The organism is Sporomusa termitida (assembly GCF_007641255.1).
Taxonomy (GTDB): Bacteria; Bacillota; Negativicutes; order Sporomusales; family Sporomusaceae; genus Sporomusa; species Sporomusa termitida.
The window spans coordinates 1730146-1845488 of record NZ_CP036259.1; the positions used below are offsets into that span (position 1 = coordinate 1730146).

Here is a 115343-nt window from a genome sequence, read left to right on the forward strand (position 1 = left end):
TGCTTTCAATTAAAATCACCTAATTTATTTTTTATTAAACTTGTCCAATGAATGATTGCAAAAGTGAACATTTTATGATAATCTGATTATGAAAGTTATCAAATTGCGGGAGGTGATAAAATGATGCCTAAGATAAGACTTAAAAATCCTCAATCATTTAAAGTGAAAATCCTAAAGCACGGGTACACACAAAGGGCACTTGCAATAAAAGCAGGCACTTCTATTGCTTCTTTAAATGCTCTCATCAACGGAAAGCGTGGGATTGGTGCAGGTATTGCTAAAAAAATATCGATTGCTCTGGAATGTGATTTTGATGACATTTTCCTTGTTTGTGGTGATTGTGAAAGTAATCAAGTTGTTGAACGAGGATAGGTGAAATATGAATAGCCCAGTACCATTAGACCAGTTAGTTTTAGAAATCCGGTTTTACAGCCAACAGACGGCCTTAAATATGATTGAGGTTGGCAAGCGGTTGTTGCGAGCTAAAGAGCAAGTTCCTCATGGTGAATGGGGAAGGTGGTTATCTGAAAAAGTCGACTATACCGAACGTAGTGCTCAACGTTTTATGAAAGTTGCTGAAACTTTTGCAAATACGACACACATGTCGGATTTGAGGCCAGCCCAAGTTTATGCACTGCTAGATGCTCCCGAGCCAATTCGCCAAGAAATTTTGGGAAACCATAACCCCAAAGAACTTACGGGCAAGCAAATTAAAGAATTAAGTCGGCGGTTACTACAATCCGAGACTGAAATAGAAATTGAACGTAAAGCCCGTGAATATGCGGAAGAAGAGAATAGCAGGCTCAAACAAGAGAACCAACGACTTGCCAGTAGACCGGCGCAGGTGATTGAGAAGGAAGTTGTGCCGCCTGATTATGCAACATTGAAATCGAATAACAGGCAGTACGAAGAAACTGTAAAAAGAATTATTGCCGAAAAGGAAAAATTATCTAAGGACCTTGAAGTGGAAAGAGATGCAGCAAGATTATCCCAAAAAGCGAGCCAGGATAACTATGACCAGCGTAAAGAGTTTGAGGCGAGGGCAGATATGATATCTGGGAGGATAGCTCTTTTCATTCGCGATATGGCGGCATTTGGGTACATGGGAGCGGACTATTTTAGGTGTTCTGATTATAGTCGAAAAAAATATGAAAAGGCTATTGAGCGCCTTGAAAAGTTAACGCGTGACCTGCGGGAGCAAATGCATGTCCTATCTATAGAAGGGGACACCAAAATAATTAATGCGGAGGTAATTGAAAATGACTAACGGGAAATATTTAATGATTGCCGAGAATCTTCTTTCTGAGGTAAAGGAAATGAAGGTAGACCAGGAGGTTTTTAAAGCAGAAGTAAACGATAAACTAGATGATTTTAAGGCGACCCTTGATTCGCAAGTATATTTAAATTCTTCTCAAGAAGCGGCCCTCAACAAAGCAGTCAAGAGAAGGATCAGGGAGTTACTTCCCGATGAAGCAGATTATAAAATCCAAAGCAAGAAAATGTTTCAAGCGTTATGGGGCAACCTTAAGGAAGTTTATCAAGTGGCAAAGTACCGTGAAATTCCTCGAATACATTATGAGTCCGCTATGCAGTATGTAGAAAAATGGCAACCAATCAGGTTGGCCAAGCCGGCATAAAATGATTAACAACAACTTTTCAGCCATACTAGGCAAGCGACTGTTGAAAATCACCAAGATAGCGAACGATACAGGAGTTTCGCGTACAACATTGACAAATCTCTATTACAAAAAAAGTACGGGTATCTCATTTGATGTTCTCGAAAAATTATGTGCGTATTTAAACTGCGATGTGGGAGACCTATTTGAACATGAAGCCGATGATAAAACAAAAGACTAAACCGCTCCGTCCTGGCAGATAGCGCGATTTAGTCCACCACCATCCCGAAGGGACAGTCTTATACATAGTATATCATAATTTATTCGTTTTATTCGCATATAGTGAATAAAATTAGAATAATTTTTTCAAGACTGTCCTCCAAGGGTGGGGTGATTAGTATAACTTAGGGTTATCAGTTCGGCCTAATAAATAATCAATAGATACGTCGAAGTAATCTGCAATAGCAGTAAGAAGTGAAACATTGGGCGTAGACATCGAATCATGGAGGGATGAGAGCAAACAAATAGACTTGGAATAATACTTGCCGCCAGATAATCTCTGGCGGCTATTAAATAATTAAGGAGTGATTTAATATGGCAACATGGACTAAAAACTTTAATTTCCGGGGCGAATGGAATGGCACAGCCACTTATACCGTGAACGATATCGTGTTGTATGAGAATGCCTTGTACATTTGTCGGTCGCAGAATGTTAATATGGTGCCGACTACCGAGCCGACGTGGCAGTTGTTTCTTGAAGGTGGCAGTAGCAACAATGCTATTGTGAATGAGGAAACGGGGGACATAGCTATCGGGAAAGACACCGAGATTCCTACCGGCAAAAATACGATTGCAATTGGTACAGGTGCTTTCGCGAAAGCTGATACAAGCGGTGTAGAAAATATAAGTATTGGTATGGGAACAATGGGTCGTTATTACCTTGTTGACGGAGAGCAAATAACAACTTGTAATAACTCTGGAACGGGTAGCTACTATATACTTGGGAAGGCAAGAGCCCCTTTTATTAGAATATTTAAACGGTATTGGGATACTCTAGATAATTTTTATTATAAATTACTCCCCGAACAAGTTTTGAATATAACGCTTAACTTTGAGGAGGGTGGTGGTATAGGAAATATAGCACTTAGCTCTGATGATAATTATTTGGCTATTAGCTATAACAGTGCGCCATATTTTTCCTTATATAAACGAGAAGGAGATATTTTTTCTCTTTTAACAAGTCCCGTCAATATGCCAGATGCAATGCCATATAAGTTATTGTTTTCGCCTAATGCTAACTATTTAGTTGCAGTAACCTATCCGGGTATATTTATGATTTACAAACGAGAAGGAGATACTTTTACTAAAATTAATAACCCCCCTAATCCGCCTACGGGCATCAAGACTATAGCATTTTCCTCTAATGGAGTATACTTTGCTCTTGGGGGAAGTAACGCCCCATATCTTTTTTTGTATAAGCGTGATGGAGATACTTTTACCTTTCTTAATACAATAACTGAAGTGCCAATTGGCGTTGTCAATCACATTTCGTTCTCTCCCGATGACGATGAGAAATATTTAGCTGTTTCACTAGAAAATTCTCCATATATTATAGTATATGAGAGATATGTAGATAGTTTTTCTAAATTATCAGATCCAGTTGATTTACCTACTTCAGCCTGTGATAATTTGAGTTTTTATAAGGGTGTAGGAGAATCATTAAAGATAGCTATGTGCTTCGGTTGGGAAAAGCGGCTTGTTGTATATCAGATCAGCGATAACACGCTAAACAGAATAATTGATCAAACAGATGACACTTATCTTGCGGTTGCACCGGCTGCTATTTTTCCGATAATCATTGGCGGTCATCCGGTTTTAATACTTGGTAACGGTAATAATGATGAAATAAGCATGTGGGCTCTTAGCGAAACCGCTGCTAAGCGTATGTCTGGTAAATTTATAATAGATACAGATAATATGACTGGACATGGCAATGTTGTGGTTGGCTCAAAAGCAGGAACTCAATTAACATCCGCAAATAGAAATATTGTGCTTGGTTACCAATCGGGAAATGGCATATCTACTGGTTCTGATAATATTCTTTTAGGACAATGGGCATTGTCACACGGTGACGGCTATTCCAATATTGGTATAGGTTATTATGCGCTTAACGGGTTTGTAGCAGACACAATCGGTGGCAGCAATATTGGTATTGGTTACTACTCCATGGGGGGAGGCATACAAGGATCAAATAATATTGGTATAGGTTATGCTGCTTTGTGTGGGTGGAATGGGAATAATACAGGATATGATAACATCGCTATGGGATACTACGCACTAGGCTATGGCACATCGGGGAGTCAAAATATTGGCATAGGCTATTATGCTTTGTGTGGGTGGAATGGGAATAATACGGGATATAGTAACATCGCCATGGGATACTACGCACTAGGCTATGGCACATCGGGGAGTCAAAATATTGGCATAGGTTATTATGCTTTGTGTGGCTACAATTATGACAATATGGGTGATAGCAATATTGCATTAGGGTATTTTTCTATGAGTAGCGGTGTTGATAATTCAAGCTATAATATTGGTATAGGTGATAACGCAATTGCCAATGGATTAAGTAATGCAAATGGTAATATAGCTATTGGACAAGCCGCTTTGCAAGGTAAAAGGGTTAATGGAAACGAAACTCCTATTTCTGGTTCTAATAATATAGCAATTGGGAGAAACTCTTTGCGAGAGCTGGCTACTTATTCCAACTGCACCGGTCTAGGCGCCAACTCCGCAGTAACCAGTGACAACCAAGTCCAACTAGGCGACTCCGCCACAACCGTATATGCCTATGGCGCCCTGCAAGATCGGTCAGATGAGCGCGATAAGGCCGATATTCGGGATACCGAGCTTGGCCTAGATTTCATCTTGAAACTCCGTCCGGTTGACTTCAAATGGGACTATCGGGAAGATTACCCGGAAGGCGAAGAAAAAGACGGCAGTAAAAAGCGCAGTCGGTATCATCATGGTCTAGTCGCGCAGGACGTGCAACAGGTCATAGCCGACACCGGCAAGGACTTTGGTGGCTTCCAGGACCATAGCGTAAACGGCGGCAAGGATGTATTGAGCATTGGCTATACGGAGCTTATTGCGCCGCTGATTAAGGCTGTGCAGGAGCAGAATGAGCTTATTTTAAGGCAGCAGCAGGAGATTATTGAGTTGCAGAATCTGGTTGCTTCTTTGGTCAAGTAGTAATGCAAAATCCCCGGCAAAAATTCGATGCCGGGGATTGGCTTATTTGTTTGGCCAACCGTAATATTCCCCAAGAGAGGTTTGTTTACTATAATTAATTACTCCACGAAAGAACAGAAAAATCTGAGCCGGGACCAGAACCGGGGCTTAAATTTAATGCAGGCGCTATTAAATCACTATGCAGTATTTTAACTCCTGATATAAATATGGTGTTATTAGAATATAATCCAGCGACGGTAACACCGGCATTGTTGGCATTTATATAATTACCCGCAATCATAAGAGTCGTTGGAGCTGTACCGCCAGATAGGCTTATGTTATTTGTTGCTGATACCATCCCAACTCCTTTTCCACTTATAACAGAATTTGAATTATTAAGTGTAAAATCTCTTGTGTATATTTTTGTAACCGCATCAGATAAATCTTTATTAATGGATCCCCCGTTTAATGTCACGTTAGTAGTTGCCACTACGGTGAGTTCTTTACCATTAACGTATGTATCACTATTTACGGTTAGACTTCCAGAAGTATACAGATTAACAGTGCCATTATTTCCGGTTTCAATATACCCCCCAGTAATAGGTATTCCTGCAACTGCATAGATGGTTACAGAATTGCCTTTAATGTAAGAGGCGGCTGAATTGAGTTCCATGCGGCTAGAAGTGTATAGGTTTATAGTTCCATTTGGAGAATTAATAGAGCCTCCTGTGAAGGAAAATCCATTTTTAGCGTATATAGTTACATTCCCACCTGTAATTCTAGAACCTGCTTCCATAGTAAATGTTCCATTAACGTATATTGTTACAGAATTTCCCGGTGGTATTGTATAATTCTTATTCACGACGTAACTTCCATCACAATAATAGGTAGACTGTGACAATGTATTTCCACTAATGGTTTTTAGATTAGTTCCTCCTGGTATGGGCAAAGTCGGAAAATTTGCCATCGGATTACTGGGCATTAATGATGCTGGGTCAGGAATATCTATGGTGCCTTGATTACTAAGTTTTTTAGGAGCACCTGCGGTTATTTGCGAAATGTTAGTACTATTAACAGTATTATTTCCTGCTGTAACAGTAGGGGCATAAGCATATCCCGATATTGTGCCGGTTGACGACCAATTCAAATTAATAATTGTGTTTGAAGCGATATCGCCGATTATTTGGGTTGAAGTGCTGTTAATATCTAACGTCCCATTTGAAAAAGCACTATAATTATATATACCACTTCCTCCTTGCGATCCCGTCTTTACATTCACTGTCACAGTCTTTTGTGAGTCGCCTACATACCCTTCTGAGGTAATTGTATAAGTATTTCCTGGCTCTGGGGCAGAAAAGGGGTCAATTGGTGGGTTTATCTTGACTATATAGTATTTATCCTCCGAGCCATCAAAACTATTATGGCTATCATTGTTAATCCAACCCCAATCCGTCCTCCCATTAGCAATCGCCACAATGGCCCGCTTGGCTCCAGCCTCAGCCACGAACTGAGCTTCAACCAGATTTTTATTTACCGATGTCAATTTAAGCTGAGTTGTAACCATGGGAGTAAGACCGGCTACAATAATGCCGGCAAACGCCATGATGAAAAGAGCTAACATAGTTGACAAACCGCTTTGATTTCTTAAATGTCTCATCTGGTCACCTCACATATTGGGAAGCGATATGGTGAATTCATTAAACGTAATTATTGGACTGTTACTAAATGCCCTGTCAATTACTTCTATAGAAACGGTTAATGTTTTATTAGCAACTGATTCAAATGTTATATTTTTTATTACAGCAGAAGTCAAATTTTTAGTTGTTGTATTGCCGTCGGTGTCTATTCTCTCTACCATGAGAGCATTAGCATTATCGCCAGTACCAATAAAGATTCGGCAATTTCTGTTATCTACAGTAAATTCAATTTCCGTTGAACTTACTCGCGTAACATTTGTAGCATATCTGATTTCATTTGACAGAGCGTTAAAAATTTCGCGTTCGCTGGAGATGTTCCGCTGTTGTGCCATGTTGATTTGAAAGGTTTTAATAGTGGTTGTTAAGGTCCCAAAGATAGGCGCTAAGATTATTAGCATGATGGCCATGCCAACCAGGAGCTCAACTAGAGTAAATCCACGATCATTCAGTTTTAACATAGTAGTATCCTATCAATCTAACATTATTAGGCTCATTGCCAGTTTCTAAATAAGGCCATGAAACCGTAATTTGATAGGTGCTAAGGTTATATTGGCCGGCTGGATTTGTATAGTACCCATCTAACGTGGAAAGAGTAATAGGTTCAGTTGTAACCCTATATTGCATCCCTGATTGAGTAACAACTTCTTGAGCGGGAGGATTGATTGCTGCTGAACCGTCAAGCAAATTCAATTGGTCAAGTCTTTGTTGAGCAATATAAGTGGCTGCTGTGTGACCAGACGCGGCTACCGTAGATTTAGATATGTACATACAAGTTCCAAGTATGGCCGTTAATGCAACAACCGTTATGAGGACTCCAAGCATGGAATCAACCAATATCCAGCCGGCTTGCGACTTCATTTTAGTAGTGAGTTTTATACGGGCACGTTTAACAAGTTCTAAAACTAATAATAGATCCCAAAGTAATGAAACCACAAACAAGACAGTAATAGTAGTAATCGCTAATGCTTCAGCGAAATCTTGAACACCGTAGCTATATGCAGGAATAAGAATTAGTGCTAAAAGTACAGCTGCGACAAAAATAAAGTAAATTGCTTTGAGTAAGATTATTGAGGTTTTCTCATTTTGGTATGCTTGTTCAAGATCATCCAAATACTTCATGTAAATACCTCCCTAATATTACATATATTTCTTAATAAGTTCGATATAAGGGAAAATATACCTTTTAAAAAATAATTTTATTAGAATTGTATTTATATTTTGAGATACACTCCGAGGCATCTTGGCAAAGAGAGCTATTGAATAAAATACAGATAACTATAAAGTGTTAATGAGATAACACTGATTGATGTGTTGGGTACTGCCCCTGATATTGTCGGCGAGACGGTCGAGAACCTGTGCGAACAGGAGCGCCTGAACCGCGAGATTCATCGGCTGACCGTCCGGGAAAAATGGGTGCTCGAGATGCGCTTCGGCATTCCTAACGGCAGCCGCAAAACCCAGCGGGATATTGCTAAAATACTGGGTATATCCCGCAGCTATGTCAGCAGGATTGAGAAGCATGCCATTAACAAGCTGGGGAAGACACTGGCAGTGGATGAACAACCGCCTAAGTAATTGCATTGCCGGTTCATTCCAACAAAAACAACGACTAAAAGCCCTTTCACGTTTAATCGGGATAGGGCTTTTCTTCATTGGAGTTAATAAGGTTCCATTTTCAGGGGATAATGTCTCCTTATTCCGGTTCTGCAAAAGGAGTATTTTATGGTAATAAAAAAAGCCTGTTTGGGATTTGAATTGAGATTTTTCATGTTTGATTATTTCGGGTTGTTGTAGATACCATTGTTTCACGGTTTAATACAGCAGTTCAGGCAAATAATCCGGCCGGAGAAACTGTGAATTGTCATCACATGTCCAAGACCTCGGTAGGTGAGGTATTCCGGCTTGCAGAGGAAAACGCAATCAGCTACAACGATGTGGTGGACAAGCGACCGGAGGAAGTGTACCGGTTGCTGTTTCCGGAAAAGTGCGAAGCTGTCCCGATATTTGCAACACCGAATTATGAATATGCCCACAATGAACTGTCCCGAACAGGCGTAACGCTGAAGCTTCTCTGAAAAGAATACCGGGACAAATGCCAAACCGAAGGAACACTTCCAGTCGGCTACACCAAATTTACCCTTGGCTATGGCGAGTTTGTGAATGCCCGCCAACTGACCAGCCATCTTCTGCACAAACCTGGCGTAGTTACCGAAGTCGATTGGAGCGGCTCAAAAATGGCTGTTGTAGACCGCAACACCGGTGAAATCATCCCCGTATACCTGTTTGTGGCTACCTTGCCTTACAGCCAATATTCCTACATTGAGCCGTGCTTCAATATGAAGCGGGATACCTGGCTTCGCTGACACGTCCATATGTTTGCGTTCTGGGGCGGCGACGATCCGGATAGTTTGTAACAATCTGAAGACCGGCGTTGCCGTACCAGATCGCCCAGTGGTACTACGTCCGTAAAGCGAATCTTGACAGCCATGTTGTTCAAGAACAATCGCTATTCCTGCCCGTACCAGTATGTTGGAAAAGAAATTGATGTAAAAGTAACCGACACATTGGTGGAACTATACTACCGGCAGGAGAGAATCGCTACGCATCGGCGATTTGTAGACTATGTAACCAACCAATGGTCTACCCACCCGGAAGATATGCCGGATCAGTTTCAGCACTCACCATGGGATGATACCGGAATTCGCAACTGGGCGACATCCATTGGCAATTCCACCGCCAATGTGATCGAGCAGATATTTGTCAGTGAAGATTAAGGAGCAGGGCTACAATGCATGCCTGTCTGTACTCAGGCTGAGCAAAACGCATACAAATACACGGCTGGAAACGGCTTGTGAGCTGGCACTGCCCCAGTTTCGCTCGCCCCGTTACCGTCATTTGAAAGCCATTCTGGATGTGGCTCAGTACCACACGACTTTGCTTTACTCCTTGCAATCCGACCAAACCCGAGTTGAGGCATTTTCGACTTTTTGCGAGGAAAATCTTTGAAAAATTCCATAAAATAGCAGGATTTTTATCGAGGGTAGCGAAAAATATCTGAAATATTTAAATATACTAAATCAAATACATATGCTGTTTTTGTTAGTTTATATTCTTTTTTATTTAATTTATTTGCTCACCAGGAAGATGCTTGGTAATTCTGGTACTGTTGTTAACAAACAAAAACAAACATGCCCTTTATACTTTGTATTTGACATAATGTAATTATGACATATTCAACTAAAGTCAGGGTGGAGAGATGGAAGATATTCAAACAAGGGTACAGATCTTACTAAAAGCAGCAAGTCTCACGTGAAGCCGGAAAACGACGGAAGACAACAAGTTTTGTCGAATATGGCGCAGCGGCGGGAGCAGCGGCCCCCATCTTCCTTCTGTCGCCGCGAAAACGTCCCGGGCAAGGAAAAGGGGCAGGTGAAAGGAGGTGAGAAAAACAAGTTTTTTCAGATTATTGCGTTTATTAACGCGGAAAGGATGAAATTATGCTACTTATGCTACGAAACAGATCATTACTGTGTAAAATGTGTTGCTTGACTCCCGCTTTAGTTCTGGTATTCAGTGCGGCTTCGCCGACTTTTGCCGCCAGCCCTAATACCAGTCAAGTTGCCGGCCAAGTAGCCGACAGTGTAAAACAAAGCCAACCTCCTATTCAGCCCAAAAGCGACATCAGCATCGAGGTAAACGAACCACAACGGGAGAAACCTGCGCCGCCGGCAGGCCCTACAATTAAAGTCAGCGGCTTTCGTATTACCGGCCAGAGCATCTATAGCGAAGATGCATTGCAGGAGTTGCTTAAAGACGCGGTTGGCAAAGAACTTACTCTCGGCGAACTGCAAGATATTGCCGGGCGTACTGTTGCCCACTATTTCCGCAACCAGGGCTTTGTGGTGGCCACCGCCTATATTCCGGTTCAGGAAATAAGGGACGGCATAGTGGAAATAGCTGTAATGCCCGGAAAGTACAGCGGGATTGATATCCGGAACCACTCCAGGCTGTCCAATGCGGCTGCCGCCAAATTTTTAAGCGGCATCAAGGCTGGTGATTATGTGAAACGAGACGAACTGGAACGCGTGTTGCTCCTTCTAAACGATATTGGCGGAATCAAAGTTGAATCTGTTCTGACTCCGGGCAAGGAGGCCGGCACCACTGAACTTGTTGTCGATATCAAGGATGCCAACACAGTGACCGCGACTTTATTGGCGAGCAACTACGGCAACCGTTACACCGGTTCCGAGCAGAGCAACCTGGACATCAACTTCAATAACGCCACCGGCCAGGGGGACGTGCTGAGCATTGGCGGCAGTTATACCGGCCACGGCATGAACAATTTCAGCATGAATTATATGCTTCCGTATGGCAGCCGGGGCTGGCGGCTGGGCGTGAATTATTCGCGCCTTAACTACACTCTTAAAGAGGAGTATGCTCCCCTTGCGGCCAACGGCAAATCCGAAACCTATGGCGTTTATGGCCAGTACCCGTTCGTCCGTTCCCGAAATTATGACCTTTATGGGCAGATTGGCGTAGCTACGCGCCGGCTTGTTGACGATATTGACTTGTTCAACTCCTCCAACCGGCGGAAAACCGATTTTGTTACCTTGGGCCTTAACGGTATCAGCCGGGACAGCCGCGGCATAAACAGTTTCGACCTAAGCCTGGTGAGCGGTCGGCTCAATTTTACCGGCAAAGAGGATATTTTCGGAAACAACTGGGAGGTTACCGACGCCCAAGGGGCGCAGACTGCAGGACATTACACTAAAGTAAACGTTACTGCCAACCGCTACCAGCATTTGAAAGACCGGTTGAATTTATATCTGTCGATTAAAGGCCAGTTGGCCAGCAAGAACCTTGATTCTTCGGAGCAGCTCTATCTCGGGGGAGCCAATGGCGTACGGGCCTATCCCCAGGGCGAAGCTAACGGCGATGAGGGCTATATACTAACCGGGGAACTGCGCTATGACCTGCCTACGCCCAAATTCCAACTGGCAGCGTTTATTGACAGCGGCCATGCCGGCGGCAGTAAAAACAACTGGAAAGGCAGCTCTCCCTCCCGGACGCTTAGCGGCGCGGGGCTGGGTTTAATCCTAAACAATTGGCAGGAATACCACCTGCGGGTCGATTACGCGTGGAGGCTATCCTCCAGCCAGGCTACTACGGAAAGCGACAAGCACGGCCGCTGGTGGTTGGCCGGCGTACGGTATTTCTAACCTAACAGAATGGTAATGACAAAGGAGGGGGAACGGGAGGAAAGCTCAACAGCCTCGGGGTGGGGCTTCTTCTACCATCAATTAAATTAAAGGAGTGATCATCTATGAACCGAAAATGGCGACGCGAGTGGGGCCGTCAGAAAAAAGGGCAATCAGCAGCCCGGTCACCAACCCCGGGCCGGAGTTCGCTGCAAACCCTGGCCAAGATCATACTGCCGCCGGTGGCGGCAGCCACCCTGCTGCTGACAGCTATGCTGCCGGCCTATGCCAACCCGACCGGAGGCCAGATTACCGCCGGGGCCGGCAGCATCAGCCAAAGCGGCAACACCACCAATATCAGCCAGACTACCAACAAACTGAGCATCGACTGGCAGAGCTTCAACATCGGCGCCAACGAGACGGTCAACTTTCTGCAGCCCGGGGCAAGTGCTATCGCTTTGAACCGGGTGGTGGGCAATAACGCCTCCAGCATCTACGGCAAGCTGAACGCCAATGGCCAAGTGTTTTTGATTAATACCAACGGGATTTTATTCGCGCCCGGCTCGTCGGTAAATGTAGGCGGGATTGTGGCTTCAACGTTAAATATTTCCGACGCCGATTTTCAAAAAGGAAAGTATGATTTTACCGGAAATGGCGGTTCGGTCACTAACCAGGGCTCGATTACGGCCGGTAACGGCGGCTATGTAGCGCTTTTAGGCGCCCAGGTTTCCAACCAAGGGGTAATCGTCGCCAACCAGGGCACGGTTGCGCTGGGGGCCGGCAGTGCCGCCACCCTTGACTTTCACGGCGACGGACTGTATAGCCTGGCCGTAACGCAAGCAGCCCTGGATGCCCTGGCCGAGAATCACAAGCTTATTCAGGCCAACGGCGGACAGGTGTTTATGACCGCCAAAGCAGCCAGCGCCCTGGCCGGCTCAGTACTCAACAACACCGGCGTAATTGAGGCGCAAAGCATTGGCAATGCCAACGGGATCATCACGCTTGACGGCGGCAGCGTCGGCGCGGTTGTCAACAGCGGCGTGCTGGACGCTTCCGGCAAAGACGCCGGGCAAACCGGCGGCACGGTCAAGGTTTTGGGCAATGACCTCACCCTGGCGGCCGGAACGGCTATCGACGTGTCCGGCGCTAACGGCGGCGGTACGGTTCTCCTCGGCGGCAACGAGCAGGGCCGGGGCCCGGAACAAAATGCCGCCGCTACTACGGTCGCCAACGACGTCACCATTAACGCCGACGCCATCACCGCAGGCGATGGCGGCACAATCGTAGTCTGGTCCGACGGCGTCACTTCCTTTGACGGGACAGCCAGCGCCAAAGGCGGCACAAGCAGCGGCGACGGCGGCTTCGTTGAGACCAGCGGCAAAAGACTGAAGATTGGCGACAACGCCCTCATCACCACCGCGGCTGCTAACGGGAAAACAGGCACCTGGCTGCTTGACCCGGACGGCTTCACCATCTCGGCGGTAGGCGGCGACATTACCGGCGCTGAGCTCGGCAGCCAACTCGGCTCCAACAATGTGACGATTGCCTCAACCAGTGGCAGGGGCTACGACGGCAGCATCAACGTCAACGATACAGTGAACTGGTCGGCCGACACAACTTTGAGCCTCAACGCCACCAGCAAGATCAATGTCAACGCGCCGATTACCGGCAGCGGCGCCTCCTCCGGGCTAGCGCTGAACGCGATGCTGGACATCAACATCAACTCGCCCTCGTCCCTGCAGGTGAATACGCTCACCGCCAATGCCGCCGGCAATATCAATTTCAACGCGCCGCAACGCTGGACTAACGGCGGGGCGTGGTCGTTCACAGGCAATAACATCAACGTTAACGATACGGTCAACTGGTCGGCCGGTATCCTGACGCTCAACGCCGGCAAATTCGTCAACCTCAACGCCGTAATGACCGCCGCCGACCAAGGAAGTCTCGCCATGAACTACAATGACGACATTGATACGAGTGCGGACGCCGATGGCAATCCGACTTCCAAATACGGAACGCTCCTGGGCGGGCTTAGCCCCCTCTTCAACAAAGAGACAGGGACCTACGCCGGCCGGATTGATTTCAGCGGCAATACCGCCGGCAATCCTCTGACCATCAACGGCAATCAATACACGCTCATCACCAGCATCGCTTCCCCGACCCTGGCCGACGGCGCGGCCAACCCTCACGATATAAGCGTCATCAACAAGAACGGCGGCCGTGGGTTCTATGCGCTGGCGGCAAACCTGATTGCCCCGGACACGGATTTAACCGCTTATCTAAGCAACAACGGTGCAGCATCTTATCTGATAACCAGCATCTCTGCTGGCTCCGTCTTGGAGGGGCTGGGGAACAATATCGCCAATCTGAGCTTAAAAAACAGCAGCAATACTGTGGCTGTTTCCATGATAAAGAATAATTACGGCACTGTCCGCGACCTCAGCCTGACGAATATAAATTTCATCGGCAGGAGGGGCGCCACCATCTTCGATAGTAACGATGGCAGAATCATCAATGTAGCGGCAAGCGGCAGCCTGACCATTTCCAACCCTTATAACGAATTGGCCACTATAATCGGCGGTCTGGTCGGCGGCAACTCTGGCCTCATCTCCGGCGCTTACGCCAAGGTGGACATAACTGCGCATTCTGCGTCTAATATCGGCGGCCTGGTCGGGATTAATTATGGCGTCATCCAAAACTCCCTGGCCGAAGGGGCGGTAACGCTATATGCCGACGATTATCTTTGGGGCTCTTCGGCAATAGGCGGATTCGCCGGACTAAATAACGGCGGCTCCATCTTCAACTCCGGAGCCACAGGGAACGTGACCGTGGGGACGGATGTCAACAACGGATTGGCCGCCGTTTCCGGCGTGGGCGGGTTTGTCGGACAAAATGGATATACCTTTGATGCCGTGATAAAACCCGGCTACATTGACAATTCCTACGCGACCGGCAACGTGTCCGTCAGTGGGGGGAGAGTCAGTAACATCGGCGGCTTTGTTGGAACATCCCCAGCTACCGGCAGCATCACCAATTCCGCCTCCTTCGGCTCGGTGCCGGCCGCAAGCAGCGCAGTCAACAGCATCACTAACGTCGGCAGCTTCGCGGGGTATCTTGCCGATACCACCGTCATGGCAGGTAATACTTACAACCCCGCGACTTCGCACAGTCCCAACGGCGTCGGCAGCGGCAACCCGAGCGGTCTGACCAGCACTACCAATACAGAGCCGTCGTCCACGCAGGGGCCGTTGTCATCGAACGCCCAACAAGCGCAGCAGGCCGCCGAGGCGCGGTCTGAAGCTAAAAATCTGACCGACCAAGCCGCGGCGCAACAAACGACTGCCGGCACGTACGCTGCGAAAGACCAAGCAATCGCGATAGCGCAGGCCAGCATCAGCGAGCAGTCCGGCCAAACTGAGGGCAATACGTTGAACCCTGCAGAGGATCGGTCGGAACCGGACAACCTGTGGCAAGTGTCGGACGACTCAAGCAGTTATTCGGCCGACATCACAGCCGTGCAGGCGGATGGAGTCGAATATCAGTTGGAAGACGCCGAATATAACGATGAGGACGACGACGCCAAAGGTTAACGCTTAGGCTCAGGATGACAAAGGGGATTGCACGATAAAACTGAGGAAAACCAAAAAAATGAATGGAGAAATCAATATGCATGAACAGGTGCTGACTAATGTAATTGATTACGGTATTATCGGGATTTTACTGGTTCTGAGTATAGCCGTGGTGGCCATATCGCTGGAACGCTACGTTTTTTACCGGAATCTGAACATTACGGATTTTCAGGATATCAAATATTTAGAGCTGATACTAACCCGGAGACTGTTCCTCGTCGCTTCGGTAGGGGCGAATGCTCCCTATCTGGGGCTGCTGGGCACCGTACTGGGCATTATGCTGACCTTCCACAACATGGGCTCAGATGCCAGCGCTATCGACACTGGCAAGATTATGACCGGACTGGCCCTGGCGCTGAAAGCAACCGCAGTAGGGCTGGTAGTGGCGCTTTTGGCGGTCGTGCTGTACAATGCGCTTTTGCGGAAAGTCAGGGTACTAATGCTGGAATGGGAGATTGCCAATGGACGAAAAGCCGTTTGAAAATATGAATGTTATCCCCTTCGTGGACATCATGCTGGTGCTGTTGACCATCGTCCTGGTTACCTCCAGCTTTATTGCCAGCGGCAGAATCCCGGTCAATCTGCCGCAGGCTTCCCAAAGTGTTGCGCAGGCGGATCAGGCTGTAGCCATAGAGATCGAAAAGACCGGAACCATTTATTTCGATGGGAAAGCAGTCACGCTGGACTCCCTCAAGGCGAACCTCCAGCCGTTGGGCCGGGAAACCAGTTTCGTCATCCGGGCGGATAAGGACGTCACCCTGCAATATTTTATTGATGTGGTCGACCTTTTGAAACAAATGAGTTTTCAGAAGGTCGCGGTGCAGACTAAGGGCCACGGTTAACCCTTCGGCACAACAAGGCTTATGCGGTGTAATGATACAGGTAGCATAACACCGTAAATACGTTATACGGGGATGATGTGAGGGTGCATTGGTTGGGAAAACTTAATCTTTTCCACTGGCTCGCAATTTCTTTACTGCTGCATGTAAGCTTGATTTCGCCGCTGTTTTTGACCACCCTGCACGCGGCGCAGCAAAACAGAGCGGAACGGCTCAGGCTTGAGCTTTTTGGGATGGTTGCCAACCGTCAGCTGGAAGAGAGACACGAGAGCGTGGCAGAGCCGCAGCAAGTGAGCAAGGTCCTGCCCGCGCCGACGCCGGCGCCGGCTAACTATCAAACCGTAAAAAGTCCGGTGCTGGTAGAAAAAGTGGAAGAGGCGCCTTTCAAACCGGTTTTGGCTGCTCTCCATACGGCGGACGCGGCAACCGAGCAAAAACAACAAACCATCAGGCCTGTGACGGAAGACAGTCTCCAGCAGTACATGGCCAGGGTAACAAGAAAGGTCCGGGGACATCTGACGTATCCCCAAGAAGCCAGGGGAAACGGGATGAAAGGCACTACGACGATCGCCTTTACCATTACTTCATCAGGTGACATTAAAGGAAATTCTTTAAGGGTGCAAAAAAGCAGCGGCTATGCAGTCTTAGACTCCAGCGCCTTAGCGTCGGCTCAGGTCAGCGCGCCGTTTGAAGAACCTCCCAAAGAAATTAGTATCGCGATTGCCGTATCATTTAATATCGAATAATGTCGAAAGGTTTGAGAGTGCGCCGATTGAGGCCGGCCGGTTAACTTCAGGCCAAGAAAAGGAGTGAAATAAGCAGTGTCAAAAAAAATCAAAAAACAACCGCACAAGCAAAACCGGCAAAAAAACCTGGCGGTGGCTATGGCATTGGTCAACGCCTTCAACAGCGTCGTGCCAATCGCTTTAACGGCGGCGTCGCCGGCCGCCGCCCTGCCTGTGCCCCGGCAGGGCGAAATGGGCCGGAACCTGGTCACCAGCTTCAACGGCACCGGCCAGTTGCTGAATCGCTTGTTCTTTAGCACCGCCTATGCGCAAACGATTAACGCCGGGGAAACGAAAGATGTAGAACCGGCCAACAATAATACTCCGGCCAGCGGGGACGTTGTCAACAGCGGCGGCATTCAGAATGTCAACAGCGGCGGCAGCGCGTCCGGTACCACCGTCAGCGGCGGCGGCACGCAGAATGTCAACAGCGGCGGCAGCGCATCCGGTACCTACGTCAGCGGCGCTTATACTAACTACGCCGCCCAATATGGCATCCAAAATGTCAACAGCGGCGGCAGCGCGACCGATGCCATCATAACGCGGTACGGCACGCAGAATATCAACAGCGGCGGCAGCGCGTCCGGTACCACCGTCGACGGTTACAGCGCCACCCAAAATGTCAACAACGGCGGCAGCGCGGTCAATACCGTCCTTAACAACAGCGGTACTATGAATGTGTCCAGCGGCGGCGTTGCCGTCGATACTACCATCTACGTCAGCGGCAGGCAGAATGTGAGCAGCGGCGGCAGCGCGGTCAATACCGTCATTAACAACGGAGGCGGTCAGACTGTGTTCAACGGCGGGACCGCCAGCGCCACGACCGTCAACATGGGCGGTATTCAGACTGTGTCCAGCGGCGGCAGCGCCGTCGATACCGTCGTCAATGGCGGCAGTTTGGGTTTGAGCAGCGGCGGCAGCGTCAGCTCTGCCACAGTATCTTCCGGCGTACTTGCCCTTGTCGGCAACGCCCAAGCCCTTGATACAACGCTGAACGCGGGCTATGTGCTACGCGCCACTACCAGCGCCACACTGACGACAACCGATCCGAATGTCTATATCAGCAGCGGCGTCGCCCAGAACCTTACTTTAAACGGCGGCAATCTGACGGTGTACAACAACCACAGCGCCGGCAACACGACCCTCAACGGCGGCGCGATATATGTGAACAGCGGCGGGGCCGCCGGCAACACTAGTATCAACAGCGGCACTTTGACTGTGTCCAGCGGCGGGGCCGCCAGTAATACGACCGTCAACGGCGGCACTATGTTTGTGTCCGGGGCCGCCAGCCATACGACCGTCAACAGCGGCGGTACGATGCGTGTGTTCAGCAGCGGCGGCGCCGCCAGCTCTGCCACCATAGCTTCCGGCGGCAGCCTTGACCTGCTTGGCAACGCCAGCGCCCTTGATACAACGCTGAATGACGGCTCTATTCTGAGCGCCACTACCAGTGCCACGCTGACGACAACCGATCCGAATGTCTATATCAGCGGCGGCGCCGCCCGGAACCTTACATTAAACAGCGGCGGCACTCTGACTGTTCTAACCGGCCACACCGCCGGCAGTACAACCATCAACAACAGCGGCACTCTGACTGTGAGCAGCGGCGGCAGTGCCAGCTCTACCACAGTAGCTTCCGGTGGCAGGCTTACCCTTGTTGGCAACGCCAGCGCCCGTGATACAACCCTGAATGACGGCTATATTCTGAGCGCCACTACCGGCGCCACGCTGACGACAATCGATCCGAATGTCTATATCAGCGGCGGCACCGCCCGGAACCTTACGCTAAACAGCGGCGGCGCGCTGACTGTCAACAACACCCACAGCGCGGTTAACACCACAGTAGCTTCCGGCGGCAGGCTTACCCTTGCCAGCGGCGCCAGCGCCACTGAGACCACCCTGAACGCGGGCTATGTACTAAGCGGCACTACCGGCGCCACGCTGACGACAACCGATCCGAATGTCTATATCAGCGGCGGCACCGCCCGGAACCTTACTTTAAACAGCGGCGGCGCTCTGACTGTTCTGGCCGGCGACACCGCCAACTCCACCACAGTAGCTTCCGGCGGCAGGCTTACCCTTGCCAGCGGCGCCAGCGCCACTGAGACCACCCTGAACGCGGGCTATGCGCTAAGCGGCACTACCGGCGCCACGCTGACGACAACCGACCAGAATGTTTATATTGACAATGGCGTTGCCCACGGCCTTACTTTAAACCGCAGCGGCGCTCTGGATGTTCTAACCGGCCACACCGCCGTCAATACAACCATCAACAGCAGCGGTACGATGCGTGTATCCAGCGGCGGCTCCGCCGTTGATACCGTCGTCAATGCCGGCGGTCTTCACTATGTGTCGAGCGGCGGCAGCGCCAGCAATACCGTCGTCAATGGCGGCGGTCAGTATGTATACAACGGCGCCAGCGTCAGCGGTACGACCGTCAACAGCGGTACTATGGCTGTATCCAGCGGCGCCAGCGCCGGCGCTACGACCGTCAACAGCGGTACTATGAATGTATACAACGGCGGCATCGTCAGCGAAACAACCGTCAACGGCGGTACTGTGAATGTGTCCAGCGGCGCCAGCGCCAGCGCTACGACCGTTAACGGCGGTACTATGAATGTGTCCAGCGGCGCCAGCGCCAGCGCTACGACCGTTAATGGCGGTACTATGACTGTGTCCAACGGCGCCAGCGCCAGCGCTACGACCCTCAACAGCGGTACTATGACTGTGTACGGGGGCGCCACCGCCAGCAATACGACTGTCAACAACGGCGCTACACTTGTTATTCCTAACGTCGGTGCCAAAATCGTCAGTGCCAGAGTCCTTGACACAACCCTGAATGACGGCTATATTTTGAGCGTCAATATCATTACCAACGTCACACTGACGACGACCGATCCGAATGTCTATATCAGCGGCGGCGTCGCCCACGGCCTTACTTTAAACAGCGGCGGCAGCCTGACTTTGTCCGACTACGATACCGCCCGCAATACGACCGTCAACAACGGTGGTACTATGACTGTGCTCAGCCGCGGCAGCGCCGTCGATACCGCCGTCAATGGCGGCGGTACCATGACTGTGGACGGCGGCGCCGCCGCCAGCTCTGTCATCGTAGCTTCCGGCGGCAGGCTTACCCTTGCCAGCGGCGCCAGCGCCCTTGCTACAACGCTGAATGACGGCTATATCCTGAGCGGCACCACCGGCGCCACGCTGACGACGACCGACCCGAATGTCTATATCAGCGGCGGCACCGCCCGGAACCTTATTTTAAACAGCGGCGGCGGTCTGACTGTTCTGGCCGGCGACACCGCCAACGCCACGACAGTATTTGCCGGCGGCCTGCTTAATATTTCCGCCGGCGGCAGCGCCACCGATACCATCCTGAAAGAAGGCTATATTCTGCAAGCCACTACGGGCGCCACCCTGGAAATAATTGACGAGAACACCGGCAGCGCCGGCAGCGCCGGTATCAGCGGCGGCATCGCCCGGAACTTTACTTTAAACAGCGGCAGTATTCTGACTGCTCTAAACCTGGACGGCCATAGCGCAATCAATACCACCGTCAACGCGGGCGGCGCTCAGTATGTGTACGGCAGCGCCAGTTCCGCGACCGTCAACAGCGACGGGACGGAGGTTGTGTTCGCCGGCGGCAGCGCCGATCATACCACAGTGAATGCCTACGGTGTTCAGCAGGTGTTCGGCAACGCCAACGGCGCGACCCTCAACGGCGGTATTCAGTATGTGAACAGCGGCGGCAATACCGATCATAACATTGTCAACAGCGCGGGTATTCAGTATGTGCTCGGCAGCGGCGCCGCCAGCGGCACCACTGTCAACAGTGACGGCACTCAGTATGTGAACAGCGGCGGCAGCGCCGGCGGCGCCATTATCAACAGTGGCGGGGCGCAGTATATATCTAGCGGCGGCAGCGCCGACGCTGCCACTGTCAACAGCGGCGGCAATCAGACGGTATACAGCGGCGGCAGCGCCGGCGGGACGGTCGTCAACGGCGGCGTTCAGATGGTGAGCGCCGGTGCCGGCGTGACCGATACGACGGCCGATAGCGGCGGCAGAATCATCCTGATAGGAAACGGCGCGGCTCTTTCCGGCCAAACCATGCTGGATGACGCTACCGTCCAGCTGCGGGGCCTCGGCAGTTATACCATCGACCAAGCGGAGGTTATGAACGGCGGCACCTTCAATCTCACAGGCAATACCGTTGCCAGCCTGCAGAACGGCGCTGCCCTTGATAAAACGGTCGGGCACAGCCTGACCATCAACAATCTTTCCGGCGCGGCCAGCTTTATCATTAATACCGACCTGGCCAACAACCAGGCCGACCGGATTGCCATTACCAGCGGCACGGCCCAGCACACCCTGCAGGTAGCCTACGACCCGCTCTATGGCACCGGCAGCAGCCTCAACGGCGTTGCCGCCTCCTTTGCCCACGTGGCGGATGGGACAACCTTTACAGCAGTTTCCACCGAATACGGCGCTTACCGTTATACGCCCACGCTCGAAGCCGACGCGCAGGGTACCAACTGGTCAATCACCGGACTGACCCAAACCGGCTCCAGTGAAACAGCGTACACCGCCTCCGGCGCGGCAGCCGGCAATCTCATGCTCTGGCGGTGGGAAAACAACAGTCTGAACAGCCGCATGGGCGAGTTCAGAAACGAAGACGTCAACCCTGGCGACTGGTTCCGTATCTATAAAGGCGAACATGAAATGATCGGCCTGGAAGGCCGCCGCGCCACCCAGAAATACACCAGTTTCCAGTATGGTCATGACAAGGCCGTCCAAATGAGCGGGCGCACCTGGCGCGCCGGCTACACCGTAGGGTTTACTGACGCCAACAGCACCTTCTCCCGTGGCGAAGGCGACTCTACCAGCCTGAGTATAGGCGCTTACGCCGCTTGGCTGGGCGACAAGGGGCATTACCTCGACCTGGTTGTCAAACAAGGACGTCTGCGTACCAGCTATGACAGCTACCTCAACAATTCCGCGCAGACCAAAGTCAGCGGCAGCTACCATAACTGGGGTACCAGCGCGTCGGCTGAATACGGCTACCGCAAAGCGCTGACCGGCGGCTGGTATGTCGAACCGCAGGCCGAGGTTATACTCGGGCGCATCAGTTCGGCCAACTATACGGCCAGCGACGGCACCAACGTCAACCACAACGCCATGAACTCCGTCATTGGCCGCCTGGGTCTGGCGGCAGGCAGAAGTTTTGGCAATAGCAGTTTATATGCCAAAGCCTCGATTTTCCGGGAATTAAGCGCCAAATCCAGGGTTACCATGTCGACCGGCAATATGGGCGCGGTCACATTGGAGCAAGATCTGAAACAAAATTGGCTGGAGTTTGCCTTGGGACTGACCGGGCAGTTGAAAGACAATACCAATAGCTATATGGAAATAAGCCGCACTACCGGCGATAAAGTGAAAACCCCCTGGCGGGTTAATCTGGGAGTCAGATGGGGTTTTTAGTTCAACAGAGTTGAGACGCAAAGTGGCTGGAGTATATTAAAAATAATCAGAAAAAAGGTCGCGCAATAACATTATTGAGTTGAATAAATCTAGTGCTTGATAAAAGGAGAGGAAAATTATTCATGAACCAAACGCAAGAAGGAACACCCTCCCAGCCAGCCAAGAAACCCTACGCAGTCTTTGACGCCGGTCCGCTCACTTGCAAAACCGACGTTAGCGGATTAGAGTTCGACTTTAATTATGGAGTTCGCGTCCAAGTCCCGGCAGGCAACTGGCGCGTCAAAATCACCGACCGCGATACCTTTGTCACCCTCTATGACGATAGAGCAGACAATGCTTTGGTTAGCAGCACCAAAAAATATTACGTCAATTTTGGCCTGGAAGTCTACCTGGACGATAAACTGATACTGCGCCATGGCATGAACTTGTCAGGAAAAAAAGTTCTCATCAAATATCCGGTTGGCACTCTGGGCGACATCATTGCCTGGTTTCCTTATGCCCAGGCCTTTAAATACAAACATGATTGCGAGGTTTACTGCGCCATGGCCCCCGAAATGGCCGATCTGTTTCGCCCCGCTTACCCGGAACTAAACTTCATAGGTCCTGACGAGCGTCCCCCCGAAATTTACGCTTCTTATTACATGGGCATATTCTTTCCTTGTGATGACCGTGTGCACCAGCCGGTGGACTGGCGCATCGTCGGGCTGCAGAAAACCATTCCCTACCTGCTCGGCTTGCCGGTGGAAGAACTTCGCCCTAGCATTTTGCCGCACAACTTGGAAAGAACCATAGCAGAGCCCTATGTTTGTATTGCCGTCCAGTCCAGCAGCCAGGCCAAATATTGGAACAACGGCAACGGTTGGCTGGAGGTTATCAAACATCTCAAGAGCAAAGGTTATCGCGTACTGTGCATTGACAGGGAAAATTGCCACGGCGCCGGCAGCCGTTGGAACACCATCCCTCATGGCGCTGAGGATTTTACCGGGACGCTACCGCTATCACAGCGGGTCGATCTTCTCTATCATGCCGACTTTTTCATCGGTCTCTCCAGCGGTCTGTCCTGGTTGGCCTGGGCGGTTGGCAAGCCGGTGGTTATGGTCAGCGGCTTCAGCCTGCCTAGCGATGAATTTTACACACCATACCGCATTATCAATTACCATGTTTGTAATGGCTGCTGGAACGACAGCACCATCGAGTTTGATCATACCGACTTCTCCTGGTGTCCGCGGCACAAAAACACAGACAGACAATTTGAATGCACCCGTTTCATCAACGCTAGCTATGTTAACAGCGTTGTGGATCAGTTAATCCGCGACCATAACTTCAACCCAAGAAAGGAGTAAAATAAGCGGGGCATTTGTCCTATCGGCTGATACCTGCTCCGGGCCAATAATGATCGCCCGGCATAGCCATCCTGCGGCAGTACGTATCGAGAGTGACAAAACAAATCCAGGGCCATCTGGAATGTATCGGAAAAAAGGCAGTCCGGTCATCGCCTTTATCATCACAGCGGAAGTATTTAAAAAGATTACCGGAAAGCAAAGGGGGTATTCATGAACCGGGAAATTTTTGCCGACGCCATCAGCTCGATCCACGTCACCGGCAATCTTGTCCGGATTGATTTAATGACGGTGCAGCCGCACCTCAAGAGTGACAACGGTCAGCCGGTGGTCGAAGTCAACCGCCGGATCGTTATGCCGCTGGAAGGCTTTGTCCAGTCGCTGGCGGTACAGGAGAATATTATCAAGCAGCTCATCGACGCCGGGGTGTTGAAGAAGAATCCGCCGGAGGGGGCGGGCGTGGTCCGCCTGGCGGAAAAAAAGGCGGAGAAACAGTAATATCATCGGAAAGGGAGGTGGCATATGAACTAATACGAGATGTCTATAAGCAGTAACCTTATGACTGGGTATGATATTGAGCATAACGCCAGAGTCAGTGTTCGGGGGAATGAATTGCTTATTACGAACATTTCGGAAGATTCGTTTGTTTGGTGAAGGTGTCCGAGCTGATTCGTAATATTTCAGAAAACCGTCACTGTGACGAAAGTCAATCGGTGACGGTTTTTTAACAATTATAAGTAATTCTAGATTTGTAATGCTCTTGAATACCTTGTTAAGCATCCTCCGTATTCAGCGTACAGCATGTTCATGGTGTCCATTATAGCCTCGCTGGTTTTACCAGGAATTCGAATGGCAAGGTAGTTATTGGTGAAACGCTCAACCAATGTCAGAATAACGGCCTCTTTATCAGAATAATATAAAATGCCTTTAGCCATTACCAAAGTAACGGCCAAAGGCATTTTAACCTATATCCCCCAAATAGGCACAATCAAATTCCGGCTGTCAAACGCCGACAGCCTATCAGTCGTACAAAGCACAGTGCCTGTTCCGCGCTCCAAAGTAGCCTTGTCAATTACACCAAACACACGCGTGAGCTGGCTTTGAGGCGTGGCGGTTTTTGGATTGTCAACACTTAGTCGGACATATCTTATAAGGTCTGTTGTCGAAATTGAACGGGCGTTAAGTAATTGAGCGAACCATGAATTCGTATATTATAAACCAGTCAATGTACTGAGCAAGTTCATGGCGCAGATGAGGCAAACTATCAAAATTTCGTCCATACACAAATTCCGTTTTAAAAATCTTAAAAGTTGCTTCGGCCACAGCATTATCATAGGGGTAGCCCTTCATACTCAAGGAACGTTTAATATTAAAGGTTGTAATACCTCATCAATCAGTTCACTTTTAAATTCACTGCCCCTGTCAGAATGAAACATTTGAATTTTACGCAGATCTGTCTTCACGGTTGCAAAGGCATCGTAGACCAATTGGGCATCTTTATGGATGCCAGCACTATAGCCGATAATTTCTCGGTTAAATAAATCAATCAGGATGCACACATAATTCCATTTATAATTGACCCGGACATAGGTTAGGTCACTAACAACGACCACATAGGGGGCTTGGCCTGTAAATTGCCTCTTTAATTCATTTTGAACAGGCTGTTCATTGCATTTCTGCCTCTAGGGGTTAAACTGGGCAACCGTATACTTTGAAACTAGTGACTCGCCAAAGTTATAACTTAGGATACAGGTGTTTTAATTTATCTCTTGCCTGAGCTGTAGTAAAGTGCCAATCAACTGTTTTACCCGCAGAATTACGCTGCTGTTCCCAAGCAGATAATTCACGATTCAGCAAATCAATGGTCGGAATGCGTCTTCCCAAACATTGAAGCGTCATCACATTCAATTCGATTTCAGCGATATTAAGCCAGCTACCATGCTTTGGAGTATAGTGAATTTCCAGGCGTTTAGCCAAACGCAGTGCCTTTTCCGGTGCAAAGGCTTCATGTAGCGAAGCGATAGAATGCGTATTCAAATTGTCCATTACCAGCCGGACTTTTGCTGCGTTTGGATAAAAGACATCCAGTAGTTCCTCAATGTGAAGCGCCCAATCAATTTTGGTACGCCTTTTACTGGCTCTGTGAATACAAAAATGCTGCACGCTCCTTGGCGCACATATTCATAATTTTCTTTCCGGACTTTTCCCGGCTCCATTGGCAAAGGCTTCAATAAATCATCCAGCAGTTGGTAGGGCTGCTCATCCATGCAAATAAGCGGGATAGTTTCCTCATAGGGCATCGCATAAACTTCAAGGATATCTTCCATACGGCTTACAAATTCGCTGCTGTATTTTTGCGGTATGCACCATTGCTTTTTTCAGGTGAGGCTTAAGTTGTGTTTTTTTAAAGCGGTGCGGATGGTTTCATGGCTCACAGTTTCCATTATCCCCAGTTCTATCACCTTTTGCGCTAGCAGGCGTACTGTCCAGCGCGCTCGCCCATGCGGAGCCGCGCCGCAGGCCAAGGCTATGATTCGCGCCTCTTTTTCACCAGTTACAATTGGCGGGTTTGGCGGCGTTGCATACTTGCGCCGGCGCAGGCAATATTCCATTCCTTGCGTATCGTATTCTTTCACCAGACTATACACCGTTACGTCCGATACGCCGCATCGTTTGGCAATCTCTTCCTGTTTTGGTGGTTTGCCTGCATTCTCATCTGTATGCAGGAGTACGTTGCAGCGTTTCCTTATGTATTTGGATGTAGTCTCATTGTCTAGGATTTTTTGGATAGTTGTTCGCTCTATATCGCTCAATTTTACATGATATTTCTTGTTCATCGCTATACCCCCCTGTATAGCTTAATCATAATTCAAAACTTTGGCAAGTCACTAGCCCCTTCTTTTTCATGATCCTGCCAATCCGGCGGCGTGATATCTGATAGTCTAATTTTTGCAGTTCCTTCTTGATTTTTCTTGTCCCGTAGACACCATGGTTTCCAGTCGCCCTCATTGACCACCTTGGAAGTCGTATCCATGAGAAAAAGACGTTCAACCGGCTGCACCAAACTGCCGGCTGGCTATAAGAGTAGTTGACCGTAGCACCCATAGAATAGCTTGATAGTATATATATTATGAAAAGGCAACAAGCTCAATATAGAAATTTGCAAATACGCAAGATATTGATGCGCATTTGCAAATTTTTTTGCGTTTTTGCAATCATCATAAGCAATAAAAAATACATAAAAATTAAGGTCTGCATGACTTGTGCTTCAATTCACATGAAATCTTGTGAATACTTTGGGTATTCTGACGAAAAAGCATATAGAAGGTAAACAAAAAGGATTATCTATATTTAATGGACACGGTGATTAATCGAAAGGGGAGTATTATATAATGCTCCCCAACGTCAAGACACAGAATGGAGAAACCTAAGTTATGCTCCTTTCTATGTTTTTTGATATGAAACAGCCTCGCTGGGCATGTTTCCGAGATAATATTGAGCAGGGCATACTCCGCCCAGTGCGGAAAGTGGACGATGGGTATTGTAGGTCTTCATATACTCCCTGAGCATGATGCAGATCGCGGGGAGTCTCATATTCGTTGATGTAAATGCGGTTGTATAAGAGTCCGAAAAAAGCGCTCCGGCCGTGCGTTGTCCAGACACTGGCCCTTGCCGTCCATGGATTATAAAACCACATATGTAATTTTATACTAACAATTGGTCTAACCATAAATGTACTCAGGGAAAACGAAGTATTTAGTATTTTTGATGTAAGTATAAAATGACAGATAGTAGAGCGATTGTGCAGAGTATTACAAAAAAATATGATTGTACGCTAAGCTGAAAACAGCTTTTTTACGGATTTAACTTTCCGAAGCGATCCTGATCTTTTAAAAATCATGGTTTACGAACATTATTAGTTTGGCATGATTATTGCAATGATTAGGAAGATAGATTGCCTTTTAAATTTAAATACTTGTAAAGGAGTTTACTATGTTATGGAAATCAAAAAAATCTTTGTAATTGGAGCCGGTCTTATGGGGGCTGGCATTGCCCAGGTCGCCATTCAGAGTGGCTATGACGTAATTCTCAATGATATTAGCGAGTCCACGCTGGCAAATGGAGCTACTGGGATTGAGGAGCGTCTGAACCGTAGCGTTGCCAAAGGCTTTATGTCTCACGAGGAAAAAGACGCCTGTATGAAACGACTTACTTGTTCTATGGAGCTGGCTTCTGCCGCAGAATGCCAATTTGTCATTGAGGCAATCTACGAAAACTTTGAAGCAAAGCGAGCAGTTTTTGAAAAATTGGATGTTATCTGCCCACCTGAGACGATACTGTCCTCGAACACCTCATCGATTTCCTTGACCGCTCTATCCTCTGTAGTGAAGCGCCCGGAGAAGTTTATAGGCATGCACTTCTTCTCACCGGTTCCCGTAATGAAGCTGCTGGAGATCATACGGGGTCTACGAACCTCTGAAGATACGCTATCCGCTGCGCGAGAAGTCGGCGAACGCCTAGAAAAGGTCATGGTTGTCGCTAAAGACATGCCGGGTTTTATTGTAAACCGTATACTGATTCCGATGTTGAATGAAGCTGTGCAAATTTTAGACGAGAGTATTGGAACAGTCGAAGACATTGATAATGGCATGAAATGTGGCTGTAATCACCCTATGGGTCCCTTGGCATTAGCTGATATGGTCGGGTTGGACGTCCTCCTGGCTGCCATAGAAGTATTTTATTCCGAACTGGGTGACTCGAAGTACCGCCCAGCACCTTTGCTGCGAAAAATGGTGAAAGCCGGATACCTGGGTAGAAAATCTGGAGCAGGTTTTTATCTTTATGAGGCAGGCGGGAAAAAACTAGGGGTTAATCCTGTTCTCAATCAATAACATTCGGCGTTGGCTGACAATATTGAGCAGCCTTCGGAAAAAACACCGCTTTGAGAGCGGCGGGTATCATCTGATTTCATGGTGTCGCGGATGAGACAAATTTGTTGGCTGTTTTTCAACTTCGTTAAATCAGTAAAATGCCCCCTGGTCATTTCTGGCACCCTGGTTTGTTTGTCAAAAGGGGCGTGAATTTGTAATCCCTACATCCTTTAATAATGAAAGTGGTTGAATTAGTTAAAGAGGCAGGCAAGAGGTGGGGTTAACGATTTTAGTTATCTGGGCAGGTTTAACTAATCTTCTCAAGTTACAAAGAAGTACTAAAAGAAGCGAGGTAGAAAAATGTCTGAACTGAAAAACTATTTACTTGGTGACTATCGGGAAACTATCGATTATGTTGACAAAGTTTCGCGTTATGGGCTGACGAAATTCGCCCCATTAATTATATCGTGCGCCATTACAGGCGGCGTCCATGGTAAAGAGTCCAATCCCAATTTGCCTGAGACTATCGAAGAACAGGTACAGCAGTCGTATGACGTATATAATGCGGGTGCAAGTCTCATACACATACATGTTAGGGACAAAAACAATCTAGCAGTTAATACCCCGAAGACGGAAGATTATCTCGAAGTCAACAGTTTAGTACGCGAAAAGTGCCCAGAGGTTATCATCAATAATACATGCCTTGGTGGGCGAATGTTGAAACCAGACGGATCGGCTTCTCCGCAATTGTTGGTGTCTATTGGCGCAAAACCGGAAGTTGCAAGTGTTGATATAGCTTCATTTTCCTCAACGTTAAAACTTGCGGCTAGAAAACCGCCTCTGAGTGGTCGCGACAACGATGAGACGTGGGATGTGTCATATTTGATGACTATGGGAGATGCTGCCAGAACAGTGGAACTTATGAATGAGAACGGGGTTAAACCAGAGTTAGAGATGTATGATATCACAAATATTAAATATATCTCTAACTTGATTAACAAGGGCTTGCTCAAAGGACCGCACTGGGTGCAAATGATTTTTAATGGTACTGGAATTTACCCATCTGTTGAGAATATGCTCTCAGTAACCCGCTTACTTCCCAAAGATTCACTGTTTAGTGTTATCGGGATAGGTGCTGCCCAGACAGCCATGATAACTTTGGCTATAGCCCTTGGACATCATGTTAGGGTTGGTCTAGAAGATAACGTATTTTATGGTCCTCATCAACTCGCAACCAGTAATGCCCAAATGGTTGAGAGGGTTGTACGAATCGCCAAAGAATTAGGAAGGCCGATTGCAACTCCTGCTCAGTCTAGAGAAATGCTAGGACTAGGAGCTCCGCGGCAGTATACTTACAACAAATAGTTATAGTTATTGCTTTTGGAAAGTATTGGTATTGCCTGGTAACTCACCTTAGGTTTAAAACAGGAAATCAAAATTAGGTAAGCGGCCCCAAGAGCCAAAGCGTATAGTGACAGGGAATATCGAGCCAGTGGAGTTGTTCTGAACTACCTAAAAGGGGCTGTCGCGTTAAGAGAGCCCCTAAGACGAACAAAAGAACGGTAACCGGCATAGCCGGAAACCGTTCTTTTGTTGTAAAATCAGGTTGTGAAGCCCGAGAAAATACAATCAAATTATACAACAGAAGCAAATGTATATCAACCGCATTTGCGCTCATCCACGGCTGTACGGACACAAGGGGCAGTATAGTACTATGGCGGCGCATATGCCACCCGAGCATCAAAGCGGGCATCCACCATCTTTTGCTCTCAGTTCGATGTTGCCGGCTGGCATCTCAAGATCAGCGAGCCCACATTGGCTGACGCCATCTGTGATCGCATTGTCCACGACTCTTATATCATTGTGATCCAGGGTGATTCCATGAAAGAAATAAGGCATTACCGGATAGTTCCCTGTCGGCCGGGACTACCCCGACCTGCCCAGACTGTTCAATGTTACAAGCCCTGTGCACAACGACTAGCGGCAACTATGCACAATCTAAGCGGAATGCATGCACAATGTTAAACGGTCCAGTTGCACTCCCGCGCCGGAATATGCATGGAATGACAAAAAAGTCAGAAATAGAGACCGGTGGGAAACTCGAAGACATAATTCAATTGACTCTTTGGCGGAGTGGAGCGTTCAACTAGAGGCTGCCGGCGAATAGCTTACTGATTCCATCGAAGTGAGGGAAACAAGGGAAGCCTTACACCAGGCGCTGAATGAATTGCTTCCTCAGCAACCCAATTTGCTTCAGAAAGTGTACTTTGCAAGAAATCAATCTCGGAGATTGCTCGTGAAGAAGGCGTTTATGAAAGCACAATTCGTAATCGCTTAAGTAAAGGCCTTAAAAAAGATGAAAAATTTTTTTGGGATAGGGGGTGCGAATTTGCGTTTCCCGTGGCTATATATATTAGAGGCTTTTTTGTGCCTCAAAACATAACGAAAGAGGTGAAAAAATGGAAATTTGGATTGAAGGGGATAAGAGTAATTAATCTGATACAGGTGAAAATTGTGCTGCGATGGGGATTAAAATTGATGCTGAATTAAGATGCAATGTGATTCAGTTAAAGTGATCTTTGATAAATTTAGCGGTATCCCGGAGAACTTTATAACTTTCAGGAGTTCCTTTTCCTGTAATAGGAAAAGCATGAAAAGTTCCCTCAAATTTTTGCAGATCAACGTTGACACCTGCTTCTTTTGCTTTCTTAGCTAAACGTTCAGAGTCCTCAGTTAGAACTTCGGCGCTGTCACAGACAATTTTCAGTGGTGGAAATCCCTTATAATTGCCATAGAGTGGTGAAATATATGGATCATAAGGATTGTTGTTTTTGAGGTAGGATTTGATCTCACTATCAATATCGGCACTGATGATGATGTCTGTTGCACTGTTTTTGTTTCTGTCAATGGTACCTGTCAAATCAACAACAGGACTGTATACTGTAACAGATGTTGGAAGTGTAATACCGTCATCCATTGCTTTTAATGTCGTTACCAGTGCCAGATTAGCTCCAGCACTGTCGCCTATGACAGCAATTTTCTTATCAGGATATTTTCCGAGCAGGCGTGTATATACTGTATAACAGTCATTTTGTGCTGCTGGGTATGGATTTTCAGGAGCGAGACGATACGATAAGGAATATACTCTAAGTCCTGCTTCTGAAGCCAGCTGTGAAGCAAACCCGCGTGAACCAAGAGCACTTCCGGTTGTAAAACCACCGCCGTGAATGTAGAGGATAATATTATCTCCGGTAAGCTTTTCCGGAGCCGATAGCTCAACTGGAACACCGCCTAACTGACCCTTTGTAAAGGTCACACCTGGTTCAGCAGGCATTTTTTCCGAAGCCTTATCGATGGTTTCTCTAAGCGTGATATAATCAATGCTACCTGATTTACCCATGCCGTGCATTTTCATCATTTCTTTCATTTGCTCTTTTACGGCAGTCATTTCCGGGCTAACCTTGTACGATATATTTGATTTTTCCTTTCTGCCATAGCTGGCAAGGAAACTTGTTGCAACTACCAGTAATAATACCAGTACAATCATTTTTTTCATCTTTTCCTCCAGCTTTTAACAAAAAAATGGTAGTGTTAGGGTTATATATCCGTTCTCCTCGGCTCTCTTGCTTTATTTTCTCAGAGGACCGGCTATATGTACAGGTGTCGGTTTATCAATCTTACCTAATTAGTGTGAGTTAGGCAGGAATATTTTATGCCTATTGTTTACTGAGTAATCATGTCCATCTGTTACTCCGGGACAAGCAATTGCATTGTGGCTTGAGGAAAGTACATCACTACCGCACCCTAACCCGTGTTTCCATGTGTGTTTCTGCTATTTGGAAGTTTGCTCCATTAAATGCTAAGCCGCTACCTCACCCTTTGCATGATAGCGGCTTTTTGTCTTAAAGGTGACTAAGATACACGAAAAAGTATTGCTTTTTAGGAAAGGTCTTTTTAAGTATTGGCTACAAGTTATATTTTCGCATTTTTCTGTAAACATTTGATAGATCCAGCTTTAATATTTCTGCGACCTTTGCTGGTGTCTTAAATTGCGACAGGGCATGTTGTATCAACTGTTTCTCACACTGCTCCATGTAGAAACGGTGTGAGAAAGTATCCTCATGGGAAAACGGCAGACGTATTTGTTCCAGCTCATTCTTGCCGACGGTACCCTGTAAAAAAAATTTTGCTACTGTTTCGACCTGGAGGTCTGTATCAGGTATAGTACCCTGTAAGAAACTTTTTGGTATTGTTTCGACCTGTAGGTCTGTATCGGATGAGGTAACGACTATACGCTCTATAAAGTTTTTCAGTTCTCGGACGTTACCAGGCCAGTCATATGACAACATTGTATTTATCAATTCTTCGGAAAGCACCTTCATACGCGTATACTTTTTACAAAAATACTGGAGATAAAAAAAGGCGAGCGGGACAATATCTTCTTTGCGTTCCCGTAGAGGCGGTATGTGGATTGGAACAACACTAATCCGGTAATATAAATCAGAGCGAAAGTTGCCATTCCGGGCTAAGGTTTCCAGATTCTCATTCGAGGCGCATAGCAACCGAAAGTCTATTGGCTTAGCATTAAGGCTGCCAAGTCGTTTAACTGTCCTAGTTTCCAGCACGCGGAGCAGTTTGCCCTGTAGACCTAGGGGCATAGAGTTGATTTCGTCCAGAAAGAGCGTACCCCCGTTGGCTGATTCGATTAGTCCCATTTTGCCTTGGGTGGATGCACCGGTAAAGGCTCCCTTTTCATAACCCAAAAGCTCCGATTCTAGGAGAGTTTCAGGGATAGAGGCACAGTCTACGCTGATAAAGGGTCCCTTACTACGTAAACTGTTGCGGTGAGCGTATTCTGCAAGAACCTCTTTTCCAGAGCCGGTTGGGCCCACGATCAGGATGGAGGCATCTGTTTTTGACACGTTGGCCAACAGTACCAGCAACTCCTTCATCATAGGGCTCTCTGCAATAATGTCAGTAGTGGGTGCTTTTGTAACTAAACTAAAATCTGTACAGTTGTGCGTATTCAATATGCCTGCTTGAACTCGTTGATTCAAATTTTCCATGGATTCGACTATGAAGAAAATGTACTTGATACTGCCATCATTGTTGAAGGTTGGTGCTCCGGAGACAAACAACTGGTGAATTTGGTTAGAATCTTTATCCGTAATGGTCAGCAGGGCCACTACGGGTGCGTTTTTTCGAAGTACCTGTTCCCAGACACCGTTTTTAAAGTAACCCTGCTCCTTTAACTTTGGGATAGAACTATTCATATAAAATTCTCGTGTTTTATTGGCCAGCAGACCGCAGTAATGATCGTTGACGTAGAGATAATTGCCATTGCCATCCAGGACAAAGATCCCTATGTTAGTGTGCTCCAGTATTTCCAAGTAAAAATTGTTATCCATAAGCGCACCCACATTCATTTAATTATATTATTTAATAATAATATAACGCTATTTTTGCAATTTTACAACAAGTTTTGCAAAATTGCCTTTTATAGTGATGCCTGTTATTACCCTATTATTGAGTATCGTGTTTATTTTTGTTATGATATCTGTTTTAAGACTCAATGCTTTTTAATCTCTTATGCTTGTGTGCATATTTATAGCGTCGCTGAAGGACTGCCATTTATGAAGGTTATCACCTCAATTGAAGCAGGTTTAGGGGGGGGGACATTGGAAACTTAACTATGATTTTGGCACCAAAAAAAGGGGACAGCTCACTATTGACATGCAGCAGTTGAGATTGTTGACGTAGAGCGTGCCATTTGCCATCCGAAACCAAGAGCCCATGTGTTGCTACTCATCTAAAAAAATATTTATTTTAAATAATCAACACAAAATAAATGGCAATATCGCAAAAAATAATTGCAATATTGCCATTTGTTTTGTGTTTTTGCAAAGAGCATGGCAGTGTCTCACTCAACTAGGTTAAAATTATTTATCTCATTTTTTGTATATACCAAAAGGGCTGATGGGATTTCAGAAACGCAAGTTAATCAGATAGCCTGCGAATGCAGGTCTTTTTTTATTAAGATCAGAAAGTATAAGTTTTGCGAGGCAGAAAGTCCTTATAGACCAAGGATCGCCAAGGATAATGCCCGGTTTGGGCAAGGAGAAGGCGCCCCCGTAACCCCCGGCCCTTTGCCGGAAAAAGCGTTCCGCAGGAGAAAAGCCAGCGGTATTCCGTTAAGAAATCCGTACTGTTTGAGCGTAGCGAGTTTCGGATTTTAGGAATACCGCTGGCTTTTCAGCTCTTGGAGGCTTCGGGCCTAGACTTTTTGTTACTTTTGGGTCGATGCCAAAATAAGCTCAGGCTCTTGTTTGTCACCTTTATCTGCCAGGCGCAAAGCCAAAAGACCGCGCCAGCGGTTTTTCTTGTTGGCACAAAGTTTGCATAACATAAAAGTGTTAGGATAGTTCATATTGGTATCTGCAGTCCATTCGCCGAAGATAATCGATGGGAAGAAAGGAGGTGTACCTTAGGTTCCCGGGAGTGGTTTTCGAAGTAGGCGTAGGATAAGCTCTCTCAAGGGATATTGAGGTAACACGGTAAACTCATTGTTCCTTAGCTTGAGGCTTAGTAAATAACAAAACCTAAGGAGGAAAATAATGAAAAAGACTCTCGTAACCCTACTCGCACTCGTATTTGTACTGAGTATTGCCAGTTCGGTTTTCGCCGCTCCGAACAACTCCTTCGTTGACTTACCCGCCAAGCATTGGGCGTATGTGGCGGTACAAGAATTAGCCCGAGTTGGAATTATCGATGGATATGGTGATGGCGAATTCCGGGGTGAGAAATCTATGACCCGTTATGAAATGGCCCAAATCGTATATCAGGCTATGCAAAACTCATCTAAGGCCGACGCTGTTCAAAAAGCACTAATTGATAAACTTGCTGCTGAGTTTGCTCTGGAACTTAACAACCTGGATAAACGCGTAGCAAAACTTGAAACTAAAAACAATGTGGGCCTTACGTATGAATCTCGCATCCGCTACATGGGTAACGAAGCTTCAACCGTTAAGGGCACGAGCCAGTTTGACTATCGGCAACGCATCCATCTGAACGGCGCGGTCAACGACAAAGTCGCCTACACTGCCCGTCTCGAAGCTGGCGGCTACTTCGGCAATGGTTCCACCGGCACCATAGGATTCAACCGCGCGTTCTTCAACATTAAGGACTTCGCCGGTATTGATATGATCACCATTGGCCGCTTCGGCACTCACGGCATCACCAACGGCCTGTTGAATGCCAAAAGCATGAATAATGACGGCGTGATCTTCACCCAAAAGCTAAGCGATGTGACCACCGCACAATTCATGGTTGCTGACGTGGCAACCAACTCTGAGTTCGGTCTTCTTAACTTAAACTTTAAGGCCAGTAAGGACCTCAAGTTAAACATTGCTTATACCGACTACGGCTTTGGCAATGTAGCTGCAAGCCCCCTCTTTGTCCCCACCGCTTGGAACAACATGGGTGGCAACCAAATCGATGTGGGTCTGAATTACAAGCATGGTGGCCTTTATCTGATGAGTGAATATGTCGCCAACAAGATTAGCGAAGGGGCCTATTCCGGGACCAACCCGAAAGCTTGGATGGTCCAACTGGCCACCAATCCAAGCACTGTAATTTACCCGTTTGCTGGCATAGTCAACCCGGCAAAAGCTCATGATCAAGGCTTCCTGATCAATTATCGGAACATTGACGCCAACGCTGTTCCGGTAATGTCCGCTTATGCGGGCGCAAGCTCCTACAACGGCAACGCGATGGCTCAGGCTCTGGTGAACGGAATGTATACTGATGACAACGTAAAGGCTTTAACTGTTGCCTACCAGAACGTTTTCTCCAAAGGAGTTGTCTTTACGGCCGCATATAGCGACCTCAAACAGAAAGTCGGTACTTTGAAAGACAAAGAGTGGGACCTTAGCTTCCAATTTTTCTTCTAAATTATTATCTCAAGTTGAAATATTATCGCATTCGTTAAGCAACATCGCGACTCATCTGAAAAGTATTATTTAAAATAATATAACGCGAAAAGGCAATATTGCAAATAATTTTAGCAATATTGCCTTTTCGGCGGTTTTTCAAAGAATGGCAGTATTTCGTTGTACTAAGCTAACTATAATTTGTCCCATTTTTTGTATGTGCAAAAGGGCTCAATAGATTATGGAAGCTTAGGGCCAGCATGTTGCAGAATTTCGAAATGGGAAGGAAGACGGAAATCGATTAGATTAACGGCATCGTGTGCACAAAAGGACGAGAGTTCGGTATCGCTACTCCCTACAATGACAAAGTAGTGGAACTTGCCAAAGAGACCGAAGCAAAAACCAAGTGCCAATATCTTTGATTACTTAAGCCGGTTTGATATGGCATGAAAACTCCGTAAAATCAAACCGGATTTTAAGTTAGGAAAAACAATCGGAGACTAACTTAAAAAGGGGTGACGTGGGGAGGACCTGAAAAAGGCTTAGATTTGGGAGTATCCCACAATTTGTATAAACTCAAGATTGGTGCAAAACAGCAAAAATCTTCAGGAGGCAAATTAGCCGAATATTGGTTTCTTATCAATTCCTAGGTAGCTCTTTTTCAGTTGTGCGAAACTTATTATACGATCGTTTCATGTGAATAAAGTTTATAATTACTGCCGCTATTACTGGAGCAGTGCACATTCCTAAAAATTTGGCATGATTATTGCACCGTAGTATATAAATGCGCAGTGAAATTCGAAAAAGGGGAGATTGTTTTATGACGCTAAGTGTTTTGGGTATTATTGTTTCATTAGGGTTTCTCATTTGGCTGGCCTTGCGAGGATTCCACATCATTGTCCTTGCTCCTGCGGCCGTAGTGATTGTCTCGCTGTTTTCAGGTATGGATCCTTTCGAGGCCCTTGTTGGCCCGTATATGAAAGGCTTTGTCAATTATGCCGGCAAGTTCTATCTTATCTTCCTCGCCGGGTCTGTTTTCGGCAAGTTTATGGAAGACTGTGGCGCGGCTCGTTCCATTGCCCTGGGGATTTTAAAGGTTCTGGGCGCCAAAAGCCAAGAGAAGGTTCTATGGGCAATCGCTATCATTACAATGGTTATGACGTATGGCGGAATAAGCCTGTTTGTCGTCATCTTTGCTGTGTTGCCTATCGCAAGGCCACTTTTTAAAGAACTTAATATCCCTTGGCACTTGTTTGTGGCCGCACTGATTCTCGGCCTGGGCTCCGTCACCATGACTATGCTCCCTGGCTCACCGTCGATCCAAAATATCATGCCTACTAAGTACCTGGGAACTACTGCGATGGCAGGCCCAGTAATCGGTATACTTGCCTCTATCATTATTATAATTTTCAACGTTTGGTATTTCAAAGACCAATTACGCCGCTGCCATGCTCGTAATGAAAATTTTGAAGCTCCGACCAGTGGGATGGTTTCCGGGGAAGAATTCTCTTCGCCTCACGGTCTTCCTAATGTATGGCTGTGTTTACTTCCTCCTATCACAGTATTTATTATGCTAAACGTTTTAAAAATGGATGTTGTCATAGCCCTTTTCGGCGGTGTTATCGCCACCTTAATTCTATTTTGGAAATTCTTTAACAACAAGATGCAAACAATTAATAAAGGCGCCTTGAACGCTGTGGTTCCCATAGTCAACACCTCTGCCGATGTTGGTTATGGAATGGCTATGGCCGCTACTTCGGGATTCGTAGTCATTTCCGACTGGCTACTCAACATGGGCGGGCACCCCATTTTGTCGCTGTCTTTGGCTACTAACATCGTTGCCGGTATGACTGGTTCCGCCTCAGGCGGACTGGGCATCGTTCTAGAGACTCTAAGTGCTAAATACCTGGCTCTGGGTGTCGCTCCCGACCTAATTCATCGTATCGCGGTAATGTCTTCGGGCTGCTTCGACGCTATGCCACACAGCGGTGCCACAATTACCGTTCTTGCTGTCTGCGGCTTGACCCACGCCCAAGCTTATAAGCACTTTTGGTGGGCTCATATCGTTGCGACAGTCCTTGCCCTGATCATTGTTATTCCGATCGGGATCGTGATCTACGGATAACCCTAAGATTTACTACAAAGAGGAAGGTATATGTGTGGCCACTGAAAAAGTCTTAGTTTTATAGACTTCACCAAAAGGGGCTGTCGCGCTAAGAGAGTCCCTAAGATGAACAAAAGAACGGTAACCGGCAGCGGGAAACCGTTCTTTTGTTGTAAAATCAGGTTGTGAAGTCCGAAAAAATACAATCAATTTATACAACAGAAGCAAATGTATATCAACTGGTCATGCCGATGGACATCGGGGAAATGAATCCGGCAGATGATTCGGTGCGGTTGCTCAACGCGGTCTTGGAAAGGATGGTCTATAGAAAATTATACGCCGCGTACTCCCGTCAGGGGAGAATCGAGATCTCACCAAAGCGTCTGTTCAAAATCCTCGTTTACGGCTATATGAACGGCATCTACTCCGGCCGCAAGCTGGAACAAGCCTGCCGGCGAGACGTCAACTTCATGTACCTCTTAGGCCGGGAGAAAGCTCCCGCTCATGCTACGATTACCCGATTTCGCAGCGAACGGCTGGCCGAGGTGGTCGATGACCTGTTCGCCCAGCTTATACGGCGGTTGGCCCAAGAGGGCGAACTGTCTCTGTCGAGCGTATTTATCGATGGAACTAAGCTGGAGAACTGAATCCCGTATAGTCTTAACGGCAGACATTTCACGAGTTTGTTTGGAGGAAGAGGAAAGGTTATATAAGGATGATATTAAAGCCGCCTTAAATTCGCTGGCGAAAGTTCCGCATTAATAATTAACATGAAAAGGCAATATTGCAAATAATTTTAGCAATATTGCCTTTTTGGCGGTTTTGCAAAGAGTGGCGGTGTTTAGTTGCACCTAAGGCTAATTATAATTTACCCCATTTTTTGTATGTGAAAAAGGGTTCAATAGGTTGTGGCATCTGGCAAGTACGCAACTCCATTCATAAGAGTAAGCAAAAAAATATGCTCTTATTATAAAATTGGCATACATTTTGCTTTATATAAGCACATGGACGTAAGCCGGGAGAAGATAGGTATTTCTAAGGATAAATTGTTCGACTATCGGATTTATAATCAGATAAGCGTCCAAATAAATTAGAAAGGATGATTTTTATAGCGACTAAAGTTTTTATCACTGCTGCTCTGACTGGTGCTGTTACCCCCAAGGATTTGAATGAGCACATTCCTACTACACCAGAGGAAATCGCAGAAGATGCGTATAACTGCTGGAAGGCTGGCGCTGCCATCGTGCATTTGCATATGAGAGACGACGTTGGTAGGGGCACCATGGAGCCTGCTAGGTTCAAAAAAACCGTTGAATTATTGCGTGCCCGCAAAGAATGTGATGTGATTATTTGCTGCACCTCCTCCGGAACCTTTGATTTTTCGCAGAGTCGGACGGCTCATTTCAAGTCCATCCCTGAAATTGAAATGGGTTCATATGACATAGGCACCATGAACTGGGGCTGCGCTCAGGTATTCGAAAACTCCCCTCAGTTCCTGGAGGAATTAGCCAAGTGTTATAAAGAGTACGATGTTAAACCTGAGTTGGAAATTTTCGATATGGGCATGATTGGCAATGCCAAGCACTATCTTAAAACCGGTATTCTGGACCAGCCTCTTTACTGCCAGTTTGTTTTGGGTGTTTTGGGTGGTATGGAGTCCACGGTGGAAAACCTCCAGTACCTAGTTAGGCATATGCCGGAGAACTCTAAGTGGTCCGCTTTTGGTATTGGTAAAGGCCACTTACCCATAATGTATGCAGCCTTAGCTCTGGGGGCGGATGGCATCCGAGTTGGTTTGGAGGATAACGTAATGTATTCCAAAGGTGTAAAAGCATCGAACGTGATGCTGGTAGAGCGTGCTATCCGGGTAGTTAAGGAATTTGGCAAGGAGATCGCTACGCCTGCCGAAGCTCGCGAAATGCTGGGTATAAAACCGCTAGTAAGATGAGCGGTGGCCTATGGCCGCACACCGCTAGCAAAAGCCTATAAGAAAGCTAAACCCTATTGAATAGGACCAGGCACAATGGCGTGCTGAAGTTTTAAATATATAGATTGGATGGAGGAGAAAAAAGCGATGAGAACTGCAATATTAGGTTGTGGCGCTATGGGGACGGTTTTAGGTGCATATATGAACAAAAATGGGCATGAAACTATTTTAATAGATAATTATATGGATCATGTCAAAGCATTGAATGAAAGGGGGGCACGTATAATCCGATTTGCGGATTTGACAGTGCCTGTCAGGGCGATTACCCCCGACCAAATGGAAGGCAAATACGATCTGGTATTTCTTTTCACCAAACAGACTGTCAACAAGGAAGTACTGACTCAACTTCTGCCGTTCCTGAATGCCGATAGCACTGTCTGCACACTCCAAAATGGGGTTCCAGAACCAAGCGTTGCCGAAATAGTTGGCAAGGAAAGAACTGTTGGAGGAACAGTACTATGGGGTGCGACCTTTATTGAACCTGGCGTTTCTGAGTTAACCAGTGATATTACTAAAGATAGTTTGTTCGAAATAGGCGAGATGGATGGTGTAATCGGGGATCGCATTAAGAAGGTTGCAAAAGCGCTGGAAAAAATGGGGCCGGTAATCATTACCGATAATTTAATGGGAGCGCGTTGGCTAAAGGTTATGCTTAATAGCTGTTGGAGTGGAATGTCAGCCTCCTTGGGGTGCACTTTCGGAGACATTATTGACAATCCTAAAGCGAGCGCTTGCATGAGTTATATCGCCCAAGAGGCAGTTGCTATCTGCAAAACAGTGGGTTACACAATGCCTCCCTTCTGGGGAAACGATGTGACGCCTATGGGGATCATTGATACAGAAGAAGAATTCAAGAATTCACAAATGATTTTCTATAACATCATCTCAAATAGCATGCGTCCAGCCAAAGCCAGTATGCTGCAAGACCTGGAAAAAGGCAAGCTAACAGAAGTCGGTATGATTAACGGCTTTATTTGTGATGAGGGCAAGAAAGTAGGTATTGCTACACCGTTTAACGACACCGTTGTAAAGGTCGTAAGGGGTATTGAGGCGGGGGATCTTCCAATTAGTATGGATAATCTGAAATATTTCGACGTGCCCCGATTCAAGTAAAAATGAAAAATGGAAGTTTAAAATAGAAGGAGCAAACATGAGGCTGCAAGATAAAGTAGCTATAGTTACGGGCGCAGGCCAGGGAATTGGCCAAAAAATTGCAGTACGTATGGCGAAAGAAGGCGCTAAAGTTGTTGTGGTTGATGTTAATTATGACCTTTGCCATAATGTAAAAGCGGAAATAGAGAAGGCTGGCGATGTAGCGCTGGCAATAAAATGCGATGTATCTAAAAGAGATGACGTCGAGGATATGGTAGCAGAGACAGTAAACAAGTTTGGAACGATTGATATCCTTATCAATAATGCGGGAATTACACGCGATGGAATGATTATGGACCTGACAGATCAGCAATGGGATGCGGTTATGAATGTTGATTTAAAATCGGTATTCCTTTGTTCGCAAACCGTCCTTAAACATATGATTCCTAAGCAGCGAGGCAAAATTATTAATATCGCCTCCATTGCCGGCGAAATGGGCAATGTAGGCCAGACTAATTATGCAGCAGCTAAGGCGGGCGTAATCGGCGCAACAAAATCTTTATCTAAGGAGCTGGCGCGTAAGAACATAACAGTCAATGCAATCGCTCCAGGTTTCATTGAAACGGAAATGACTGCCATTCTTCCAGATAAAGTAAAATACTTCTTTGTTAAACAAATTCCGCTCGCGCGTATGGGAAAACCGGAAGATATAGCGTCTGGCTGTGTTTTCTTAGCATCAGATGAGGCCGATTATATTACAGGTCAGATTCTGCGGATCAACGGCGGTTGGTATGTGTAACTGCGAAGCAGCGAGAGACACATGTTCTCACCGCCTGGGTTACATGCTAGTGGCTGCCCGTTCGATAAAGTGGGCTGAAAGCAAGAAGATGCTTACAGGACTGTTAGCACTTTGCGCCGCGGCCGGTTTAGACGTCTTATTAATAGGTTATTGAATATTTTCATAAGGAATTTGGAGATCCAGTTACGCCCACAACACTAGGCAAAAGATCGGACAAGGTTTTGTTATAATGCGGATTTGGAAGTTTAGTTTAGCATATCCTGATTATAAATTAACGAACGGAGGAGAAAAAATGTTAGAACGAGTATTTATAATAGCAGCCAAAAGAACCGCTATTGGTAAATTAAGTGGTACACTAAAAGACGTAGATCCTGTTGACTTAGCGGCTAATCTTTTTAAAGGGATTCTTGCCGAAAGTCAAATATCACCAGATCAAATAGAACAAGTACATCTTGGATGCTGCACACATTGTCAAGCTAATGAAGGTGTTGCTCCGGTTATTGCTCGTCAAGCTTTAATTAAAGCCGGAATGCCATTATCTGTTGTATCGTCGACTGTAGATAGAGCCTGCACATCTGGTACTTGGGCAGTTAAAGTAGGTTATGATGCAATCCGGTTACGCGAAGCTGATATTGTTCTTGTTGGCGGTACTGAGGTTATGAGTAGGACACCACATCTCGCTAGGGGATTACGTTCGGGGGTAAGGCTTGGAGCTGCTACCTTAGAGGATCCGTTGTATCCCCTTGGGTACAAGGGTTATGAACCTGTTGCGGCTGAGGTCGGCCAGGTCTCCGTTGAATATGGCGTAACTCGAGAAATGCAGGATGCATGGGCTTTGCGTTCTCAGACAAGGTATCAAGAAGCGTTAAAAGCAGGAAAGTGGAAGCAAGAAATCTTACCGATTGAAGTTAAAAATAAAAAGAGCACAGTTACTTTTGAACAAGATGAATTTCCCAAAGCGGACACTACAATTGAAAGCTTGTCATCCTTAAGAACTGTATTTGGAAGCCCGACAGTTACTGCCGGTAACGCACCAGGCCTTAATGACGGGGCTGCTGCTATGATTTTAGTTAGTGAAACCAGGCTTAAGGAACTTGGAATTAAGCCGTTAGCCGAGGTATTAGATTTTGAGTTTGCCGGCGGCGAACCTAAATATATGGGAACTGTACCCGGGACTGCTATAAAAGATCTCTTAAAAAAGAACCAGCTTACGATCGACCAAGTTAGTTGCATCGAAATTAACGAAGCATTTGCAGCAGTGCCACTCTTGTCAAGCATTATTTTGGGAAATAAGGACGATGCTGCAATTGAAAAGATACGCGAAAAAATTAACGTCAATGGTGGGGCAGTAGCAATGGGGCATCCCGTGGGTGCGACTGGTACTAGAATTATTGTTACCCTACTTTACGAATTACAAAGAAGAGGCGGCGGTTATGGGGTTGCATCGCTTTGCGGTGGGTTGGCTCAGGGAGACGCTATACTTATAAAAGTATAGTAAAAGTTAGTCAATTTTATTAACCAGTTTGAAATACAAAAAGAGCACTGTTTTGTGCTCTTTTTGTATTAAGGTGACTAAGATACACGAAAAAGAATTACATTTTAGGAAAGGTCTTTTTAGTATTGGCTATAAGTTATATTTTCGCATTTTTCTGTAAACATTTGATAGATCCAGCTTTAATATTTCTGCGACCTTTGCTGGTGTCTTAAATTGCGACAGGGCATGTTGTATCAACTGTTTCTCACACTGCTCCATGTAGGAACGGTGTGAGAAAGTATCCTCATGGGAAAACGGCAGACGTATTTGTTCCAGCTCATTCTTGCCAACGGTACCCTGTAAAAAACTTTTTGGTACTGTTTCGACCTGTAGGTCTGTATCGGATGAGGTAACGACTATACGCTCTATAAAGTTTTTCAGTTCTCGGACGTTACCAGGCCAGTCATATGACAACATTGTATTTATCAATTCTTCGGAAAGCACCTTCATACGCGTATACTTTTTACAAAAATACTGGAGATAAAAAAAGGCGAGCGGGACAATATCTTCTTTGCGTTCCCGTAGAGGCGGTATGTGGATTGGAACAACACTAATCCGGTAATATAAATCAGAGCGAAAGTTGCCATTCCGGGCTAAGGTTTCCAGATTCTCATTCGAGGCGCATAGCAACCGAAAGTCTATTGGCTTAGCATTAAGGCTGCCAAGTCGTTTAACTGTCCTAGTTTCCAGCACGCGGAGCAGTTTGCCCTGTAGACCTAGGGGCATAGAGTTGATTTCGTCCAGAAAGAGCGTACCCCCGTTGGCTGATTCGATTAGTCCCATTTTGCCTTGGGTGGATGCACCGGTAAAGGCTCCCTTTTCATAACCCAAAAGCTCCGATTCTAGGAGAGTTTCAGGGATAGAGGCACAGTCTATGCTGATAAAGGGTCCCTTACTACGTAAACTGTTGCGGTGAGCGTATTCTGCAAGAACCTCTTTTCCAGAGCCGGTTGGGCCCACGATCAGGATGGAGGCATCTGTTTTTGACACGTTGGCCAACAGTACCAGCAACTCCTTCATCATAGGGCTCTCTGCAATAATGTCAGTAGTGGGTGCTTTTGTAACTAAACTAAAATCTGTACAGTTGTGCGTATTCAATATGCCTGCTTGAACTCGTTGATTCAAATTCTCCATGGATTCGATTATGAAGAAAATGTACTTGATACTGCCATCACTGTTGAAGGTTGGTGTTCCGGAGACAAACAACTGGTGAATTTGGTTAGAATCTTTATCCGTAACGGTCAGCAGGGCCACTACGGGTGCGTTTTTTCGAAGTACCTGTTCCCAGACACCGTTTTTAAAGTAACCCTGCTCCCTTAACTTTGGCATAGAACTATTCATATAAAATTCTCGTGTTTTATTGGCCAGCAGGCCGCAGTAATGATCGTTGACGTAGAGATAATTGCCATTGACATCCAGGACAAAGATCCCTATGTTAGTGTGCTCCAGTATTTCCAAGTAAAAATTGTTATCCATAAGCGCACCCACCATTTAATTATATTATTTAATAATAATATAACGCTATTTTTGCAATATTGCAACTAATTTTGCAATATTGCCTTTTGTAATCTTGCAAAGAAATGGTGGTACTTGATGCAGTATCTCGTCGATATATCTCCGACATTGAAGTTCCTGCCAAGCATACTCAGGATAACTACGGCAAGATTAGCTACTTCCGCTAGCTAATCCACTCGGTATATGTGGATGTTCTTTATAACCCGTCCCCAGTTGCCTTTCCTAGTACCTGGCTATAAATATCGATGTTTATAACAACGTTGCCTAGCCTCCTGCGGCAGTTCAATAAGGTGGCGCCCTCTGCCGCCATCCTGAGAATTTTCTGGCCATGGTGAACGCGCCTTCTGTACCGGCAATAATCCGATAGCCTGCACCAAGTGACCCAAAGTCGACAGTTGTTCATTCCTTGCTCACGCTTTATCAAATATTGGGGCGTAAGTAACGTTTTCTTTTGAAAGTTAAGGTTGCCTGCGAATGTAGGTCTTTTTTATTGGCACAAAGTTTGCATAACATAAAAGTGTTAGGATAGCTCATGGTGGTATCTACAGTTACAGTCCATTCGCTGAAGATAATCGAAGGGAAGAAAGGAGGTGTACCTTAGGTTCCCGTGAGTGGTTTCGAAGTAGGCGTGGGATAAGCTCTCTCAAGAGATATTGAGGCAACACGGTAACTCATTGAACTCATTGTTCCTTACCTTGAGGCTTAGTAAAAAAACAAAAACCTAAGGAGGAAATAATGAAAAAGATTCTCGTAACCCTGCTCGCGTTCATATTTGTGCTGAGCATTGTTGGTCCGGTTTTCGCCGCCCCGGTCAATTCCTTCGTTGACTTACCCGCTAAGCCTTACGTATGAATCTCGCATCCGCTACATGGGTAACGAAGCTTCAACCGTTAAGGGCACGAGCCAGTTTGACTGGCGGCAACGCATCCATCTAGAACGGCGCGGTCAACGACAAAGTCTCCTACACCGCTCGAGGACTAATTAACATATGGTCTTACTGGCAGGTTGCGAGTTTGTTTTAGAGGACGGTTAAACTTGGCTTAAGTTTGCTGGCGAAAGTACCGCAGACAATAGCTGCCGAGAGTGGAGACAAAGAGAGCAAAGACAGCTAAATTAATTACTAGGGAGTGAAATTGATGCCTGTTTTTATCCTGTTATTGGGTATAGTGTTTATTTTTGTTTTGATATCTGTTTTAAGACTCAATGCTTTTTTATCTCTTATGCTTGCTTGCATATTTGTAGGCGTTGCTGAAGGACTGCCGCTTATGAAGGTTATCGCCTCAATTGAAGCGGGTTTAGGGGGTACATTAGGGCATCTTGCTATTATTCTGGGGCTTGGAGCAATGCTGGGTAGGTTGATGTCGGACTGTGGCGCTGCTCAAAAAATTGCTTTGACTTTAGTGAATAAGTTTGGTAGGAAAAATGTTAAATGGGCTATGGCATTGACTGGTTTTATTGTTGGCATAGCATTATTCTGGGAAGTGGCTTTTGTAATACTTATCCCGATCGTATTTACTGTAGCTACTACTGCTGAACTTCCGTTACTAGAGGTTGGACTCCCGGCTTTAGCGGCTATATCAGTAGCTCATTGCTTTTTACCACCACATCCGGGACCGGTTGCCATAGCTAATATTTTCCACGCCAATATTGGTTTAACTTTAGTGTATGGCCTAATAATATCAATCCCTGCGGTATTGATTGGAGGCCCATTGTGGCACAAATTATTTAGAAAATGGTCTATTGAAATACCACAAGGGTTGATTAGTACCAAAATATATAAAGAAGAAGATCTTCCTGGCTTCGGAGTTAGCCTTATTACAGCGATGGCACCAGTAATTCTTATAATTGGATCAATGATAGGTGAACATATTGTTGCCAAAGGCTCAGGGGCTGCTGCTTTCTTCAAATTTATTGGTAATACAGATATTTCTCTATTAATTTCAGTTTTCTTAGCACTGTTTACTTTTGGCCTGCAAAGAGGTAAAAAACTACCTGAGATTATGAGTACCATAGAAGCGTCAATAAAGGCCATTGCAATGATTATGCTTGTTATTGGTGCAGGTGGAGCCTTCAAACAAGTAATAATCGATAGTGGAATAGCGCAATATATAGCCTCGCTAATGGTAGGAGTATCGCTATCACCGTATGTAATGGCCTTTATTGTTACCGCTTTTATCAGGGTAGCAGTTGGTTCATCAACAGTAACGGTATTTACTGCTGCGGGAATTTTAACGTCGTTGGCTGCAATGCCAGAAGTCAATAAAGAACTGTTTGTGTTAACTATTAGTGCTGCTTCTATGTTTGGATTACCTCCTACTGATGCCGCTTTTTGGATGTGTAAAGAATATTTTAATTTAAGTTTTGGGCAAACAGTTAAAGTTGTAACTGGTATGACAAGTGTTATTGCCTTATGTGGGTTGGCTGGAGTATTGGCGTTGAGTTTAGTGATCCATTAAATGTGGGAATATTCGTTTGAGCAAATAGTATTATCTCAAGTTAAATAATATCGCATTCCTTAAGCAACATCGTGATTCATCTGAAGAGTATTATTTAAAATAATATAACACAAAAAGGCAATATTGCAATTGTTTTTTGCAATATTGCCTTTTTGGCGGTTTTGCAAAGGGTGGTGGTATTTCGTTGCACCTAAGGCTAACTATAATTTATCCATTTTTTTGTATGTGCGAATGGGCTCAATAGGTTGTGTCATCTAGCAAGTACGAAACCTCATTCATAAGAGTAAGCAAAAAAATATGCTTTTATTATAAATTTGGCATACATTTTGCTTTATATAAGCACATGGACGTAAGCAGGGAGAAGGTAGGTATTTCTAAGGATAAATTGTTCGACTATCGGATTTATAATCAGATAAGCGTCCAACCGAATTTAGAAAGGATGATTTTTATATCGACTAAAGTTTTTATCACTGCTGCTCTGACGGGTGCTGTTACTCCAAGGATTTGAATGAGCACATTCCTGCTACACCGGAGGAAATTGCAGAGGATGCCAAGTAGGCTGGCCGCACACCACTAACAAAAGCCTAAAAAGCCTATATTAGGAAGCTTTGCAAAACCACACCTTGTTGAATATGGTGGCACAGGCACTACTTGGTGTGGTGGCGTTTTATACATATAACGTGAAAAATCCCCGCAGAATCTGACTGATAGGAAACAGCAAAGCACGCCCCCGGCAAAACAGGTGCGCAGAGAGACGGTGATGTCAATTAGTGTATCACGTTAAGCGGATATGGAAATATCCCGTTCAGTAGCAATATCTGGCGGTTCCTCCAAAGCCTTTCGTATAGCGTCGTCGGGGATGACTACACCAAGCTTGGAGAGTTGCCTGATGTGAGAATTGATCTTCCTCTCGCGGTTGAATTGAGTGTAGTAGTGCGCGCCGAGGTCTTTGAACTCCACGCCTGAGAGAACAAAGAAAATCGCACGCCATTGAGTGGGCAACCGCCATTGTTGCCCGGTTTTTACCGCGATGAGAAGCCAACCGCTGGTATTGTGCGCTAAAAAATGAATATTTGCTCTTCACCGCCGACTTTGCACACTGGGTGAGCGTTGATTTGAGTGTTTTGTTGCCGTGAGTTGTCCTGCCGCTTTTGCGTTTACCGGCACTCTCGTTGTTACCCGGAGCGGTGCCTGTCCAGTTGGAAAACGCATGCTGATTTCGGAAATGGCTCATAGCAGTCCCGGTTTCCGCGATAATCTGCTCCGCGCTAACAATACCGATGCCTGGACCATGGCCGGAAGCGATTCCTGTTCAAAAATGTTGTACAGCGGTTTCCAGTATGAGCCGATACTCCCCATAGCGACCATCTGGCAACCATTAGCCTTGAGTCACGCGACTATCTCGCGTATCTCACCTGTCGTTGTTAATTACCGCATAGCGATATAAAAACATTCCCAACGCTTTTCGTTCACTGTGGTGCCGTCCAGGCGTGGGGTATAGGAGGAAATTCAGAAAATGGAACAAACTAATATTCGTGCCGTTGCCTGTGTAGGCGTCGGCGTCATAGGAGCCAGCTTTGCCCTCCAATTTGCCTGGAAGGGTTATCCCGTGACTCTCTGCGATGTGGCCCAGGCTGCTCTGGAAGGGGCAAAAAAGAATGCCCGCGAAAACCTGAACGTTCTGATTGAAAACGGGATAATTACTGCAGCAGAGGCGCTGGAAATCGAAGGACGCATGACCTACACCACCGACTTGGCTGAGGCGGTGAGGAACGTGCAATTCATTCAGGAGTCCGGTCCGGAAAATTACGGGATGAAGCAACCCCTTTTGGCCCAGATTGAGGCGTATACCTCACCGGACACGGTCATTGCAACGTCTACCTCAGGCCTGCTCGTTACCAAAATTGCAGAGCAGATGGTTCACCCGGAACGCCTGATTGGAGGTCATCCCTATAATCCTCCCCATTTGATTCCTTTAGTTGAGGTGGCGAAAGGGGAAAAGACGAAGGACTGGGTGGTCCAAAAGACATGTGCGTTTTACAAGTCCTGTGGCAAAGAGCCGGTGGTTTTAAACAAAGAGGTATCCGGCTTCATCAGCAACCGTCTGCAGGTGGCCGTCTATCGTGAGATCATCGACCTAGTGCAGAACGATGTGTGTTCTCTGGCGGATGCCGATAGGGCTTTGCTCTATGGCCCGGGGCTCCGTTGGGGGATCATGGGTCCTAGTATGATATTTCACCTCGCCGCTGGAGAGTTGGGAATCGGCGTGACGATGGAACGTCAGCGCGAGTCCCTCGATGAACGGCTTAAAGATATGGCCGCGTGGAAGCACTTCCCAAAAGAATTGGCAGAACTGACCGCCAACGGTATCCAGGAGGCCTTGAATCAGCGTACTGAAAAGGAGGGCCGTACTATTGATAAAGCTAGGGTTTACCGTGATAAGATGCTGTTGGAACTTCTGAAGCTGCACAATAAATTGTGATGCAAAACTAATTATTTGAACAATTTTGCGGGTCGGGTCAATGTTGCTGTGTGGGTAGCATTGATTACATGATCATTCAAATTGGGTTGATGCTGTTCGTAAAAGCGTTTACCAGGCGAACTTAATAACACAAGAGCAGGCTAAGGCCAACACCAATGTCGCTTAGTTCAATAACCCCATAAATACCGGCAAAAGCCAGAGCAATCCCGCTTCCTATCTCACCAATAGAATTAAGGAGGATGAAGATGTCTAAAGTTACCACAATTGAACAAACGGTCAAAGATGTCCATGCGGGTATGACCCTGATGATTGGTGGATTTCTAGGCGTAGGAACACCTGAACTGTTTATAGATGCCCTAATTGACAAAGGAATTAAAGATCTTACCATTATCGCCAATGATACGGCGTTTCCTGATAAAGGCGTAGGGAAGCTCGTAGTCGAGGGGCGGCTGAAAAAGGCAATTGTTTCTCATATTGGGACAAACCCTGAGACAGGGCGGCAAATGAACACTGGCAAGCTTGAGGTTGAACTTGTTCCACAAGGAACGCTTGCAGAACGTATCCGTGCCGGTGGTGCCGGATTAGGTGGTGTACTAACGCCAACTGGTCTCGGGACAATAGTTGCCGAAGGAAAAACTGTTATTAACGTGGATGGGAAGGATTTTCTGCTGGAAAAGCCCTTGCAAGCTGATGTAGCCCTAATTAAGGCGCATACAGCTGATACCGCAGGAAACTTGATTTTCCACCGCTCAGCTCGCAATTTTAACCCACTGATGGCGATGGCGGCCAAGGTCGTTATTGTTGAAGCAGAAAACATTGTTGATGCGGGCCAAATTGACCCAGATCAGGTAATGACACCTGGAATATTAGTTAACTACATTGTCCAGGGGAGGCGGGAGTAATAATGGATGCAAAAACAATTATTGCTAAACGGGTAGCTCGGGAATTTATGGACGGGTACATCGTCAATCTAGGAATTGGTATCCCCACACTAGCAGCAGATTTCCTGCCAGAAGGAGTAAGCGTTATCATCCAATCCGAAAACGGATTTGTAGGCTTGGCGCCAATAGAGGGATCGCTTGACCCCGATCTTGTAAATGCAGGTGGTAAACCTGTTTCGATTATCCCCGGTGGTGCTGTGTTTGACAGCGCGATGTCTTTCGCTATCATTCGGGGCGGACACGTGGATGCAACGGTTCTTGGTGCGTTAGAAGTTGACCAGGAAGGAAATCTCGCCAACTGGATGGTACCGGGTAAATTGGTGCCAGGTATGGGTGGAGCAATGGATCTTGTATCAGGAGCCAAGACGGTCATTGTTGCGATGGAACATACCGCAAAAGACGGAAGCCCTAAGATATTAAAGAAATGTGCCCTGCCTCTCACGGGGAAAGGGGTCGTGAACCTGATCGTCACCAATCTATGCGTTTTTGCCGTAACCCAGACGGGACTGCTGCTTAAAGAAACCGTCCCGGGCGTCACTGTGGATGAAATTCGCGGCAAGACTGCCGCAGACTTTACCGTGGCCGAGGATTTGTGCACCATGTCCATCCAGTAAAGCGGGACCACCGTCTGTAATATATTGTATAAAAGAGGTTGTTTTCAATGGGAGAAGCAGTAATCGTCAGTGCCGTACGGACAGCCGTCGGTAGTTTTAACGGAAGTTTAGCCCCCTTTTCCGCCGTGGATTTGGGAGCCGTGGTCATTAAAGAAGCCTTGATCAGAGCTGGTATTAATGGCGATGTTGTAGATGAAGTTCTATTCGGCAATGTGCTCCAGGCTGGTCTGGGGCAGAACCCAGCTCGCCAGGCAGCTATTAAAGCGGGCCTGCCGGTAGAAGTGCCAGCTCTGACGGTCAATAAAGTTTGTGGCTCTGGACTCAGGACTGTTAACATGGCCGCCCAGGCCATCATGGCGGGAGATGCGGAGGTTATGGTAGCAGGCGGCATGGAGAGCATGACCAATGCACCCTATGTGTTGGACAAAGGTCGATGGGGACTGCGCATGGGCGATGGGAAACTGGTGGATGTCATGATTAGAGATGGATTGTGGTGCGCCAATAACGATTACCACATGGGAATCACAGCAGAAAACGTGGCGGAACAATATGGTATCACCCGGGAAGCTCAAGACCAATTGGCATTTGAATCCCAAACCAAGGCTGCTGCCGCCATTAAACGGGGGGATTTCAAAAAAGAAATTATTCCTGTAACCATCAAGACCAAGAAAGGCGAAGTGGTGTTCGATACGGATGAATATCCCAAAGCAGGTACTACGCTGGAAAAACTGTCTGGCCTTAAACCGGCGTTCAAGAAAGACGGCACCGTAACTGCGGGCAATGCTTCCGGTATCAATGATGGGGCTGCGGCACTAGTTGTCATGTCGGCGGCTAAGGCTAGCGCATTGGGCCTCAAGCCGCTGGCTCGCATTCGTGCCTATGCTTCCGGCGGGGTGGATCCCAGCATCATGGGAATTGGCCCTGTAGCCGCGGTGCGGAAAGCATTGTCAAAAGCTAATCTTACGGTGAGTGATCTGGACCTTATTGAGGCAAATGAGGCCTTTGCTTCACAATTTTTAGCGGTGGGGAATGAACTCGGCTTTGACAAGGAGAAAGTCAATATCAACGGCGGCGCTATCGCCATCGGCCATCCTATCGGCGCCAGCGGCGCCCGCATCCTGGTGAGCCTGCTCCATGCCTTGGAAGCACGGCAGCAGAAAATCGGTTTGGCCACTTTGTGCATCGGCGGCGGCCAAGGTGTTTCCACCATCATTGAGCGTATATAAGCGCTATTTATAAGTGGTATTACAATCAATTGAGGGACCAGCCCCTTAGGTGGTTGGTTTTCAATAAGCAAACACAAATTTAGGGGGATTTAAAGTGCATTTTGAATTATCAGAGGACCAAAAAATGATGCAGAAAATGGTGAGAGAATTTGCCGAGAAGGAAGTAGCTCCTGAAGTGCATGAACGGGATGAGAAACATTTCTTCGACCGTGAAATAGTGGATGCCATGGGAGATATGGGCTTTAACGGTATTTGTTTTTCCGAACAATACGGTGGTGCGGGCGGTGATTATCTAAGCTATATCCTTGCGGTGGAAGAATTATCTAAAGTGGACGATGGCGTTGGAGTTACGTTGTCGGCAACCGTTTCGCTCGGGGCTTGGCCGATTTACGCCTATGGCACCGAAGAACAAAAGCAAAAGTATCTTCGCCCCATCGCCGAGGGGAAACACATGGCTGCGTTCGGCCTAACTGAACCAAATGCCGGCACTGATGCCGCTGCCCAACAGACAGTGGCAGTGGTGAAAGGTGACAACTATGTGATCAATGGGAGTAAAATTTTTATCACCAATGGCGGGGAAGCCGAGACCTACGTGATCTTTGCTATAACTGATAAGTCCAAAGGACTTAAGGGAATCTCGGCTTTCATCCTGGAAAAAGACATGCCAGGTTTTACCTTCGGCAAGAAGGAAGAGAAGATGGGGATTAATTCTTCCATCACCATGGAACTCATTTTCCAGGATGTAAAAGTACCAAAAGAAAATCTGTTGGGCAAAGAAGGGGAAGGTTTTAAAATTGCCATGACCACCCTGGATGGGGGACGAATTGGCATTGCAGCTCAGGCGTTGGGAATTGCTCAAGGTGCTTTGGACCATGCGGTTAAATATTCTAAGGAGCGCGTGCAATTCGGGAAACCTATTGCCAGCAACCAGGCTATCGCCTTCATGCTGGCGGATATGGCAACAGAAATTGATGCAGCCCGGTTATTAACATATCGTGCGGCCTATTTGAAAGAGAATGGACTGCCTTACTCCAAAGAGGCGGCCATGGCTAAATTGTATGCCTCTGATGTGGCCATGAAAGTTTCCACTGATGCGGTACAGATCTTCGGTGGTTACGGCTACAGCCGGGAGTATCCGGTAGAGCGCCTCATGCGCAACGCCAAGATCACCCAAATCTACGAAGGTACCAATCAAGTACAACGCATGGTTATATCCGCCGCATTATTGCGCTAGAAGACTAACCTGAGGCAAGAGGTATACCAAAGAAAACAGCGCTTAATTGTTGCGGTAGACGCATATCTCATTGAGTGAGAAAGCAGAACTGCCGCAACGCTAAGCTTGGCAAAAGATGATGTGCCAAGAAAATATACTGGAAAAACTGTATGCTGGTCATTTTGTAGGAGGTTGTAAAATGGAAATTATTGTATGTGTCAAGCAGGTGCCTGACACCACGGAAGTGAAAATCGACCCTGTAACGAACACTCTGATTCGGCAAGGCGTGCCTAGTATTGTCAATCCCTTCGACAAGAATGCAGTGGAAGCGGCATTGCAATTGAAAGATAAACACGGTGGCAAAGTCACAGTTATCTCCATGGGCCCGCCACAAGCAAAAGATGCACTGAAAGAATGTCTGGCCATGGGAGCAGATGCGGCAATTCTGGTGAGCGATCGGGCTTTTGGCGGCGCAGACACTTTGGCCACCAGCTACACGTTGGCTGCGGCTATTCGCAAACTGGGCAACTATGATATCATCTTCTGTGGCAAACAAGCCATTGACGGCGATACTGCCCAGGTCGGGCCGGAGGTGGCGGAACATCTAGGTATCGCCCAGCTTACCTATGTAGCAAACATGCTGGTGGAAAAAGATACACTGCGGGTGGAACGAGAGCACGAAGATGGCTACGAGATTATCAATGCAAAGTTTCCGATCCTGATTTCCGTCATCAAATCGTTGGCCTATGAACCACGTTTCCCCTCGGTAAGAGGGACGATGAAAGCCAATCGGACGGAAATTCCCGTTTGGACAGCGACTGAACTCGATGTGGAAGAGCAAAAACTAGGACTGAAAGGGTCGCCTACCCAAGTGCGAAAAATCTTCACCCCACCCCAGCGCACTCAAGGGGTCACCATCCAGAAGGACACAGCCCGGGAAGCGGTGGCTGTGTTGATGAAAAAACTATCGGAAGCAAAAATCGTATAAGGTAGGGGAAATAGACAATGGCAGTAGTTATAAACAAAGAAGAATGTATTGGCTGCAGCGCTTGTGTGTCGGCCTGTCCGTTCGGGGCCATCGAAATGCAGGATAGCAAAGCTATTATCACAGATGCTTGTACCCAATGTGGTGCCTGCATCGATATCTGTCCGGTTGCGGCAATTGTCCGGGAACAAGAAGCTAAAGTCGTGGGGATGGACAAAAATGATTATAAAGACGTCTGGGTGTACATCGAACTCGCCGAAGGCCAGCCCCGCAACGTCAGTTTAGAATTATTGGGAGAAGGACGAAAACTGGCAGACGCCATGGGACAAAAACTGGCGGCTGTGCTGATTGGTGGCAAGGTAGAAGGCGTAGCCAAGGATCTTTTTGCTAACGGTGCCGATCAAGTGTATCTGATAGAGGCACCGGAACTGGCCCATTACACCACTGACGGCTACACAGCGGTGGTTACCGACCTGATCAACAATTACAAGCCGTCCGTGATTTTGCTGGGAGCCACCAATGACGGCCGCGACTTAGGACCTCGAGTCGCCTGCCGAGTAGGGACCGGCCTCACTGCTGATTGCACCGACCTAGGCATCGATGAGGCTACCGGCCTGGTCGCTTGGACACGTCCGGCTTTCGGCGGCAACATCATGGCCACCATCCTGTGTCCGGAACATCGTCCCCAGATGGGCACCGTCCGTCCCTCGGTCTTCAAAAAGCCGGTGCCGGATGCAACGAAAACCGGTGAAATCATTCGGGTGGAGAGCGTGGCTAAGGCCGAAGACATTCGAACCAAACTGATCGAAGTGATTAAGGTATGCACCGGTTCCTGCAACCTGGAAGAAGCGGAGATTATCATATCCGGTGGACGGGGGATGGGTAAGCCCGAAAACTTCTCCCTTGTCGAAGACCTGGCGAATGTGCTGGGGGGGAGCGTCGGTGCATCCCGGGCGGTTGTCGAAGCCGGCTGGAAGCCACATATGCATCAGGTGGGACAGACAGGCAAGACCGTTGGGCCTAAAATTTATATTGCAGCGGGCATTTCCGGCGCTATTCAGCATGTAGCAGGCATGTCATCGTCGGATGTTGTTATCGCCATCAACAAAGATCCCGATGCCCCAATCTTCAGAATGGCTGACTTCGGTATCGTGGGTGACGTCTGTGAAGTATTGCCTCTATTGACAGAGGAATTCAAGAAAATTAAACAGGCATAAGAAAGTAACGATGTAGTTATAATTGGAATATTCAGATCAGTTAGCATAAGGAGGGCGGCTATGGAAATCAAAACAGTACTGGTAATTGGTGCGGGGCAGATGGGTAGTGGTATTGCGCAGGTTATGGCGGAAGGTGGCCTGATTGCGGGATATCAAGGAAAAATTTGTTTAAAAAGGCATAGCCGGCATCGCTAAGAACTTGGCCAGAGCGGTCGAAAGAGGAAAAAATTCCGCTGACGATCAAGTGGCTATCTTGCAGCGGATCAATGGAGTGGTGGATTTAGGAGTAGCCAGTGTTGAAAAAATTGATTGTGTAGCGAAGCTTGGTTTTGCCCAGCCCACGGGGCCCTTGGCCTTGTCTGATTTAATCGGCAACGATACGGTTCTATCGATAATGGAAGTTCTATATAACGATTTTAGTGATCCTAAATATCGTCTGCCCGTTGCTGAAAAAATGGCCCCGGCAGGCTACCTTGGCGTAAAAAGGCAAAGGCTTCTATGACTATAATGCTAAATAATGAAACGAATACGGGGTGCGAATGATGACCGATTATGAGAACGTGCTATTCGAGAATTATGATGGGGTAGGGCTGATTACGATGAATCGGCCCCAAGCATTAAACGCGCTAAATGCTGCCACGTTAGCAGAATTGGACTGCTTGTTGGACGATGTTGCCAAAGATGCAGCGGTAAAAGTGGTGATTATCACCGGTTACGGTGATAAAGCGTTTGTAGCAGGGGCTGATATCACTGAGATGCGACCTATGTCGGCCCTGGAAGGACGTAATTTTGGCAAATCCGGGCAGCGTGTATTTAACAAGTTGGAAAACCTGCCACAGCCTGTGATTGCAGCCGTGAATGGGTTTGCCTTGGGCGGAGGCTGCGAATTAGCGATGGCCTGCGATATTCGCATTGTCTCTGACAAAGCCAAGTTCGGACAGCCGGAGGTTGGTCTGGGTATTACCCCCGGCTTTGCTGGCACACAGAGACTAGCGCGGCTGATTGGCAAGGGTAGGGCCAAGGAACTGATTTATACCGCTGACACGATTAATGCCGATGAGGCTTTCCGCATTGGTCTAGTTAATAAAGTTGTACCGGCAGAACAGTTGATGGATGCGGCTGGGACGATGGCGCGAAAAATCATGTCGCGTGGGGCGGTAGCTGTGCAGTTGAGTAAGGCTGCTATTAATGAGGGGTTAGATGTCGACTTTGAGAGTGGACAGGCCTACGAGGCAGAAGTGTTCGGGCTGTGCTTTTCCACAGCGGATCAAAAAGAAGGCATGGCTGCTTTTATTGAAAAGAGAAAGGCTGCTTTTCTTGGGAAATAATTAAATCCAAATGGCAAAGTAAAGGATGCGAGTAGGGCGAAACGTGTCATTGGTGCGATGGAATATACCGCTAAGATGGCCGTACTAAAGGATACTGGAATATGCACTCTGCCGCTCACCTGGAAGGGCGTTGTTGACTTTATTATCACTAACTTGTGTGTGGTGACTGAAACCGGGCTTGTTATGAAGGCAATAGCACCCGAGGTTACGGTGGACGTTATAAGAGCGAAGACTGATGTGGATTTTACAGTTGCATCTGAGTTGTAAACTATGAAAGTAAAATAGGATTTAGTTCAGATAAATAATGACGGTGAGTTCATTTCATAATAAACAAACAGCGATTGGAAATGAGAGATAAATGTATGAAAGAGAAAGATGAGACGCATTTAGAACATTTTATTTATACACTGCCTTATTTTAATAGTTTATCAATCAACAAAGATGTCGGGGTAACGGTAACAGACCTGGAAAAAATCTTATTATATATACCAGCAAAGAATTTGGATATGAGGGCACGTGCCGGGGATCCGATACCACCGGGTTCCGCGATGGCACAGGCCATAAAAGAAAAAAGGCGAGTAGTAAGACGAGGGGATAAAACACTGTTCGGAATGCCCTATATTGCCGCTTGCTGTCCAATATTTAATGAGACAGGGGCGGTTATTGGCGGTATATCTGTTGCTGAATCGATAGATTGTCACCGCCGGGATATAATTGACCCATAGAGCCGAAAAGAAATTGACCCACACCAAAATCATAAGCTACCATGGGGATTGACAAGATCACCAGGAGGTAGCAAATGTTAAGGAGTGGGCTAATACTTATGATACGGCAAAAAGCTTTGGCGGGTCAATCCCCGTATACAATTGGCAAAGAATTAGGTATATCGAAAAATACGGCAAAGAAATATGCTGCCGGTGATACAGGACAGCACCGGCTGAAAGGTCGGACAAGGCCTTCTAAACTCGATCCATTTAAGTCCATAATCGACGAAATGGTACAAAACGGCATATTCAACTGTGTAGTAATCTATGAACACCTACAAAACCTTGGTTATACAGGCGGCATTACCATCCTTAAGGACTATGTGAAGGACATGCGTCCAGCAAGGAATTCACCGGCGGTAAGGCGATATGAAACCCCTCCCGGTAAACAGGCTCAGATGGACTGGGGCATCACTCACTACCTGGATGAGCATGGCATCGTTCATAAAACGCCGGTATTCGTGATGATCATGGGTAGCTCAAGAAGTAAGTATGTGGAGTTCACGAAACGCTGCGATTTCTACAGCCTGCTTCGCTGCATGGTAAACGCCTTCGAATATTTCGGCGGTGTTCCCCAGGTTGTTCTCACTGACAGGATGAAGACAGTCATTGATGGCAGCGAGGCCGGCAAGCCGCTCTGGAATAAGCGCTTTGAGGATTTTGCCGCCGATATGGGCTTCCTACCAAAAGTTTGTCGGCCGAGAAGGCCTCAGACTAAAGGTAAGGTAGAACGGCTTGTGGACTATGTAAAAAACAACTTCCTTCCAGGCAGACAGTTTCTGGATGTTGACGACCTGAATCTTCAGGCACTGGAGTGGTGCCGTAAAGTGGATAGCAAACCACATGGTACTACGGGCGAAATACCACTTCATGCTTTACAGAAGGAGCCGCTCCTGCCTCTACCGGATAAAGCGGTTCGCGATAACTATCGCTGGGAACTGCGAAAAGTGACGCGCGATGGTTTTGTCAGCTTTGATGGAGCTAAATACGGCGTACCTTGGCAGTATAGCGGACGTGAAGTCAGAGTGCGAATTTCCGGTGACAAATTTGAGGCTTATGACGGCGAAGTGAGAATCGCCCATCATAAAGTGGTATATACATCGGGCAGAATCGTCTGGCTCAAAGGCCAGTATGAAGGATTGGCAGAAAGAAATGGGATGGCAGCCCCGTTTTCGTATGCGAAGCAGACGGACAACCCGACGGTTGAAATCAGGCCGCTCAGCTTGTATGACAGGGTTGCCGGGGTGATCTGATGATAGAACTGGAACACACCCGTGACCTTTTAAAAGAACTGGGACTTAGCACGGCATCTGAGCTGCTGGATGCACGGCTTGAGGCTGCGGCTCACAGTGAACTAACTTATTTATCATTCCTCGGAGGGCTTCTCGAAGTAGAGAACGCCGAGCGTAAACGGCGCAGCGAAGAAACAAGGATGAAATTATCTCGTCTTCCGCACCGTAAAACACTGGATGATTTCGATTTCAACTTTCAGCCAGGCATAGATAGCAGACAAATGAAAGAACTGGCAACACTAGCCTTTGCGGCACGGCGAGAAAATGTAGTGTTTCTCGGTCCGCCTGGTGTGGGTAAGACCCATCTTGCCGTTGGCCTGGCGGTTGAGGCGCTCAGAGCAGGCCTCACAGTATATTTCGTCAGCTTGGCTCAGCTCATTGCTGATTTGAAAAAAGCCATGCTGACCGGTAAACTGGACCGGCGATGGAGGGTCTACACAAGGCCAGCCATACTGATCATTGATGAGGTTGGGTATGCGCAGCTCGACCGCGAGGCAGCGGAGTTAATGTTCCAGCTAATCTGCTCACGCTACGAGAAGGGCAGCATAATACTTACTAGCAACAAGTTCTTTAGCGACTGGGGCGAATTAATGAGCGACACCGTAATTGCAACGGCCTTGCTGGACCGGTTACTGCATCATGCCCATGTCATCAACATTCGCGGAGACACTTATAGACTCAGGGATAGATTGAAGACCGGCGTAAAAACGGTGCCACCGGCTGACATCCATGCAGCGGACAAACCGGCGATATCTTGATCGGCGGTTACGGGCTCCGGCGTTTTTACTTCCGGCGAGTGGGTCATTTTTCAACCGGCGATTCGGTCATTTTTAATCCGGCGTTGACAAGATATGCAAGATGCAATGAAAGATATGGCAGTTTCCATGCGTGATAACATTAGCACGATAGCCAGTACTTCTGAGGAAATATCCGCTCAGGCTGAAGAGATTGCAGCTATAACAAGTAGTTTAGAGCAGGCTTCGTTGCAATCACAGGAGAGAGTAAAGGAAACTGATAAGATAATAGGGCTTATTAGAAGTATTGCTGCGCAAATAAATCTCTTAGGTCTTAATGCCGCAATTGAGGCTGCCCGGGTCGGCGACGCTGGGCGGGGATTCGGCGTGGTAGCTGACGAAATACGCAAACTAGCGGCTAACAGCGCTGATTCAGTAAAGAGTATAGATGAAATCATACAAGTGATTCAGAGCGATAGTATTCGGTCCCATACACAACTGCAGCATGTGAAAGAAGCGGTAAATCAGATTGCGGAAGCAATAACGGAAGTAGCCAAAAATGTTCAACAGACTGTTCCCGTTGCGCATCAACTTGATGAGATGGCCGACAAACTCAGCAATGAAGGTAAATAGCACAGTTGCAGCAATTGTTGAACGACTATGAACACGGCAGCAGAAGACCGGTTTGGCCACCCTGTGCGTAGACGGCAGACAGGGGCGATGGTGCTAGGAGATTGGTGTGTCACCGAGTTGCGGTTATAACTGAAATCGGTAAGACTGCTGCAGTTTTTACCGTAGCAGCGGATCGGTGTACTATGACCATCAACTGTTTGTCTAATGGACTTGGTTCAACGTAGCAGTGCCGAGATAAGACATAATTGCATAAAATCTTTCTCGGCCTGGTTATCGTCGTATTTAAGAGGGGTGGAATTATGAATACTTATGCAGAACAATATCAATCCAAATTAACGATTCCGAATCAGATCGCAGCTCAGATTCAATCCGGCCAACATATTTTTACTGATATTGCACTTTCTCAGCCCAAAGCAATTAGTGATGCTATTGGCGTTCGCGTCGCAGTCGAAGGACTGACCGGTGTCATTATGAACACAATGCTGGATTTGTACCCCATGCCTTGCTATCAGTCCGAAATGGCAGGTAAACTGACCGGCATTTCCTGGTTTTCTAGTGCCGGAGCACGTAAAGCTATTAATAACGGTTACGGTGATGTTTTACCCGGTTATTATCGTGACTTTCCCCGTGTTATACGTGACAATCTGGATATAGACGTCTTCTGTGCTGCTGTCGCTCCGATGGACAAACACGGCTATTTCAGCATGAGTACGGTCGGATCCCTGAGCAAAGCACTGATTGGAAAGGCAAAATATATCTATCTGGAAGTGAACAAAAATCTTCCGCGTTCCCTGAGCGCCCCGGTTATTCATATCTCTCAGGTCAATGCATTATGTGAAAGCACCATGCCCTTGATCTCTTTTCCGCCTACGAAAATGAATGAAACAAGCATCAAGATTGGTGAACTGATTGCAAATGAAATTCCCAATGGGGCAACACTGCAGCTCGGTATCGGTACTATTCCTGAAGCAGTCGGTCTGGCGTTGAAAAGTAAGAAGAATCTCGGCATCCACACGGAAATGTTTACTGACAGTATGATTGAATTGATTGAATGCGGCGCTGTTGACAACAACTGCAAGCCGATTCATCAGGGAAAATCTGTAACTACTTTTGCTCTCGGCTCTCAGCGTATTTACGATTACATCGACGACAATCCGGCAATCGAAGTCCTGCCGGTAGATTACGTCAACGATCCAGCAGTTATTGCGCAGCATCCGAATTTCATATCTATCAATTCTGCACTGGAAGTGGACTTCTATGGGCAGGTCTGTGCTGAGTCGGTGGGCACAAATCATGTTTCCGGTACAGGAGGTCAGCTAGATTATGTCCGTGGTGCTGTCCAGTCCAAGGGCGGCCAGAGTTTTCTTGCATTCTTTTCTACTGCGAAAAATGATACCATCAGCAAAATCGTTCCGACTCTGACCTCGGGCGCTATCGTATCCACCGGTAAAAATGACGTCGATAATATTGTGACTGAATATGGTATCGCTCGTCTACGCGGGCGCTCCCTAAGTGCTCGTACTAAAGCATTGATTGCAATTGCACATCCGAAATTCCGCGACGAACTAATTTTTGCCGCTAAGAAGATAAATATAATAATATGATTGCATCGTATTATTCAGACCGCAGACAAAAAGGCACTTTACGCAAAAGGAAGGTGCCTTTTGTCAATGAGTTGAAGCAAGGAGATAAAAAAGCAAGTTTTACCGACTAACACGGTGGAGGGTTTTCACCCGGATGCTGCGCAAATATACCAAGACCATTTACCCCACCGACGACTCTGTCAGAAAGTCTGTTTTCCTGTCAATACAGGAAATTGCTAAAAAATGGAGTATGCCTATCCGTGATTGGGGTATCTAATAGGGCAGCTCATGATGTTTTTCGATGACAGGTTCCAGCTGTCCTGCGTTAGTTAATTGCTGGGGGCGCTGCCCCGGACCCCCGAGGTTTATCGTTTTTGTTTTCCAAGGCGGCGATAAACAAGGCGACACTCTCAGGAGCATCGCCGCCACACCTAACCTGATGCATCGCTCGGGTCGCACCTCTGCGTTGCCCTATCCTGTACATCAGTAAAAGCATGAGTTAGCTTACCCAATATTCTGAATGATTATTCCATTTGCACGGTTTGCGCTATACTCCTCATTTTGGCTCTATATCAAGGCAATTTCGATCATTTAGACAACTTCAATGAAAAATGTAAGGAAAAAGTAGGTCGCCAGTTCGGTCCCACTGGTGTCATGATTACCTGAAATGAACTATCTTTGAATCCCAAAAGTCACTATTTCTTATCATAAGGAATTTTAAATTGCAAAACTATCAATAGACTCCCAAGGTAATCGCCAAAACAATTCTCATAGTGAAAGTTTTAATATGCAGTCCAACCACCATCGACGGTTAAAACGGTACCATTAACAAAGCTGGAATCATCTGAAGCCAGGAACAGAGCAGTTCGTGCTATTTCTTCCGGTTCACCAATCCGTGGTACCGTACTCATTCCGCTCGTACATATCGCTGCACCCTTCTGATTAATATTGGTCATAGTTATATTAATATTGGTTTTTACTGCTCCTGGAGCTATGGCATTGCAACGAATTCCTTCTTTTGCATATTGGAAACCCGTATTCTTGGTTAATCCTATTACTGCATGCTTGGAAGCAGTATAGGCAGCACCAGCTATACTTCCATGAAATCCTCCGACCGAAGCTATATTGATAATTACCCCACCACTTTTAGCAAAAAAAATTGGCAATACTTTTCTAGTAGCCCGCATTACGGAAGTGGCATTAACTTCTAACACTTTGCACCAAGATTCGTCTGTAACATCAGCAACTGCAGCCATATTATCCATTATTCCTGCATTGTTGACTAGTATATCAACTGTTCCATAAGTTGCAGCAGTAGTATCAATTAGATTTTGAATGTCGTCTTCTTTGGTTACATTAGTTAATATAGCCATTGCAGAACCACCATTTGCCTCAATTTCACCTACCGTTTCGTTCGCACCTTCTAAATTAAGATCAGACACTACCACATTTGCTCCTTCTTGAGCAAATAGTATTGCAATGGATTTCCCCATTCCTGAAGCAGCTCCTGTCACTATAGCTACTTTTTCCTTAAGTTTCATTTTTTCCTCCCGTAACATAATATGTTTATATTTTTGTCGTTGCAATTTCTTAGTAGGAATAAGGATCGCTCGGCCAAAATATATTGCTTACTTATTTTTCATCCCAGCAACACAACCACCATCGCAAAGTATATCCACCCCGGTTAAATATCCTGCTTTATCGCTTACACAAAAAGCAAATAAATCTGCAATTTCTTCTACACGCCCTAGACGCTTTATTGCACAAAATTTGATGTGACTCTCAACGCTTTCTTTTTCCAATTCACCCATAGGCGTCTGAAAAGAGCCTGGCGATACGGAAATCACTCGAATACCTTTCTGCCCAAACCGTGCTGCATCAGTTTTGGCGTACCAAATAACAAAGTTTTTGGAAATACCGTATGCCATACTTGACCTAAGCTTTTGAGGAAAAACGTTAATCATTGCTATCATTTTATTTATGAATGTTTCTTTGTTGATTCTACTGTACTTGTACTCTCTCTGGGGAATATTTATTCTCGGGACAAGGTAGCCAGACATTGATGCAACATCTAACATGCAAGAACCTTCCTCCATGATGCCGTAAAAAGCCTCATGCATGTTGATTGTCCCCAGAGCATTCGCTTCCATTATTGTTTTAGCTTCACTCATATGTGGAGACAGACCTGCAGCCTGTATTACGGAAGAAATCACTCCAATTTCCCTCGCATGTGCTGCTAGTTTGGCTACTGAAGCATATTTTGAAATATCACACGCAAAGGATTCCGCTTCAATTCCTTCAGCGCTTAATTCTTCAAGAGCGTTTTGTAGTTTATTAATTGTTCTACCTGCAATAATTATGTAATTATTTTTACCTAATATTTTTGCGGTTGCAAGTCCCATTCCGCTGCCACCACCAGTAATTACACATACTTTTTTCATTTTTCACTCCCGTCTAATCTAATAACTTCTGACTTCTTTTGAAGTAATACTTCACCATTCCCCTTACAGGAAAATATTTAACAATTTCAACTTCGGACATTTTATCTTATTGTTCCCAACTACTAGCAAATTATGATATGCTTTGTCAAAAAGAGTTAAAACAAAAATCATTGAGCAACCTTGATAGTTCATCTGCTCTTAACAAATTGTAACTGTTAATATTTTCGATTTAAACTTGAACAATTTACAGTGCCAATAAAATCATAATTCAATATCCACCATACTGCCCGGTGCCGCCTGTATCCGACCAACTAACCCGCGCCACTCATCACAAGTCAAGAAAGACTGCCCTGCCTAGACAACTAAAGCTGGCACACGGAAATTCACGGTGTTCCCAAAACTGGCTACAGAAAGAACGCCGCCATAAGCGGCGAGTGCAATACGATTAAAGTCAATGATAGGGAGGGCCTGCTCCAGGAAAAACTTCTTATTAACTGATACTTTCATAGATATACCTCACTAAGCGATAGTTAACGTTTCAATAGGTGGCTTTGCCGCCTATTTTTCTTGATAGAAGATAAGCATAATAGTGTCTTTATCAAGAACCAGGGTTTCTCCAGAAATGTGCTTGTCAAAAATCCAGCCAGCCTGGGCTTGTTCATTTAAGATTTCCTCAAGCCGCTCACCATCGAGTCGTGAGGTTCCTAAAAACCCTTTTTTCTTTACCTCAACCACTTTATATTGTCGCATCTTGACTCTCCTCTCGTAAATTTTTTGTTTAATAGTAAGCATCTAATCATCATTTGATATGTTATTAGGTTTTCTTCCGGTGTATATCTTATACTGTGTAGCACACAATGCAGCACCTGTTAAAGCTGAAGTCAAGAATAATTCCGTAACTATGTACCGCCAGTTAAGGGCAACTACTGTAGACTCAAAGCTTTTGGGGATATTCCACACAAAATGAAACTCTGTTACCGTATGGGATCGTACTGTAGTACCGATATTCTCTGATCTTTGCACTAGGCATGGTATATAGATATTGATCAAAATTATCGCGGAGAAATAGAAAATGAGGATGTTTCGTTGCACTTTAGGCATAGGCTTAGCACCCCATTTCATCGTATTATTTCCATACTCCGCACTCCGGGGCTTCTTTGATTCTGGCGGAAATGATCTGGAAAGCACATAGCTATTACTATGGCACGTGAGATTAATTACCTCCACCAAACATTATATAAATCATCAGTAAAAAACCTAAGATAATAACCCAATTTATAGCTCGTGCTGAGGATTTTGTCTGCTGTTTTCGAGCACGTTCTGCCTCAATACGCTCGCGGGCTTTAATACGCTCAAGTTCTTCCTCATAAATTCTTTTCTTTTGCTCTTTTGTAAGTGGCATAATGTTCACCTCTAAAGAGAATGGTTAGAAGAATAACCTTGCTATAAGTACATTCTAGAAGAAGTACTTATAAACACGGCTTGTCTGATTACTTGCCGTGTTTTGCTGCGTCTATGCTGAATTTTACACGGTTCTGAAGTCCTGGCGGCGTTAAAGTGGTGTTACTTCTGCACTAATAAATTAAGTATAATGCCGAATAACTTTGACGATTTGGTTGGCTTCGATCATCTGATCCTCAAGGCTAGAAATATCAAGTTTAATTTCGGAAATGTCAGTTTTTAACTTGATAACATTCAGTTTCGATACAGACCAAGGCGTTGATGGACAGTTTGTATTTTGCTAAGTATTTGTTTTAATAGTTAGTCTCTCATAATATCACCTCGCTTTATCCATATCCATATTTGCAGGAATGGGGCGGTTTGCATGGAGAGGCAGCGAATAAAGCAGCAGCTTATTTACTTCGATGATCGTCACCTAAGATCGGAATAATATGCTTAATCAGGAAAGCCTTTTGTTCTTCGGGCGAAAGGCTTTCAAACAGTTTTGTTAGTTCTTCTTGACTGATTTCTTTATCTACTTGAGTATTTTTTTGTCTGCCTAAAAGTTCGTCCGTGGTAACACCAAAAAAATCAGCAAGTCGGCCTAACGTGGCATTGTCGGGCTCTCTGCTATTAATTTCATAATGTGCATAGGTGCCGCGAGCAATACCAAGCAAATTAGCCATCTCTTGTTGGGTAAGTTTTTTCTTTTCGCGCAACTGTTTTAAACGTTCACCAAGCATTGCAGGGCCTCCTTTTTAACATCATTATACATGTTGCAAAGAGCCACAAAAATATATGTGGCGAAAAGACACGAAAGTAGTTTGGCTGTATAACGAAAGGGCTACCATAAGTAAAAAATGTTAAGTATTACGCCGCCAATGAGGTGTGGAAATGAAAAGCTTATGGCTGGAATTAATACAACAACAATCATTAACTCGCCAGGGCATATATATATATAGTGCTAGAGGTGATTGCATGGAAAAGATAAAATTCAATCTTTTAGGCTGGAAGGGAGAAACTACAATGTAAGATTCTGCAGCGGCGGCCGGCGTTACTTACAACCGAATAATTGGCTTTTTTAGAGAATAGACAAGCGGGGGCCGGCATGCGTTGTACCAATTGTGGGCAGGCGTTAACGGTCTGCGATAGTCAGGCAGAATCAACGCCAGCCGGTGTGCAGGGGGTGTTGCCTGTTATAGACCGCGGCGAGTTGTGATAAGTGCCTATGGCGGGGTGCATGAGATTGCAGATAGATATGCGGGATAGGAGGGAATAGTGTGTTAATCACCATTGATTTTCCAGACGGCAATAAGCCTTTGCTAGAAAAAGCCGTAAGCGTAAAAAATAAGTACCGGCAACAGTTGGCAGACGAAGCAGAAGGCGAAGGTGATTTGCAACTAGCTAGCGTATTCAGAAAAGAAATATCGCTAGAAAGGTATGTTTATACAACTCTTATGCAAGCGTCGAAGCGGAAGTGGTGGGGACAGTGATGCTTAAGCGCCAATATTTTATAGTTGCTGTACTGGTATGGTTGATCATTGTACTGACTGTTAGCTGTGGCAACAGTAATGAACCAGTGGCTAACGGTAAGCTGGTGACCGAGGTCTACATAGTTAAAGCAGGTGAGAGACTAGATGATATTTCCTATCACTTTATGTCAAAGTCATCTGTTAGCCGTGATGTTCGCGAATTTCGCGAAGGAATTATTGCACTCAACTGGGACACGGTGTTTGCTGACCGATATCCGCATGGATTAATTTTACCGGGCGACAAGTTGCTTATTAATTACTGGGTTGAAGAAAAATAGCCCTCAGGGAGAACGGCCGGGCGAATGGAGTGGGAGTGACAGATACAAGGAGACTTCCGGTTTACATATCAATTGGCGCATGAAAAATCGATGCTCGGATGCCCTCAGTTTAGCCGGATTGTCCCTGGAATGTGCGACTGATTGACAGATGTGCCAAGAATGTCTATATATTAGGGGCTATTCTTGAAGCCCATTCTGATGCAGAAATAAAGAAATAGCGGGATTAAGTATCCCGCTATGGTTTAGTCCCGGTAACTAGCTCTTTGGTCCATTAATATATTCCCCGGCTGAATGCAGTGCATCTTTATCTTTCGGAACTTCTGATTCCTTAAAAGATAATGGCTCCGGATTATTTGGGCCATATCCTACCGACATATTCGCATCAAGTTTCTGTTCTTCAACAGACTTTTTCATAGCAATCACCCCTTGGTGATAGTGTTTCCGAATGTACTTTTTTTATCCTTATAATGGTAAATTATCCCATTGTATATTGTGCGTATCAATTAAATTATATACAGGAATGGAAAATTTAGTTGCTTTTGAATTGTACAAAGTTTTAATGGGGGGATGAGAATGATAAAAGGTATCGATGTATCTTACCACAACGGCGCAGTTGACTGGCAGGCGGTAGCGGCTGCTGGTATTGAGTTTGCGATTATTCGCAGTTCGTACGGTCTGCAATCGAAAGACAACATGTTTACTAAAAACGTAGCTGGAGCAAAAGCGGCTGGATTGAAAGTAGGGGCCTATCATTATTCGTATGCTTTATGTGTCAAAGATGCAATTCAGGAAGCGGCTAACTGCCGTGAAGCCATTGACAGTTGCGGTGTATTGCTTGACCTGCCGGTATTCTTCGATATGGAGGATGCTGACGGGTATAAAAAACGCAACGGTTTTTCTTTTGACCCGGCAGAGATAACGGCCATGTGCAAGGCTTTTATTGACAATATTGGTTTGGATTGCGGGGTTTACGCCTCATATTGGTGGTTTGCTAATTACATTGACTGGCGCAGTCTTGGTTGTGCTGTGTGGAATGCTCAGTGGGGAGAAAATGACGATATTAAAGGCTATCTGTGGCAGTACACAGACCGCCTGGAGATCGGCGGCAAATGCTTTGACGGAAATATCCGCTATATATGAGGGGCGATTTAAATGCTTAATTTAACTAAGCGCCAGGCGGTACTCTCTAGGAGCGCCTAACCCAAGAGCTGGCTAATTAAAATGGTTAATCGTTTTCTTCATCCTTTGGTAGATTTGCAAAAGGTTTTGCTGCCGCTGGCTGGCATTTGTACTCAGCAACGTTTCTGGTGCTTAGTAATACATCGTCCTGCCACCTTTGATAACCATAAATCACTACTGCGTGCATTAAAGTGATCGGCAATGACAGAAACGGGGATATGTTGATGTCGATTATACCTCTACTAGATAAAAAATAATTCAGTAGAAAGAAATTAAACCCGATATCTAAGATTGTATTAGTAACCATATATAGCCAGAATCGTTCATATGTGAATTTAAAAACCCATATTGTTAATACAGGCATTATGCCAAAAGCGTAAGGTAACATTTGGGCAAAGGGATAGATCGATTCCCGGGTAGCCCAAAATCCTAACCTAATTCCTATATCCCCAATTATGGTCGTCAGTACAACTGCAAACGTGGCAACCGGCATCCAGTGTTTAATCTCGTTTTTCTTCATAAAGAAAAGGGATAACCAAGGAACTATAGTTAAAGACCACATGATAAAGCTATTACTCATAACAACCCCTCCTGACAAAAATTGTTGGGATTAGCTTTACTCGCAATTTGAATAATATACGAAAAGGAGACTAACACCAGGGGCAACAAGCAATACAGATTCGCGCAAAGCTACGAAGCCAAACTTACCCGGGCGATGGAGAGTTAGAATTCCGGTACCGCGGCGAACTATACCGGTTGACCATTCGGTTGTCTAAATAGTTTCTTTTATCAACACGCCTAGATATAGACCTGCAAGAAATACTGTACATATCCCCACAAAATGGATCACAAAGAAAAACCAATTTCCAAAACGGAAGGCTTCTTCTTTTAAGGGTTTTCTCAGATTGCTTGGTATGATCTTCCCGCCAATCCATTCCATGAGTATAAAAAATGCCCACCAAGAAGTGTACGAATCCCAAAAGTCCCACTCATAAGCGTACTGAATTAAATCAGTTGTGTTTTTAAAAATTGTCTCTAACAATACGCCTAGGTTTACAATTACGCCATAATAAGCAATTTTATAAGGCCATTTTACCGGGCTATACCGGACACCAAACAAAACGTAGAATGAAAAAGCTGTGGTAACAGCTACTGCCGGTATTTTGGCAACAGGTAAGAAAATATAAGGAAAAGAGTAAAAACCGACTTTGACAAATATGTAACATAGGGTATTGCCGATGATGGTTGCAATTAGATATAAAAGTCCATAACGTTTCCAGTCAATTCGCAGCAAAAAGTAGCTCCCGATAAAAGCAATTACTATACTGACTATTGATATATACATTTCCTTACTTCCATTTAGGAACGTCAAGAGCATCACCACCTGAAGTTTTAAGTAGTATTACCTTGTGACAAGGTAATAATTCAACAGGTTAGCAGTGTAATATTGGGCTAAACCGGGTTGCCGCTCAATTTGTTGCTGGCACGAGTAATTTTTGGTATAAAGTTCAAAAAATGTGCAAAAATAAATTGAGTAAACAAGATGGTGAGGGGATATGTTATGAGCAACCAAACAATTTTATGGGGAATGCTATTATTGCCATGGCTAACTCTCTTTTTAATGCCTAAAGAAGATATTAAAAGGTGGATGCCGGCAGCCTTGTTTGTGATCGCAACGAATACTATAATTATCGACGCAGGTGTTACCTTGAAATTATGGGAGATAAGAGAAAATATTTATCCGTTCAGTGAAATGATTAGTTATGTTTATGGCGCATTGCCGGTAGGCGCGATGTGGATACTCAAATATACCTATGGTCGATTCTTGTTATATGCAGCTGCTCAGATCATGGGTAGTTTAGTATTGATCTTTTTGGTTCAGCCGGTACTACACCGGCGGGAAATATTCGTGTGGCTTAACCAAGATATGTTTTCCGGAATGGGGGCATTTATCATAACGGCCATACATTTAATTATTGTCTATTCCTATCAAATGTGGCAGGAGGATGTCTTTGTTCGCTCAAAATAAAACGAATCTTCTGTTAATTATTGTCCGGCGGCAGCTAAGCCGTTAGCCGGAGAGCAAAGAGAAAAAAAGGATAACGAATAAATTATGCGGAAATTAAAATTAGGCGTCCTTCGGGCGCTTTTCGCTTTTCTTTTGCTTAACTGCAGGTGATGCACTGTGCCTCATTGCAACAAATATAAACTGCCGCTTCACAATGGATTTTGGTAGGTCTCTTGGTTTTCTTACCATATTGGTCATGTTTTTGTCATATTCTCATGTTAACCTTAAATTAACCACTAGGAATGGCCAGTAAGCCCTATTAATGGGTCAAGGAGTGTGATTATATGATTTTAAAAATAGCATCGGCACAACCTGCTTGCGATTACCATAAGCAAAATTATCGATATCAATCCAAGGATAGATTAAATAAAAAGAAATCAACTTCATTCGCGAGCGTCTTGGAAAGGACAATAAAATCAAAATATGCTGATATCAAAATATGTGGTAGCAGTGGCAATGTAGCGAAACAACAACCAACTATCAGGGACGTGCATTACTGAAATAATCACCCGGCGGCTTCAGCTGCCGGGTGATTACTCTTCCTGAAGCAACAATCCAGTGTCGCTATGGAATTGAATTATTTTGTCTATTATGGAAGGATATAGGAAATGAATGTCGAATAATTTTTGGAACAAATTAAAGCTCAGCAGAGTAATCAATAAACAGCCTTTGCAACTTGTATAAGTCGCAAGGGGCTGAAATCATTGGCTAATAAAGAGGCATAATAATTTCCTGGCAGTCTGAAGTAGTCTGTGCGGCGGCAGTCGCTTTTGTTTTTGTTTTTATCATGCTATAATTTTTATTAACTCATAATAATGGATTTTTTGGAGGGAAACTTGCTCAAATTACTCACCCCCTGTTTAGTTGTTAACACTATATATGACATTAATCTGGCACTGCTGAAGCAGCGTGGTATCCGGGGCATCATCTTTGACCTTGATAATACCATTGTTGCCTGGAACAGTCCGGAACTGGGCCCGGACATGCGTGCCTGGCTGCAGCAGTTAAGCGGACATGAGCTAAAAGTCTGTCTGCTGTCAAACAATGGCAATAAGAGGGTAAAGGCTATTGCTGACCAATGTGGCGCCCCCTTTGTGGCCCGGGCTTTAAAACCGGCCCGGACCGGTTTCCGGCAGGCTGTACATACGCTGGGGCTGACTCCGGCTGAGGTTGCCGTGGTCGGCGACCAGCTATTTACCGATATGCTGGGCGGTAACCGGCTTGGTTTATTCACAATCTGGGTGCAGCCGCTGGCGTCGCAGGAATTTATCGGCACTAAGATTACCCGGCAGTTTGAAAAACTGGCCATCCGCCTGTTGCGGGCCAGCGGGCGTCTATAGGAGGGTATTGATGAAGATCGCAATGCTGCAAATGGAGATCGTGGCCGGTGATGTGGCAGGCAATAAAAACAAAGGCCTCGCACTTGTTGAAGAGGCTGCTGATAAAGCCGATGTCATTATCTTGCCGGAGATATGGACAACCGGCTATGCTCTTAAAAATGTGGCTCAGGCTGCTGAACATATCGACGGGCCGCTGATGACCCAATTGGCCGGGATTGCCCGCAAACATCACGTAAACATCATTGCCGGCTCTGTTCCCGTCAGTCGTAATGGCCGGACCTATAACACCACAATGGTAATAGACCGGCAGGGCACTATCATTAACAGCTATGAGAAGGTACACCTGTTCAGTATGTATGGCGAAGAGCATTTTTTTGCCCCCGGCACTAAACTTGGGCTGCTGTCACTGGACAAGATGACGGCCGGAGTGGCAATTTGCTATGATCTCAGGTTTCCCGAATTATTCCGCTCACTGGCATTGCAGGGGGCTCAGGCTGTGTTTGTGCCGGCCGGATGGCCGGCGGCCCGGGGCCACCACTGGCGGACCTTGGTCCAGGCCCGGGCGATTGAAAACCACCTGTATATCTGTGCCGTAAACTGTGTGGGTGAGCATAAAGGCAGCCCTTTTTACGGACATTCGCTGCTTGTTGATCCGGAAGGAGTGATCATCGCCGAAGGGGATGACCGGGAAACAATTATTTATGGTGAAATCGATCCGGCCCGGGTGGCCGGGGCCCGCAAGGATATGCTGACTTTTGCCGACCGCCGGCCTGATCTTTATTCCTGTTAAAAGGGCATAGGGCCGGAGTAAAGGAGAAATTATGATCATAACGACTAAAACACAAAAAGTTGGATTACTGGGCTGGCCGCTCAGTCATTCCCTGTCCCCGGCCATGCACAATGCGGCCTTTGCGGCCAGCGGTCTTGACTATGTCTATCTGCCGCTGCCCACACCACCGGCGTTGCTGCCCCAGGCGGTAACCGGGTTAGCGGCCCTGGGCTTTAGCGGCGTTAATGTCACTATCCCGCACAAAGTGGCTATTATTGACTGCCTTGATGACCTTGATGACAGTGCCCGCCTGGCAGGGGCGGTGAATACGGTCGTTATCAGCGCCGGCCGGCTGATTGGCTATAACACCGATGCCGGCGGCTACATCGGCTCACTGCTGTCAGCCGGGGTTGCTGTCAAGGCGAAACATGCTGTTGTTTTGGGGGCAGGCGGGGCCGCCCGGGCTGTAGTGGCCGGTTTGGTTGAAGGCGGCATTGCTGCCGTCGGTATTGGCGCCCGGGATACGGCCAGGGCAGCCGCGGTTGCCGGGCTATTTGCCGGCACCGGGACACCGGTGAACAGCAGCGGCTGGGACTCAGCGGCATTTGCAGAAACAGTGGCTAAGGCCGATATTATTGTCAACACCACCCCCTTAGGCATGTATCCGGACAGTGCAAGCCAGCCGCCGCTGGCCTGGGCGCATATTAAGCCGACAGCAGTGATCTCCGATCTTGTCTACAATCCGCTGCAAACCGGTTTTTTGGCCGAAGCCAGCCGGCGTGGCCATACTGTGGTTACCGGCGAGGGGATGCTGCTGGAACAGGGGGCGCTTGCTTTTCAACTGTGGACAGGGGTTCCGGCGCCGCTGCCGGTTATGCGCCAGGCCTTACTGGCAGGATTAAGCGGTAATCCATCTTGACAATGAGAGTCATTATCAATTATACTTTTTATAGCTGTTTAAATTTATTAAAGTTTATATAACCTTAACAAAAAAATGCAGGAATTGTAAATTGTCAGGCGAATATACTTTAATAAAAAATCTGCAACCTTGTTGTTATCAGCATAACGGAGCAATGAATTCTGGTCTGTATTTGGGCACTTAGACCAGGGGGAGCGAGTAGTGCAACCGGCCGCAAAAATAGTTATATTTTGCTTGGCCGGTTGTTTTCATTTTTTCCTACACCACCTCAGCCACTGGGAGCAAAATTAGTTTTTTGCGGACTATAAAATAATGGAGCGCATATATGTTAAACAACCGCAAACGGTTAGGTGATCTGCTGATTGAAGCCGGCCTGATCTCCCGGGAGCAACTGGACAAAGCCCTGACTGTGCAAAAGCAAACCGGCGAGCGGCTGGGGAAGGTCCTCATTAATCTGGGTTACATAACAGAAAACAATATTATCGAGGTCCTGGAATTTCAGCTCGGTGTGCCGCATGTGGAGCTTGCCGGTATGGCTCTGGCCCGCGAAATTGTGGCGACCATTCCGGTTGCTTTGGCTGAACGCTATCAGATTATCCCGGTAAAAAAAGAGGGGCATAGACTTACACTGGCAATGGTTGATCCGACTAATTTTTTTGCCATTGACGATGTCCGGATGGCATCCGGGTGTGAGGTCGAACCGGTTATTGCTGCGGAGCGGGAGATTATGCGGGCCATCAGTCAATACTATGGGGTTAATGACTTAGTCGAAAAAGCAGTTAATCAGTTAAAGCCGGATGAAGCTGCGCCTATGGCCCAGGTCCAAACCGCTGATGACGCGCCGATTATCGGCATCGTTAACTCGCTGTTCAGCCAGGCGGTGCGGGAACGGGCCAGCGATATCCACCTGGAACCGCAGGAAAAAACACTGCGGGTCCGGTTCCGGATTGACGGGGTGCTCCGGGAAGTGGCGTCCTTTACCCGCGATATCCAGGCCGCCATTGTGTCCCGGATCAAGATTACCGGCGGCATGGATATCTCCGAAAGGCGCCTGCCCCAGGATGGCCGGATCAAGATTACCGAAGCCGGCCGTGATATTGATATCCGGGTATCGACCTTGCCGACCATTCTGGGCGAAAAGGTGGTTATGCGGATTCTCGACAAGCAGACTGTCATCCTGGATGTCGGCAAGCTGGGGTTTGCCCCTGATAACCTGCAGACCTTCCGCCGCCTGTACACCCAGGCTTACGGCATGATTCTGGTCACCGGCCCAACCGGATCAGGCAAAACGACAACCCTCTACTCAACCCTGGGAGAAATTAACACCATCAGCAAGAATACAATTACGGTGGAAGATCCTGTTGAATACCGTTTGGACGGTATCAACCAGGTCCAGGTCAATCCCCGGGCCGGCCTGACCTTTGCCCTGGGCTTGCGGTCTATATTGCGTCAGGACCCGAATATTGTGATGGTCGGCGAAATCCGGGACACGGAAACCGCCGATATCGCTATTCGGGCGGCGCTGACCGGTCATCTGGTGTTAAGCACCCTGCATACCAACGATGCCCCGGGGGCGATTACGCGGCTGATCGATATGGGGGTCGAGCCTTTTCTGGCCGCTTCCTCCATCCTGGGCGTACTGGCCCAGCGTTTAGTCCGGTGCATCTGCCCGGAATGCAAAACCAGCTATACACCGGCGGCTGACTCCCTGGAACGGCTGTTTCTCGGCCTGGCCCCGGACCAGCCCTTATGCCTGCAGCGGGGCACAGGCTGCGCAGCCTGCGGCTTTACCGGCTACAAGGGCCGGATGGGGATTCATGAGGTCATGCCGGTGACATCAGTCATCAGAGAATTGATTACCAGGCGGGCCTCGGCCGATGAAATTGCGCTGGCCGCCAAAAGCCAGGGGATGCTGTCGATGCGTCAGGATGGGATCGGGAAAGCGCTGGCCGGCCTCACCACGGTGGAAGAGGTCATGCGGGTGGCCTATGCCGGTCTGTAGCGCGGTTACTTCAAATGTAAGCAGTCATTGCCGTAGATAATGGAGGATACCTTGATGATGGAAGCACTACTGAGGGCCGCAGTTGAGAAACGAGCCTCTGATGTACATATTACAGTCGGCGTACCGCCCGTGCTGCGCCTTAATGGCAGCCTGGTCCGGACTGATGCGGCACCGTTAACGGTGCAGGATACCCGGACAATGCTGGAGGCCATTGCCTCGCCGGAACAGCAGGAGAAATTCTGGCAGACCGGTGAGCTTGATTTTTCCTTTGCCATCCCCGGCCTGAGCCGGTTCCGGGTAAACGCATTCCGGCAGCGGGGCTCGGCCGCCATTGCTATCCGGGTGGTAAATGAGCGGATCGCGACCCTTGATGAGCTGGGCCATCCGGAGATATTAAAAACCCTGGCCCGTATGCCGCGGGGCCTCGTACTGGTCACCGGACCGACCGGCAGCGGCAAGTCCACTACCCTGGCGGCAATGATTGACCTTGTCAACAACGAACGGGCCTGCCATGTGCTGACCCTGGAGGATCCGATCGAATACCTGCACAAACACAAAAAATGTATTGTTAATCAGCGCGAGATCCATGCCGACAGCAAATCCTTCGCCAATGCGCTGCGGGCCGCCCTGCGGGAAGACCCGGATGTCATCCTGGTGGGGGAGATGCGCGATGTTGAGACCATTGGCATCGCCGTTACCGCTGCCGAAACGGGCCATCTGGTTTTTGCCACCCTGCACACCTGTGATGCCGCCCAAACGATCGACCGGATCATTGACGTCTTTCCGCCCCATCAGCAGCAGCAAATCCGGATCCAGCTGTCGCTGACCCTGCAGGGCATTGTCTCCCAGCAGCTGTTGCCCCGCCTGGACGGCAACGGACGGATTGTGGCCCATGAACTGTTGATGGTGACCCCGGCTGTGCGCAATCTGATCCGGGAGGGGAAAACCCATCAAATCGCCTCTGTCATCCAGACCGGCGCCAGGTTTGGCATGCAGGCGATGGATTTCTCATTGCGGGACCTGTTCCGGCGGGGGATTATCAGTTATGAAGATGCCCTGGAACGGTCCATGAACCCGGAGAACTTTATCCGTTTGGCCAACAGCTGACAAGGAGATGACGAATGGCCAAAACCTACGAATATAAAGCCAAAGACCGCAGCGGCCAGCTGCATAGCGGCAGTATCCTGGCTGACAGCGAGATGGCGGTCGCTCTCCATTGCCGGGAAAAAGGCTATTTCGTTTTGGAGATCAAGGAACAGGGCCGGCCGGGCGGTACCTTAGGGGCCATTGCCGACAGCTTCCAGACGGTGAAAATTAGGGATCTGGCCATGGTTTGCCGCCAGTTTGCCACCATGGTGGATGCCGGTTTGTCGCTGGTAGCCTGCCTGAGTGTCCTGATTGATCAGACCGCCAATACGCGTATCAAAGCCGCCCTGCAGAGTGTTTATAAAAAGGTAAAAGAGGGCGAGACCTTTTCCCGCGCCCTGGCCGAACACCCCCGGATCTTTCCCACCATCATGGTGAATATGGTGGAGGCCGGCGAAGTGGGCGGGGTGCTTGACGATATATTAAACCGGCTGGCAACCCACTTTGAGAAAGAGCATAAACTGAATGAGAAGGTCAAGTCGGCCATGACCTATCCGGCGGTTGTCATTACGCTGGCTGTCTTGTGTGTGGTATTTATTCTTACCTTTGTCATGCCGACCTTTTTAAGCCTGTTTGCCGGCATTAAGGTGGAGCTGCCCTGGCCGACCAGGCTGCTGCTGGCGGTAAGTGACTTTTTGAAGAATTACTGGTGGCTGGTGTTGCTGGAATTGAGTTGTTTGCTCATTGCCTTAAAAGTCGCCTATACCAAGGAAGGCACCCGCAAGCAGCTTGACCGGCTGATTTTGAGACTGCCGATCGCCGGCCCGCTGGCCAGAAAGATTGCCATTGCCCGGTTCAGCCGCACCCTGAGTACCCTGGTGCGCGGCGGTGTGCCGATCATTACGGCCCTGGATGTGGTTAAAAAGACGATTGGCAATTTGAGCATGACCGATGCGCTGTCCAAGGCCCAGGTTAGTGTGCAGGAAGGCGTGGGCCTGGCCTCGACCCTGGGCTCAAGCAAGATCTTTACGCCCATGGTAATCCACATGGTGGCGATTGGCGAAGAAAGCGGCGCCCTGGACAAAATGCTGGAAAAGGTAGCTGACTTTTATGAGAGTGAGGTCGAGGACACGGTCAGTCGTTTAAGCAGTATTATGGAGCCGGTGATTGTCGGGATATTGGGAGTGGTGATAGGGTTTATTGTTATTTCGGTGGTATTGCCGCTCTTTGATGTTATAACCAATATGGGGCGCTAACTACAGTTTTCTTTGAGAAAGGAGGTGAAAACTATGTTTCAAAATATTAGAAAGCGTATGGGGAATCAAAAAGGGTTTACACTGGTGGAACTTTTGGTAGTAATTTCGATTTTAGGCATTTTGGCAGCTATCGCCGTACCTAAATTTGCTGACTCAACAACAGCTGCAAATACGGCAAAAGCAGCAGCTGACCTTCGTATACTTGATAGTGCTATAGCAATGTATCAAGCACAGAATGGTACCGATCCGACTGCTATTGATGGTGACGCTGGTTCAACGACATTAGTTGGTGACGGACTATTGGCAGCTTCACCAGCACCACCTACAGGACGCGCATTTGTTAATGGTACTGCAGCAAATATTACTGCTACTGCTTATGTACTTACAGGTACTGGAGCTGCGATGAGGGCTACTCTAGATGGTAATAATTCGGAGGACTTCAACAGATAAAGCTGGTAACAAGATATATTTAACTAGGACTGTTTGTCCTAGTTAAATATATCTTTTAGTGCTGGACAGTTATAAATAACATTAATAAGGAGAAGGTACACATATTTCGATGTTGTGCTAGTTAGCAATATATGCTAGAAATTTGTCTAATTCTATCAATTTTAGGTTTCGGCCTAATAATTGGTAGTTTTATCAATGTATGCATTTTGAGGATACCCAAGAATGAGTCTATTATATTTCCAGGTTCACATTGTGTAATTTGTAAGACTCCTTTAAAAGTAATGGATTTAATTCCAATAATTAGTTATGCCTTATTACTAGGACGATGTAGGTATTGCGGATCTTGTATATCTGTTCGATATCCAGTAGTCGAATTATTAACTGCTCTTATTCTATTGATTTCTTTTTTAGTGGCTCCTTTAGAAAAACTGATGGAAGTATTAATGTTTGTTGTATTTTTGCTTGTGATTTCAATAATTGATTATGATTATCAGCTTATTTTAGATAAAATTCTTATATGGTTTGCTATTGCAGGCGTAATATTTAATACACTAATTAATAATACAATAGTGCTAGATATACTTTGGGGAAGTGTAGCGGGCGGCGCCATCCTCTTCCTTATCGCCCTCCTCACCAAAGGCGGCATGGGCGGTGGCGACATCAAATTTATGGCTGCCCTCGGTCTATGGCTTGGCCTCAAACTAACCCTGCTGACCTTATTTCTGTCCTTTGTCATTGGCGGCATCGGCAGCCTGCTGCTACTGGCCCTTAAGATCAAAGGCCGTAAGGACTTTATCCCCTTCGGCCCGTTTATCGCTGTGGCGGCGTTTATCAGTATGCTGTACGGCCATGAAATCATCACCTGGTATCTGAGCCTGCTGTAGTACAGGCTGTTATTTGCTGTTGCGAGGTGTAATATGCAACAGGGCTTTACTTTGATAGAACTCCTGGTTACCATGGCCATTATCGGCATTTTAGCCGGTCTGGCCGTACCAATGCTGGCCGATGCCGTGGCCACCCTGGAACTGCATATCTTTGTCAACAACCTGGCCGCCGATATCCGGGGCCTGCAGCAGCTGGGCGTTAATGCCAACGGTACGCAAGCTATTTATACGCTATACTGGACTGGCGGCAGTAGCAAGCCGCAATATAATCTGCACAACCGGGAAAAAGCCATTAAGATTGTTGATTTTCCCGCCTCGGTTGCAGTGACCGGTGATCCGAAAGCAATCCGCTATGCCATCACCGGCTCACCGTCATCCGGGGCTCAGACTATTGAATTTCGCAGTAAACGGACCGGTGAGTACCTGTATGTCGTCATTGCCCCTGTGACCGGGCGGGTGCGGGTCTGTGACGCCGCCGGTCTGGAATGAAAACGTACAGCCTGGGGAGGGGGGGGCAATGGGGCGGAACCGGCAGGGTGAGCGGGGTTATCTGCTGCTGGAGGCAGTTATGGCAATTTTTATCGTGCTTATAACGCTGGCGGTTGCCGCTCTGCTGCCCCAGGCGCTGAAGGTGATGGCGGCTGCCGGCCACTATACGGCCGCCACGGCATTGGCTCAGGAACAGATGGAGCTGCTTAAAAGTCATGACGACCTGTTTTGGGCTACTGTCGCGTTTCCTTACCAGACAGGCCCGGCCTCGATTCCCGGGACTGATTACTGTCAGACGGCAAGGGCTGAAATCAGCCCCCTTGATCCGGAGTATCCGAGCAAACAGCGTATCATCAAGCTAACCGTTTCTGTGGGCCGGCCAGGTGCTGAACAGGTCACCCTGATATCCTATACCTTACAGGCGGTACAGCAGTTTCTGCCATAACGGAGGGATTATGAAACGCTATTGGACTGGCCGGCAGGGTCTGACCCTGGCCGAGCTAGTGGCTGGTCTGACAATTTTTTTGATCCTGCTGGCGGCCATCGGGCCGCTGTTGTCAACCGCAAGCCAGGCCTGGCGGACCGGCCGTTCCCAGGCTGAACTCCAGCAAACCGCCCGGTTGGCGCTGGAGCGGCTCAGCCACAGCATCCGGTATGCGCAAACCGTCACTGTCGCCGATAATGGCGGCAGCCTGGTGCTAAAGGACGGGGATGGCAGCAGCCTGATCTTCAGCGTCAGCCCTGATACGCGGGCGCTGTGTATGACCATGGGCGACGGTACGCCCCAGCCGCTGGCCGGCGACGGCCTTAGTAAAAGGGCCGGCCGGGTGGTGGTTATCGCTAACCCGGGGCAGCAACCGCGTTTTACGGTTGAGGCTGTTACCCTGCGGGCTAACAATGGACAAGCCCTGTATATGGTTAAGCGGGTGGCGATTATGATTACCGTACAGGACCGCGAGACAGGGCTTCAATATACCCTGCGGTCGGCAGTGATGGCTCAAAACTCGTAATAAGAGGTGTCCCGATGTTTTATGTACAAACACGGGTAGCCAGCCAGTCCGGGTCGAGTGCTCTCCTGGCGTTAATGGCACTGCTGCTGCTGAGTCTATGGGGCTGGGGCCTGATTACGCTTAGTCTGACTGAGCTTAGTATGGCCGCAAGCTACCGTGACGGCACTGCGGCTTTATATTTAGCGGAGGCAGGAGCCAAACGGGCTCTTGTCGAATTACACTACAACCCTGACTGGCAGCCCCGCAATCCCTATTTTGAGGGCCGGGGCAGCTATTCGCTGGCAATTACGGCCGGTACGCCCATCCGGATTGAAGCAACCGGCACTGTTCACAGGTCTGTGCGGAAGGTTGTACTAAAGGTTGTTAGGAACGCCGAGGGTGCGGGTCTTATAATTATCTCCTGGAATTATCATTAATTAGGAGGCAGCATATGCAAATAAGAAATTTTATGGAGGATCTGGTCTGGCAGCGGCTGGACGAGGTGCTGACCCGCCATCCGAAGGCCTGCGGCTGTGAGAAATGCCGCTATGATATTGCGGCCCTGGCCCTAAACTTTTTGCCGCCGCGCTATGTGGTTACCGATCAGGGCGAGACCTACACCCGGATCAAGGGGCTTGAGCAGCAGTTTAATGTTGATATTATTACCGCCCTCTCCCATGCCATTCAGATTGTCTGCCAGCAGCCCCACCACGATGAAGGCTAAGGTTATTCAACTGGCGGCCAGGGTAAAGCAGTGGCTTACATACAGTCCGGCCAGTATGATTGGTATAGATATCGGTTCCGGCATGCTGAAGATTGCTGAAATCACCTGGCGCAACAATCTGCCCACCCTGACGGCCGCCGGTCTGGCGGCCCTGCCGGCGGACCTGGTCCGGGACGGGATTATTCTCGACCGTCAGGTGATGGCCGAGACGTTCCGGCAGCTGCTGGCAACCGCCGGTGTCACCGGCCGGCATGCTGTCATCTCCGTAAGCGGTCATGCGGTGTTCATCCGCGAGCTTACCTTTCCGGCGATGACGGAGGAGGAGCTGCGCCAGGCCATCAGATGGGACCTGGATAAATATATCCCGGCCGATGCGGAGAATTACTATTTTGATTTTGCCGTTGTTGGTACCGGCAAGCTGCCTCATGAGGTCCGGGTGTTGCTTGTGGCCGCCCCGCAGTCGATGATTGACGCTGTTACTGCCATTTGTAAGGAGGCGGGGCTGAAGCCTATGGCTATTGATATTGAGCCGCTGGCCATAGCCCGGACCTTTACCGCGCCCGCCAACTTCCTGGTTGTCGATATTGGTCAAAAACTATGCCAGCTTACCATCTTCCAGGCCAACTGCCCGGTGGTATCCCGGCTGATCCCGCTGGGCGGAGACCGTTATACCGATGTCATCAGGAACTTGCTGGCGCTGGATTATAATGAGGCCGAGCTGCTGAAACAACGCCAGCGGGGCCTGCTGCATACTGCGGGCGGTAACGAGCCGGCGGCAGCCTCTGTGCACAGGCAGCTGCTGCTGCTTGTGGAAGAACTGAGCCGGGAGATACGCCGGACAGCCGACTATTATCAGGCCCAGAACCGCGAGGCTGTCATTGACCGGATTCTGTTGACCGGCGGCGGGGCCTGTATGGATAATCTGGCCGGCAATCTGGCCGCCCAGTTGGGCGGGGTTGAGGTAACCCGGCATAACCCGCTGGGCGAGATTGGCGCTGCCAAATCATTTGATGCCGAATGGCTGCAGGCGATCGCGCCGCAGCTGACAGTGGCGGTCGGCCTGGCCGTGCGCGGGGGTGAAGGTTATTAATACCACTATTAAAATTAACCTGCTGCCGCCGGACGAGCGCCAGGAGTTCTGGCCGGTAAACCGGCTGTTTGCTGTGGCCGCACTGCTGGTATTTATGTGTTTCTGTGTATTTGCCGTCTATAATGCCTATACAATCGCGACGCTGGAGGACCGCCTTACGGCTGCGCAGCAGCAACTGGAATTGCTGCGGCCGACTCAAGCGAAGATGGCGTCAGCGAATTCGCAGCAGCAGGCAATTAATGCCAAAACGAACCTGCTTGCTAAACTGACCACTGAGCGCAAGCCCTGGTACGCGCTTGTCGCCAGGCTGGCAGTCATTATGCCGCCGCAGATCTGGCTGGATGAACTGGGGACCGGCGATAAGAATACGTTTAAACTCAAGGGCAACGCCCTGACCTACCCTGACCTGGCCGCATTTATGCAGCTGCTGGAGCAGGATGACCTGTTTACCGAACCGGTCCTGATCAGGGCCGAGCGTGATCAGCAGTTAATGGTTACCAGGTTTGAAATGAATGTAAAGATCAAGGGGTTGCAGCCATGAATTTCTCCTGGGCCAAACTATCAACAAAGCATAAAAGCCTGGTTTTTGCCGGCGGCTTGCTGCTGGCTGGCTGGTTGTATTATGCCTGGATTATTCAGGAACAAAACGAACAGATCACAGCGCTGACAACCCGGCTGCAGGCCGAGAACCAAAAATTGGCTGTTATTCAGGGGTTTGCCTACAGCCACCCGGAGCCGGCTGCATTTCTTGTTGAGCTGGAAAGAAAGCTGCTGCAGGCTGAGGCCATGCTGCCTAATCAACCTGAACTCGGAGGTTTGCTGGCGCAGGTTGAGCAGGCTGCCAGGGCCTGTGGGCTGCAGCTGGTTGAGATAAAACCGGCGACAGCCGTTGCGAAAGCCGGTTATCGTGAGATGCCGGTGGAAATAGGTATTAAGGGCACCTTTGCCCAAACCGCCGAATTCTTAAAAAAACTTGAAGATATTCCCCGCTTTAATTCCCTTACCCAGGTTAGCATGAACTCCCGGCAGGGGATATTAGAGAGTAAGCTTGTACTTATTGTTTACAGCTACGGGGGGGCGGCCGGAACTGCCGGTGACAAGCAGGTGCCCGCCGGGCCAACAGACAGGAAATAGCTGATATATCGGAAATGAGGGTTATGTATGCTAAGATTCATTACTGCCGGCGAGTCCCACGGCCCGGCCCTGACGACTGTTATCGACGGCTTACCGGCTGGCGTGCCGTTGGATATTGAACTGATCAACCGTGATCTGGCCCGCCGGCAGAAAGGTTTTGGCCGCGGCGGCCGGATGCTGATTGAACAGGACAAAGCCGAGATTACCGCCGGGGTGCGCTTCGGCCAGACCATGGGCAGCCCGGTAACGCTGGTCATCCATAACCGTGACTGGGAAAACTGGCAGGACCGGATGGCGCCTGCCGGCTCACCCTGCGGTCCGGCGGTTACGGCACCCAGGCCGGGTCATGCCGATCTGACCGGGGTACTGAAATACGACCGGCAGGATGTCCGTGATATCCTGGAGCGGGCCAGTGCCCGCGAAACGGCGGCCAGGGTGGCGGCCGGTGCCGTAATGAAACAGTTGCTGAGTGCCGCCGGTATTCAGATCCTGGCCCATGTCACCAATATCGGCGGCGTTCAGGCTGCGGCTGCGCGCCCGGCGTTTGCGGCGTTACAGGCCGGTGTGCTGGCCTCGGAACTGAGTTGTTTTGATACCAAAGCGGAAGCGGCCATGAAAGCAGCCATTCTGACGGCCAGGGAACAGGGCGATTCCCTGGGCGGTATCTTTGAGGTGCTGGCAGTTGGCGTTTTGCCCGGCCTGGGCAGTCATGTCCAGTGGGACCGGCGGCTTGATACCAAGCTGGCGGCCGCCCTGATGTCGATTCAGGCCATTAAGGGGGTTGAGGTCGGGGCCGGCTTTGCCTATGCCGGCCTGCCTGGCAGCAAAGCCCACGACGAGATCTATTACGATCCGGCGCGCGGCTATTACCGCCAGACCAATAATGCCGGCGGCCTGGAAGGCGGCATGAGTAATGGCGAGACTATCGTGCTGCGGGCGGTGATGAAACCGATTCCCACCCTGATGACACCGCTGGCTTCGGTGGATATTGTGTCCAAGGCGCCCCTCCAGGCCAATACGGAACGCAGTGATGTCTGCGCGGTGACGGCGGCCGCCGTGGTGGGCGAGGCGATGGCCGCGATTGTGTTAACCGAGGTGTTGCTGGAGAAGTTCGGCAACGATAACCTTCCCGACCTGTCAGCTGCAATCAGCCGTTACCGACAGCGCCTGAGCGGCCGGTAGAGGGGGCTGTATTTATGCCTGCAGCTGCGTTTATGGAAAAACTGAATACCTGGTACGACAACTTGCCGCTGCGGCAGCGCTATCTGGTACTGGCCGGCACCGGGATTATCCTGGCCGCCGCCATCGCCTTGCTTGGCTTGCCGGACAATCAGCCGGCAACCAGGGTAACCCCCGGTGCCGTCAAACCCCAAGCGGCGGTTGTTCAGCCGGCGATGCCTGGCGGTTACACAGCCCCGCAGACGATGCGTGATCCCTTTGCCCCGCCGCCGGGGTTCGGCAAGCCGGCAATTACCCCGCCACCCGGCAGCATTCAGCCCGGACCGGCTATGGCCCCTCCCGGCACTACGCCTGCGCAGACAGCGCTGCCATTGCTGGTGGGAGTCGTATCAGGCGGTGACAGGCAGATGGCAATTATTATTTACAATAATACCAGCAGAGCCTATTATCCCGGCCAGGAGATCGGTCCTTATCAATTGATTCAAGTTGATGCAAATTCAGTAATAGTCCAAGGACCTGGCGGACAGCAGGTCTTAGCACTGGGAAGGTGATATGATGCGTTTGATAGCAATCCGCATACTGGCAGCCCTGCTGTTGTCCTTTACGGTGGCCGCCACCGCGCTGGCGGCCAGGCCTGTTGTTAATATGAACATTGTTGACGGTGAGGTCCGGGATGTGCTGACTGCCCTGGCCGGTATCGGCCAGATGAATATGGTGATTGACGATTCCGTGGGCGGGACGATATCCATTCAGCTCCGGGATATTCCCTATGACAATGCCCTTAGCCTGGTCTGCAAGACCAAGGGGCTTACCTATCATGAGGTTGACGATGTCCTGGTGGTGGGGGTGGCCGATCAAATCGGCCGGGGCTTTGGAGCCGTCCATATTTTTAAGCTGAAATATATTAACCCTGATTCGGTCAAAGATACCATCCTGTCAATTCTGTTCGGCGAGAAAAAAGGTGAACGGCGAACAGAGGCCAGTGCCGGCAGCACGAGTACCAGTGCCGGCAGGAGCAAAAGCAGTACCGGGACTACCGGCAGCAGCAGTACTGCCGCCGCCGGCGCCAAAGCCAGTGAACAGTCAACCGCGCTGGACCGGCTGACAATCGACTATGCCACCAACTCCCTGGTTTTGTACGGGACAACAGCCGAGGCGGCCAAGATCCAGGCCCTGCTGGCCGAGCTTGACATCCCCTACCAGCAGGTGTCACTGGAAGCGGAAGTAGTTGCAGTCAACAAAGATAAAAGCAAGGATTTGGGGATTGAGTGGTCCTGGGAGGCAACACCCCAGTACGCCGACTATGAGGCGGCAGAAACGGAGGTTGTCTATGATGCTAATCGCAACCCTGTCGGCACTCATGTTACTGAGGCCGCCAAGGTTACCCGGACGAACAATAGCGGTGTCATTCAGTTCGGGCGGAATCCGGAAGGTTATCCCTATGAGTTTTATTACCAGGCCAAGATTAATGCCCTGGTCAGCAATGGCAATGCCCGGGTGCTGGCCAAGCCCAAGGTCACGACAATTAACGGCAAACAGGCGCAGATCCTGATTGGGGACCGGATTCCGGTACTTGTGGAAAAAATTGAGAATGGCGAAAGCAAAACCACCACTGAATATGTTGACGCCGGCATCAAACTGGTATATACTCCTCGTATCAACACCGATGGCTTAATTACGGTTGAGGTACGCACCGAGGTGAGCAGCCCGACCTTAGTAGCCGAGATGAAGGCTTACAAAATCACGACCCGCCAAGCGGAAACCACTGTGCGGCTCAAAGATGGCGAAACAATGGTGATCGGCGGGTTAATCGGGTCATCAAACAGCGAAGTGAGAAAGGCAGTGCCGTTCTTAAGCAATTTGCCGATCCTGGGGGCGCTGTTTAAAAACAGCAGTAAATCCAAGACCGAAACCGAGGTTATAATCTTCCTGACACCCCGTATTGTCAACTAGCAGGCCCTGCTCATTTCCGGAGGCATAATGAAAAACATAGTTCTAATCGGGTTTATGGGGACCGGCAAGACCAGCACCGGGCGCTTGCTGGCCGGCCGCTTGAACCGGACTTTTATTGATATCGATAAAAAAATTGAAATCCAAACAGGCCTGGCCATCAGCGAGATTTTCCAGCTGTATGGCGAGAATCACTTCCGGCAGCTGGAACGGGATGTAATTTTCCGGGTATCCCGCTATCATAATACGGTCATTGCCACCGGCGGCGGTGTTGTCCTGAAGCAGGAAAACATGATCAGATTAAAAAGCAGCGGTATCATTATTGCCCTGACTGCCTCGCTGGAGACAATCCTGGAACGGACTTCCCGGCGCGGCGTCCGGCCTTTACTGGACTGTGAGGATCGGGCCGAGCGGGTGGCCCGGCTGTTTAATGACCGGGCCAATCTCTACATGAAGGCCGATTATACGATCGATACCACCTGTCTGCCGCCTCATCATGTGGCAGAAAGGATTATCGGGCTGTTGCGCGAAGGGAGGCATCTGCGTGGGCGAAGTAAGGGTTAGCCTGGCCGACCACAGTTACAGTATTTATATCCAGACTGCCGGTCTGCGTCAGATCGGGCAGTTTATGCAGGCCCTGTCCTGCAGTAAAAAAGCACTTATCATCACTGATGGAAACGTTGGTCCCCTTTATGCCGCTGTCGTCACCGACAGCCTGCGGGCCGCCGGGTTTGCGCCCCAGGTCCTGGTGGTTGCGCCCGGTGAAGGCTCAAAGTCACTGGCGACCGCCGATAGGGTGTTTACCACCGCAATCAGCAGCGGCCTGGACCGCAAGTCGCCCATTGTTGCCCTGGGCGGGGGGGTAATCGGCGATCTGGCCGGGTTTGCTGCCGCCACCTATCTGCGCGGCGTACCGTTTGTGCAGGTGCCGACCAGCCTGCTGGCCCAGGTCGATTCCAGTGTTGGCGGGAAAACTGCGGTCAACCACCCGTTGGGTAAAAATCTGATCGGCGCTTTTTATCAGCCCCGGCTGGTGCTGATTGACCCGCTCGTACTGGATACCCTGCCGGAACGGGAGTTAAAAGCCGGCCTGGCCGAGGTCATTAAATACGGCATCATTGCCGATGCTGATTTTTTTGCTTATCTTACCCGTAATGCCGCCGCAATCCTGGCCCGGGACCCGGCGGCGCTGACCGCGGTGATCAGCCGCTGCTGCCAGCTTAAGGCCGCTGTTGTCGCCCGGGATGAACGGGAAACCTCGGTGCGCATGCTCCTGAATTTTGGCCATACGATTGGCCATGCTGTGGAAGGGGTAGGCGGCTATGCCGAGTACAACCACGGTGAGGCTGTGGCTATCGGCATGGCTGGCGCCGCCCTGCTGAGCAGCAGACTGGGATTGTGCCCGCCGGCTGCGAGCACGGCCGTACAGCAGCTGCTGACGGCCATGGGCCTGCCCCTGACGGCTCCCGGTTACGGGCTTGAGGAACTGCTGGGGTATCTGGCCCGCGATAAGAAGGTTGTGGACAGTAAGATCAACTGGGTGCTGATGCAGGATATTGGCCGGGTAATGGTTTCGGCGGATGTAGAAGTAAAACAAGTAAGGGCTGTATTAGCACAATTAACGGTATTAAAACAATAGTACAAGATCTATAATGGGGTTCTATTAATTCCGTTTCCCAATGCGATAATATATGTGATCAGAATTAAATCATAAAGAGGAAGGGCCTAATTGGTCCTTCCTCTATTTATCATATATCAGAAATTTATTGGTATCATTTATTAGTCCACGAATTAACAACTACTCCGCTGGCAGTTCCGGATAAGCCTAATTTATCTATAACGTTGCTGTCATAAGCAATAGTTGCGCCATTCATATTTAAATTCCCGTTTGTATATATGCCAGCTGCTGTTGAAGTACTATTGCCTTCAATGTTATTGTTAGCAATGAAAATTGTTTTTGGAGCACTGCCACCATTTAGATTAATTGTTCCAGTAGCCACAAGCATTCCTGTTCCTTGTCCGCTTACTACTGACGCATTATTTAGAGCAACATTTCCTGTGACATATACTTTAGAAACAGCATCAGGTAAACTGTGGTTGATTGAGCCGCCGTTGAAAGCCATACCCTTCTTGGCGAGTACAGTAACATTCCCACCTGTAATAGTGGCGGTATTATTTAGCGTAACGGTGTCATTTGCATATATTTTTACTGAACCGGTCGCCGGGGCAGTGACTGAGCCGCCATTAAGAGTGAATTTACCAGTAGTATAAATAGTTATGTTATCACCTGATATATTTTTACTGGTTTCAAAATCTCCCTTAATATATATTGTCACTGAATTGCCGCTTGATGCAGAGTAACCATGATTATATTCAGCGTAATTTCCATTAACATAATAAAAACTTTCATTTAAGGTATAAGGACTGCTAACTGATGTCAAACTAGTCCCTGCCATTGTAATATCAGGCATAGGAGTCATTAATTCATTTACATCCAACACCGGTGCTGTTGTTAATGATTGAAAGCCGCCTTTAACAGCCGCAGGCTCCCAAATTGTGTATTTATTGCAAAAGGCAGTGCCATTAATAGCCTCTTTCCTATGAGTATTTACTGTAATATAAGTATTTGATGCAATATCGCCGGTAATCAGTGACTCGTTAACAGTCATGTTTTTATCAGCAAACGCCGCATATGGAAAGATATCTGTTTTGAGATTGTTATTGCCTGCTTTTGCTTTAGCGGACAGTGTAACAGTTCGAGATATTGAACTATTTACGTTACCGGTCGATATAATAGTGATTGTATTATCCTCATTTTGGATAACTTCCACTGTAAACGTACCCGCAGTAGGTGTTCCGGCATTTTTAGTGGGGGAAGTATAACCGGTTGTTGCATACTTTATATTGTCAGTTAACTGGGCAATCGCCCACTGGGCCCCGGCTTCGGCCAGATACTGGGCGGCAATATTGTCCCGGGTGCGGGCGGCGGTCGTTACATTGCTGGTGCTTAAGGCGGCATAGGCGCCGCCGATAATGCCGAGAAACAGCATCGCCAATATGGCCAGCATTCCGGCCGAGCCCCGGGAATTATTGATTAGTTTCAGCATTAGTTTCACCACCTATTTTACAAATTGGTTAATGGGGATGACCATGGTTCTTTGGTCAATATGCTGTTGGTATACCGTATCAGTGACCCGGATGGAGATATTCATATGCGTATTATCACCCGCAAAGATATCGGTGTCCGGATCGTCTATCTTGCCAATCTGAATGTCACCAGGTTCGACAAACGTGTGTCCGGGGACCAGGGCAGGGGTTCCGCCGGTGAACGGCACCCGGTAAAAATGAAAATTGTCTTTATCAATGTAATATAAAAACGTCCCTGGCTCATCCGGCCTTATTGATTCATAATACAGCGCATTATTATCCAGGGCCTGATTATAATCCACAATATTGTAGTTCTCGCCATAGCGCAACTCATTGGCAATGTTTAGCAGCACAAGATCGGCAGTCTGCTGGATGTCATAGCGCCGCTGGCCGTACATATAGTTTTTTATTAGGGAAGAGAACAGCCCGCTCAGAGCCGCTCCCAGTATAGCGGTTATAGTTATCCAGACGAGAATCTCAATGAGCGTGACACCGGCTTGCTTATTATCCTTGTTTACCATGGCTGCTTCCTTTCGTTCCTGTTGATCATTGGGCAGCGGGCGGCGTAACTTTAGGGAAGATGGTGGTGAAGGGCACTGTGTAAGCTGTATTTTGCCGATTATGCCAGCTTATGGCCACCGTTACTTCCACCAAATCAGCGGCATTTTCCTCTGGGCACTGAACTGCCGTTGTCCTTACAGAAAAAGCAGGATTGGAGGCGGTTGCCGTTGCCTCCAGGCTGCTGTCAAACCACTCTGTGCTGGTATAGGGATAAGGGGTTTCTGTAGTTAAGACCGGGGTCGCGCTTTGCTGGCGGAGCTTCAGGTACTCAAACTGCTTTTGGGCCAGATTGGCGGCCGTTGTGTACTCGGTAGACGCGCCTGCCGATTTTCCGGCCTGCAGAAATAATCCGCCAATGGCGATTAAGGCGACAGAGATGATAACAATGGCCACAAGTACTTCAATTAGCATAAACCCTCGCTGAGAATGCAGTTGCTGCATCAGACACACTCCTAACTAATCTTCATGCAACCGTTTATATTTACTAATTATACCATATATGCTTCTGATATAATATATTGTTAAACCGTCGCCGGAGCGCCAGGACGGTGTTTTTTTGTTAACTTTTCAGAGTTGCAACATAACGAAAATTTAAAATATTTTACGGCAGGAGTGCCTAGCCGGCTGTCGAATAGGAATTGGGTATGTAAATTTCTTCTGGAGGAATGAGCAGGTTGGCAGGCAAGCAGAGAAAAACAATGATGATTGCAGCGGTTGTTGCCCTGGTCCTGGCGGGGATTATTGGCTACCGGATTTACAGTAATCTGTATGCAGGCCAGGAGCGGGCTGCACGGGTATCACAGGGGCAGGCCGTGGCTGTCGAGGTTGCCGCCGTAACCAGGCGGGATATTACACCGGTATTAACCTTCTCCTCCAGTCTGGAACCGGTATGGAATGCTGAGATTGCGAGTAAAGTTGACGGACGCATTGATCAGCTCACCGTCGATGAAGGCGATTTTGTTGCGGCCGGCATGACGATCGCTGTGCTTGATATGGGCGAGCTTTCGGCCCAGGTTATTCAGGCCGAAGGCAGTTTGCTGCAGGCTCAGGCCAATCTGGAACAGGCCGAACTTGACTTTAGGCGGATGGAAACCCTGGCCGCGCAGGGCGCTGTTTCCTCACAGACGCTGGATTCGGCCAGAACGAAGCGGGATTTAGCCGCAGGCCAGGTCCGGGCGGCTGAAGGGGCTGTGGCTTTATATAACAGCAAACTGACAGGTGCTACTGTCACTGTGCCCCGTAATGGGGTAGTCGTCAAGCGTTTCCTGCAGCCTGGTTTTTACGCCCGGGCAGGGTCGGCCATTATAACCGTGGCTGATATTACCACCCTGCTGGCCAAGGCAACGGTCGGCGAAGCCGAGATTGCTCAGCTTAAACAGGGAGCCAGCGTCAAAATCAGGGTCGATGCGCTGGGCAGCCAGGAGTTTAACGGCACCATTACCCGGATATCACCGGTGGCCGCAATGCCTTCGCGGACATTTATTGCCGAGGTGACAGTTCCTAACCGGCAGAATAACCTGAAGGCCGGTATGTTTGCCCGGGTTGAGGTGCCTGGTCAGGTCCATGCGCAAGCGGTTGTTGTGCCGGAAACGGCGTTAGTGATGAAAGAAGATAAAAAGACAGTGTTTGTGGTTACGGCTGCAAACAAAGTGGAGCAGCGTCCCCTGCGCCTGGGCTATATTGGCGGTGGCTGGGCCGAGGTGCTTGACGGTGTGAAGGCAGGCGAAAAGATTGTTGTCGCCGGCCAAAACAAGGTCCGGGACGGTTCCACGGTCAGCGTGGGAGCGCCCCCGGGAGGCGGGCCGGTAAATGATTGATATTTTTATCAGACGGCCCGTGTTTACGACCATGCTGGTCATGCTGCTGGTGGTGTTTGGTCTTACCTCCTATCCCGGACTGGGGGTTGATCTGTATCCGGATGTTGAGTTTCCGCTGGTTATGGTTAATGTTACCTATACCGGGGCCTCACCGGAGGAGATGGAGAGTCTTATTACCAAACCGGTGGAAGACGCTGTCAGTTCGGTTGCCGGTATTAAGACGCTGTCATCAGTATCACGGGAGGGGGTTTCCCAGACTACGATTGAATTTGAGCTGGGAACCGACCCGAAGCTGGCGGCCAATGATGTGCGGGAAAAAGTTGCCGGCGTCCGGCGGCGGCTGCCGGAGCAGATTGATGAGCCGGTTGTACAGCGCTATGATATTACGGCCCAGTCTATTCTTTCCTTCAGTCTGGCCTCTGACGTCAGGCAGCGGGGGGAAATCAGAAAGATTGCCGAAGATATTGTTAAAGATCAGATCCAGCAGCTGGAAGGGGTCGCTGAGGTCAATGTCTATGGCGCTGCTCTGCGGGAGATCCAGATCCTGGCCGACCCGTATAAACTTGAGGCCTATGGCCTTTCTTTACAACAACTGCTGGATGCGGTGAACAACAACAATGTTAATACTCCCGGCGGCCGGGTTATGGAACAAGGCTTTGAACTGACGGTAAGAACTATTGGCAAATATGAAAGTGTCGATGATATCCGGAGAATCATTGTCCTTAATCAGGAAGGCCGCCTGGTGCGCCTGCAGGATGTGGCTGCTGTGGAGGATACCTGGGCGGAAGAACGGACTTATGCTGCCACCAACGGGGTCCCCAGTGTTATTGTGTCTATCCAAAAGCAGTCCGGCACAAATACGGTGGGGGTTGCGGAAACGGTTAAGCAGGCTATGGAGCAGTTGGAGCAGAATGTGCTGCCGCCTGACATTAAGGTCACCAAGGTACGGGATAATGCCACCTATATCCGGGACAGTGTTGACGACGTCATGGTGTCTATGGTGTTCGGCGGCTTGCTGGCCGTGGCTATTACCTTCCTGTTCCTGCGTAATACGCGGGCTACTGTGATTGGGGCCATTGCCATCCCCACCTCGATTATATCAACCTTCTTTTTGATGAAGGTGATGGATTTTACCCTTAATAATATGTCGCTTATGGGTCTTAGCCTGGCAGTGGGCATCCTTATTGATGATGCTATTGTTGTTGTCGAGAATATTTACCGCCACATGGAGGCGGGAAAAAGTCCCCTGGTGGCAGCCCGGGAGGGGACGCAGGAAATCTCGCTGGCAGTTTTGGCAACAACCTTCTCCATCCTGGCCGTGTTTGTGCCTGTTGGCAACATGGGCGAGATCATCGGCCAGTTTTTTAAACAGTTTGGCTTAACTGTCGCGTTTGCGGTCGCTTTTTCCCTGTTTGTTGCTTTTACCCTTACCCCGATGCTGTCGGCTTACTGGCTAAAGACCGGCGAGGGAGAAGGGCGGCGCCTGCGCTTGCTGGAATGGGTGCTGGATAAGTGGGAGCAAGGGTTTGAAGCGTTCCGGGAAACGTACCGTCAGCTTTTGTATTGGGCCCTGCAGCGCCCCCAAAAGCTGGTGGTCCTGGCCTTGTTATCCCTGTTCCTGAACGCTTTGCTAGTACCCTTGTTAGGCTCAGAGTTTCAGCCAACCTATGATTCGGGTGAATTTAATATTAACATAACGGCACCGGCCGGCACCTCCCTTGAACGCAGTAAGGAGCTGGTAGTCCAGGTCGAGAAAGAGGTTATGGCGATTCCGGAGCTGGAATCGGCCTATCTGGTTGTCGGTACGAACCGGCAGATTTACCGGTCGATGGTGGGGGTACGGTTGGTGGACGCCAGTGAACGCTCCCGCTCAATGATGGAGATTATGGATTCGCTGCGGGTAAAGTTTCGTAATGTCCAGGGTCTGAAGGTATCGGTGCCGCCCGGGCAAAGCCAGGGCCGCGGCGATTCCCGGCCGATTCAACTGGCCCTGCGGGGGCCTGAACTTGATCTGCTGAATCAGTACGCCGGTATCCTGGCGGAAAAAATCAAGCAGATTCCCGGTACTACCGATGTTGATATCTCCAGTGAACAGTCCGAACCGGAGGTGCAGGTTACATTTGATCCGGACCGTCTGGGGGATGCCGGGCTGGATGCGGCCACCGCCGGTAAAGCCGTGCAAACTGCTTTTTTGGGGGCAACGGCTAAGAATCAATATAATGTGGCCGACAGTGATTATGATATGCGTGTTCAGTTACAGCCCGAAAACCGGCTCAGCCTGGCTGATGTGGCCAACCTCCGGCTTAGCAGCAACAATGGCTTTGTTCGCCTGGGGGATATTGCCGAGGTAAAATTATCATCAGGCCCGACGCAGATTGACCGGGAAGACCGCCAGCGCCAGGTTATCGTTTATGCCAATGCTGTTGGCACCTCGCCCGGGGAAATCATTGCCAAGGTCAAAGAGCTTATCCCTGACCTGAATCTCCCCCTGGGGTATAGCCATAAGCTGGTCGGGCAGGCCCAGATGATGGAAAACTCATTTAATGAGATTGGCAAAGCGCTGGTATTGGCTGTTGTGCTGATTTATATGGTATTGGCCGCTGAATTTGAAAGCTTTATTCACCCGCTGACAATTATGCTGTCTTTGCCTTTCTCCCTGGTTGGGGCTGTCCTCGGGTTGTTGATAGCAGGCAATACGATTAACATCATGTCCCTGATCGGGATCATTATGCTCATGGGCCTGGTAACTAAAAATGCGATTTTGCTGGTTGATTATACTAATCAGCGGCGGGCAGCGGGGGTACCGGTTGTTGAGGCCCTGGTGGAAGCCGGTTCGGTACGGCTGCGGCCGATTTTAATGACCACGATGGCCATGATCTTCGGGATGCTGCCGATTGCGCTGGGGATTGGCGCCGGGGCCGAAATCCGTTCCTCCATGGGGGTTGCGTTGATCGGCGGTTTGATTACCTCGACCTTTTTGACACTGATCATCATCCCGCTGGTGTATCTGCTGATTGACAGAATGCAAAATTATTTTAAACATAAACAAGCGGATAAGGCGGAAAAAACCCCTAGCGTTTAATGCCAGGGGTTTTCCTTAGGCCAGCTGCCAGCCTTCGATCACCAGTTTCTTAAAGGTGAAAAAGCTGCTGAGGGTTATGGTTAGAGGAATATTGGGCAGGTCGTGGGGTACATATACCGTAATACCCCGGATTTCCTCCCGGGTGTAGCTGTCGGGATTGTGCGGCAGTCCCAGACGGACAGACGGGCTTTCCCTCAGGTCAATACAGCAGCTGATGACCGGGAAAAGTTCCAGATATACCGGTTTAGCCCGGGCGTTAATATACTCCAGGGCCTGGTCGGTGATTGTCAGCATAGTCATAAGAACCCCCTTTAAAATTCCTTTGCCCAATGCTTCGCCAGCCAGGGAATTTTATCCTGCTCATAAAGTAAAAGCCGGCAGCGGCGGCTTTCCGATTCGATAGTGACATAATGCTTAGAAACTGAATATCATACAGTATAGTATTCTCAGACGCGCCGCCTTGGGGGTGATGCCATTGTTTTTTAACCAGACGGAGGAACTTAATAACCTGCTGGCATTAATGAGAGTGCAAAACAACTATATTTATGAGGTGAACAAATTAATCTACAGTGCAGTGTCTGATATGACGCTGGCCACTAACCATGAGTTTTCCGGGTTTGTCAGTCACTTTTCGCAATTTGCCCGTTATCACTATAATAGCGAGGGCTACAGTCAGGCTGCGCAGCTGGTGCAAAGTTACCATTATATACTCCTGGAGCGATTGCTTGACAGTCAGGTACTGGCTGCCGCCGAACAAATGGAGATCGCTATCGGGCATTTGGAAATGGCTGTCCGTGAGACGCAAATCCGGTTAAACCCGCAAGTGCTGCTGTTAAATCATGGCATGTTATTAATGGAGGAAACGCAACTCAAAATTATTGAGACCCTGGAAGTATTGCTGAAAAGTTCTCATCCGGCTCTCCAATTACAGAATTAAAACCCCAAACAGGATTTTGACGGTAAATATTGAATTCTTTATAAAGACATAATGCCTGACAGTACAGGACATTATGTCTTTATGTTGCGAGTATATTGACAGGCTTATGGTTTCCGGGGCAGTAAATGGCTAACATTATTGCCAAGCCGGCTCAGAGGTGTTATTATGCAAAAAGAGACATTTTTCAGCATAATGGTTCTGGAGGGGTCCGGGCTGTTTTAAGACCCGGTGGCAGCGATAGTGCCGGTTTAGGTATAAAAAACCTGGGTTTACATATGTTACGCTTGATTTTAAATTTCAAAAGCAATCGAAATGAACGCAGGACGGGGTGGCGAAGTGGATATTAATTATGTTAGCAGCCTGCTTAAAGAGTTTAAGGCAGGTGGTCTTTCACTGGATGAAGCACTGGAAAAACTAAAAATATTGCCTTATGAAGATTTGGAATTTGCTAAACTTGATCATCACCGGCTGTTACGGCAGGGATTTGCCGAAGTTGTTTTTTGTCAGGGGAAAACTGTGGCGCAGGTACTTGCCATTATGGACAGGCTGGCTGCCTATAATCGCAATATTTTAGCGACAAGGGCTACCCCGGAGATGTATGAGGCCGTAAAAAATTCCATGCCTGATGCCAAATATCATGAACTGGCCAGATTAATTGCGATTGAGCGCCAGCCGCCGCCGGCGGATCAGGACCGGGTGATTTTAGTCATGAGTGCCGGGACGAGTGATATTCCTGTCGCTGAAGAAGCCGCTGTCACGGCCGAGATGATGGGCAATGTGGTTAGACGGGTATATGACGTCGGTGTGGCCGGCATCCATCGTCTCCTTGACCAGCGAAAGCTGATTGAAGATGCGAATGTTCTGATTGTTGTGGCCGGTATGGAGGGGGCTTTGGTCAGTGTGGTCGGCGGTATGGCCGCGAAGCCGGTTATTGCTGTACCGACAAGTATCGGTTATGGCGCTAATTTTGGCGGTCTGTCCGCATTGCTGAGCATGCTTAACAGCTGTGCGGCCGGAATCGGGGTTGTCAATATTGATAATGGCTTTGGTGCAGGCCGGCTGGCAAGTATTATTAATCATATGAGGTGATGTAAGAGTTATGTCCGCAAATTATAAAACTATGTATCTGGACTGTTTTGCCGGTATCAGCGGTAATATGCTGCTCGGGGCACTGCTCGATATCGGGGTGCCGGAGGAACTGCTCCGGGCAGAACTGGCAAAATTGCCGATAACCGGCTATGAACTGTCAATAACAAGGGTCGATAAAGGTGGTATCAGTGCTGTATATCTGGATGTGAAAGCTGCTGATGCCGGGCATCACCACCGGAATCTGGCGGCAATAGCCGGTATAATTGAAGAATCGGCTCTGGCGACGGCTGTAAAAGTCAAGAGCAACCAGATTTTCACCCGCCTGGCTGAGGCGGAGGCCAAGGTGCACAGTGTTCCGGTTAATGAAATCCATTTCCACGAGGTTGGCGCTGTTGATTCAATTGTTGATATTGTTGGCATTGCCTGGGCCTTGGATTATTTGGGCGTTGAACAGATTTATGCCTCCCGGCTGCATGTTGGCAGTGGGTTTGTCAAATGCGCCCATGGTCTGCTACCGGTGCCGGCACCGGCTACGGCTGAATTGCTGCGGGGGATTCCCTTCTACCAGGGGGATATTGCCAAAGAACTGGTAACACCGACCGGGGCGGCAGTGGTAGCCACACTCAGCAGCGGTTACGGGCCTATGCCTGACAGCTTTATCAGCAGCCAGGTCGGTTATGGCGCCGGTACCTGGGAGCTGGATATTCCCAATGTTTTACGGGTATATCTGGGAGAAATGCCGGCAGACGCTGTACCGGGACGGTTCGAGGGGCAGGAAGATAAAGCCTACCTGGTGGTCGAAGCTAATATTGACGACCAAAACCCGGAATTATACAGCTATATCATGGACAAGCTTTTTGCCGGCGGCGCACTTGACGTCTGGCTGGCACCCATTATTATGAAAAAAGGGCGGCCGGCGACGAAATTGTCGGTCTTGCTGCCAGAGGAGTGCCAGTCCGGGATTGCTGAAATTATTTTAGAAGAGACTACCTCCATCGGGATGCGGTTCTATCCTGTCACCAGAGCTATTGCCAACCGTGAGTTTATTATGGTGGGACTGCCCTGGGGGGATATTAAGGTAAAAATCAGTTCATTTCGGGGTAAAATATGTAATGTAGCCCCTGAGTACGAGGATTGCCGCCGCATGGCCGAGGAAATGGGAATGCCGCTTAAAGTAATCCAGCACCTGGCTCTCAAAGAAGCGATGTCATTTTGCTAAAGGTATGTATATGGAACTATTAGAGGCAAGGCTGGCCGTTTTGTCTGAACGTTTTGCCCGGGCCGGTCTTAAAATAACGGCCGCCAAGGCGATCAACTATGGCCGGCAGCTAAAAGTCGCAGATGGCGAGAACGCCGTAACTGTCAATATATATAGCGGCAAAAAAGGCATTAGTATTGTTGTGGGGGGCTCCCAGTCCCCCCTTAAGGAAACCGTAACCGCCATTACGCAGGGTCAGATACCTGTTGTCCCTGCGGCCGGCGCTGACAAACCTTCAGCGCCAAGCGGCCGGCCGCCTGGTTTTGAAGCTGTCAGGGATTTTGATCATAAGTGGATCGGTCTGGATGAATCCGGCAAAGGAGATTTTTTTGGCCCGCTGGTTATAGCGGCGGTGCTGGTTGACGATCAGTCGGCCGCCAGGCTTGCTGCGGCCGGCGTTAAGGACAGTAAGGCCCTGTCAGATGAAAAAAACCGGACCCTTGCAGCACGGATCCGGGAGGAATGCAGCGGGAAATTTGTTGAATTGGCCTGGATGCCTGCTGAGTATAATGCCACTTACAGTCAGTTTTGCAATGCCGGCCAAAATCTGAATCATCTTTTGGCGTTCTCCCATGCCCAGGCACTCGAAAGCCTGCTGACCAGGGAACCTGCCAAATTTGCCTTAGCCGATCAATTTGCCCATGAACGGTTTATCCAGGCTGAACTCCTGGAAAAAGGCCGGACGATTACGCTGGTGCAGATGCATAAAGCCGAACGCAATGTCGCTGTGGCCGCGGCTTCCATTTTGGCCCGGGACCGCTTTCTGGCAAGTATGGCGGTGCTTGCCGCCCGCTATGGTATGAGCTTCCCCAAGGGAGCAGTCCAGGTGGTGCCTGTGGCCCGTGAGTTTGCTGCCAGGTATGGAAAAGATGCCCTACCTCAGGTTTGCAAGGTTCATTTTAAGACTTTTGAGCAGATATAAGGAAACCTCTTAGCAGGAAAAATCGAAATAATGTAAAATTATTGTTATTATTGTAACTTTTTTTTTCGCTAATGGGCAACAGAACGTCAGCAGGGCGGGAGGGATGAGGGTGAATAGCAAGTACCGGATTAAACCATATCCCATTAGCGCCGTTGTGGCCGGCATGGAACTTGGACGCCTGGTGCTGACCCATGACGACAAAGTAATGCTCAGTGAAGGTACAATTCTTTCCGAGAGCATGATTGCAGGCTTAAAATTCTGGGATATCAGCACCGTATTTATCAAAGAATGTTCACCGGCAATGGGTATTGATTTATCTATTCCCGAAACAGTTTTGCAAAAAAAGTTTTATGCTGACTATGATCATACGGTAAACTTACTAAAGAACTCTTTCGCCAAGCTGCGTTTTTTTACAGAAGTGCCGCTGGCCACTCTGTGTGAATTAGTGAACAATAGTATTGACCCACTTATTAATGCAACCGGCGTAATTAATCATATGCATATGGTACGCCGGCAGGATGACTATACTTTTCACCACTCTGTCAATGTTGCTGTTATTTGCGGCGTATTAGGCAAGTGGCTCGGGTATGCCGGCCAGGAATTGCAGGACCTGGTGCTGGCCGGGTTGCTGCATGATGTGGGCAAAACCCAGATTCCCTTGGAGATATTAAATAAGCCCGGCAAACTTACCCCTGAAGAAATGGAGATTATGCATCTGCACACGATCAGAGGCTATCAACTGCTCCGCAATACCCCCAATGCGCCCCAAGGCGTTATTTACGGGGTTCTTCAGCATCATGAACGATTTGACGGCAGCGGCTATCCTTTAACGGTTTCAGGTGATAAAATTCACAAATTTGCCAGAATTATTGCGATTGCCGACATTTATGACGCTATGACCTCCGACCGGGTTTATCATCGCAAAATTTCACCCTTTGCGGTTGTCGAGGTTATTGTCGACGAAATGTTCAACAAACTTGACCCGGCTATCGGCACTGTGTTCTTAAATAATGTGCGCGACTACTTTGTCGGCAATATCGTTGAGTTAAGCGATGGCCGGCAGGCCGAGGTTATTTATCTGGGTCAGTTTATGGCTTCCAGGCCGGTTGTTGTCACCGAGGACCAGGAATATATTGATTTGGAACGTAATAAGAGTTTAAGCATTGTTAATGTTATCAGGGCGTAAGGTAAATAACACAGGATAAGGGGAGCGCTTATGAACAAAAAGGCAGTTGTGCTACTCTCAGGCGGCTTGGATTCGACTGTATGTATGGCTGTCGCCAACAGTGAAGGCTATGAGCTGTTGCCAATCAGTTTTAACTATCACCAGCGTCATAGCCGGGAGCTGGCGGCAGCAGCCAGTGTGGCCCGGCATTATCAGGTTGACCGTCATTTAGTGATCGAGACCAATATGGAGGCGATTGGCGGCAGTGCGCTGACAGACACCAGCCTGGCTGTGCCTGCGGGCAACATCAACGCCACCGGGGTACCTGTCACCTATGTACCTGCCAGAAATCTGATTTTTTTAAGCTATGCTCTCGGCTATGCCGAGGTAACCGGGGCTGACCGGGTCTACATCGGTGTCAACGCGCTTGATTATTCAGGCTATCCGGACTGCCGGCCGGAGTTCATCGCCTTATTTCAGCAACTGGCCGACTATTCTACCAAAGCGGCTACCGAGGATGGCCGAAAAACCAGCATTGAGACACCACTGATAAAATTGACCAAACGTGATATTGTGCTGTTAGGGAACAGGCTGAGTGCGCCGCTTCATCTGACAACAAGCTGTTATCAGGGGGGGGATGAGGCTTGCGGCCAGTGCGACAGCTGCCTCCTGCGCCTTAAAGGCTTTGCCGGGGCCGGTCTGGCTGACCCTATTTTGTATCGTACTAGGAGTGAATAAAATGAAGCAAACAGCTCAGGGACGCAACAGCATTAAAGATGTTCAAAACAGCTGCGATGAGCGCGGTATCGCTATTCAAAAGGTCGGGGTCAGTGACGTTCACTTACCGTTTTTAATCAAGACCAAGGGCGGTTCATTTCAGACAGTACTGGCAAAAATTAAGCTTACGGTTGATCTGCCCCAGGAGTTTAAAGGCACACATATGAGCCGGTTTATTGAAATTCTCAGCGACTGGAGTCAGAAACCGGTATCTTATAAAGAAATTGAATATATGCTGACAGACACGATTGATCGATTACAGGCGCAGCGAGCGCATATTGATATTCATTTTAAATATTTTATTGAAAAAACTGCGCCGGTAAGCGGTTTCAAAAGTATGCTGGATTATGACTGTATGTTTTCCGGCAGTCTGGCCAGGTGTGATCATCTGGACTTTATGTTTGGCATTACTGTGCCTTTTACCTCGTTATGTCCCTGCAGTAAGGAAATCTCTCAATACGGGGCGCATAATCAGCGGGGCATTATGCGGGTGAAGATTAAGCACCAGCATGGCCGGTTTATCTGGATTGAAGATCTGGCCAGCCTGATGGAGCAGCAAGGCAGTTGTCAGGTATATCCGCTGTTAAAGCGGGCTGATGAAAAATATGTCACTGAAAAAGCCTATGAAAATCCCAAGTTTGTCGAAGATGTGCTCCGCGATTTAGTCCTTGCTTTGCGCCAGATTGACAGCGTGCAGTGGTTTGAAGTGGAATGTGAGAACTATGAATCCATTCACAACCACAGCGCCTATGCTGCCCATACTGAGACGGTCAGCAGATAAAAGCGACAGAAGCGTTAGCTTTGCTGAGCCTGTAAACGAACCGGCGCCGGACTATTCAGTGAAATAGTCCGGCGCCGCCCTTGCTTTATTTTGTTATTCGGCGCTGTAGTCGCCGTTGGCATCATATTTTGCCGTTAAGGTCTGATTGGCCTTTTGGCTTTTGGAACTGGTTGCAGCCGATGTGGCGCTGCCGGCTTGCGACTGTTTAGCCAGTTTACCCAATTGGTTCGTATCGGCCGAGGTTGCCGAGCCGGTAGCAGAAGTCCCGGCAGTGCTGCTGGCGTAGTCGTTGTTGGCATCCAGTTTAGCTGTCAGAGTGCCATATTGCTGTTTGCTTTCGGCTTGTTTGTTTTGTTTGTTTTGCATAATGCGATGACCTCCTTGTTTTTTTATTTGGCCGTGTGGCCAATAATAGTATCAGAAATTGGTTAGCAAGTCATACCAGGATTTTTTGCCCACCTGTGATTGGGCTTGAGGTAATAATTACCTTTGAGGGTGTTATGAAAAAATTAATTATCAACGCCGATGACTTTGGTTTGCATGAGAATATTAATCTTGGTATTATCGCCGGTCATACTAAGGGTTGTATAACAAGCACCACCCTTATGGCCGGCGGGCCGGCCTTTTTCCATGCGGCGGCATTAGCAGCCGGCTGCCGGTCACTGGGGGTCGGCGTCCATCTTACCCTGGTTGGCGGGTACCCGGCCGCTAAACCGGAGCAAATACCCACCCTGATTGACCGGGAAGGGCTGCTTTATACTAAGTACCCGCTATTTTTACGGAAGTTCTGCGCGGCCGCCATCCGTCCGGAGGATGTGCGCCGGGAGCTTGCGGCGCAGGTGAAAAAGGTGCTGGCGGCCGGCATTCAGGTCACCCATCTTGACAGTCATCAGCATCTGCATATTGTACCCGGCATCATTGATATTGTTATTGATATTGCCAGGGAGTTTAATATCCGGGCGCTACGGATTCCGGCTGAACCCCTGCTTTTTTTCGGGGGCTTCCGGCCCTCTGCCGGCCGGTTCATCGGCCGTTCCGGTCTCAGTATTTTGGCCGGTCTGGCCCGGCTGAAGGCCCGGCGCGCGCGCCTGGCTGTCCCTGACCATTTTTTCGGCATGCTGGCCGGCGGCAGCATGGAAGAGAGATTGTTTATGAAAATCATTAACAGTTTGCCTGGCGGCAGCAGTGAGATTATGCTTCACCCCGGCCTGGATAATGAGATATTAAATCCTGTTTTTTCCTGGGATTATCACTGGCAGCAGGAATTAGCCGCAGTAACCAGCCCGCGGCTTGCTGACTGCTTTAGGAGCAGCAGTATTTCCCTGGTGTCCTTTGCCGGTCTGGATTAAGGAAAAGGCGACCGGGAACTATATATACTGGTAGGTAAGCCGCCGCTGTATTAGTGGCTGGCAGCGGCGGTCCGAGCCGCGTGAGGGAGCCGGTGTAGCCGTCAACTTTATAGGATTGGATTAAGCAAGTAAGGAGCCTTCCTGGGGGAAGACTCCTTTTTGTGGTGGGCTCAGAAGATAACCTTTTAATCCTTTACATTCTCAGCTAAGACTTCTGCTACATGCTTGATTTTTACAGCCGGCAGCTGTTTGTCAAGGCCGCCCTGAATCTGCATCATGCAGGCCGGGCAGGCAACGGCAATCACCTCGGCGTCACTGGCCTTGATGTTGGCAAGCTTTTGCTTAAGGATCGGCATTGACAGCTCGCTGTATTTGACCCCGAACGCGCCGGCCATGCCGCAGCATTTGTCGCAGTCTTTCATTTCCACCAGTTCATAGCCTGGGGCGGCTGCCAGCAGCTGCCGCGGTTCAGTGTAAATACCGAGCCCCCGTTTCATATGGCACGAGTCATGGTAGGTCACTTTTTTATGACCGGCTGTTTTCGTTAACCGGCCGGCTTTTTGGTATTCCCCGGCGACAAAGCTGGTGAACTCACAGACTTTATGGCCGATTTTCTCAGCCCGTACCTGCCATTCCGGCTCATCGGCAAATAATTCGGCATAGGTTTGATGCCAGGTCTCGGCACAGGTCGGGCAGGCCGAGAGAATGGTGTCGGCATTGGCTGCTTCAAAGACCTCAATGTTCTTGCGGGCAATTCGTTTGGCTGTTTCCCGGTCGCCCATACCCAGGACCGGTTTACCGCAGCAGCTTTGCTCCTCGGGAAACACAATCTCCATGTTCAGGTTCTGGAGCACCTTATACACGGCTTCACCGGTTTCCGGAAAAATAAAATCAATGTTGCAGCCGCTGAAAAAAGCAATCCGTTTGGCCGGTTTATCTATTGTTTTTGTTACTTTGGCCACCCGGTCACGGAAGGGAGAATCAGCGACCGCCGGCAGGCTGCGGTCTTTGGCCATGCCGGCCAGAAACAGAGGCAGATGGCGGATTAAGCGGCCGGACTGGAAGGGTTTCTGCCCAATGGCGGCCAGGCGCAGCAGGGTGTGAAAAACCTTGCGGTTGGCGAGGACGTTCTCAAATACCGCTTTAACGCCGAACGGCAGCCCATGTTCCCGGACGGCTTTAGCCCGGAGCTCCTCGATGAGATGGGGGATGTCAATCTTGCCGGGGCATATCTCGACACATTTGCGGCAGCCGATACATAACTCATTGATTTTTTCAAAGTCCCCCATGCTGTTGAGGAAGGCCGTCAGGATGGCGCCGATGCCGCCGGCATAAATGTGACCGTACACATGGCCGCCTACCAGCGTATATACAGGACAAACGTTCAGGCACGAGGCACAGCGGACGCATTGGTAGATTTCTTTGAATTTGTCATCACGGGCTGCTTTTAAGCGGCCATTATCAAAAAGGATTATATGAAGCTCCTTTTCCTGTTCAACCCATTTGCCAGCCTGTTTAACCATTACCGGGGTAACGCCTGAAGTCATGGTCATATAGCTGGTCATCAACTGGCCGGTGGCGTTGCGCGGCAGGGTGCGCAGGATTGGTGCGGCGTCTTTGATTGTGGGGATCAGCTTTTCATAACCAATGATAACAACATGAATACGGGGCAGGGTAGTTACCAGGCGGGCATTGCCTTCATTGGTTACCAGGCCGATAGCCCCATTTTCGGCGATGCCGAAGTTTGCCCCGGAAATGCCCATATCGGCCTGAAGGAATTCACTTCTGAGGGCTGTACGGGCTGCCTGGACCATAAAGGGAATATCAGTGGGAATTTCCTGTTTCAGTTCCCGGGAAAAATAATCGGCAATCTGCTCCCGGTTTAAATGGATGGCCGGCATGACCATATGGGAGGGCTTGTGGCCGGCCAGGGAGATAATCCACTCGCCCAGGTCGGTTTCCTTTACATGCAGTCCGGCCGCCTCCAGGTCATGGTTAAGGTGAATCTCCTCGGAGGCCATGGATTTGGATTTGACAATCCGCTTTACGTTTTTTTCCTGACAGAGATTGATAAGATATTTTTTCAGGGCCTCACCATCATGGGCCCGGAATACTTTGGCGCCGCGGCTGGTTGCTTCGGCTTCAAATTTAGCAGCCAGGTTGTCAATGTCGGCAACAGTCCCCATCTTCATTTGCCGGACCTGCTCACGGAGGGCTTCGACATCGGCTACATTCTCATAAGCCTTGGCCCGGGAGACGGGGTAGGCCTCGGCAAAACGGCCTAAGGCGCCGCGCAATACATCATCGTTCAGTTTCTCTTCTATTTCATTTTTTATATTCCGGTTGTTCGTATTCATTAATAATTACCTCCGTTAACTTCTTCATCAACGGCAATAATGATAAAACGGCTGGGACCATGTACGCCGATTGTCAGCACGCGTTCAATGTCGGCAGTGCGGCTGGGACCGGTAATGAAACTAATATAACCACGGTCATATACCCTGGAGATTACCTCCATGGCTTCCGTTACGCCAGGCACAACATGACCACTGTTCATAAAAACAACATGAACAGGAGGCAGCATGGAGACCAGGCGGCTTTCAAAGGCCATGGCATCCTGGCAGACGCTGCCTGATTCAGCGATGGCAAATTCCACCGCCGAGATGCCAATGTCAGCGCTCTCCGCATGCTCGGCAATGTCGGCCTGGTCGGTGTACAGAGCAACACCAAGTCCGGCCAGGGCGGCATTGATGCCGGCTGCCTGCTGCAGCGGGCTGTTAACAGCTACAATCTTGCGGGCATTAGTGTACTTTACAAGGCTGGTAACGACTTCAGTAGCGTCGGCCGCTGTTTTGACCCGGAAAACCTCAGCGGCTGCATTTTTGGCTCTTGCTTCAAACTCTGAGAACAGGCTGAAGCCGTCGGCATAGGCTGTAAGCGCTGGTTGCCAATGCTCACTCACTTTTTTCAAACTCTCCACTCCCCCATAATTAAGATTAAATATTTGGTATGATGGTCTGACCAGTGTAACATTCCGCATTAGTATAAAAAAATCCTGTTTGAATTCGCAAAAAATTGCATAATTTTTGTAATTAAGAGGCTAACTATTAAAATTCATAATTATTCGACCGACCGGCAGGAAAAATACTTAACAATAGGGAATTAATCTAAAATAATAATTTGATAGGTGTAGGGAACGGGTGCTTCACGCTTAATAGGGAAGTCCGGTGCAATACCGGCACGGTCCCGCCACTGTATTGGGGATGCTGCTTAATTTGTGCCACTGGGAAACCGGGAAGGCGAGTAGTCCGTCAAGTCTAGCTTGGGCTTGGTGGACTACTAAGGTCGCGATGAACCAGAGTCAGAAGACCTGCCTGTTCCGGCACATGCCGCTATATTTCATCTCCCTCAAAACCAAGGATAGTTTGCGCAGCTTTTCCCGCCCTGCTGCGTTGTCGCCGCCTTACCTATGGCCGATATGCAAGGCCCGTGCAAACGATTCCACGGTTTTAAAAAGATGAAGTACTGGGACCTACGGAAGATAGGCAGGTGTGGGTACAATAATCAGGCAAAAAAAATCTTGTTTGGTATTTACCCCCTGCTCAAGGGGGTTTTTTATTGTCTGACAAACCGATGCGCAAGGGGATTACTACAGGAACCTGTGCGGCTGCCGCCGCTAAAGCTGCGATAATGGCCTGGAAAGGGCAGCCTGTGGCCGCAGTTGAGGTAATTTCACCGCAGGGGGTGGCGCTGGTAGCGCCAGTGGCCGGCAGCTATGCAATTGCCGGCGGTGGTACGGCCTGGGTTATTAAAGACGCCGGTGATGACCCGGATATTACCAACGGGGTAAAAATTGTAGCTGAAATTATGATAAGCGGTGAGCCAGGCGTAATGATTAAAGCCGGTGAAGGAGTCGGGACAGTGACCAAGCCGGGGCTAGCGATGCCTGTGGGTGAGCCGGCGGTGAATCCCGGGCCGCGGGCTATGATTAGCCGGGCTGTTGAGGAGTGCCTGCCGCCGGGCATGGGCGCGGTCGTGACGATCTCTGTACCCGGCGGGGAAAAACTGGCTACCAGAACGCTGAATCCAATCCTCGGGATTGTTGGCGGTTTATCCATTATCGGCACTACCGGTATTGTTGAACCGATGTCAGAAGAAGCGTTTAAGAATTCGCTTGTGCCGCAAATCAGTGTGGTACAGGCCTTGGGATATAATGAGATCGTATTTGCCCCGGGAAAAATTGGCCAGGATATCGCAATCAACCGCTATGGTATCCCGGCCGCCGCTGTTGTTCAGACCAGCAACTTTATCGGGCATATGCTGGAGCATGCCGTTAAATATGGCATGCGCCGGGTGCTTTTATTCGGTCATCTCGGAAAAATAGTCAAAGTATCGGCTGGCATATTTCATACCCATAACCGGATGGCTGACGCCAGACTGGAAACGCTGGCCGCCTATCTGGCCGCCGGCGGCGCGCCTCAGGCCGCAGTTGAGGAGGTTTTGGCCTCCACTACGACCGAGGCTGTCATGCCGATTATTGCCCGTTATGATATGACGGCTGTGTACAAGGTGTTGGCTGAGCGGGCCAGTGCCCGGGCCGAGCGGTATGTGTTCGGCGATTTGGCCGTGGGGACAGTGATTGTCACACTGAAGGGCGAGATACTGGGGCTTGATCAGACAGCCAGGGAAATTGGAGGCCATTTAGGATGGAACATCAGATAGTAGTTGTGGGCATTGGCCCTGGTTCGCCTGATTATGTGCTGCCTATCGCGAGCCGGATTATTGCCGGGGCGAAGGTTTTGGTGGGCAGTCAGCGGGCGCTTGACACATTTGGCTCAGCCAACCAGGTTAGCCGGATTATAGATAAAGATATTCAGGGCGTGCTTGACTTTATCGGGCAGCAGCTTACTTGTCAGGATGTAATTGTGCTGGTGTCGGGAGATCCCGGGTTTTACAGTATGCTGACTGCGCTCAGGAGCCGGTTCGCGCCTGCGCGTATCCGGGTTATCCCCGGCATCAGCTCGGTGCAGCTGGCGTTTGCCCGTCTTGCCGAAGTCTGGCAGGATGCGGCCTTGCTTAGTATGCATGGCCGCAAGGCGGCTGATGAGCTGCTTAAATTCAGGCCGGGCTATAAACTGGGTATTTTAACCGATCCTCAGCATAATCCTGGCCATATTGCCCGCATTTTGTTAGCGCAGGGGTGGCCGGAAACGGCGTGTGTCTGGCTGTGCACCAATTTGTCTTATGATAATGAAGAGGTAGCGGCGCTGACTTTAGCCGAGACGGTGGCTACACCCGGTTTTGAACATAGTGTAATGGTGGTGAAGGCATGAACCATAAGCTGGGAATTCCCGACAGCGAGTTTATCCGGGGCGGTATCCCGATGACCAAGCAGGAAATCAGGATATTGACCCTGGCGAAAGCGGGGATTGGTGCTGCTGATACTGTTATTGACATTGGTGCCGGTACCGGCTCTTTGTCAGTCGAGGCGGCTTTGCTGGCCAGCCGGGGCCGGGTAATTGCCATTGAGCGGGAACCGGAAGGTGTTGATCTAATTAAGGTTAATGCCGCTAAATTTCAGGCTGCCAATGTTGAAGTCATATTAGGTGCTGCCCCGGAAGCGCTGGCCGGGCTGCCGGCGGCTGACGTAATTTTAATTGGCGGCAGCGGCGGCAGGCTGCCTGAGATTCTCAGCGGTGCCGACCGTTTGCTTAAGCCGGGCGGCAGAATAATTATAACGGCGGTTACGGTGGAGACGTTAGCAGCTGCCCTTGGCAGCATGCGGCAACGGACTGAGTACAATGTTGAAGCCTGCTGTATTCAGGTTACCCGTCTCCAGCAGGCTGGTGCCAGCAATATGTTTAAAGCACTTAATCCGATTTATATAATTGCCTGTGGTAAAAACGGGTAGCTGTCGAAGCAATGAACAGGGAAGAAGAAGGGAGCACAAGTGAAATGAATGTATTTTTTGTAGGAGCCGGACCGGGCGACCCTGAGCTCATAACCGTGAAAGGGCAGCGTCTTTTAGGTCAGGCGGATATTATTATCTATGCCGGTTCGCTGGTAAACCCGGCGCTGTTATCGTTGGCCAAAAATGGGGCTGTGATTTATAATAGCGCTTCCATGACCCTGGCTGAAGTTATTGCCGTGATGACGGCGGGGGTTAAGGACAACAAGCTGGTGGTCAGGCTTCATACCGGTGACCCCAGCATCTATGGCGCCATCCAGGAACAAATGGATGCGCTGGCGGCCCAAAATATTACCTTTGAGGTTATACCGGGGGTGAGTTCCTTCCTGGCCACAGCGGCGGCCTTAAAACAGGAATATACCCTGCCCGATGTCTCACAAACGGTGATTATTACCCGCCTGGAGGGCCGTACACCTGTTCCGGAAAAAGAGAAATTAGCGGCCCTGGCCAGCCATGAAGCAACGATGTGTATCTTTTTGAGTGTTCATATGCTGGATGATGTGGTTAAAGAGCTTGTCGACGGCGGTTATGCCTGCGAAACGCCTGTGGCTATCGTCCAGAAGGCTTCCTGGCCTGATCAGAAAATCTTTCGCGGCACTTTGGCCACGATTGCGCAAGTTGCCCGGGAGAGCGGTATTGACCGTACGGCCATGATTGTTGTGGGTAAGGTTTTACATACCGATTATGCTTTGTCCCGCTTGTATGCTCCTGAATTTGGCCATATGTTCAGGCCGGCACAGGAGGGGCGGTAGGTTGTGAAGCTAGCAGTCATTTCTGTGACTAATAAAGGGGCCGAACTGGCCGGTCGTTTAGCGCCATGCCTGGGATCTGATGTTGATTTATATGTTAAGGCCGGGCGTAATCCGATCAATTCACCGCACTCCTATCAGTCCTTAAGTGATTTGGTTCATGAAATATTTCCCCGGTACGAAGGGTTTATCTTTATCATGGCGACAGGTATTGTTGTGCGGGTTATTGCCCCGTTCGTCCAGGACAAACGGATTGATCCGGCTGTCGTGGTTATGGATGATGGCGGCAACTTTGTCATTAGTCTGTTATCAGGTCATATTGGCGGTGCGAACGATTTAACCCGGCTGATAGCGGCGGCCGCCGGTGCAACCGCCGTTATTACCACCGCTACCGATATTGCCAGCCTGCCGGCTGCTGATGTGCTGGCAGTTAAGCTTGAACTGGAGATCGAGCCTTTTTCCGCTTTAAAAACCATTAATTCGGCAATCGTTAATGGTGACCGGGTCGTATTTTTGATTGACAAAGCCTTAACCGGGTACCAGCATTATCTTGATTTGGCGGCGAAGCAGGGGGTTGAACTGGCCGGTCTTGATGAGCTGGCCTGTAAGGCTGGCTATGATGCGGCGGTGATTATCACTGACAGGCAGCTTGCTGTTGACAAGCCTCATCTCTATCTGCGCCCGGCCAGCCTGGCCGTTGGTGTGGGCTGCCGCCGCGGCGCTACCGGCGGGGAGGTCCTGGCCGCGATCAAACAGGCGTGCAGCGAGATTGGCCGTAGTATTAAGAGTGTCGCCGTTATTGGCAGCACGATTGTCAAAGAGCATGAAATCGGGTTATTGGCAGCAGCCGAGCAGCTGGATGTGCCGATTGAATTTTTCAACAATGAACAGCTGGCACAATGTATTGAACAAAATAAACTAGCATTATCTGATTTTGTTAATGAAACGATAGGAGTGGGAAATGTATGCGAACCAGCAGCAATTCTAACAGGACAGAGCAGCAACCTGCTGTTGCCGAAAACCAAGTATCACAAGGTAACTGTTGCCATTGCACCGGTAAAATATCGGTGGTGGGAATAGGGCCGGGCAGTTTAATTGATATGACACCCCGGGCCCGTCAGGCGGTTGAAACTGCTGAGGTAATTGTCGGCTATGACACCTATTTACACCTGATCCAGGATTTGCTGGCAGGCAAAGCTACGATCGGTACCGGGATGATGCAGGAAATTGACCGCTGCCAGGCGGCGGTAGAGCAGGCTATGAGCGGCAAACAGGTGGCCGTAATCTCCAGCGGCGACCCTGGTGTCTATGGCATGGCCGGTCTGGTGCTGGAGCTTGTTGGCAAGTATCCTGCCACACTGCAGCCGGAGGTTGTCGTGGTACCTGGTATCAGTGCCGTCAGTGCCGCCGCCGCCGTTCTGGGGGCGCCATTAATGCATGATTTTGCTGTTATTAGCCTGAGTGATCTGCTGACACCGTGGGAGGTTATTGAAAAACGCATTGCCATGGCGGCAGCCGGTGACTTTGTTATTGCGATCTATAATCCTAAAAGCATCAGGCGAACAAGTCAAATTGAGGCAGTGCGCGAAATTACGCTGCAGCATCGTGGTCCGAATACCCCTGTCGGCATTGTGCATCATGCAACCAGAGACAAAGAGGATATGACGCTGTCAACTCTCGACGGTTTTACGAATGAGCATATTGATATGTTTTCCCTGGTGCTGATTGGCAACAGCCAGACTTATGTAGCTGATGGGAAAATGATTACCCCCCGGGGCTACCGGCTGTGATTCTGGTGCTGGCCGGAACTCTTGACGGCCGGGAACTGGCAGCGAAGCTGACGGCAATGGGTTATCCGGTTGTTGTATCGGTAATCAGTGATTACGGCCGCAATCTGGCTGAAGCTCCAGGTCTTAGTGTTCTTGTCGGACAACTGGCCCTGGAAGACATGAAGCAGCTTATCGGTGCCCGGGCCATCAAGGTACTTGTGGATGCCAGTCATCCTTATGCGGTTAATGGTTCGATAAATGCAATGGCGGCCTGTGAAGCCACCGGTATTCAATATATCAGGTATGAACGGGCTGAGGTAAGTGTGCCGGCCGATTACAGCCGGTTATATACAGCCGGTAATGCCGGCGAAGCCGCTATAATTGCCGCCGGACTAGGCCGGGTGATTTTTCTGACCACCGGCAGCCGCACCCTTGGACTATTTAAAAATGAGCCGTTATTGGCCTCCTGCCGGCTGATTGCGCGGGTTCTGCCGCAACCGGAGGTAATTGCCGAGTGTATTGAACTGGGGTTTAATCCTGGTGACATTGTTGCCATGCAGGGGCCTTTTTCCCATTGTTTTAATGTGGCGATGTTTAAAGAATATGCAACTGAGGTAATCATAACCAAAAACAGCGGCAGCATCGGCGGTGCCGATACTAAGATTTCGGCAGCGGTAGAATTGAATCTGCCGGTTATTGTAATTGGCCGCCCGGCTGTTGCGTATAAAAACCTGTGTCTGACCCGGCAAGAAGTAATTAATATGGTGCTGGAGGTAATATCATGGAATTCATAAAAGACCCGCTGGCCATTGAAAAACGCAGTATGGAGATTATTGCCCCTTATCTGGCAGGGTTTGACTTAGACGAACAAACCACTAAGGTTTTTTCACGTATTATTCATGCTGCCGGGGATCCGGACTATGCCAACATTATAAAAGTTCATCCTGAGGCTATAGCCGCCGGTTTGCAGGCCCTGAAGGCCGGTTGTGATATTTACTGTGACGTTGAAATGGTGCGTACCGGGATTAACAAACGCCGGCTGGCCGAACTGGGAGGGCAGGCCTACTGTCTGGTGGCTGATCCGGCGGTGGCTGCAGAGGCGAAAGCGGCGGGGATTACCCGGTCAATGGCCGCGATGCGTAAATTCGGCGCTCAGCTTAACGGGGCGATTGTGGCGATTGGCAATGCACCGACAGCCTTGTTTGAAGTGTTAAAAATGGTTAAAGAAGAGAAGATTAAACCGGCGCTGATCATTGGTGTGCCTGTTGGTTTTGTCGGCGCGGCGGAGTCCAAAGAGTTGCTGTATACCACCACGTCTGTCCCCTTTATCACTGTACTGGGCAACAAGGGGGGCAGTCCGATTGCGGCCGCTTCTGTCAATGCTGTTATGTACATGTTGGGCCGCTAGGCTTTTGCGGCGGAGAATAGCGGCAGCGCATAATTAGGAGGATGTTGATATGGGCCAAGTGCATATTCCCCGGGTGGTTATTGCCGGGGTTAGCAGTGGTGCAGGCAAAACAACAATTGTTACCGGCATGCTGGCGGCTTTAGCCGGACGGGGCCTTAAGGTGCAGTCCTATAAAGTCGGCCCTGACTATATCGATCCGGGATTTCACCGGCTGGCCAGCGGCAAAAGCGCACATAACCTTGATA

117 protein-coding genes, 3 pseudogenes and 2 riboswitches (2 of these 122 only partly in view) are annotated in these 115343 nt (G+C 48.5%); of the genes and pseudogenes, 89 read left to right on the forward strand and 31 right to left on the reverse strand.

All coding sequences use genetic code 11. The features are described from left to right. Positions 1-9: the start of a helix-turn-helix domain-containing protein gene (locus tag SPTER_RS07735; protein ID WP_144349846.1), read on the reverse strand. 621 nt of this gene lie to the left of the window's left edge; only the first 9 of its 630 coding nucleotides appear in the window; the start codon lies at positions 7-9; its stop codon lies off the left edge, out of view. A gap of 111 nt (positions 10-120) precedes the next feature. Between SPTER_RS07735 and SPTER_RS07740 the strand changes: the two genes are divergently transcribed. The 5 genes from SPTER_RS07740 to SPTER_RS07765 all read left to right on the forward strand — a co-directional run bounded on the left by SPTER_RS07740 (position 121) and on the right by SPTER_RS07765 (position 4868). Then, on the forward strand, positions 121-372 hold the full coding sequence (locus SPTER_RS07740) for a helix-turn-helix domain-containing protein (RefSeq protein WP_144349847.1): 252 nt from the start codon (positions 121-123) through the stop codon (positions 370-372). A 7-nt stretch (positions 373-379) separates the two neighbouring features. Next, a complete protein-coding gene (locus SPTER_RS07745) occupies positions 380-1267 on the forward strand; it encodes a DUF3102 domain-containing protein (RefSeq protein ID WP_144349849.1) in 888 nt (295 codons plus the stop codon). Beyond that, positions 1260-1637, forward strand: a complete 378-nt coding sequence (locus tag SPTER_RS07750; RefSeq protein ID WP_144349851.1) for an ORF6C domain-containing protein — start codon at positions 1260-1262, stop codon at positions 1635-1637. The genes SPTER_RS07745 and SPTER_RS07750 overlap by 8 nt, the downstream gene beginning before the upstream one ends. 1 nt (position 1638) lies before the next feature. Continuing rightward, positions 1639-1857 (forward strand): helix-turn-helix domain-containing protein, encoded by a 219-nt coding sequence (locus SPTER_RS25865; RefSeq protein ID WP_144349852.1) that lies wholly within the window; start codon positions 1639-1641, stop codon positions 1855-1857. 353 nt (positions 1858-2210) lie between these two features. After that, entirely contained in the window at positions 2211-4868 is a 2658-nt protein-coding gene (locus tag SPTER_RS07765; protein WP_144349853.1) for a tail fiber domain-containing protein, read from the forward strand. A 94-nt stretch (positions 4869-4962) separates the two neighbouring features. Here the strand turns inward: SPTER_RS07765 and SPTER_RS07770 are convergent, their stop codons facing one another. The 3 genes from SPTER_RS07770 to SPTER_RS07780 are packed head-to-tail and all read right to left on the reverse strand — an operon-like array spanning position 4963 to position 7663. Next, positions 4963-6504, reverse strand: coding sequence for an autotransporter outer membrane beta-barrel domain-containing protein (locus tag SPTER_RS07770; protein WP_144349855.1), 1542 nt, complete (start codon positions 6502-6504; stop codon positions 4963-4965). Between the two features lie 9 nt (positions 6505-6513). Further along, positions 6514-7002 (reverse strand): PilW family protein, encoded by a 489-nt coding sequence (locus SPTER_RS07775; RefSeq protein WP_144349856.1) that lies wholly within the window; start codon positions 7000-7002, stop codon positions 6514-6516. Continuing rightward, complete coding sequence (locus SPTER_RS07780; protein WP_144349858.1) at positions 6986-7663, reverse strand: hypothetical protein; 678 nt, start codon at positions 7661-7663, stop codon at positions 6986-6988. The genes SPTER_RS07775 and SPTER_RS07780 overlap by 17 nt, the downstream gene beginning before the upstream one ends. Positions 7664-7852: 189 nt before the next feature. On the opposite strand from SPTER_RS07780, the gene SPTER_RS07785 reads away from it, so the two are divergent. From SPTER_RS07785 to SPTER_RS07840, 13 genes are all read left to right on the forward strand, one after another. After that, the gene (locus tag SPTER_RS07785) at positions 7853-8119 is read left to right on the forward strand and encodes a sigma factor-like helix-turn-helix DNA-binding protein (RefSeq protein ID WP_246105527.1); all 267 of its coding nucleotides are present in this window, start codon (positions 7853-7855) and stop codon (positions 8117-8119) included. 278 nt (positions 8120-8397) lie between these two features. Next, entirely contained in the window at positions 8398-8619 is a 222-nt protein-coding gene (locus SPTER_RS07790) for a hypothetical protein (protein ID WP_144349866.1), read from the forward strand. 81 nt (positions 8620-8700) lie between these two features. Then, positions 8701-8907, forward strand: coding sequence for a transposase (locus SPTER_RS07795; RefSeq protein ID WP_144349868.1), 207 nt, complete (start codon positions 8701-8703; stop codon positions 8905-8907). A 123-nt stretch (positions 8908-9030) separates the two neighbouring features. Then, positions 9031-9318, forward strand: coding sequence for a Mu transposase domain-containing protein (locus SPTER_RS07800; RefSeq protein WP_144349870.1), 288 nt, complete (start codon positions 9031-9033; stop codon positions 9316-9318). Further along, positions 9308-9550, forward strand: coding sequence for a hypothetical protein (locus tag SPTER_RS24645; RefSeq protein ID WP_170233196.1), 243 nt, complete (start codon positions 9308-9310; stop codon positions 9548-9550). Before SPTER_RS07800 ends, SPTER_RS24645 begins: the two co-directional genes overlap by 11 nt. Positions 9551-10089: 539 nt before the next feature. Then, complete coding sequence (locus SPTER_RS07805) at positions 10090-11763, forward strand: ShlB/FhaC/HecB family hemolysin secretion/activation protein (RefSeq protein ID WP_170233197.1); 1674 nt, start codon at positions 10090-10092, stop codon at positions 11761-11763. Positions 11764-11867: 104 nt separating this feature from the next. Continuing rightward, positions 11868-15332 (forward strand): two-partner secretion domain-containing protein, encoded by a 3465-nt coding sequence (locus SPTER_RS07810; RefSeq protein WP_144349874.1) that lies wholly within the window; start codon positions 11868-11870, stop codon positions 15330-15332. Positions 15333-15390: 58 nt separating this feature from the next. After that, on the forward strand, positions 15391-15852 hold the full coding sequence (gene exbB / locus SPTER_RS07815; RefSeq protein ID WP_211367517.1) for a TonB-system energizer ExbB: 462 nt from the start codon (positions 15391-15393) through the stop codon (positions 15850-15852). Beyond that, positions 15833-16213: an ExbD/TolR family protein gene (locus SPTER_RS07820; protein WP_144349876.1), complete on the forward strand. Its 381-nt coding sequence runs from the start codon at positions 15833-15835 to the stop codon at positions 16211-16213. The genes exbB and SPTER_RS07820 overlap by 20 nt, the downstream gene beginning before the upstream one ends. Positions 16214-16305: 92 nt before the next feature. Continuing rightward, entirely contained in the window at positions 16306-16956 is a 651-nt protein-coding gene (locus tag SPTER_RS07825; protein WP_144349878.1) for an energy transducer TonB, read from the forward strand. Positions 16957-17031: 75 nt separating this feature from the next. Then, complete coding sequence (locus tag SPTER_RS07830; protein ID WP_144349879.1) at positions 17032-22482, forward strand: AIDA repeat-containing protein; 5451 nt, start codon at positions 17032-17034, stop codon at positions 22480-22482. 122 nt (positions 22483-22604) lie between these two features. Beyond that, entirely contained in the window at positions 22605-23825 is a 1221-nt protein-coding gene (locus SPTER_RS07835) for an autotransporter strand-loop-strand O-heptosyltransferase (RefSeq protein WP_144349881.1), read from the forward strand. Positions 23826-24035: 210 nt separating this feature from the next. Then, on the forward strand, positions 24036-24320 hold the full coding sequence (locus tag SPTER_RS07840) for a hypothetical protein (RefSeq protein ID WP_144349883.1): 285 nt from the start codon (positions 24036-24038) through the stop codon (positions 24318-24320). A 245-nt stretch (positions 24321-24565) separates the two neighbouring features. Here the strand turns inward: SPTER_RS07840 and SPTER_RS07845 are convergent, their stop codons facing one another. The 6 genes and pseudogenes from SPTER_RS07845 to SPTER_RS24655 form a co-directional block, all read right to left on the reverse strand. Continuing rightward, positions 24566-24757, reverse strand: coding sequence for a hypothetical protein (locus SPTER_RS07845; protein ID WP_144349885.1), 192 nt, complete (start codon positions 24755-24757; stop codon positions 24566-24568). Positions 24758-24969: 212 nt separating this feature from the next. Continuing rightward, a pseudogene (locus SPTER_RS25280) lies at positions 24970-25549 on the reverse strand (IS3 family transposase); the annotation flags it as partial. A 7-nt stretch (positions 25550-25556) separates the two neighbouring features. Then, positions 25557-25985 (reverse strand): transposase, encoded by a 429-nt coding sequence (locus SPTER_RS07865; protein WP_170233199.1) that lies wholly within the window; start codon positions 25983-25985, stop codon positions 25557-25559. Next, positions 25868-26149 (reverse strand): hypothetical protein, encoded by a 282-nt coding sequence (locus SPTER_RS24650; protein ID WP_170233071.1) that lies wholly within the window; start codon positions 26147-26149, stop codon positions 25868-25870. The genes SPTER_RS07865 and SPTER_RS24650 overlap by 118 nt, the downstream gene beginning before the upstream one ends. Positions 26150-26200: 51 nt before the next feature. After that, positions 26201-26659: a helix-turn-helix domain-containing protein gene (locus tag SPTER_RS07870; protein ID WP_144349889.1), complete on the reverse strand. Its 459-nt coding sequence runs from the start codon at positions 26657-26659 to the stop codon at positions 26201-26203. Between the two features lie 46 nt (positions 26660-26705). Beyond that, positions 26706-26816 (reverse strand): annotated as a pseudogene (locus tag SPTER_RS24655) (IS3 family transposase); the annotation flags it as partial. A gap of 1004 nt (positions 26817-27820) precedes the next feature. Here SPTER_RS24655 and SPTER_RS07885 point away from each other — a divergent pair. The 3 genes from SPTER_RS07885 to SPTER_RS07895 all read left to right on the forward strand — a co-directional run bounded on the left by SPTER_RS07885 (position 27821) and on the right by SPTER_RS07895 (position 30718). Beyond that, complete coding sequence (locus tag SPTER_RS07885; protein ID WP_211367518.1) at positions 27821-28714, forward strand: 3-hydroxybutyryl-CoA dehydrogenase; 894 nt, start codon at positions 27821-27823, stop codon at positions 28712-28714. A gap of 339 nt (positions 28715-29053) precedes the next feature. After that, on the forward strand, positions 29054-30058 hold the full coding sequence (locus SPTER_RS07890; protein WP_144349893.1) for a beta-keto acid cleavage family enzyme: 1005 nt from the start codon (positions 29054-29056) through the stop codon (positions 30056-30058). Between the two features lie 435 nt (positions 30059-30493). After that, the gene (locus tag SPTER_RS07895) at positions 30494-30718 is read left to right on the forward strand and encodes an ATP-binding protein (protein ID WP_246105606.1); all 225 of its coding nucleotides are present in this window, start codon (positions 30494-30496) and stop codon (positions 30716-30718) included. Positions 30719-31256: 538 nt separating this feature from the next. Here SPTER_RS07895 and SPTER_RS07900 read toward each other — a convergent pair. Together SPTER_RS07900 and SPTER_RS07905 are read right to left on the reverse strand one after the other, a co-directional pair. After that, on the reverse strand, positions 31257-32249 hold the full coding sequence (locus tag SPTER_RS07900; RefSeq protein ID WP_144349895.1) for an alpha/beta hydrolase: 993 nt from the start codon (positions 32247-32249) through the stop codon (positions 31257-31259). Positions 32250-32658: 409 nt separating this feature from the next. Further along, positions 32659-34101, reverse strand: coding sequence for a sigma-54 interaction domain-containing protein (locus SPTER_RS07905; protein WP_170233201.1), 1443 nt, complete (start codon positions 34099-34101; stop codon positions 32659-32661). 1206 nt (positions 34102-35307) lie between these two features. Here SPTER_RS07905 and SPTER_RS07910 point away from each other — a divergent pair. From SPTER_RS07910 to SPTER_RS07945, 7 genes are all read left to right on the forward strand, one after another. Continuing rightward, the gene (locus SPTER_RS07910) at positions 35308-36642 is read left to right on the forward strand and encodes an S-layer homology domain-containing protein (RefSeq protein WP_144349899.1); all 1335 of its coding nucleotides are present in this window, start codon (positions 35308-35310) and stop codon (positions 36640-36642) included. 763 nt (positions 36643-37405) lie between these two features. Then, positions 37406-38746 carry a GntP family permease gene (locus SPTER_RS07920; RefSeq protein ID WP_144349900.1) on the forward strand — a complete coding sequence of 447 codons (1341 nt, stop codon included), beginning with the start codon at positions 37406-37408 and terminating at the stop codon, positions 38744-38746. Between the two features lie 224 nt (positions 38747-38970). Then, positions 38971-39372: a transposase gene (locus SPTER_RS07925; RefSeq protein WP_211367520.1), complete on the forward strand. Its 402-nt coding sequence runs from the start codon at positions 38971-38973 to the stop codon at positions 39370-39372. Between the two features lie 452 nt (positions 39373-39824). Then, entirely contained in the window at positions 39825-40673 is an 849-nt protein-coding gene (locus SPTER_RS07930; RefSeq protein WP_170233202.1) for a beta-keto acid cleavage family enzyme, read from the forward strand. Positions 40674-40781: 108 nt separating this feature from the next. Beyond that, entirely contained in the window at positions 40782-41825 is a 1044-nt protein-coding gene (locus SPTER_RS07935; RefSeq protein WP_211367521.1) for a ketopantoate reductase family protein, read from the forward strand. 37 nt (positions 41826-41862) lie between these two features. Next, on the forward strand, positions 41863-42603 hold the full coding sequence (fabG, locus tag SPTER_RS07940; protein ID WP_144349901.1) for a 3-oxoacyl-[acyl-carrier-protein] reductase: 741 nt from the start codon (positions 41863-41865) through the stop codon (positions 42601-42603). Between the two features lie 292 nt (positions 42604-42895). Then, complete coding sequence (locus SPTER_RS07945) at positions 42896-44098, forward strand: thiolase family protein (RefSeq protein ID WP_170233203.1); 1203 nt, start codon at positions 42896-42898, stop codon at positions 44096-44098. Between the two features lie 129 nt (positions 44099-44227). On the opposite strand, the gene SPTER_RS07950 is transcribed toward SPTER_RS07945, so the two are convergent. After that, positions 44228-45613, reverse strand: coding sequence for a sigma-54 interaction domain-containing protein (locus SPTER_RS07950; protein ID WP_170233204.1), 1386 nt, complete (start codon positions 45611-45613; stop codon positions 44228-44230). A 1175-nt stretch (positions 45614-46788) separates the two neighbouring features. Here SPTER_RS07950 and SPTER_RS07955 point away from each other — a divergent pair. Beyond that, positions 46789-48108 carry a gluconate:H+ symporter gene (locus tag SPTER_RS07955; protein ID WP_144349906.1) on the forward strand — a complete coding sequence of 440 codons (1320 nt, stop codon included), beginning with the start codon at positions 46789-46791 and terminating at the stop codon, positions 48106-48108. A gap of 805 nt (positions 48109-48913) precedes the next feature. Here the strand turns inward: SPTER_RS07955 and SPTER_RS25870 are convergent. Then, positions 48914-49342, reverse strand: a complete 429-nt coding sequence (locus tag SPTER_RS25870) for a transposase (protein ID WP_425474347.1) — start codon at positions 49340-49342, stop codon at positions 48914-48916. 282 nt (positions 49343-49624) lie between these two features. Between SPTER_RS25870 and SPTER_RS07965 the strand changes: the two genes are divergently transcribed. Further along, positions 49625-50590 carry a 3-hydroxyacyl-CoA dehydrogenase family protein gene (locus tag SPTER_RS07965; RefSeq protein ID WP_144349908.1) on the forward strand — a complete coding sequence of 322 codons (966 nt, stop codon included), beginning with the start codon at positions 49625-49627 and terminating at the stop codon, positions 50588-50590. A gap of 121 nt (positions 50591-50711) precedes the next feature. Here SPTER_RS07965 and SPTER_RS24660 read toward each other — a convergent pair whose 3' ends face one another. Continuing rightward, positions 50712-50852: a hypothetical protein gene (locus SPTER_RS24660; protein ID WP_170233205.1), complete on the reverse strand. Its 141-nt coding sequence runs from the start codon at positions 50850-50852 to the stop codon at positions 50712-50714. Here SPTER_RS24660 and atoD point away from each other — a divergent pair. From atoD to SPTER_RS25875, 15 genes and pseudogenes are all read left to right on the forward strand, one after another. Next, positions 50836-51492 carry an acetate CoA-transferase subunit alpha gene (gene atoD / locus SPTER_RS07970; protein WP_144349910.1) on the forward strand — a complete coding sequence of 219 codons (657 nt, stop codon included), beginning with the start codon at positions 50836-50838 and terminating at the stop codon, positions 51490-51492. The two genes, SPTER_RS24660 and atoD, sit on opposite strands and share 17 nt — an antisense overlap. Positions 51493-51494: 2 nt before the next feature. Then, positions 51495-52145, forward strand: coding sequence for a 3-oxoacid CoA-transferase subunit B (locus tag SPTER_RS07975; RefSeq protein WP_144349912.1), 651 nt, complete (start codon positions 51495-51497; stop codon positions 52143-52145). Between the two features lie 47 nt (positions 52146-52192). Continuing rightward, positions 52193-53371, forward strand: a complete 1179-nt coding sequence (locus tag SPTER_RS07980; RefSeq protein WP_144349914.1) for an acetyl-CoA C-acetyltransferase — start codon at positions 52193-52195, stop codon at positions 53369-53371. Between the two features lie 94 nt (positions 53372-53465). Continuing rightward, on the forward strand, positions 53466-54605 hold the full coding sequence (locus tag SPTER_RS07985) for an acyl-CoA dehydrogenase (protein ID WP_144349916.1): 1140 nt from the start codon (positions 53466-53468) through the stop codon (positions 54603-54605). Between the two features lie 178 nt (positions 54606-54783). After that, a complete protein-coding gene (locus SPTER_RS07990) occupies positions 54784-55572 on the forward strand; it encodes an electron transfer flavoprotein subunit beta/FixA family protein (protein ID WP_144349918.1) in 789 nt (262 codons plus the stop codon). Between the two features lie 17 nt (positions 55573-55589). Continuing rightward, positions 55590-56786 carry an electron transfer flavoprotein subunit alpha gene (locus SPTER_RS07995; RefSeq protein WP_144349920.1) on the forward strand — a complete coding sequence of 399 codons (1197 nt, stop codon included), beginning with the start codon at positions 55590-55592 and terminating at the stop codon, positions 56784-56786. A 60-nt stretch (positions 56787-56846) separates the two neighbouring features. Continuing rightward, positions 56847-56981, forward strand: a complete 135-nt coding sequence (locus tag SPTER_RS25605; RefSeq protein ID WP_281289507.1) for a hypothetical protein — start codon at positions 56847-56849, stop codon at positions 56979-56981. A gap of 49 nt (positions 56982-57030) precedes the next feature. Continuing rightward, a complete protein-coding gene (locus SPTER_RS25285; RefSeq protein WP_246105528.1) occupies positions 57031-57288 on the forward strand; it encodes a 3-hydroxyacyl-CoA dehydrogenase family protein in 258 nt (85 codons plus the stop codon). A gap of 40 nt (positions 57289-57328) precedes the next feature. Beyond that, positions 57329-58114: a short-chain-enoyl-CoA hydratase gene (locus SPTER_RS08005; RefSeq protein ID WP_144352806.1), complete on the forward strand. Its 786-nt coding sequence runs from the start codon at positions 57329-57331 to the stop codon at positions 58112-58114. Positions 58115-58476: 362 nt separating this feature from the next. Continuing rightward, on the forward strand, positions 58477-58839 hold the full coding sequence (locus tag SPTER_RS08010) for a hypothetical protein (RefSeq protein WP_144349922.1): 363 nt from the start codon (positions 58477-58479) through the stop codon (positions 58837-58839). A gap of 74 nt (positions 58840-58913) precedes the next feature. Then, entirely contained in the window at positions 58914-60131 is a 1218-nt protein-coding gene (istA, locus tag SPTER_RS08015; RefSeq protein WP_144349234.1) for an IS21 family transposase, read from the forward strand. Then, on the forward strand, positions 60131-60928 hold the full coding sequence (gene istB, locus SPTER_RS08020; RefSeq protein WP_144349924.1) for an IS21-like element helper ATPase IstB: 798 nt from the start codon (positions 60131-60133) through the stop codon (positions 60926-60928). Before istA ends, istB begins: the two co-directional genes overlap by 1 nt. A 126-nt stretch (positions 60929-61054) precedes the next feature. Beyond that, a complete protein-coding gene (locus SPTER_RS08025; RefSeq protein ID WP_281289508.1) occupies positions 61055-61537 on the forward strand; it encodes a methyl-accepting chemotaxis protein in 483 nt (160 codons plus the stop codon). A gap of 299 nt (positions 61538-61836) precedes the next feature. Then, entirely contained in the window at positions 61837-63141 is a 1305-nt protein-coding gene (locus tag SPTER_RS08030) for an acetyl-CoA hydrolase/transferase family protein (RefSeq protein WP_144349928.1), read from the forward strand. 105 nt (positions 63142-63246) lie between these two features. Next, positions 63247-63453 (forward strand): annotated as a pseudogene (locus tag SPTER_RS25875) (IS256 family transposase); the annotation flags it as partial. A 449-nt stretch (positions 63454-63902) separates the two neighbouring features. Here the strand turns inward: SPTER_RS25875 and SPTER_RS08040 are convergent. From SPTER_RS08040 to SPTER_RS08060, 6 genes are all read right to left on the reverse strand, one after another. Continuing rightward, positions 63903-64661 (reverse strand): SDR family oxidoreductase, encoded by a 759-nt coding sequence (locus tag SPTER_RS08040; RefSeq protein ID WP_144349930.1) that lies wholly within the window; start codon positions 64659-64661, stop codon positions 63903-63905. Positions 64662-64748: 87 nt separating this feature from the next. Further along, the gene (locus SPTER_RS08045; RefSeq protein WP_144349931.1) at positions 64749-65561 is read right to left on the reverse strand and encodes an SDR family oxidoreductase; all 813 of its coding nucleotides are present in this window, start codon (positions 65559-65561) and stop codon (positions 64749-64751) included. Between the two features lie 354 nt (positions 65562-65915). Then, positions 65916-66068 carry a hypothetical protein gene (locus SPTER_RS24665; protein ID WP_170233206.1) on the reverse strand — a complete coding sequence of 51 codons (153 nt, stop codon included), beginning with the start codon at positions 66066-66068 and terminating at the stop codon, positions 65916-65918. Between the two features lie 51 nt (positions 66069-66119). After that, entirely contained in the window at positions 66120-66311 is a 192-nt protein-coding gene (locus SPTER_RS08050) for a DUF4177 domain-containing protein (RefSeq protein WP_170233207.1), read from the reverse strand. Positions 66312-66774: 463 nt separating this feature from the next. Continuing rightward, entirely contained in the window at positions 66775-66963 is a 189-nt protein-coding gene (locus SPTER_RS08055; RefSeq protein WP_144349933.1) for a hypothetical protein, read from the reverse strand. Positions 66964-67414: 451 nt separating this feature from the next. After that, the gene (locus SPTER_RS08060) at positions 67415-67744 is read right to left on the reverse strand and encodes a helix-turn-helix domain-containing protein (protein WP_144349934.1); all 330 of its coding nucleotides are present in this window, start codon (positions 67742-67744) and stop codon (positions 67415-67417) included. A 537-nt stretch (positions 67745-68281) separates the two neighbouring features. Here SPTER_RS08060 and SPTER_RS08065 point away from each other — a divergent pair. Continuing rightward, positions 68282-68494, forward strand: coding sequence for a hypothetical protein (locus SPTER_RS08065; protein WP_144349935.1), 213 nt, complete (start codon positions 68282-68284; stop codon positions 68492-68494). Further along, on the forward strand, positions 68494-68811 hold the full coding sequence (locus tag SPTER_RS08070) for a hypothetical protein (protein ID WP_144349936.1): 318 nt from the start codon (positions 68494-68496) through the stop codon (positions 68809-68811). Before SPTER_RS08065 ends, SPTER_RS08070 begins: the two co-directional genes overlap by 1 nt. A gap of 255 nt (positions 68812-69066) precedes the next feature. On the opposite strand, the gene SPTER_RS24670 is transcribed toward SPTER_RS08070, so the two are convergent. Continuing rightward, complete coding sequence (locus SPTER_RS24670; protein ID WP_170233208.1) at positions 69067-69225, reverse strand: hypothetical protein; 159 nt, start codon at positions 69223-69225, stop codon at positions 69067-69069. A 159-nt stretch (positions 69226-69384) separates the two neighbouring features. Here SPTER_RS24670 and SPTER_RS08075 point away from each other — a divergent pair, with 159 nt between their 5' ends. After that, a complete protein-coding gene (locus SPTER_RS08075) occupies positions 69385-69951 on the forward strand; it encodes a GH25 family lysozyme (protein WP_211367523.1) in 567 nt (188 codons plus the stop codon). An 85-nt stretch (positions 69952-70036) separates the two neighbouring features. On the opposite strand, the gene SPTER_RS08080 is transcribed toward SPTER_RS08075, so the two are convergent. Further along, entirely contained in the window at positions 70037-70570 is a 534-nt protein-coding gene (locus SPTER_RS08080) for a hypothetical protein (RefSeq protein ID WP_144349937.1), read from the reverse strand. 192 nt (positions 70571-70762) lie between these two features. Continuing rightward, the gene (locus SPTER_RS08085) at positions 70763-71284 is read right to left on the reverse strand and encodes a CBO0543 family protein (RefSeq protein WP_246105529.1); all 522 of its coding nucleotides are present in this window, start codon (positions 71282-71284) and stop codon (positions 70763-70765) included. A 267-nt stretch (positions 71285-71551) separates the two neighbouring features. Here SPTER_RS08085 and SPTER_RS08090 point away from each other — a divergent pair, with 267 nt between their 5' ends. From SPTER_RS08090 to aroB, 22 genes are all read left to right on the forward strand, one after another. Then, the gene (locus SPTER_RS08090; RefSeq protein WP_144349939.1) at positions 71552-72019 is read left to right on the forward strand and encodes a hypothetical protein; all 468 of its coding nucleotides are present in this window, start codon (positions 71552-71554) and stop codon (positions 72017-72019) included. Between the two features lie 875 nt (positions 72020-72894). After that, entirely contained in the window at positions 72895-73398 is a 504-nt protein-coding gene (locus tag SPTER_RS08095) for a YqeG family HAD IIIA-type phosphatase (RefSeq protein ID WP_144349940.1), read from the forward strand. A gap of 10 nt (positions 73399-73408) precedes the next feature. Next, complete coding sequence (locus SPTER_RS08100; RefSeq protein WP_144349941.1) at positions 73409-74188, forward strand: carbon-nitrogen family hydrolase; 780 nt, start codon at positions 73409-73411, stop codon at positions 74186-74188. 31 nt (positions 74189-74219) lie between these two features. Further along, positions 74220-75086, forward strand: a complete 867-nt coding sequence (locus tag SPTER_RS08105) for a shikimate dehydrogenase (protein WP_246105530.1) — start codon at positions 74220-74222, stop codon at positions 75084-75086. Between the two features lie 139 nt (positions 75087-75225). Then, a riboswitch (cyclic di-GMP riboswitch) is annotated at positions 75226-75308 on the forward strand. Between the two features lie 103 nt (positions 75309-75411). Then, positions 75412-77088 carry a type II secretion system ATPase GspE gene (gene gspE, locus SPTER_RS08110; protein ID WP_144349942.1) on the forward strand — a complete coding sequence of 559 codons (1677 nt, stop codon included), beginning with the start codon at positions 75412-75414 and terminating at the stop codon, positions 77086-77088. A gap of 54 nt (positions 77089-77142) precedes the next feature. Continuing rightward, positions 77143-78195: a type IV pilus twitching motility protein PilT gene (locus SPTER_RS08115; RefSeq protein ID WP_281289509.1), complete on the forward strand. Its 1053-nt coding sequence runs from the start codon at positions 77143-77145 to the stop codon at positions 78193-78195. Between the two features lie 14 nt (positions 78196-78209). Then, positions 78210-79430 carry a type II secretion system F family protein gene (locus SPTER_RS08120; RefSeq protein ID WP_144349943.1) on the forward strand — a complete coding sequence of 407 codons (1221 nt, stop codon included), beginning with the start codon at positions 78210-78212 and terminating at the stop codon, positions 79428-79430. 33 nt (positions 79431-79463) lie between these two features. Beyond that, positions 79464-79880 (forward strand): type II secretion system protein, encoded by a 417-nt coding sequence (locus tag SPTER_RS08125; protein ID WP_144349944.1) that lies wholly within the window; start codon positions 79464-79466, stop codon positions 79878-79880. A gap of 131 nt (positions 79881-80011) precedes the next feature. Further along, positions 80012-80764, forward strand: a complete 753-nt coding sequence (locus SPTER_RS08130) for a prepilin peptidase (protein WP_144349945.1) — start codon at positions 80012-80014, stop codon at positions 80762-80764. 33 nt (positions 80765-80797) lie between these two features. Then, positions 80798-81253, forward strand: coding sequence for a prepilin-type N-terminal cleavage/methylation domain-containing protein (locus SPTER_RS08135; RefSeq protein ID WP_144349946.1), 456 nt, complete (start codon positions 80798-80800; stop codon positions 81251-81253). 28 nt (positions 81254-81281) lie between these two features. Further along, on the forward strand, positions 81282-81698 hold the full coding sequence (locus SPTER_RS08140; RefSeq protein ID WP_144349947.1) for a type IV pilus modification PilV family protein: 417 nt from the start codon (positions 81282-81284) through the stop codon (positions 81696-81698). 10 nt (positions 81699-81708) lie between these two features. Continuing rightward, entirely contained in the window at positions 81709-82263 is a 555-nt protein-coding gene (locus SPTER_RS08145) for a PilW family protein (RefSeq protein ID WP_144349948.1), read from the forward strand. A gap of 14 nt (positions 82264-82277) precedes the next feature. Further along, positions 82278-82679, forward strand: a complete 402-nt coding sequence (locus SPTER_RS08150) for a PilX N-terminal domain-containing pilus assembly protein (protein ID WP_144349949.1) — start codon at positions 82278-82280, stop codon at positions 82677-82679. A 14-nt stretch (positions 82680-82693) separates the two neighbouring features. Then, a complete protein-coding gene (locus SPTER_RS08155; RefSeq protein ID WP_144349950.1) occupies positions 82694-82966 on the forward strand; it encodes a late competence development ComFB family protein in 273 nt (90 codons plus the stop codon). Further along, positions 82956-84056 (forward strand): type IV pilus assembly protein PilM, encoded by a 1101-nt coding sequence (gene pilM, locus SPTER_RS08160; RefSeq protein WP_170233209.1) that lies wholly within the window; start codon positions 82956-82958, stop codon positions 84054-84056. The genes SPTER_RS08155 and pilM overlap by 11 nt, the downstream gene beginning before the upstream one ends. Continuing rightward, complete coding sequence (locus tag SPTER_RS08165; protein ID WP_144349952.1) at positions 84043-84597, forward strand: PilN domain-containing protein; 555 nt, start codon at positions 84043-84045, stop codon at positions 84595-84597. Before pilM ends, SPTER_RS08165 begins: the two co-directional genes overlap by 14 nt. Further along, positions 84594-85190 (forward strand): type IV pilus inner membrane component PilO, encoded by a 597-nt coding sequence (locus SPTER_RS08170; protein ID WP_144349953.1) that lies wholly within the window; start codon positions 84594-84596, stop codon positions 85188-85190. The genes SPTER_RS08165 and SPTER_RS08170 overlap by 4 nt, the downstream gene beginning before the upstream one ends. 27 nt (positions 85191-85217) lie before the next feature. Continuing rightward, positions 85218-86372: a chorismate synthase gene (gene aroC, locus SPTER_RS08175; RefSeq protein ID WP_144349954.1), complete on the forward strand. Its 1155-nt coding sequence runs from the start codon at positions 85218-85220 to the stop codon at positions 86370-86372. Positions 86373-86386: 14 nt separating this feature from the next. Beyond that, on the forward strand, positions 86387-86920 hold the full coding sequence (locus SPTER_RS08180; protein WP_144349955.1) for a hypothetical protein: 534 nt from the start codon (positions 86387-86389) through the stop codon (positions 86918-86920). Position 86921: 1 nt separating this feature from the next. After that, complete coding sequence (locus SPTER_RS08185) at positions 86922-88322, forward strand: type II secretion system protein GspD (RefSeq protein WP_144349956.1); 1401 nt, start codon at positions 86922-86924, stop codon at positions 88320-88322. 27 nt (positions 88323-88349) lie between these two features. Continuing rightward, positions 88350-88883 carry a shikimate kinase gene (locus SPTER_RS08190; protein WP_144349957.1) on the forward strand — a complete coding sequence of 178 codons (534 nt, stop codon included), beginning with the start codon at positions 88350-88352 and terminating at the stop codon, positions 88881-88883. After that, positions 88864-89958: a 3-dehydroquinate synthase gene (aroB, locus tag SPTER_RS08195; protein ID WP_144349958.1), complete on the forward strand. Its 1095-nt coding sequence runs from the start codon at positions 88864-88866 to the stop codon at positions 89956-89958. The genes SPTER_RS08190 and aroB overlap by 20 nt, the downstream gene beginning before the upstream one ends. 133 nt (positions 89959-90091) lie before the next feature. On the opposite strand, the gene SPTER_RS08200 is transcribed toward aroB, so the two are convergent. From SPTER_RS08200 to SPTER_RS08210, 3 genes are read right to left on the reverse strand one after another with little or no spacing between them, the layout of a single operon-like run. Beyond that, a complete protein-coding gene (locus SPTER_RS08200) occupies positions 90092-91426 on the reverse strand; it encodes an autotransporter outer membrane beta-barrel domain-containing protein (protein WP_144349959.1) in 1335 nt (444 codons plus the stop codon). 12 nt (positions 91427-91438) lie between these two features. After that, entirely contained in the window at positions 91439-91987 is a 549-nt protein-coding gene (locus SPTER_RS08205) for a PulJ/GspJ family protein (RefSeq protein ID WP_144349960.1), read from the reverse strand. Between the two features lie 25 nt (positions 91988-92012). After that, entirely contained in the window at positions 92013-92468 is a 456-nt protein-coding gene (locus SPTER_RS08210; RefSeq protein ID WP_144349961.1) for a type IV pilus modification PilV family protein, read from the reverse strand. Between the two features lie 224 nt (positions 92469-92692). On the opposite strand from SPTER_RS08210, the gene SPTER_RS08215 reads away from it, so the two are divergent. Together SPTER_RS08215 and SPTER_RS08220 are read left to right on the forward strand one after the other, a co-directional pair. Continuing rightward, positions 92693-93844, forward strand: a complete 1152-nt coding sequence (locus SPTER_RS08215) for an efflux RND transporter periplasmic adaptor subunit (RefSeq protein WP_246105531.1) — start codon at positions 92693-92695, stop codon at positions 93842-93844. Further along, positions 93837-96926: an efflux RND transporter permease subunit gene (locus tag SPTER_RS08220; protein ID WP_144349962.1), complete on the forward strand. Its 3090-nt coding sequence runs from the start codon at positions 93837-93839 to the stop codon at positions 96924-96926. The genes SPTER_RS08215 and SPTER_RS08220 overlap by 8 nt, the downstream gene beginning before the upstream one ends. Positions 96927-96941: 15 nt before the next feature. Here SPTER_RS08220 and SPTER_RS08225 read toward each other — a convergent pair whose 3' ends face one another. Beyond that, positions 96942-97226 carry a CC/Se motif family (seleno)protein gene (locus SPTER_RS08225; protein WP_144349963.1) on the reverse strand — a complete coding sequence of 95 codons (285 nt, stop codon included), beginning with the start codon at positions 97224-97226 and terminating at the stop codon, positions 96942-96944. A 175-nt stretch (positions 97227-97401) separates the two neighbouring features. Between SPTER_RS08225 and SPTER_RS08230 the strand changes: the two genes are divergently transcribed. The 7 genes from SPTER_RS08230 (at position 97402) to folE2 (ending at position 103855) form a co-directional block, all read left to right on the forward strand. Next, on the forward strand, positions 97402-97863 hold the full coding sequence (locus SPTER_RS08230) for a hypothetical protein (protein ID WP_144349964.1): 462 nt from the start codon (positions 97402-97404) through the stop codon (positions 97861-97863). 312 nt (positions 97864-98175) lie between these two features. Continuing rightward, complete coding sequence (larB, locus tag SPTER_RS08235) at positions 98176-98952, forward strand: nickel pincer cofactor biosynthesis protein LarB (protein ID WP_246105532.1); 777 nt, start codon at positions 98176-98178, stop codon at positions 98950-98952. Between the two features lie 10 nt (positions 98953-98962). Beyond that, positions 98963-100171 (forward strand): nickel pincer cofactor biosynthesis protein LarC, encoded by a 1209-nt coding sequence (larC, locus tag SPTER_RS08240; RefSeq protein WP_144349965.1) that lies wholly within the window; start codon positions 98963-98965, stop codon positions 100169-100171. A gap of 10 nt (positions 100172-100181) precedes the next feature. Then, positions 100182-101132 carry a ribonuclease HIII gene (rnhC, locus tag SPTER_RS08245; protein ID WP_144349966.1) on the forward strand — a complete coding sequence of 317 codons (951 nt, stop codon included), beginning with the start codon at positions 100182-100184 and terminating at the stop codon, positions 101130-101132. A gap of 109 nt (positions 101133-101241) precedes the next feature. Continuing rightward, positions 101242-102318 carry an HD-GYP domain-containing protein gene (locus SPTER_RS08250; RefSeq protein ID WP_170233210.1) on the forward strand — a complete coding sequence of 359 codons (1077 nt, stop codon included), beginning with the start codon at positions 101242-101244 and terminating at the stop codon, positions 102316-102318. Between the two features lie 30 nt (positions 102319-102348). Further along, positions 102349-103035 carry a 7-cyano-7-deazaguanine synthase QueC gene (queC, locus tag SPTER_RS08255; protein ID WP_144349968.1) on the forward strand — a complete coding sequence of 229 codons (687 nt, stop codon included), beginning with the start codon at positions 102349-102351 and terminating at the stop codon, positions 103033-103035. A 31-nt stretch (positions 103036-103066) separates the two neighbouring features. After that, complete coding sequence (gene folE2 / locus SPTER_RS08260) at positions 103067-103855, forward strand: GTP cyclohydrolase FolE2 (protein WP_144352812.1); 789 nt, start codon at positions 103067-103069, stop codon at positions 103853-103855. A 93-nt stretch (positions 103856-103948) separates the two neighbouring features. Here the strand turns inward: folE2 and SPTER_RS08265 are convergent, their stop codons facing one another. Continuing rightward, entirely contained in the window at positions 103949-104221 is a 273-nt protein-coding gene (locus SPTER_RS08265; RefSeq protein ID WP_144349969.1) for a hypothetical protein, read from the reverse strand. Between the two features lie 134 nt (positions 104222-104355). Between SPTER_RS08265 and SPTER_RS08270 the strand changes: the two genes are divergently transcribed. Continuing rightward, positions 104356-105204 carry a ChbG/HpnK family deacetylase gene (locus SPTER_RS08270; RefSeq protein WP_144349970.1) on the forward strand — a complete coding sequence of 283 codons (849 nt, stop codon included), beginning with the start codon at positions 104356-104358 and terminating at the stop codon, positions 105202-105204. Positions 105205-105389: 185 nt separating this feature from the next. Here SPTER_RS08270 and ldhH read toward each other — a convergent pair whose 3' ends face one another. Then, positions 105390-107561 (reverse strand): L-lactate dehydrogenase (quinone) large subunit LdhH, encoded by a 2172-nt coding sequence (ldhH, locus tag SPTER_RS08275; RefSeq protein ID WP_144349971.1) that lies wholly within the window; start codon positions 107559-107561, stop codon positions 105390-105392. Then, positions 107561-108166 carry a LutC/YkgG family protein gene (locus tag SPTER_RS08280; protein ID WP_246105607.1) on the reverse strand — a complete coding sequence of 202 codons (606 nt, stop codon included), beginning with the start codon at positions 108164-108166 and terminating at the stop codon, positions 107561-107563. The genes ldhH and SPTER_RS08280 overlap by 1 nt, the downstream gene beginning before the upstream one ends. A 206-nt stretch (positions 108167-108372) precedes the next feature. Next, positions 108373-108596, forward strand: a riboswitch (cobalamin riboswitch). Between the two features lie 241 nt (positions 108597-108837). Here SPTER_RS08280 and cbiD point away from each other — a divergent pair. The 9 genes in view from cbiD to SPTER_RS08325 are tightly spaced (at most 49 nt apart) and all read left to right on the forward strand, a layout consistent with a single transcriptional unit that may run on beyond the window. Continuing rightward, positions 108838-109926, forward strand: coding sequence for a cobalt-precorrin-5B (C(1))-methyltransferase CbiD (cbiD, locus tag SPTER_RS08285; protein ID WP_144352813.1), 1089 nt, complete (start codon positions 108838-108840; stop codon positions 109924-109926). Next, positions 109911-110537 (forward strand): precorrin-6y C5,15-methyltransferase (decarboxylating) subunit CbiE, encoded by a 627-nt coding sequence (gene cbiE / locus SPTER_RS08290; RefSeq protein WP_144349973.1) that lies wholly within the window; start codon positions 109911-109913, stop codon positions 110535-110537. The genes cbiD and cbiE overlap by 16 nt, the downstream gene beginning before the upstream one ends. Further along, positions 110534-111115, forward strand: coding sequence for a precorrin-6Y C5,15-methyltransferase (decarboxylating) subunit CbiT (gene cbiT, locus SPTER_RS08295; protein WP_144349974.1), 582 nt, complete (start codon positions 110534-110536; stop codon positions 111113-111115). The genes cbiE and cbiT overlap by 4 nt, the downstream gene beginning before the upstream one ends. 44 nt (positions 111116-111159) lie before the next feature. Continuing rightward, positions 111160-111924 carry a precorrin-4 C(11)-methyltransferase gene (gene cobM, locus SPTER_RS08300; RefSeq protein WP_144349975.1) on the forward strand — a complete coding sequence of 255 codons (765 nt, stop codon included), beginning with the start codon at positions 111160-111162 and terminating at the stop codon, positions 111922-111924. A 3-nt stretch (positions 111925-111927) separates the two neighbouring features. Continuing rightward, entirely contained in the window at positions 111928-113001 is a 1074-nt protein-coding gene (locus SPTER_RS08305; RefSeq protein ID WP_144349976.1) for a cobalt-precorrin 5A hydrolase, read from the forward strand. A 20-nt stretch (positions 113002-113021) separates the two neighbouring features. Continuing rightward, positions 113022-113711, forward strand: a complete 690-nt coding sequence (gene cobJ, locus SPTER_RS08310; RefSeq protein WP_246105608.1) for a precorrin-3B C(17)-methyltransferase — start codon at positions 113022-113024, stop codon at positions 113709-113711. Further along, positions 113708-114484 (forward strand): precorrin-6A reductase, encoded by a 777-nt coding sequence (cobK, locus tag SPTER_RS08315; RefSeq protein WP_144349978.1) that lies wholly within the window; start codon positions 113708-113710, stop codon positions 114482-114484. Before cobJ ends, cobK begins: the two co-directional genes overlap by 4 nt. Further along, on the forward strand, positions 114472-115098 hold the full coding sequence (locus SPTER_RS08320; protein ID WP_144349979.1) for a precorrin-8X methylmutase: 627 nt from the start codon (positions 114472-114474) through the stop codon (positions 115096-115098). The genes cobK and SPTER_RS08320 overlap by 13 nt, the downstream gene beginning before the upstream one ends. A 49-nt stretch (positions 115099-115147) precedes the next feature. Then, positions 115148-115343, forward strand: partial view of a cobyrinic acid a,c-diamide synthase CobB gene (locus SPTER_RS08325; RefSeq protein WP_144349980.1) — the 5' portion only. Its footprint extends 1211 nt past the window's final position; only the first 196 of its 1407 coding nucleotides appear in the window; its start codon is at positions 115148-115150; its stop codon lies beyond the right edge, outside the window.

What these genes read in the sequence shown, in the direction of transcription:
- SPTER_RS07740 (WP_144349847.1), top strand. Translation starts at nt 121, where the DNA reads ATGATGCCTAAGATAAGACTTAAAAATCCTCAATCATTTAAAGTGAAA.
- SPTER_RS07745 (WP_144349849.1), top strand. Translation starts at nt 380, where the DNA reads ATGAATAGCCCAGTACCATTAGACCAGTTAGTTTTAGAAATCCGGTTT.
- SPTER_RS07750 (WP_144349851.1), top strand. Translation starts at nt 1,260, where the DNA reads ATGACTAACGGGAAATATTTAATGATTGCCGAGAATCTTCTTTCTGAG.
- SPTER_RS25865 (WP_144349852.1), top strand. Translation starts at nt 1,639, where the DNA reads ATGATTAACAACAACTTTTCAGCCATACTAGGCAAGCGACTGTTGAAA.
- SPTER_RS07765 (WP_144349853.1), top strand. Translation starts at nt 2,211, where the DNA reads ATGGCAACATGGACTAAAAACTTTAATTTCCGGGGCGAATGGAATGGC.
- SPTER_RS07770 (WP_144349855.1), bottom strand. Translation starts at nt 6,504, where the DNA reads ATGAGACATTTAAGAAATCAAAGCGGTTTGTCAACTATGTTAGCTCTT.
- SPTER_RS07775 (WP_144349856.1), bottom strand. Translation starts at nt 7,002, where the DNA reads ATGTTAAAACTGAATGATCGTGGATTTACTCTAGTTGAGCTCCTGGTT.
- SPTER_RS07780 (WP_144349858.1), bottom strand. Translation starts at nt 7,663, where the DNA reads ATGAAGTATTTGGATGATCTTGAACAAGCATACCAAAATGAGAAAACC.
- SPTER_RS07800 (WP_144349870.1), top strand. Translation starts at nt 9,031, where the DNA reads ATGTTGTTCAAGAACAATCGCTATTCCTGCCCGTACCAGTATGTTGGA.
- SPTER_RS07810 (WP_144349874.1), top strand. Translation starts at nt 11,868, where the DNA reads ATGAACCGAAAATGGCGACGCGAGTGGGGCCGTCAGAAAAAAGGGCAA.
- exbB (WP_211367517.1), top strand. Translation starts at nt 15,391, where the DNA reads ATGAATGGAGAAATCAATATGCATGAACAGGTGCTGACTAATGTAATT.
- SPTER_RS07820 (WP_144349876.1), top strand. Translation starts at nt 15,833, where the DNA reads ATGGACGAAAAGCCGTTTGAAAATATGAATGTTATCCCCTTCGTGGAC.
- SPTER_RS07835 (WP_144349881.1), top strand. Translation starts at nt 22,605, where the DNA reads ATGAACCAAACGCAAGAAGGAACACCCTCCCAGCCAGCCAAGAAACCC.
- SPTER_RS07840 (WP_144349883.1), top strand. Translation starts at nt 24,036, where the DNA reads ATGAACCGGGAAATTTTTGCCGACGCCATCAGCTCGATCCACGTCACC.
- SPTER_RS07845 (WP_144349885.1), bottom strand. Translation starts at nt 24,757, where the DNA reads ATGGCTAAAGGCATTTTATATTATTCTGATAAAGAGGCCGTTATTCTG.
- SPTER_RS24650 (WP_170233071.1), bottom strand. Translation starts at nt 26,149, where the DNA reads ATGGAAGATATCCTTGAAGTTTATGCGATGCCCTATGAGGAAACTATC.
- SPTER_RS07870 (WP_144349889.1), bottom strand. Translation starts at nt 26,659, where the DNA reads ATGAACAAGAAATATCATGTAAAATTGAGCGATATAGAGCGAACAACT.
- SPTER_RS07885 (WP_211367518.1), top strand. Translation starts at nt 27,821, where the DNA reads ATGGAAATCAAAAAAATCTTTGTAATTGGAGCCGGTCTTATGGGGGCT.
- SPTER_RS07890 (WP_144349893.1), top strand. Translation starts at nt 29,054, where the DNA reads ATGTCTGAACTGAAAAACTATTTACTTGGTGACTATCGGGAAACTATC.
- SPTER_RS07900 (WP_144349895.1), bottom strand. Translation starts at nt 32,249, where the DNA reads ATGAAAAAAATGATTGTACTGGTATTATTACTGGTAGTTGCAACAAGT.
- SPTER_RS07905 (WP_170233201.1), bottom strand. Translation starts at nt 34,101, where the DNA reads ATGGATAACAATTTTTACTTGGAAATACTGGAGCACACTAACATAGGG.
- SPTER_RS07910 (WP_144349899.1), top strand. Translation starts at nt 35,308, where the DNA reads ATGAAAAAGACTCTCGTAACCCTACTCGCACTCGTATTTGTACTGAGT.
- SPTER_RS07920 (WP_144349900.1), top strand. Translation starts at nt 37,406, where the DNA reads ATGCGCAGTGAAATTCGAAAAAGGGGAGATTGTTTTATGACGCTAAGT.
- SPTER_RS07925 (WP_211367520.1), top strand. Translation starts at nt 38,971, where the DNA reads ATGCCGATGGACATCGGGGAAATGAATCCGGCAGATGATTCGGTGCGG.
- SPTER_RS07930 (WP_170233202.1), top strand. Translation starts at nt 39,825, where the DNA reads ATGATTTTTATAGCGACTAAAGTTTTTATCACTGCTGCTCTGACTGGT.
- SPTER_RS07935 (WP_211367521.1), top strand. Translation starts at nt 40,782, where the DNA reads ATGGAGGAGAAAAAAGCGATGAGAACTGCAATATTAGGTTGTGGCGCT.
- fabG (WP_144349901.1), top strand. Translation starts at nt 41,863, where the DNA reads ATGAGGCTGCAAGATAAAGTAGCTATAGTTACGGGCGCAGGCCAGGGA.
- SPTER_RS07945 (WP_170233203.1), top strand. Translation starts at nt 42,896, where the DNA reads ATGTTAGAACGAGTATTTATAATAGCAGCCAAAAGAACCGCTATTGGT.
- SPTER_RS07950 (WP_170233204.1), bottom strand. Translation starts at nt 45,613, where the DNA reads ATGGATAACAATTTTTACTTGGAAATACTGGAGCACACTAACATAGGG.
- SPTER_RS07955 (WP_144349906.1), top strand. Translation starts at nt 46,789, where the DNA reads ATGCCTGTTTTTATCCTGTTATTGGGTATAGTGTTTATTTTTGTTTTG.
- SPTER_RS25870 (WP_425474347.1), bottom strand. Translation starts at nt 49,342, where the DNA reads ATGAGCCATTTCCGAAATCAGCATGCGTTTTCCAACTGGACAGGCACC.
- SPTER_RS07965 (WP_144349908.1), top strand. Translation starts at nt 49,625, where the DNA reads ATGGAACAAACTAATATTCGTGCCGTTGCCTGTGTAGGCGTCGGCGTC.
- atoD (WP_144349910.1), top strand. Translation starts at nt 50,836, where the DNA reads ATGTCTAAAGTTACCACAATTGAACAAACGGTCAAAGATGTCCATGCG.
- SPTER_RS07975 (WP_144349912.1), top strand. Translation starts at nt 51,495, where the DNA reads ATGGATGCAAAAACAATTATTGCTAAACGGGTAGCTCGGGAATTTATG.
- SPTER_RS07980 (WP_144349914.1), top strand. Translation starts at nt 52,193, where the DNA reads ATGGGAGAAGCAGTAATCGTCAGTGCCGTACGGACAGCCGTCGGTAGT.
- SPTER_RS07990 (WP_144349918.1), top strand. Translation starts at nt 54,784, where the DNA reads ATGGAAATTATTGTATGTGTCAAGCAGGTGCCTGACACCACGGAAGTG.
- SPTER_RS07995 (WP_144349920.1), top strand. Translation starts at nt 55,590, where the DNA reads ATGGCAGTAGTTATAAACAAAGAAGAATGTATTGGCTGCAGCGCTTGT.
- SPTER_RS25605 (WP_281289507.1), top strand. Translation starts at nt 56,847, where the DNA reads ATGGAAATCAAAACAGTACTGGTAATTGGTGCGGGGCAGATGGGTAGT.
- SPTER_RS08005 (WP_144352806.1), top strand. Translation starts at nt 57,329, where the DNA reads ATGACCGATTATGAGAACGTGCTATTCGAGAATTATGATGGGGTAGGG.
- SPTER_RS08010 (WP_144349922.1), top strand. Translation starts at nt 58,477, where the DNA reads ATGAAAGAGAAAGATGAGACGCATTTAGAACATTTTATTTATACACTG.
- istA (WP_144349234.1), top strand. Translation starts at nt 58,914, where the DNA reads ATGTTAAGGAGTGGGCTAATACTTATGATACGGCAAAAAGCTTTGGCG.
- istB (WP_144349924.1), top strand. Translation starts at nt 60,131, where the DNA reads ATGATAGAACTGGAACACACCCGTGACCTTTTAAAAGAACTGGGACTT.
- SPTER_RS08025 (WP_281289508.1), top strand. Translation starts at nt 61,055, where the DNA reads ATGCGTGATAACATTAGCACGATAGCCAGTACTTCTGAGGAAATATCC.
- SPTER_RS08030 (WP_144349928.1), top strand. Translation starts at nt 61,837, where the DNA reads ATGAATACTTATGCAGAACAATATCAATCCAAATTAACGATTCCGAAT.
- SPTER_RS08040 (WP_144349930.1), bottom strand. Translation starts at nt 64,661, where the DNA reads ATGAAACTTAAGGAAAAAGTAGCTATAGTGACAGGAGCTGCTTCAGGA.
- SPTER_RS08045 (WP_144349931.1), bottom strand. Translation starts at nt 65,561, where the DNA reads ATGAAAAAAGTATGTGTAATTACTGGTGGTGGCAGCGGAATGGGACTT.
- SPTER_RS24665 (WP_170233206.1), bottom strand. Translation starts at nt 66,068, where the DNA reads ATGAAAGTATCAGTTAATAAGAAGTTTTTCCTGGAGCAGGCCCTCCCT.
- SPTER_RS08050 (WP_170233207.1), bottom strand. Translation starts at nt 66,311, where the DNA reads ATGCGACAATATAAAGTGGTTGAGGTAAAGAAAAAAGGGTTTTTAGGA.
- SPTER_RS08055 (WP_144349933.1), bottom strand. Translation starts at nt 66,963, where the DNA reads ATGCCACTTACAAAAGAGCAAAAGAAAAGAATTTATGAGGAAGAACTT.
- SPTER_RS08060 (WP_144349934.1), bottom strand. Translation starts at nt 67,744, where the DNA reads ATGCTTGGTGAACGTTTAAAACAGTTGCGCGAAAAGAAAAAACTTACC.
- SPTER_RS08070 (WP_144349936.1), top strand. Translation starts at nt 68,494, where the DNA reads ATGCTTAAGCGCCAATATTTTATAGTTGCTGTACTGGTATGGTTGATC.
- SPTER_RS24670 (WP_170233208.1), bottom strand. Translation starts at nt 69,225, where the DNA reads ATGAAAAAGTCTGTTGAAGAACAGAAACTTGATGCGAATATGTCGGTA.
- SPTER_RS08075 (WP_211367523.1), top strand. Translation starts at nt 69,385, where the DNA reads ATGATAAAAGGTATCGATGTATCTTACCACAACGGCGCAGTTGACTGG.
- SPTER_RS08080 (WP_144349937.1), bottom strand. Translation starts at nt 70,570, where the DNA reads ATGAGTAATAGCTTTATCATGTGGTCTTTAACTATAGTTCCTTGGTTA.
- SPTER_RS08090 (WP_144349939.1), top strand. Translation starts at nt 71,552, where the DNA reads ATGAGCAACCAAACAATTTTATGGGGAATGCTATTATTGCCATGGCTA.
- SPTER_RS08100 (WP_144349941.1), top strand. Translation starts at nt 73,409, where the DNA reads ATGAAGATCGCAATGCTGCAAATGGAGATCGTGGCCGGTGATGTGGCA.
- SPTER_RS08105 (WP_246105530.1), top strand. Translation starts at nt 74,220, where the DNA reads ATGATCATAACGACTAAAACACAAAAAGTTGGATTACTGGGCTGGCCG.
- gspE (WP_144349942.1), top strand. Translation starts at nt 75,412, where the DNA reads ATGTTAAACAACCGCAAACGGTTAGGTGATCTGCTGATTGAAGCCGGC.
- SPTER_RS08115 (WP_281289509.1), top strand. Translation starts at nt 77,143, where the DNA reads ATGATGGAAGCACTACTGAGGGCCGCAGTTGAGAAACGAGCCTCTGAT.
- SPTER_RS08120 (WP_144349943.1), top strand. Translation starts at nt 78,210, where the DNA reads ATGGCCAAAACCTACGAATATAAAGCCAAAGACCGCAGCGGCCAGCTG.
- SPTER_RS08125 (WP_144349944.1), top strand. Translation starts at nt 79,464, where the DNA reads ATGTTTCAAAATATTAGAAAGCGTATGGGGAATCAAAAAGGGTTTACA.
- SPTER_RS08130 (WP_144349945.1), top strand. Translation starts at nt 80,012, where the DNA reads ATGCTAGAAATTTGTCTAATTCTATCAATTTTAGGTTTCGGCCTAATA.
- SPTER_RS08135 (WP_144349946.1), top strand. Translation starts at nt 80,798, where the DNA reads ATGCAACAGGGCTTTACTTTGATAGAACTCCTGGTTACCATGGCCATT.
- SPTER_RS08140 (WP_144349947.1), top strand. Translation starts at nt 81,282, where the DNA reads ATGGGGCGGAACCGGCAGGGTGAGCGGGGTTATCTGCTGCTGGAGGCA.
- SPTER_RS08145 (WP_144349948.1), top strand. Translation starts at nt 81,709, where the DNA reads ATGAAACGCTATTGGACTGGCCGGCAGGGTCTGACCCTGGCCGAGCTA.
- SPTER_RS08150 (WP_144349949.1), top strand. Translation starts at nt 82,278, where the DNA reads ATGTTTTATGTACAAACACGGGTAGCCAGCCAGTCCGGGTCGAGTGCT.
- SPTER_RS08155 (WP_144349950.1), top strand. Translation starts at nt 82,694, where the DNA reads ATGCAAATAAGAAATTTTATGGAGGATCTGGTCTGGCAGCGGCTGGAC.
- pilM (WP_170233209.1), top strand. Translation starts at nt 82,956, where the DNA reads ATGAAGGCTAAGGTTATTCAACTGGCGGCCAGGGTAAAGCAGTGGCTT.
- SPTER_RS08170 (WP_144349953.1), top strand. Translation starts at nt 84,594, where the DNA reads ATGAATTTCTCCTGGGCCAAACTATCAACAAAGCATAAAAGCCTGGTT.
- aroC (WP_144349954.1), top strand. Translation starts at nt 85,218, where the DNA reads ATGCTAAGATTCATTACTGCCGGCGAGTCCCACGGCCCGGCCCTGACG.
- SPTER_RS08180 (WP_144349955.1), top strand. Translation starts at nt 86,387, where the DNA reads ATGCCTGCAGCTGCGTTTATGGAAAAACTGAATACCTGGTACGACAAC.
- SPTER_RS08185 (WP_144349956.1), top strand. Translation starts at nt 86,922, where the DNA reads ATGATGCGTTTGATAGCAATCCGCATACTGGCAGCCCTGCTGTTGTCC.
- SPTER_RS08190 (WP_144349957.1), top strand. Translation starts at nt 88,350, where the DNA reads ATGAAAAACATAGTTCTAATCGGGTTTATGGGGACCGGCAAGACCAGC.
- SPTER_RS08200 (WP_144349959.1), bottom strand. Translation starts at nt 91,426, where the DNA reads ATGCTGAAACTAATCAATAATTCCCGGGGCTCGGCCGGAATGCTGGCC.
- SPTER_RS08205 (WP_144349960.1), bottom strand. Translation starts at nt 91,987, where the DNA reads ATGGTAAACAAGGATAATAAGCAAGCCGGTGTCACGCTCATTGAGATT.
- SPTER_RS08210 (WP_144349961.1), bottom strand. Translation starts at nt 92,468, where the DNA reads ATGCAGCAACTGCATTCTCAGCGAGGGTTTATGCTAATTGAAGTACTT.
- SPTER_RS08215 (WP_246105531.1), top strand. Translation starts at nt 92,693, where the DNA reads ATGAGCAGGTTGGCAGGCAAGCAGAGAAAAACAATGATGATTGCAGCG.
- SPTER_RS08220 (WP_144349962.1), top strand. Translation starts at nt 93,837, where the DNA reads ATGATTGATATTTTTATCAGACGGCCCGTGTTTACGACCATGCTGGTC.
- SPTER_RS08225 (WP_144349963.1), bottom strand. Translation starts at nt 97,226, where the DNA reads ATGACTATGCTGACAATCACCGACCAGGCCCTGGAGTATATTAACGCC.
- larB (WP_246105532.1), top strand. Translation starts at nt 98,176, where the DNA reads ATGAACGCAGGACGGGGTGGCGAAGTGGATATTAATTATGTTAGCAGC.
- larC (WP_144349965.1), top strand. Translation starts at nt 98,963, where the DNA reads ATGTCCGCAAATTATAAAACTATGTATCTGGACTGTTTTGCCGGTATC.
- rnhC (WP_144349966.1), top strand. Translation starts at nt 100,182, where the DNA reads ATGGAACTATTAGAGGCAAGGCTGGCCGTTTTGTCTGAACGTTTTGCC.
- queC (WP_144349968.1), top strand. Translation starts at nt 102,349, where the DNA reads ATGAACAAAAAGGCAGTTGTGCTACTCTCAGGCGGCTTGGATTCGACT.
- SPTER_RS08265 (WP_144349969.1), bottom strand. Translation starts at nt 104,221, where the DNA reads ATGCAAAACAAACAAAACAAACAAGCCGAAAGCAAACAGCAATATGGC.
- SPTER_RS08270 (WP_144349970.1), top strand. Translation starts at nt 104,356, where the DNA reads ATGAAAAAATTAATTATCAACGCCGATGACTTTGGTTTGCATGAGAAT.
- ldhH (WP_144349971.1), bottom strand. Translation starts at nt 107,561, where the DNA reads ATGAATACGAACAACCGGAATATAAAAAATGAAATAGAAGAGAAACTG.
- cbiD (WP_144352813.1), top strand. Translation starts at nt 108,838, where the DNA reads ATGCGCAAGGGGATTACTACAGGAACCTGTGCGGCTGCCGCCGCTAAA.
- cbiE (WP_144349973.1), top strand. Translation starts at nt 109,911, where the DNA reads ATGGAACATCAGATAGTAGTTGTGGGCATTGGCCCTGGTTCGCCTGAT.
- cbiT (WP_144349974.1), top strand. Translation starts at nt 110,534, where the DNA reads ATGAACCATAAGCTGGGAATTCCCGACAGCGAGTTTATCCGGGGCGGT.
- cobM (WP_144349975.1), top strand. Translation starts at nt 111,160, where the DNA reads ATGAATGTATTTTTTGTAGGAGCCGGACCGGGCGACCCTGAGCTCATA.
- cobJ (WP_246105608.1), top strand. Translation starts at nt 113,022, where the DNA reads ATGACACCCCGGGCCCGTCAGGCGGTTGAAACTGCTGAGGTAATTGTC.
- SPTER_RS08320 (WP_144349979.1), top strand. Translation starts at nt 114,472, where the DNA reads ATGGAATTCATAAAAGACCCGCTGGCCATTGAAAAACGCAGTATGGAG.